This window comes from Arthrobacter sp. E1SS-5 (assembly GCF_057073715.1).
Genome location: NZ_CP172703.1, coordinates 3,515,097 through 3,629,418, shown reverse-complemented (window position 1 = coordinate 3,629,418; position 114,322 = coordinate 3,515,097). Strand labels below are relative to the sequence as shown.

Sequence of the window (114,322 nt, the reverse complement as noted above, 5' to 3'; positions counted from 1 at the left end):
ACGAGATTAGTAAGCGAGGCGGCCGGGGTCAACGTGACAACCGCCACCACCGCCCATCGACGCCCATGGACGCGAAGCGACGGATTGTGACCGATCAGGGGCACCCGGCGCACTTGACCGGCAGTGACCTGGGTCATACGATTATTTCACTATTCAATATCTCATTTCCGCTAGGTGGAATAACAGTAACGACCCCGCGGTCGGCCTCACCACCCGGAATCCTCCAAAGAATTGAGACCCTATGCAAACCCCACCCACGGCGGGCGTTGCTGCTGAGCAGGGCCTGACAGCGTCGTCGGTCCCAGCAGTGCATACCACCAGCAGTGTTGAAGCCCTGTGTGAATCCGCCAGCGCAGCTTCAGGCACGAGCATCAGCCCTTCCCTGTACAACTCCGATCTTGCCCCTACCAAGCGGGCCGGCCGCAGCTGGACCAGCTACAGCATCTTTACCCTTTGGGCCAACGACGTGCACAGCCTGGGCAACTACGCCTTCGCCATCGGCCTGTTCGCGTTGGGGTTGGGCGGGTGGCAGATCCTTCTGGCCCTCGGCATCGGTGCCGCGCTGCTGTTCGGCCTCCTGACGCTTTCCGGCTTCATGGGCGTCAAGACCGGTGTTCCCTTCCCCGTCATGAGCCGCATCAGCTTCGGCATCAGGGGAGCCCAGATCGCCAGCCTCCTCCGCGGAGCCGTGGCAGTAGCTTGGTTCGGCATCCAGACCTACCTCGCGTCCGTGGTGTTTCGCGTGATGCTTACAGCCATGTTCCCTGCCTTGGCGGACATGGACAAAGACTCCATCCTGGGCCTGTCCACACTCGGCTGGATGGCATTCGTGACCCTCTGGGTGGTCCAGCTGGTCATCGTCAGCTTCGGCATGGAAATGATCCGCAAGTATGAGGCCTTCGCCGGCCCCGTCATTCTTGCCACCATGGCCGCGATGGCCATCTGGATTTTCGTCGAAGCCGGCGGAAGCATCGCCTGGGCCTCCAACAAGGCGCTGGAAGGGCCGGAAATGTGGCTCACCATCTTCGCGGGCGGCGCCCTCTGGGTGTCCATCTATGGCACCTTCGTCCTGAACTTCTGCGACTTCACCCGCTCGGCGGTCTCCAAAAAGGCTGTGGTGCGCGGCAACTTCTGGGGCATCCCCATCAACATGCTGGTCTTCGGCGCCATCGTAGTGGTCATGGCCGGCGGGCAGTTCAAGATCAACGGCACCATCATCAAGAGCCCCTCGGACATCGTCCAGACCATCCCCAACACGCTCTTCCTGGTCCTGGCCTGCCTTGCCCTGCTGATCCTGACCATCGCCGTGAACCTGATGGCCAACTTCGTGGCCCCCGTTTACGCCCTGACCAACCTGTTCCCCAGGCGGCTGAACTTCCGCAAGGCTGCCATGGTCTCAGCGACGATCGGCCTGGTCATCCTCCCCTGGAACCTCTACAACAACCCGCTGGTCATCGTGTACTTCCTTGGCGGACTCGGTGCGCTGCTCGGTCCGCTGTTCGGCGTTGTCATGGCCGACTACTGGCTGATCCGGCGCGGCAAGGTCCACGTGCCGCAGCTCTACACAGCATCCCCTGACGGCGCGTACTTCTACAAGAAGGGCGTCAACCCCCGCGCCATCATTGCCATGGTTCCGGCCGCCGTCCTGGCCCTGCTGATCGCCTTCGTGCCCGGACTCGCTGCGGCGGCTCCCTTCGCCTGGTTCTTTGCAGCAGGTATTGCCGCCACGCTCTACTTCTTCATCGCCGACCGCAACCAAAGGCTCGAAGACCACGATGGCGAGGCAATCGCCGTCGTCAGCACCCACTAAGCCCTACCAGCAAGCGGCCCACAGGGATCCGCAGCACCAAAGGACCTACCCCATGCGCATACTCGTCGCCAACGTGAACACCACCTCATCGATGACCGACTCCATTGCCGCCTCGGCGCGCAGTGCAGCCGCTCCCGGTACGGAGATCGTCGGCATCACCCCAAGGTTTGGGGCGGACTCCTGCGAGGGAAACTTTGAAAGCTACCTGGCCGCCATTGCCGTCATGGACGCCGTGACCTCTTATCCGGAGCCCTTCGATGCCGTGGTGCAGGCCGGTTACGGCGAGCATGGCCGTGAAGGTCTGCAGGAGCTGCTGGATGTGCCGGTGGTGGACATCACCGAGGCCGCGGCCAGCACGGCGATGTTCCTGGGGCATAGGTACTCCGTGGTCACCACCCTGGATCGCACGGTTCCCCTCATCGAGGACCGGCTGAAGCTGGCCGGGCTGGACGCCAGATGCGCGTCCGTCCGCGCCAGCGGCATGGCGGTGCTGGAACTCGAGGAAGAGCCGGAGCGGGCCGTGGAAGCCATCATCAACCAGGCCATGCTTGCGGTCACGCAGGACAAGGCCGAGGTCATCGTGCTCGGCTGCGGCGGCATGGCCGGACTGGATGAGCAGATCCGGCAGCGGGCGGGAGTCCCCGTCGTGGACGGTGTGGCTTCCGCGGTGACCATCGCCGAATCCCTGGTCCGGATGCGCCTCTCCACCTCCAAGGTGCGGACATTCGCTGCGCCCCGGCCCAAGACCGTCATAGGCTGGCCGCTGAACAAGCCGGCTGTGCCGGCGCAGCCCTAAGCCAGGAGACAGAATGGACACGTCCCCTCCCACTGCCCGCGTCGCCGTCGTTACCGGGGCCGGGTCCGGCATCGGCCGGGAGGTTGCCCGGCAGATGCTGGCCGACGGCTACCGCGTGGTGCTGGCCGGCCGCCGTGAAGCGCAGTTGAAGGAGACAGCGGACAATCATCCGGACGCGCTCGTGGTGCCCTGCGACGTGACCCGGCCCGACGACGTCGAACGCCTTTTCGACGCGGCCCGCCAAAAGTGGGGGCGCGTGGACGTGCTGTTCAACAACGCCGGCGTGTTTGGACCGGCGGCCGGGGTTGACGAGATCAGCCTGGAGGACTGGAACGCGACCGTGGCCGTGAACCTCACCGGGTCCATGCTGTGCGCAGCGGCCGCTGTCCGCGCCATGAAGGCGCAGCAACCGCAGGGCGGGCGGATCATCAACAACGGCTCCATCTCGGCCCATTCGCCCAGGCCCCGGACCGTGGCGTACACGGTCACCAAGCACGCCATGACCGGCCTGACCAAGAGCATCGAGCTGGACGGTCGCGGCTATGGCATCACGTGCGGGCAGATCGATATCGGCAACACGGCCACCGAGATCATGGACACCATCGGTGTCGGCTCGGGGGCGCTCCAGGCGGACGGCAGCCGCAAGGTGGAGCCGATGTTCCCCGTGAAGGATGCCGCGCGGGCGGTGCTGATGATGGCCAACATGCCTGCCACAGCCAGTGTTGGCTCAGTAGTGGTCACCGCCGCGGGCATGCCCTTCATCGGCCGCGGCTGACGCGGCTGGGGCAGGGACGGCAGGGCTAGAGGGGCAGCAGCGCCGACAAGTCCGCCCGCAGCCCTGAAGCTGCCACTTTGCCGGCAGCGACTGCGTCCGCCCAGCGCACCTGTCCTGTCACCATCGCAAGCCAGGTGCCGGCGTCGCACTCGATCACGTTCGGCGGGGTGCCGCGCGTGTGCCGCGGGCCCTCCACGCACTGCGTGACGCCAAACGGCGGAACGCGCACCTCAACAGAGTTGCCTGGGGCGCGCGCGGTCACTTCCTCCAGCGAGTACCTCACGGCGGCGGCCAGGACAGTGCGCGGCACGGGAGTGTCCGACGGCGTCCGGGCGGCTTCCAGCCATGCCTTCAGTGCTGCTTTGCCTTCCTGGACGTCAATACGACGGCGGGCTACGGCCATGCTTTCAGTCTTTCCTTTAGTGTCGGCTCGGAAGTGCGGCGTCAGTCCAGGAGCGCGGAAACCGCCGGGCCCAGGCGAATCCTGCCCACCGGACGGCCGCCGCCAAGCACCGGCTCCACCACCCGGTCCAGGGCACTGGCAACGCCCGGAATTTCTACCGCCCCCGCTGCCACAAGGAGTGTCAGGGCCACGAGTGAGGTGGCGCGCACATTCCCGTCGAGGATCTTGACGGCCACGGAAACCCCCTGGGGCGTGGCCATGGCCAGGACGCCCTCGGCCCCGATCTTGGCGATGATCTCGAGCTCGTCCATTACCAGCGTGTTGGCTTCGCCGCGGCCCTGCACGGCCCATGGGTAATCGAGCATCGAGGTGGCGATGGTGGCCGCCCTGGCGCTGAAGCTCTGGTCACCCGGGGCCTTGGCCAGCTGTGAGTAGGCCTTGGCCAGCCCCTTCAGGGAAACCGCTGCCACGGGCGCGCCGCAGCCGTCGATGCCCAGGTGCGCTATCTGTTCGCCGGTGTATTCCTCGATGACCGTGCGGACCCGCTGCTGCAGTGGGTGGTTGGGCTCAAGGTAGCTGTGCGTGTCCCACCCGTTTTCGGTGCAGGCCCAAAGGAAAGCGGCGTGCTTCCCGGAACAGTTGTAGGCCAGCCGCGACTTCCCCTTCTCCGAGCGCACCAGCCAATTACGGGCCGTTTCATCCTGGGGCCAGGCTTCCGGGCACTGCAGCTGGTCTTCACGGACGCCGGCTGCCTTGAGCATGCCCGCCACCACGTCCATGTGGTCCAGCGAACCGGTGTGGCTACCGCAGGCGATGGCCACCTGGGCGCCACGCAGGGGAACCCCGGACTGCATGGACGCCAGCGCCTGGAACGGCTTAAGCGTGGACCGGGCGTAGATGGGGGTGTCGATATCGCCAAGCTCGGTGACCACTGACCCGTCGGCGGAGAGAAGGACGGCGGAACCGATGTGCCGCGACTCCACGAAGCCGCTGCGTTCGATCACGGCCAGTTCGACGGCGGAGTCCACGGTGAAGGTGGCATGCGGATTGTGCGGCATATTGCCAGTCTATGGGCCAGCCTGCCACAGCTCGGGGACCCGTTGCTGCGCGGTGACCATCTACTGCACGGTCACCATCACCGACTGCCATCCGGAGGCGCCGTCAGGAACAGGATCGGCGCGCTTGTCCGTCTGGACCTCACCGGTGCCGTCGGTAGCCCGGACTTTAATGTAGTGCGGGCCGGGCGTGGCGTCCCATTCGTAGGACCACTGACGCCAGGTAATGGTGGAGGCTTCGGTGGAAAGGGTAGTTTCCACCCAATCCGCGTTATCAATCTGGATCTCCACCTTGGTGATGCCGCGTGTCTGCGCCCAAGCCGTGCCACCCACGGCAACCTTTCCTGCCGGTACTTTGGCGAAGGACTTGGGAACTTCCACGCGGGCCATGGTCTTGATGGGACCGCGCTCCGACCAGCCGCGGTTGGTCCAGTACGCCTTGTTGTCGGCAAAGCGGGTCACTTCCAGGTCAACCACCCACTTGGTGGCGGAGACGAATCCGTACAGCCCCGGAACCACCATCCGAACGGGATAGCCGTGCTCCAGCGGAAGGGGTTCGCCGTTCATGCCGATCGCCAGCATGGCGTCGCGGTCATCCTGCAGGACCTCCAGGGGCGTGGAGGCGCTGAAGCCGTCGATGGAGGTGGACAGCACCATGTCCGCGCCATCCTTGGGCTTGGCCCGGGCCAGGACCTCGCGGATGGGAAGGCCAAGCCACTTGGCGTTTCCGGCCAGGTTGCCGCCCACCGGGTTGGACACGCAGGTGAGGGTCACGTGCGATTCGATCAGTTGCGCATCCAGCAAGTCCTGGAATGTAAGCGTCACTTCCTGCTCCACCAAGCCGTGCACGCGCAGTTCCCAGTCGTTGACGTTGATTTCCGGGACACTCAGGGCGGTATCGATGCGGTAGAACTCATTGCTGGGCGTCAGCCAAGGGGTAACGCCCTGAACGGGGGACTGGACGCCCGCGGGTACGGGCGCTGCAGCCTTGGCCGGTGCCGGCAGCCGGAGGGCTTCCCTGGCCTGGGCCACATTATTGCGGGCGGCACCCAGGAGCCGCCCACCCGTCGCCGCGATCCCGGCAGCCACCGCAGTGATGCCCGCGGCGGTGAAGAAACCCCGGCGGCTGGTGCCTTTGCCGCTTTGGCCGGTTTCGCCGTCGTAGGCTGTATCCGCCGGCGCTTCGGGCCATTCCTTCATTCCCCACAACGGCACCAGCAGGCGGCGCAGGACCACCAGCCCCGCAAGCGTCCCCAGCACCGAGGGAATGGCGTCCGCGGCACCGACGCCTGCACGGCTCACCACACAGGCAACGATCACGGCGCCCATGAACAGGACCCCCAGGACGCCCAGCGTCCACTTCCGGTAGGCCACCACGCCAAGAATGCAGGCAAGCACCGCGATGGTCAGGCCCATGCCCACGAACAGGGCGGCCTTGTCGTTGGTGCCGAACGTGGCGATGGCAAAGTCCTTCAGCCAGGGCGGCGTGAAGTCGATGAAGGTGGAGCCCAGGGCAAACAGCGGTGTTGCCCTGGCGGTAAAGAATGCGCCAATCAGCTCCGCAACGGCAAGGACGACGGCGGCCGCCACCACGCCTGCCAAAGCGGCCATGGCGGCGGTGCCGGTTTTCCGGTTTCGAAGCGTTGTCATATGTATGGTTCGGAGCGGGCGGGGGTTCGGATTGACGGCCTGGCAGTCGAGGTCACAGCTTAGGAGCGGGAAGGGTGCACAAAGTACCCTTGGAGACTGTGAAGGTACTCGTCATTGGCCCCGGAGGCCGCGAACACGCCATTGTCCGCTCCCTGCTTGCCGATCCCAACGTGTCCGAGGTCCACGCGGCGCCGGGCAATGCCGGCATCAGCAAGCTGGTCCCTACCTACAACATTGACGGAAACGATCCCCAGGCAGTTGCGGAGCTGGCCACCCGGCTTGCCGTGGACCTCGTGGTGGTCGGCCCGGAGGCTCCGCTCGCCGCAGGCGTCTCCGACGCCGTGCGCGAAGCCGGCATCCCAGTATTCGGGCCCAGCAAGGCTGCCGCCCAGCTGGAGGCCTCCAAGGCTTTCGCCAAGGAGGTCATGGCAGAGGCCGGCGTCCCCACGGCCATGGCCATGGTGGCCGCCAATGCCGAGGAAGCAGCGTCCGCACTGGACACCTTCGGCGCTCCCTACGTAGTGAAGGACGACGGCCTGGCCGCGGGCAAGGGCGTGGTGGTCACCAGGAACCGCGATGAGGCCCTGGCCCACGCCCAGTCCTGCTTCGACGCCGGTGGATCCGTAGTGATCGAGGAGTTCCTGGACGGCCCCGAGGTTTCCCTGTTCGTGCTGTGCGACGGCCAGAACACCGTGGCGCTGTCGCCCGCCCAGGACTTCAAGCGCATCTTCGACAACGACGAGGGCCCTAACACCGGCGGCATGGGCGCGTACACCCCGCTGGAGTGGGCTCCCGAAGGCCTGGTGCAGGAAGTCCTGGACCGGGTGGCCCAGCCCACTGTCAACGAGATGGCCCGCCGAGGCACCCCGTTTGTCGGCGTGCTGTTCGTCGGCCTGGCCCTCACCTCGCGCGGCACCCGCGTCATCGAATTCAACGTCCGTTTCGGCGACCCCGAGACGCAGGCGGTCCTCGCCCGGCTCAAGACGCCCCTCGGTGCGCTGCTCTTGGCGGCTGCCAAGGGCGAACTGGACAAGGCAGAGGAGCTGCGCTGGTCCAGGGAGGCTGCTGTCGCCGTCGTTGTCGCATCGGAAAACTACCCGGACAAGCCCCGCACCGGTGACCGTATCCGCGGACTCAAGAAGGTGGAAGCGCTGGAAGGCGTGCACGTCATCCACGCCGGAACGGCCTTGGACGACGAAGGCAAAGTGGTTTCCGCCGGCGGACGCGTCCTGGCCGTCGTCGCCCTGGGCACCGACCTGGTGGAGGCGCGCGAAAAAGCGTACGACGGCGTGGAACTGGTCCAGCTGGAAGGCTCGCAGTTCCGCAGCGACATCGCCCGCAAGGCCGCCCGCGGAGAAATCACGGTTCCCTACGGCGCCACCGGCTCGATGCCCATCGTGAAAGCAAAGGCCTGACATGACTGACACTTCGGAGAACCGCGGCTACGCCACCGCAACCCTGGACCTGCCGGGCTGGAAGCACATCTATTCCGGCAAGGTCCGCGACCTCTACGAGCCGGCTGACGCGTCAATCGTGCAGCGGCTTGGCCAGGACTGCGTGCTGGTGGTGGCCAGCGACCGCATCAGCGCCTACGACCATGTGCTGTCCAGCGAGATTCCGGACAAGGGACGCATCCTCACCCAGTTGAGCCTGTGGTGGTTCGACCAGTTGGGCGTTGAGCACCACGTGCTCGGTTCCACCGTGGAGGACGGCGTGCCCGCCGAGGTTGAGGGCCGGGCCATGATCTGCAAGAAGCTGGACATGTTCCCGGTGGAATGCATCGCCCGCGGTTACCTCACGGGTTCCGGGCTGCAGGAGTACAAGGCATCCGGCACGGTCTGCAACATCCCGCTGCCCGAAGGGCTGGTGGACGGATCGCGGCTGGAGCGCGCCATCTTCACGCCGTCAGCCAAGGCCCTGATCGGCGAGCACGACGAGAACATCACCTACGACGCCGTGGTGGCGCTCGTGGGAGATGACATCGCTGCCCGCCTGAGCGAACTGACGCTGAAGATCTACACGACGGCGGAAAAGATCGCCCGGGAGCGCGGCATCATCCTGGCCGACACCAAGGTGGAATTCGGGTACGACGCCGTCTCCGGGTCCATCACGCTGGGCGATGAGGTGTTGACCCCCGATTCCTCGCGGTTCTGGGACGCCACCACCTACAAGCCGGGCCAGGCCCAGCCCTCGTACGACAAGCAGTACGTTCGGGACTGGTTGACCTCCGCAGAGTCCGGCTGGGACAAGTCCTCCGACACCCCGCCGCCGGCGCTTCCCGCTGACGTTGTGGAGCGCACCCGCAGCCGGTACGTCGAAGCGTACGAGAAGATCACGGGTAAGACGTTTTCCTAGCTGCAAGCCAGAAGCCAGGTAAGCCCCGCATTGGGCGGGGTTTACCTGGCTTTTTGGTTGGTTTTCGTTCGGTCAGCTGGCTTTCGCGGCCGCTGCGGCGCGTTTTTGCGCAAGCTTTATTTCCAGGATCGCATCCAGTGCCTGCTGGACCCGGTCCTGGGCACCGGCCGCGGCAAACGCCTTTTGGGCTTCCTCGAGGTGCACCAGCGCTTCGTCGGTATCGCCTGCGGCCTTGAGCGACTTGCCCAGGAGCAGGGAGACCTCACCGGCTGTGTGCTTGCCCAACGCATCCCGCTCCCCGTGTATCTCGCGGAGCTTTTCAACGGCTGCCACGATGTCGCCGGTCAGGTAGAGCCAGCGGGCACGGATGAAAGCAACCTCCAGCTCATCGCTCTTGGTGCCTCCGACTATCGAGAATGCGAGCTCAGCGCGCTCGATAGCGGAGAGCGTCTCGGGCTCCACGATGCCGGACGAGAGCCGTACAGCCGCGGAGGCCTTGTTGAACCGGGCCCACAACTCGATGTCGTTTGCCGGGGAGAGTAGGCGGGCTGCCCGTTCATGGTGTCTGACGCCTTCTATGTAGTCATGCCGCATGAAGGCCACGTTTCCAACCACCCATGCCACCTCGCCGGCGAGTTGGGACATCGAGTGTTCGTCAACCTGGTCGAGCAAGGCCTGGCAGTACTTCCAGGCTTCATCCAGTCGGCCACTTTCCGCAAGCGCACCGATCAGGATCCGGTGCGCACCGATAGCGACAGTTGAGCCGCGAGGCAGGTTCACCGAGAGCCTGACAGCTTCGAGAGCATGTTCCACAGCGATAGCCAACTGGCCTTGGCCGTGACAGACAGCAGCCAGCATTTGACGCGCGCGGACGCCCAAGCCAATCGACTCTGTTGCCATCGGGTGCTCAATGAGCCGCTCGATGATTTTCCGGCACTCCTGCAAATCGCCTTGCTTCATGAGGCATTCGGCCTGCATGTAGGTCATGTTCCACCAGGCGCTGGTGTTCTTGCCCTCCAGAGCGATCTGGGCGGCGGTGGCTGCGTGGCTCGCCGCCAAGGGGTAGTCGCGGAGGTCCCACGCCTGGCGAGCATAGAGCCCGGCCAGCACGTACTCGGCGTCGCTGACGGAGATGGGTTGACTCCAAGCCTCCAATGCCTTGGGCGCCAGCTCCAGCCTGCGGGCCAGTTCTTCAATAACTTCAGCCGTCGGTTCGCGCCGGCCGGTCTCGAGCAGTGAGATGTAGCTGGGGGAGTAGAGGTCCTTGCCCAGTTCCGCCTGTGTCAGTCCACGCTCAAGGCGCTCCGCCCGGAGCTTTTCTCCGAATCCGTTGCCCACGCGTTTCCTCCTTTTGGACAGCTGGGGCGCCGAATGCTTGACAGCCCCTGTGGAAAATATTTTACAATGTGTGTCAACAAGGACAGTGCTGGCTTTGTAACGAATCCGACTCGTATTGAGGAACTTATATGTTGAAGAAGATCGCAACCGCGGCCGCCTTGGCTGGGGCCCTGGCTTTTTCTGCGGCGGCTCCGGCCGTCCTGTCTGCAGGTTCCGTCGCCGATAATTCGGGTACGTCGGTAGCTATCGGTAACTGGCCTGACCCCGCCTCCACCAAGGTGAAAAAGGACAAGAAGACCACCACCACCGATACCTCCGTCGTCACCTACATCGGCAACTGGCCTGACCCCGCATAAATAGCTTCCTCACATCAGGAGGCGAGGACGTCCTCCGGAGCAACCGCTCCGGGGGATGTTCCTTTTAGGGCCAAAAATGCCTTGGAGCCCGGTGCCAAAGCCCAAGGCGCTTTGACTGGACAACGGGCGCCTTTGACCATATTGAGACGCAAAAAGAGGGCCTCCGCAAGGAGACCCTCTTTTCGTTATGGTCGGGATGACAGGATTTGAACCTGCGACCTCTTCGTCCCGAACGAAGCGCGCTACCAAGCTGCGCTACATCCCGATCCGCTGCAAAAGCAACTTTACAAGGATAGCCGATTCCTCGCCCCGATGCGAAATCCGGTGCCCGCCACCCCAACAGAACCAGCAGAAAGCCGGGTCTCGGGAGAGCAGGCCGCACAGCTAGACCAAGGAATCCTTCCACGCCCCGTGCAGGTCGGCGAAGCGTCCACCGCCGCCGATCAGTTCTTCAGGCGTCCCGTCTTCCACGATCCGGCCGTCATGCACCACCAGGACACGGTCCGCCGTCTCCACCGTTGAAAGGCGGTGGGCGATGATCAGCGCCGTCCTCCGTGCCGCCTCCGTGCCTGCCAGCAGTCGGGCCAGCCCGGCCTGCACCAGACGTTCGGACGGGATGTCCAGTGAGGAGGTGGCCTCGTCCAGGATTAGCACCGCCGGCCGGGCCAGGAAAGCCCGGGCAAAGCTGATCAGCTGCCGCTGACCGGAGGAAACCCGGCCGCCGCGCTTGTTGACGTCCGTGTCGTAGCCTTCGGGAAGTTCAAGGATGAACTCGTGTGCCCCAACCGCCTTGGCAGCCTCTTCGATTTCCGCCCGTGAGGCCTCTGGCCGGCCCAAAGCGATGTTGTCCGCCACCGAGCCACTGAACAGGAAGGCCTCCTGGGTGACCATGACGATGTTCCGCCGGAGGTCGGAAGTGGCCAGATCGCGGAGGTCCACACCGTCCAGGGTGAGCGTGCCCGACGTGACGTCGTAGAACCGGGCAATGAGTTTGGCCAGGGTCGATTTGCCGGCGCCCGTCTGGCCCACCAATGCCACGGTCTGCCCGGCGGGGATGTGCAGGTCCAGGCGGGGGACCACTACTGGGCCGTCTCCGTAGCGGAACTCGACGTCATTGAAGTCGATCCGCCCGGTGGCGCTGGCCAGGGCGACCGGGTTTTTGGGCGGGCGGACCGTCGGCACCTCCTCGAGCAGCCCGGAGACTTTTTCCAGGGCCGCCTGCGCGCTTTGGAACGAGTTGTAGAACATGGCCATCTGGTCCACCGGTTGGAAGAACCGCTTGGTGGAAAGGATCAGGGCCAGGAGCACGCCCACGGCCAGGTCGCCGCCCAGCACCCGGAAGCCGCCAAAGAGCAGGACAACTGCCACGCAGACGTTGCCGATCAGCACCAGCCCCGGCTGGAAGATGCCGTTGAGGTTGATGGAACGGACGGTGACCAGCCGGTAGTCTTCGGCAAGCTGCCCGTAGCGCTCGGAGTTTTCCTTTTCCTTGCGGAAGGCCTTGACGGCGCGGATGCCGGTCATGGTCTCCACGAAGTGCACGATCAGCCGGGCAGAGACCACGCGGGATTCGCGGAAAGCGATTTGCGAGTGCTTCTGGTACCAGCGGGACAGGAAAAACATGGGAACACCCGCAGCCAGCACCAACAAACCGCTCCGCCAGTCCAATGCGAAGATGGTGATCGCGGTGAAAGCCATGAACAGCATGCCCGAGGCCAGGGAACTGACACCGGAGTCCAGCAGTTCGCGCAGCGCCTCCAGGTCCGAGGTCTGGCGGGCGATGATTCGGCCGGACGTGTACTTTTCGTGGAACTCCAGGCTTAACCGCTGGGTATGCCGGAAGACACGCACCCGCAGGTCCAGCAGCATTGCCTGGCTGAGCCGCGCCGTGGAGGTGACGTACAGGGCGGTGAGTCCCGCCGTCGCAATGGCTGCCAGTAAGTAGGCGACGCCGGTAAACACCAGCGGGAGGTTGTCGCCGCCCCGGAGTGCGGGAAGCGCGTGGTCGATGCCGAAGGCGATCAGCGCCGGGCCGGCAACGCGTGCGGCCTGCGAAAGGACCACCATGGCGATGGTCAGCCAGAACCGTACCCGCACCGGACGGATCAGCGACCCCAGCAAGGCCAGCGACCGGCGTCGTACTGCCCTGCTGTCGCTCTTGCTCAGGTGGGCGTTGTCCTCATTTGCGGTGCCGAAGGTAGCGGTGCTCATCGGGTCACTTCCTCGGCCTGGTCCTCAAGGGCCGACAATTCAGAGTCCAGGTCCCGCGGTTCGCGGTCCAGGCTGGCGATGACGTAGCGGTAGTGCTGGTTGTGCGCCAGCAGTTCGGTGTGCGTCCCGACGGCAGTGATCCGGCCGTCCTCCAGCAGCGCCACCCGGTCTGCGAGGGCCACCGTGGAAGGACGGTGGGCCACGATCAGGGTGGTGGTGTCCTTCAACACCTCGCGGAGGCGGGCTTCAACGAGTTCCTCGGTGTGCACGTCCAGGGCGGACAGGGGATCGTCCAGGACCAGCACGCGCGGGCGGGCGGCGATGGCTCGTGCCAGGGCGATCCGCTGCCGCTGGCCACCGGACAGGCTCAGGCCTTCCTCGCCGATCAGTGTGTCCACGCCTTCTGGCAGCGAGTAGGCGAAGTGTGCCTGGGCCACGTCCAGTGCTTCGTCCAGGACCTCCTCCGTCCGGACAGGGGCGCCCAGCAGGACGTTGTCCCGGACGGAATTGGAGAAGAGCGTGGTGTCCTCGAACGCCACCCCAACAACCCCCCGAAGTTCTTCCACGTCGAAGTCCCGGATGTCCACCCCGTCGATGGTGATTGCGCCGGTGGTGACGTCGTAGAGCCGCGGCACCAACTGGATCAGCGCGCTCTTGCCGCTGCCGGTGATCCCAACCAGGGCCATGGTTTCGCCGGGGCGGATGTCCAGGTTGATGTCCTTGAGGATGGGCTTGTCCGGCGCGTCCTCGAAGGCAAAGGTTGCGTTGGTGAACTGCAGCGCACCCGCCAGTTCCCCTGGACGGCGGGGCTGGGCGGGGCTGGTGATGGTGTTCTGCGTGTCCATCACTTCGTAATGGCGGTCGACGGCGGTCTTGGCCGTAAGTGCCATGGCCAACAGCATGCCCGAGAATTCCACGGGTGAGGCAATGACTGCCGCGGTGGCGAAAAACGCCACCAGCGCGCCAATGCTCAGTTGGCCGCTGGCACACAGCATGACGCCCACCACCAGCCCGGCGCCCAGTGCCAGTTCGGGAAGCAGGGTGACCACCATGGTGAAAGTTGCCTGGTGGCGCGCCTTCTCGATCTCGGTCTGGCGCAGCTCCTCGGCCTGCTCATTGAAGTTTTCCAAGGCTTCCCGGCTGCGCCCAAAGGCCTTGAGCACACGGATGCCGTGGACGGATTCCTCCACGGTGGTGGCGAGGTCGCCGGCCTGGTCCTGGCTGCGGCGGGCAACCTTGCTGAACCTGGTGCGGAACCGGAAGCTGTTGATGGTGATGGGAACGGCTGCGGCAAGGAAGATCAGGGCCAGCTGCCAGCTCATGGCGAACATCGCAACGATGCCGATGATCACGGTGAGGCTGGTTACCACCAGCATGATGGCGCCGAAGGCCATCCAGCGGCGCAGGAAGTTCAGGTCAGTCATGGCGCGGGACAACAGCTGGCCGGAGCCCCAGCGGTCGTGGAAGGAAACGGTGAGTTCCTGCAGGTGGTCGTAGAGCGATACCCGCATCCGCGTTTCCACCGTGGTGGCAGGGTTGATGACGAACTGCCGCCGCAGCGCCACCAATCCTGCTTCCGCGATACCCAGGACCAGGATGATGCCGGCCGAAGTCCATACTGCCTCCGGGGCACCTCCGGGCTGCAGGGCGGTGTTGACCAGGACCCGCAGCACTTGGGGGATGGTCAACGCAACGATGCTGGCCATCAGTGCGCAGAGCAGCCCCAGCACGAGCCTTGGGATGATGGGCCGGACGTGGGGATAAAGACGACTGATGGATCGGAAAAAGGGAGTCTGCTTGGCCATGCCCGCTTCTCAAGCTCTAAAACGAATGTAGTTTCCTCTAGCAGCAACCCTATGCCATGGCGTGAGCCGCTTCACAGCGATTGTGATGTCCGCTGGCTGCTTCCCCAGTTATTGCAGTCCGTAATGCCGAATGCCCTGTCAGGTATGGTCCCAAAAACCCAGTTTGGGGACATACCTGATGGAGCATCAGGTCAGCTGGGGGAGGTGAGGGTCAGCAGGACGGCTTCAGGCTTGCAGGCGATCCTTACCGGGGCGAAGCGCGAGGTTCCGATGCCGCCGGAGACGTTGACCGGCGTCGTACTTCCGTTGCTTGACCAGTCGTTCAGGCCCTTGGCGCGCCAGGTGGGAAGATCGCAGTTGGAGATGATGGCGCCGTAGCCTGGGATGCACAGCTGGCCGCCGTGAGTGTGGCCCGCCAGCAGGAGGTCCGCGCCGCTTTCGGTGAAGTGGTCCAGCACCCGCTGGTAAGGCGCGTGGATGACAGCCACCTTGACGTGGTCTTTGGCATTCTGGCTGACCGTTCCGCGGGGCCAGCCAGCGTACCGCTCCCGCTTCAGGTGCGGATCGTCCACCCCGGAGAAGTCAAAGCGCATGCCGTTGAGCACCAGTGACTGGTTGCGGTTGGTCAGGTCCACCCAGCCGCTCATGCCGAAACCTGAACGCAGGCGCGGCCAGTCCAGGGCAACCGGCTTCGGCTTCACCTTGGACGGACCCAGTAAATAGGACGCCGGGTTCTTGGGGCTGGGCGCGAAGTAGTCGTTGGAGCCCGGTACAAAGACGCCGGGGAACTGCAGGAGCGGCTTGAGGGCCTCCAGAAGCGGGTCCACTGCCTTGACGTGGCTGAGGTTGTCCCCGGTGTTGACCACCAGGTCCGGCCGGAGGTCCGCCAGGGAGCCGAGCCACTCGGCCTTCTTCCGCTGCCCGGGCACGAAATGGATGTCGCTGAGGTGCAGAATGCGGAACGGTTCGCGGCCGGGCGGGAGGATGGCCAGGGTCTCCTCACGGAGGACTAACTGGTTCTTCTCCCAGAGGCCGTAACCGAAGGCGGCAACGCCGGCGGCCGCACCAGCGCCGGCAGTGACGGCAAAGCCGCGCCCGATTGAACGGGCGCGGCTTGCCAGGCTGTCGATGCTCATATGCGCTTAGCCGTTTCCTTTGCCGTTGCCGTTTCCATTGCCATTGCTGGTCGGGGCCGGGGCGGGTGCCTGCGTGGCAGGAGCCTGCGTTGCCTGCGGGGCCGGAACGGGAGCCTGGGTGGTCTGGGGAGTGGTCCTGCCAGGCGACGGCGAGGTAGTGGTGGTGCCGTTGATCATGTTGCTCGGCGGGGCAGGGAACGGGTTGGTCCCATAGGCCGGGGCAATCTTGGCCATGTAGCTGGAGAACATGGGGCCCGCGATCATGTAGCCGTCAATGCCCTGGTAGAACTTACCGTTCACCGTGATGTTCTGCCCGGCGCGGTCCTGGGCGCCCAAGGGATCGCCAAACCAGGCGGCGGTGGCAAGGCCGGTGGTGTGGCCAACAACCCAGGTGGACCCGTTGTTGTTGGAGGTACCGGTCTTGGCGCCGATGGGGAAGGCCGTGGTGGTGGAGATCCGGGGCCGGATCAGCGAACCTGAACCCTTGTTGAGAACCTGCTCCAGCGCGTAGTTGACTCCGCGGGCAACCTCCGGCTTGATGGCATCACGGCAGCTGCTGGATTGCGCCGGCAACTGCTTGCCCGTGGCGTCGACAACCGAGGTGATGGCGATCGGTTCACAGTACTTGCCGTCGTTCGCGAACGTGGCGAAAGCGCTGGCCATGGTCAGCGGCGAGGTCTGCGTGGAACCCAGCAGATTGCCAAGGGTCATCATGTTCACCTTGGGATTCGGTTCACTGCCATCGGCCGAAGGCAAACCACTGTGGAGCCCAACGGCATCAACGATCTTCTGGATTCCACAGAAGTCCAACTGCGCCGCTGAAGCAAACGTGACGGTGTTGATGGAGTTGTAGAGGCCCTCCAAAACCGTGAGCGGCTTGTACCACTGCGGTTCCGCGTTCTGCAGGTCGTCCGTGGCATCCAAGCCGGCGTTCTTCTGGGCGGTGCTGTAGGCGCCCTGTACCTTGCCGCAGGTGTTTTTCCACGGGTAGCCAATGGGGTAAACGCGCTGCGCGGCGTTGACCACAGTGTTCATGGTCTTGCCTTCATTCAGCCACTCCGCGAAGGTGAACGGCTTCATGGTGGAACCAGGCTGCGCGCCGCCCATGCCGTTAAGGTCGTTGCCGTCCTTATCCAGCTTGTCCACGTTGAAATTCAGCTGGGAATCGAAGCCCTGGCCGGGCAGGAACGTGGTGTTCTGGGCCATCGAGATGATCTTGCCGGTGCCGGGCTGTACAGACACCATGGAGGCGCCCCATTTGTCCGGGTTGGCGCCTGCGGCGGCGCTGACCTGCTCCTGTGCCGTGGCCTGGGCCTTGGGGTCCAGGGTGGTGGTGATGGTCAGGCCGCCCCCGTAGATCAGCCGCTGGCGGTCCTTGACATCCGCCCCGTAGGCCGGGTTGTTCTCCAGCAGATGCAGGATGTAGTCACAGAAGTAGGGGGCAGAGGCCGCATACGCACAGCCCTGCTTGGGCTGGGTTACCTTGGGCTCCACCGGGGTGGCCACGGCGGCCTGGTACTCCTCGGGGGTGATTTTGCCCTGGTCCTTCATCAGCCCCAGCACCAGGTCGCGGCGCTGCTTGGACTTCTCCGGATTGGTGATGGGGTCAAAAGCGGAGGGGCTGTTCACCAGGCCGGCCAGGAGGGCTGCCTGCGGCAGGGTCAGGTCCTTGGCGGTGGTGCTGAAGAAATAGCGGGAGGCGGCTTCGATGCCGTATGCGTCCCGGTTGAAGAAAACGATGTTCAGGTAGCCCTCAAGGATCTGGTCCTTGCTGAACTCCTTCTCCAGTGCAATGGCGAGCTTCATTTCGCGGAGCTTGTCGCCCACGCCCTTGTTGACGCCGTTGAGCTTGATCTGGTCTTCTTCGCCGGCGGCTGCGAGGTTTGCGTTCAGCACGTTGTTGACGTACTGCTGCGTGATGGTGGACGCACCCTGCTTGTTGCCGCGGACAGTGCTGACCAGCGCCCGCAGGATGCCGGTGGTATCCACGCCGCCGTGCTCGTAGAACCGGCTGTCCTCCACCGCAATGATGGCGTTCTTCATGTTCGGTGAGATCTGGTCCAGCGGAACCTTGGTGCGGTTCTCCGTGTAGACACTGGCAATCTCGCTGCCGTCCGCAGCCAGGATCCGCGTGGTCTGGCTGGGCGGATCGACCTTCAGCTCCGCGGGAAGGGAGTCGAAGAAGTCGATGGAACCGCTTGCAGCGCTGCCGGAGACGGCAGCGGCAGGGACCAGCAGGCCCGCCACGAGGACACCGCAAATTGCGCTCACGCCAAGGAAGAGAAGAATCTTACCCAGTGTGGTGGCAGTGTCGAATAAGGGGTTGTTGCGAGTCGCCATGTTTTCCACTTTACCGGCAAGGACTACGCTTTCTCTCATGACCAAATGGGAGTACGCGACGATTCCGCTCATTATCCACGCCACAAAACAGATCCTGGACCAGTGGGGAGAGGACGGCTGGGAGCTCGTCCAGGTAGTCCCCGGACCTGACGGCAACGGCCTTGTCGCCTACCTCAAGAGGGAGAAGCAGTAGCATGAGCAACCCCGCAGACACCCAGTCCAGCGCGCCCGCGGCGCCCGCATCCGCTGTCGAGCAGCGCCTCGCGGAACTTGGCATTACCCTCCCCGAAGTGGCTGCTCCGGTGGCCTCCTACGTTCCCGCCGTGGTGTCCGGCAGCCACGTCTACACCTCGGGCCAGCTGCCGTTCATCAACGGCAAACTCGAAGCTACGGGCAAGGTGTCCGCAGGGACCGAAGGGTTCGCCGACGAGCCCACTGTCTCTCCCGAGGATGCCCAGAAGTACGCAGCTGTGTGCGCCGTTAACGCGCTGGCCGCCGTCAAGAGCGTCATCGGGGACCTGGATCGGATCACCCGCATCGTCAAGGTTGTGGGGTTCGTCTCCTCGGACCCCTCGTTCACGGGGCAGCCTGCCGTCGTCAACGGCGCGTCGGAACTGCTGGGCCGCGTCCTTGGTGATGCCGGGCAGCACGCACGTTCCGCCGTCGGCGTTGCCGTTCTTCCGCTCGACTCTCCCGTCGAGGTCGAGCTGATCGCCGAATTCAGCTAGGACCGGACACTTCCCTTGCCTCACCTCGCACGACGCCTTTTCGCACTGCCCCAGGATCTTGAAGGGGCAGCGCAAAGCTGGCTCGAACACGGCGAGCGGACCCCCAGGGCCGCGCGCTTTGCCTCATCCGTCGTCCTCCTCCGGGATTCACCTACCGGCTTGGAGACGTGGCTGGGCTACCGGCCCGGCTCCTCCCCGCTGGGGGTCCTCGCCTTCCCGGGCGGCTCCCTGGACCCGGCCGACGACGAGCCAATGGGTTGGTTGGGTCCGTCGCCGCAGCATTGGGCTGAGCAGATGGGAACGGACGACGTCGGGCTGGCGCGCCGCCACGTGGTGGGCGCCATCCGTGAACTGTTCGAAGAAACAGGCGTGCTGTTGGCCGGTCCGGATATGTCGAACACCGTGGAGGCCACCTCAACGTCGGAGTGGATGCGGGCCCGGATGGCCGTGGCAGACCAGGAGAAGACGCTTGCCCAGGTGTTGGGAAAGCGCGGCCTCTCCCTGCGTACGGACCTGCTCAAATCCCTGGTCAACTGGCGCAGCCCGGATTTTGCGCACCGCAGGTTCGATACCCGCTACTTTGCTGCCACCTTGCCGCTTGGCCAGGAGCCGTCCTTGCTTGAAGGCAAGGGCGTGTGGGGCCGGTGGGTGAACGCCGCAGAGGTGGTCCAGGAGCGGGATACAACTGCGCTGGGCGATGAAGCGGGGCAGGAAAACACCGTGGGCCGCAGCCTGGGTAAACTGCTGGTCCCCGGTTCCGAGATCATGCTCGAAAAGATGGCGTCAGCGAATGGGTGCATCGCCTACTTGAGCTACAAGCGCAAACCCCACGTCTACCAGCCCAGCCTCGTAGAAGAGGGCGGCAAGCTCATGCTGGAAGTCGAGGCCGCAAAAACTGTGGCGGGAGACCACCAGCGCGAACGCTGATGCCCGCGGTGCCGGGTAAAGTCTTCACCAAAGCCACTCCGGGAGCAAGGGGGCGCCTTTGCGCGCAACGGTCAAGGACGTAGCGCGTCTCGCAGGGGTTTCGCCAAAGACCGTCTCGAATGTCATGAACGGCATAGTCCCCGTCAGCGGTCCCACCCGCTTCAAGGTGGAGCAGGCCATGGCGGAACTGGATTACGTTCCCAATCTTTCTGCCCGGGGACTGCGCAATGGCAGGTCCGGTGTCATCGCATTGGCGTTGCCGGACCTGGCCACCCCGTATTCTGCCGAGATAACGCACAGCGTCGTGGAGGTAGCCCACGGGCAGGGGTGGAGCGTGCAGCTCGAAGAGACCGGTTCTGATCCCGCCCGCGAATACGAGCTGATGTCGCGGGCCCGGTCAAACCTGATTGACGGGCTCATCCTCAACCCGGTTGTGCTGGACGAGAGCGCCGTCAAAGTGGGCGTTTCGCTCCCGCCAGTGGTCCTGCTCGGGGAAGTGTCGCAGAAACTGGCCGATCGGGTCTGGGTGGACAGCGTGGCCGCGGCGCGTGACATGACACTGGCGCTTGGCAGGACGGGAAGACGGCGTATAGCAGTCCTGGGAGCCCCGGGGCGTCGGGGCTCTGCAGCAGCCGTCCTGCGCACCCGTGGCTACCAGGCCGCGCTTGGGGAACTGGGCATGGCGTGGGATGACTCGTTGATTATCCCGTGCGAAAAATGGAGCCCGGATGCGGCCGCCAGGGCACTGTCCGCTTACCTGGATTCAAACCCCGTTCCCGAGGCACTTTTCTGTTTCACGGATTCCATGGCCCTTGGTGCCCTAAGTGTGCTGTCGAAGCGTGGCATCAGGGTTCCCGATGATGTTGCTGTCGCCGGTTTCGATGATATTGGCCATGCGGAGTTTGCCGTGCCGGCACTGACGACCGTTTCCTTCGATAAGCGCCAGGTGGCCAGTGAGGCCCTGCGCCTCCTTACCGAACGCATGGGCAACCGTGAGGGCCCCCAGAGGGTGGTGGCCGTTGACTACGAAATCGTGGAGCGGGAGAGTACTGGCCCCTAGGCCTGGAACCAGCGTGGGCCCCATGCGGGGTCGAATCGAGACCTTCGCGTCACTTTGGGAACGCTAACAAATTTTCATTGCGGTGCCTATTACAACGATGTAACGTGTTGCCTGCGTCACACCCGAGCTTGCAGGGCTGCAATGGGGAGATCCTGCCGGCAGGGGTTTGGGGCACGAAATGACTTTCAGCGGACCCATCCAAAGGAGTGACGGGTGAAGCAGTTTGATTTTTTCGCAGGCAGGCAGTTGTCCAGGCGGCAGCTACTGTCAGGAACCGCAGCACTGGGCAGTGTCCTCGCTGCAGGTGCCCTGGCAGGATGCGGTAGGAACGCCTCCGCCGCAGCTCCCAGGGACATCCAGTTCTGGCATCTCCTGTCCGGCGGCGACGGCATAAAGATGCAAGCCTTGATCAGCAAAGCCAATGAGGGCAACCCCGGGTTCAAGGTGCACCCGACCGTCCTCGCATGGGGGCCGCCCTACTACACCAAGCTCGCCATGGCATCGGCCGGCGGCCGGCCACCGCAACTGGCCATCATGCACGCCAGCAGGGTGCCAGGTTATGCGCCTGGTGGACTGATCGATCCATGGGACCTGGACCTGCTGTCGGAGAACGGTGTCACGGCCGACAACTTTGCGCCCAGGATCTGGGACAAGAGCCAGCAGAACGGCAAGGTGTTCTCCATCGCCCTGGATTCACATCCGTTCATCATGTTCTACAACACGGACGTGGCAGGCAAGGCCGGTGTTTTGGCCAGCAACGGACAACTGCAGGAGGTGAAATCCCCGCAGGAGTTCATCGCCATGGCCAAGGAGATGCAGAAGGTTACCCAAGCCCACGGGTTGTCCTTTGGCTACCTGGGCAGTGGGTCCCAGATGTGGCGGCTTTTCTACACGCTCTACAAACAGCACGGCGCGGACATGGAACTGACACCCGGCCAGCCGATGAAGGTTGACCGGGACGCGGCCATAGAGTCATTGGAGTTCATGGCATCGCTTTTCGATGACACCATCGCGGCCAAGAGCGGCGATATCAGCACCGGCATCGCGGAGTTCGCCCGCGGCGGCTCAGGCATGCTGTTCAGCGGCGTCTGGGAGCTGCCGACGATGAAGAAGGCAGGGCTGCCGGTGGACGCCGCAACCATCCCCAGCCTCTATGGCACAGCGGCTGCATACGCCGACTCACATTCCTTCGTCCTGCCGCGGCAGCTGAACCTGGACGAAGAGAAGCGCCGGGACGTCTATAAGTTCGTCAGCGACATCCTCAAGGGATCACTCTCGTGGGCAGAAGCAGGACACATTCCTGCTTATCAGCCCGTGGTCCAGTCGCAGGCCTACAAGGACCTCAAGCCGCAGGCGCACTACGCCAACGCCGCGGATGTCATTGCCTACGATCCCGAGTCCTGGTTCAGCGGCTCGGGCTCCGACTGGCAGACCTACTTCGCGGAAAACGTGCAGAACGTCCTCCTTGGACGCGATAAGGCAGCTGATGGATGGGCCGCCTTCGAGAAGCGCACCAACACCCTTCTTTCCCGGCCCAACCCGGTCTAACCGCACTGAGTGACAAAGGAGTCCTTCATGAGTTCTTCATTAACAGCCCGGCGGAGCCCGGGGAACCGGGTTTCTTCACCAGCAGCCCGGGAGACCCGCAGCAGCGTCACCAGGAACAACCTCAGCGGTTGGGGGTTCGCAACGCCCTTCCTGGTATTTTTCCTCGTTTTCCTGGTGTGGCCCGTTGTCTACGGCATCTACATGAGCCTCACCGGCAAGTCCCTTACCGGAGCCAATGACAGCGTGATTGGCCTGGCGAACTACGCCGAAGCCTTCGCAGACGCCGACATGTGGCGCTCACTGGGAAATACGCTCTACTTCACGGTCATCAGCACGGTCCCGCTCGTGCTTGTCGCCTTGGTGATGGCGGCACTGCTCAACGTTGGACTGCCGGCTCAGTGGCTGTGGCGCCTGTCGTACTTTGCCCCGTACCTGCTGGCCTCCACCGTGGTCTCACTGTTCTTCACGTGGATGTACAACCCGCAGCTTGGACTGATCAACGATTCGCTGTCCAAGATCGGCATCCCGAAGATCGCCTGGCTGAACGACCCCAACGTGGCCATGTGGGCGATCGTCATTGCCACGCTGTGGTGGACGGTGGGTTTCAACTTCCTGTTGTACCTCGCTGCGATGCAGAACATCCCCGCCCAGCATTACGAGGCGGCGTCACTGGACGGCGCCGGAGCCTGGCGCCAACTCTTCTCCATCACACTGCCGCAACTGGGCCCCACCACCGTGATGATCGTGCTCCTTCAGGTCCTTGCCTCGCTCAAGATCTTCGATCAGGTCTACCAGATGACCGCCGGCGGGCCCGGCGGCGCCACCAGGCCCGTGGTGCAGTACATCTTCGAAACCGGGTTCACCGGCTACCGGCTGGGCTATTCCGCAGCCATCTCCTACATCTTCTTCGGACTGATCGTGTTCGTCTCGGTCATGCAGTTCGTCATCACCCGCCGCAGGAGCGCATAACCATGGCAACCCAGACCCTCAACCGTGCCACGTCGGGCACAAGCACCAGCCCGGCAGTCCGCCAACCCCGCAAGAAGATGTCGGCCGGCAGGATAGCTGCCGTCGTTGTCGCCGCGGCTATCGCGGTCCTGTGGCTGGTCCCCTTCGCCTGGGCTACCGTTACGGCGTTCAAGAGCGAGACGGATGCTGCCTCGCCGAAGATCAGCTGGATTCCGCCGTCGGGCTTTACCGCCGACGCGTTCGTGAAGGTGTTCCAGGACGGCAACATCCCGCTCTGGACCTGGAACTCGCTGTACACCTCGGCGGCCATCACGGCCGTCACGCTGGTGATCTCGTCGCTTGTGGCGTACGCCTTGTCCCGGATCGACTTCAAGGGAAAGAAGGTGCTGATGACGGTGATCATCGCCTCCATCATCGTCCCTCCGCCGGTCCTGATCATTCCGCTCTTCTACCAGATGCTCGCCCTCCACATGATCGATACCTCGTGGGCCATCATCCTGCCGCAGGTCATCCATCCCGCAATGGTGTTCGTGCTCAAGAAGTTCTTTGACCAGATTCCCCGCGAACTCGAAGAAGCCGCCGTGATGGACGGCGCCAGCCGCATGCGGATCTTCCTCCAGGTGGTCCTGCCGCTGTCCCGGCCCATCCTGGCCGCCGTCGCCATCTTCGTGTTCATCGGTGCCTGGAACAACTTCCTGTGGCCGTTCATCGCCACAAACGACGCGTCCCTCCTCACCCTTCCGGTGGGACTGCAGACCATCAAGAGCGCCTACGGCATCCAGTACGCGCAGAACATGGCGTCCGCGTTGCTCGCGGCCCTGCCACTGATCGTGGTGTTCCTGTTTTTCCAGCGCCAGATCATCAAGGGCGTCGCGACGACGGGCCTCGCCGGCACCTGATGCCCACCTTCACCTACCACCCCGTACCTGCTGCACAACCAAGGAGATAGTTCTTATGTCCCGCGCCAGAATCACCCTCGACCGCGACTTCACCATCGGCGAAGTGCCCCGCCGGCTGTTTGGCTCCTTCGTGGAGCACATGGGCCGCTGCGTCTACACCGGCATCTTTGAACCGGGCCACCCGGAGGCCGACGAGAACGGCTTCCGGCAGGACGTCCTCAAGCTCGTCAAGGAGCTGGGCGCCACCGTGATCCGCTATCCGGGCGGCAACTTCGTGTCCGGCTATGACTGGGAAGACGGGATCGGCCCCCGCGAGGACCGTCCCCGCCGGCTTGATGGCGCGTGGCACACGGTGGAAACCAACGCGTTTGGCCTCCATGAGTTCGTGGACTGGTCCCGCCAGGCAGGAACCGAAATCATGGAAGCCATCAATCTCGGCACCAGGGGAGTGGACGCCGCCCGGGCGATCGTGGAATACGCCAACCACCCCGGCGGCACCCGCCTCTCGGACCTGCGGGCCAAGAACGGCCACAAGGACCCGTTCAACATCAAGCTCTGGTGCCTGGGCAACGAGATGGACGGGCCGTGGCAAATCGGCCACAAGACCGCAGAGGAATACGGCCGTTTGGCGCAGGAGGCGGCCAAGGCCATGCGTTACGTGGACCCTGACATCGAACTGGTGGCCTGCGGAAGTTCCAATTCACGGATGCCGACATTCGGCGACTGGGAGCAGACTGTCCTCACGCAGACCTACAACGAGGTGGACTACGTGTCACTGCACGCCTACTACCACGAGTATGAAGGCGACGCGGGCAGCTTCCTGGCAAGCGCAGTGGATACCGATTACTTCATCGAATCAGTCATCGCAACCGCAGACGCGGTCCGGGCGAAGGGAAAGCACAAGAAGCACATCAACCTGTCCTTCGACGAGTGGAACGTCTGGTACCAGCGCGGCCGGGACACCGAGGACCAGTTGCGAAACGTAGCCAAGGCGGGCTGGCGCGAGCACCCGCGACTCATCGAGGACAAATACAACGTGACGGACGCCGTGGTGGTGGGCACCCTGCTGAACTCGCTGCTCCGCCACGGCGACCGCGTCAAGATCGCCAACCAGGCGCAGCTGGTCAACGTCATCGGCCCCATCTTCAGCGAGGAGAACGGACCGGCCTGGCGCCAGACCATTTTCCACCCCTTCTCCCGGATGGCAGAACTCGCCAAGGGCCAGATCCTGCGGCTGTCCGTTGACTCGGACAAGTACGACAACGAGCGCTTCGGTGGCACCGACCTGGTGGATGTCAGTGCCACCTGGAACGAGGAGACGGGCCGCGTGGCGCTCTTCTTCGCCAACCGGGGCCTGGAGGAAGCTGCGGACGTGGAGGTCAACCTGCGCGGCTTCGACGCACGGCGGGTGCTCCGCGCCGAAGTCCTGGAAATCCCGGAGGGCGGCGACCGCTTCACCATCAACAGCCAGGAAAACCCCGACCGGGTGGGCCTCAAGCCGCTGGAGGGAGCTAAAGCAAACGGCTCCGAGCTGCGGCTGAGCCTGCCCGCCCTGTCGTGGGCCGTCGTCGAACTGGACGTGGCCAAGAGCTGATCCGCTCCGAAGCAACAAAACCCCAGGCAACAGGAAAGCCGCCCCTCGGGGCGGCTTTCTTGTTGGGTGGCGGCGTGGCGTTTAGCGGGACCGCTGGCGGAGGCGCTGCATGTCCAGGATGACCACGGCGCGGGCCTCGAGGCGAAGCCAGCCGCGCTGGACGAACTCCGCCAGGGCCTTGTTGACCGTCTCGCGGGAGGCGCCCACCAGCTGGGCCAGTTCCTCCTGGGTAAGCTCGTGCGCCACCAGGACACCGTCGGTTGCCGGCCGACCGAAGCGGTCTGCGAGATCCAGCAGTGCCTTGGCCACGCGGCCGGGAACGTCGGAGAAGACGAGGTCGGAAAGGGAATCGTTGGTGCGGCGCAGCCGGCGGGCCAGTGCCTGCAGCAACTGGGCCGAAACCTCGGGGCGCGTGCGCAGCAGGGTGTTGAGGCTTTCGTTCTTCAGCCCGGCCAGGCGGGTCTCGGAGACCGCGGTGGCGGTGGCGGTGCGCGGGCTGGGATCGAACAGGGCCATCTCGCCGAAGAGCTCGCCCGGGCCGAGGATGGCCAGGAGGGACTCGCGGCCGTCGGGGGAGGTCCGGCCCAGCTTCACCTTGCCGGACACGATGAAGTACAGCTGGTCACCCTGGTCGCCTTCGCGGAACACCGACGCGCCGCGGGAAAGGTCCACCTCGGTGAGCTCGTCCGTCAGCAGACGGAATGCGTCGTCGTCGAGCGTGGCGAAAAGGGGTGCTCGGCGCAGTACCTCGATGTCCATGAAATCTCCTACGTAAAAGTATCGGCTGTGGCGCTTTTGCCATTGTTTCAGAATTTTCAAGGTTCTGTGACGAACTTGGCAGCCGAAACACCTGCGGGCAGCGGACTGCCGGTCCGACGGAGGGGGCCGCGGGCCACAGAAGATTGTCAGCCGCCCCTCTAGAATGGAGGTTCAACTGTTAATAAGGAGCCTTTGTGGTCGGCCTGACTGTCCTGGACATTGTCCTGATCCTGGCGCTGCTGTCTTACCTGATCTACGGCCTCCGCAACGGGTTCCTAGTCACTGTCGGCGGCCTGGCCGGCTTCGCCGCCGGTGCCATCGCAGCCTTTTTTGCCGTCCCCCTCGTCAGCACGTTCGTTGAGGACTCAGGGTGGCGGCTCACCGCCATCATCGCCGCCGCCGTCGTACTTATGGCACTGGGGCACGGCCTGGGCACCATGGTGGGCCGGCAACTGCGCGGAGTGGTGCGGATCCGGCCACTGCGTGCCGTGGACCGGCTGGTGGGCGGGGCGCTGAACCTTGTGGTCGCCGCGCTGGTGATGTCCATGCTGGCGTTCAGCGTCAGCTCCCTCGGCGTGCCCGTTGTGTCCCAGCAGCTGGCCGAATCCAAGGTAATCCGCTTTATCGACGGGCTTACTCCCACGCCGGTCAAGGCCACCATGGCGCAGCTTCGTTCCACGGTGATCGGCAATGGCATTCCCACCTTGATTGAAGGGCTGGACCAGGGCCAGGCGGTCCAGGTGCCCAATACGAGCACCAATACGCCCGCGCTGAACAAGGCTGCCCAGTCCGTCCTGAGGATCGCGGGCACGGCCTACGAATGCGGCCAGAACCAGACCGGAAGCGGCTTCGTGGTCTCCGATGACCGGGTGGTAACCAACGCGCACGTGGTGGCCGGCGTCTCGCAGCCCGTGGTGGAAATGCCCGACGGCGGTGCCATGCCCGGGCGCGTGGTCTACTTCGACACCAAGCGAGACCTGGCAGTCCTGGCCGTGGACAACCTGCCCTCCCAGCCGCTGCCCCTAAGCCGCGACCTGCCCGGCGGCAGCCAGGCCGCCTTCGCGGGGTACCCGCACGGCGGTCCCTTCCAGTCCAAGCCTGCCACGGTCCAGGACATCGCCACGGTCCTGGTCCCGGACATCTACGGCAACAATCCCTCGCCGGAGGACATCTACCGCCTGGCCGGCGACGTGCAGCCCGGAAATTCCGGCGGCCCGCTGCTCACCACCGACGGCCAGGTGGCCGGGGTGGTCTTCGCCAAGGCAACCTCGGATGCTGAAGTAGGCTTCGCCATCACCATGAATGACCTGGAACCCGTCGCAGAGCAGGCCCCGGGACTGTCCGCGCCGGTTTCCTCCGGACAGTGCATCCAGAAGTAGAACCTGCCGGCTACAGGACCTCGGCCAGGTAGTCGATGGCCAGCTTGTAACCGAACACACCGGCGCCCACGATCACCGCTGCGCAGACCGGCGACAGGTAGGAGTGGTGCCGGAATTCCTCGCGCTGGTGCACGTTGGTGATGTGAACCTCGACGGCGGGAAGCTGGACCGCTGCCAGCGCGTCACGGAGTGCCACGGAGGTGTGCGTGAAGGCGCCGGCGTTCAGGACGATGCCCGCGGCGGTGCCCCTGGCTGCGTGGATGGCGTCCAGCAGGACGCCCTCGTGGTTGGACTGGAGGCATTCCACGGCAAAACCATGTTCCCTGGCAGCGGAGGCCGCCAGCTGTTCCACGTCGGCAAGGGTGGAGGTACCGTACTTTTCCGGCTCGCGGGTGCCGAGGAGGTTCAGGTTGGGGCCATTAATGACCAGGATGGTGCCGCGGCCGGCTTCGACAGTGGAGGAGGCTTCAGTCATGCCTGCAAATCTATCGGGTGGCTCCGCCCGCCGCGCATTCTTACGCCGGCCCACTTCGTCCATTGCTGAGTACTTGTCGTTCTCGAGCTCGAAAACGACAAGTACTCAGCAGTCGATGGTGGTTTAGAGGGCTGTCACCTTCAGCAGCAGGGCGTGCTCGGGGTTCAGGATTGGCATCGGCAGGCCCACTTCCGCAAGGAACCTGCCGGTGGCCACCGCCCCCTCAGCCAGCCACGCCGGCGGCTGGACCTGGGTGAACGTGTGGCGGTAGTCGGCGTCGTCCGCCGTGGGGAAGACCACCTCCACGCGGTAGCTGCGCCCATCCTCAAGCCCCGGGATGCCGATCCGTCCCGGCTGCTCGGCCGCTGAAGTGCGCGTGCTGACCAGGGCGAACAAGGCCGCCGTCGTGCTTGCCGCAGCGAGCCCGTCCGCCACGACGCCGTGCAGCAGGAAGGCGTCGTCCGCAACGTCCGCATGGACGGGGCGGCCGCTGTGGATCAGGTTCCGGTGCTCCTTGTACAGGCCCACGATGCGCCGCAGCTCCTCGCGCTCCCTGCCCTGCACGCTGCGTACGTCCCATTCCATCCCGAAGTGGCCAAACAGCGCGGTGATGCCACGGAAGGAAAGGTCGTGGGTGCGGGCGGTGGTATGCGAGGTGGTGGGGCCGATGTGGCTGCCCACGAGTTCCGGCGGAACCACGGCCTCCGTCCAGCGCTGGATGGTCTGCCGCTCCAGCGCGTCGTTGCAGTCGGACGCCCAGATCCGGTCCGTCCGTGCCAGGATGCCCAGGTCCACCCGGGCGCCGCCGGAGGAACAACTTTCAATTTCGACGCCGGGGTGCGCCTTGCGGAGCTCGTCGAACAGCCGGTAGGCGGCGAGGGTTTGTTCGTGGACCGAAGGGCGGCCGGCGTGGCCCTGTTCAACGAGGTCCCGGTTCTGGTCCCACTTCAGGTAGCTGATGTTGTTGCCGGCAAGGAGTGCTGAGATCCGGTCGAAGACGTACTGCCACGCCTCCGGGTTCACGAGGTCGATGACGTGCTGGTTGCGCCACTCGAGGGGCAGCCGGCCCCCGTCCTTGTGCGCCACGGCGGAGGGGCCCGAAATCCAGTCCGGATGTGCCCGTGCAATGTCGGAGTCCAGGTTGACCATCTCCGGTTCCACCCACAGGCCGAATTCCATCCCGCGGGAGGTGACGGCGTCGATCAGTGGGGTAAGGCCTTCCGGCCAGACGGTCTCATCCACATACCAGTCGCCCAGCCCGGCATGGTCGTCGCGGCGGCCGCGGAACCAGCCGTCGTCGAGCACGAAGCGCTCCACGCCAAGGTCCGCAGCGGAGTCAGCCAGCTCGATCAGGGTGTCCAGGTTGTGGTCGAAGTAGACCGCTTCCCAGGTGTTGAGCACCACCGGGCGGGGTTTTCCGACCGGCAGGCCGGTGGCGGCGGCGGGCAGCACATGGTGTGGCCGGGACCGGAACCAGCTGTAGAAGGCTTCCGTGATGCCGTCCAGGCCCCGGTCCGAGTAGGCGGCGAACAGGGCGGGCGTGGTGTAGCTGCCGCCCGGTTCCAGGATGACCTCGGCAGGACCCAGGAGTTCCGATCCGCCGATCATGGTCCTGCCGTCGCCGATGGTGTCCGCAAACTGTTCGTGGTTGCCGCTCCAGGCAAGGTGCGTCGCCCAAACCTTGCCGTGCCGGTTTCCGAAGCTTCGGGTGCCGGCAGTGAACAACAGGGAGGAATCGTGCCCGGTGCGGCCATGGCGGCCGGTCCGGACCCAGGTGCCCTGCTGGATGGGCCGCCGCTGCGGGTGGCGTTCCCGGCACCAGCGTCCCGTCAGGTCCAGGAGTTCGACGGCGTCAGGCGCCACGGGCAGGACGGTTGCCAGTTCGTCCACCTGGAAGGGGGTGGTGCCGTTGTTGGTGAGGGTGTGCCTCAGTTCCAGCAGGCCGCCGGGGTGCAGCGTGAGGAACGTCGAAACGCTGATGCCGGTCTCGTCATCGGCCTGCTCGATGGTGGCCGAGGTCCCTTCATGACTGACCGATGTGACGCGGAGGCGGGAGGAGAAGTCAAGGCCAGCGGCGCCGTCACTGATCCGGTGGCCACGCAGGGCCGGCCGGCCCCGCCAGGACGACGAAGCCTGGGGGAGCAGGCTTGCGGGGACCCGCGCATCGATGGAGGAATGCCCCACCGGTCCTGCCAGGACCGCCAGGTCCGGCAGTTCCGTGCCAAGGTCGGCGCCCCAATGGATCACCTCGGCCTCTCCGCTGTCGAAGCTGATCAGCAGGCTGGTGCCGGCGGAACGGAGATGCAGGGGGTCCATGGCGGTCTCTTTCAGAGTTCAGGGCGTGCGCCTTAAGTTACGCACAAGACGAAATTGAGGGGAAGGGGTGGCCGGGTGCCGCCGTCGCGAGGAGGGGACGGCGGCACCGGCCGGGTGGCTGCGACCACATACGCAGCCACGAGGGAGGGGTTACTTGAACAAGGCGTTGACCTGGTCGTTGGCCTGGGTCAGCGAGCTGGCCTTGGCCTTGCCTGACACAACCGCGTCCATGGCGGGCTTCATGATGCCGTCAACCTTGGCTGCATTGTCAGCAATCGGGTAGAGGAAGGTGGTGCCGTCCTTGACCTGCTGGCTGAACGGGGTCACGTCCACGCCCTTGGCCTTGAAGGCCTCCACGGCTTTGTCGGCGGAGGTCTTGATGGCCGGGAACACCACGGCCTTGGCTGCCACCACGTCCTGGCAGGCGGCAGAGCCCAGGTACTCGACCCACTTGATGGCGGCGTCCTTCTTCTTGGTGCCGGCGTAGATGGAGTCCGCCAGGCCGTTGTACATGCTGGCGCGCTTGCCGTTAGCACCGGTGGGGGTGGGGGCGATGCCCACCTTGACGTCCTTGTAGCCGGTGTACTGGCCGATCATCCACGAACCGTTGGCGTTGATGACGGACTTGCCGGCGGCAAAGGTGTCCGCCATGCTGGCGCCCACCGTGGTTTCGAGTTTGGGCATGTACCCCTTGTCCACCAGGCCAGCGAACCAGTCGATGCTTTCCTGGAACTTGGGGTCGTCATAGTTGTAGTGCTTGCCCCACGGATTCTTGTCGGTGTGCGTCCAGCCGGTGGTACCGGTGAGGTAGCTCCATTCGGTCTGGCCCTGCCCGGAGCCGGACCCGTTGAGGCCCAGCCCGTAGACGGCCACGTTGTTCTTGTCGAAGCCCGGCTCGTCGCCGCGCTTGCCGTTCTTGTCCACGGTCAGGTGGGCAATGGTCTTTTCGTACGTGCCGCCGTCCTGGGGGTTCCAGGTGAGGTTTGCCATCTGTTCGGGAGTCACGCCTGCGTCTGCTGCGAGCTTGGTGTTGTAGAACAGGGCGATGGTGTCCCAGTCCTTCGGCAACCCGTAGCGTTTGCCGTCCTGTCCCACCCAAAGGTCGGCGAGCCCGGAGTTGTAGACGCTGGTGTCGATGTTGTCCTTCTTGACGGCATCGTCCAGCGGGAGCAGCTGCTTGTTCTTGATGAATTCCGGGTACTTGCCCAGGTGGTCGGTGAACACGTCCGGCGCGGTGCCGGCCACGAAGCCGTTGGTGAGGGTGCCCCAGTAGTCGTCCCATCCGCGCTGGGTGACCTTGACGGTGATGTCCGGGTTGGCCTTGTGGAAGTCGTCCGCGCACTGCTTGTACGCGGGGAGCTGGTTGGCGTCCCAGAGCCAGTAGTTGATTTCACCCTTGCCGGCGTCGGCGGAGCTGCCGCCACCGCAGGCGGACAGGGCCAGGACTGCGGCAGCCGCTGCAGCCAGGGAGGTGAGTGCTTTCTTTTTCATGGGAGGGTCCTTTCAAGGTGCTTCCGGGCAGGCCGCCATGGCCGGGCGCCGCGGGAGCGGCCGGGGGAATTGTGGAGGGGGTGGTTGGAGTGAGGGTTATTTGATGCCGGAGAAACCGATGGAGTTGACGATTTTCTTGCCGAAGGCCGCGAACAGGATCAGGACGGGCAGGGCCGAAACCAGGGTGGCTGCCATCAGCCCGGACCAGTCGGGAGCGCCCTGCGGGGATTGGGACTTGAAGACGCCCAGGCCCACGGTGAGGACGCGGACGGATTCGTCCTGGCCCACCAGCAGCGGCCAGAAGTACTCGTTCCACTGGCCGATGAAGGTGAGCAGGGCCAGCGTGGCGATGGGGGCGGCGGCGTTGGGGAGGATGATCTGGAAGAAAATCCGGAGGTGCTTGGCGCCGTCGAGCATTGCCGCCTCCTCCACCTCACGGGACATGTTGAGGAAGAACTGCCGGAGGAAGAAGATGGCGAACGGGGTCATGAAGATGTAGGGGAGGACCAGGCCCACCATGGTGTTGAGCAGGCCCAGGTTCTTGATGAGGAGGAAGTTGGGCAGCGCGGTGAAGATCGGCGGCACCATCATGGTGGCCAGGAACAGGCTGAACACCACGTTCCGACCCCGCCAGCGCAGCCGGGCAAAGGCGTAGGCCGCCATGGCGCTGAAGAACACGGCCCCGATGGTGGTGATGGAGGCAAAGAGCACGGAGTTGCGCAGGTAGCTCCAGAAATCGATTTGCGCTCCGGAGCCGCCCTGGGCCACGGCATCTTCGGGGGACTGCAGGCCAAACACGCGCTGGAAGGCGCCCAGGTTGAAGTCCGCGGGAAGCAGGTTGGTGGCGTTGCCGGCCAGCGACCCGTTGGTGGACAGTGCCGTCCGGAGAATCCAGTAGAACGGGAGCACTGAGACGGCGACTGCGAGGGCGACGAGGATCCAGGCGGCCGTGCGGCGCCAGCTGAACGGACGACGGCGGGTGGCGGGCCGGGCAGGGGCGGAAACTTTTGCGGTGGTCATGGGGGCGTCCTTAGTCCAGGTCCGATTCGTTGCCCTTGAGGAACTTCATCTGGATGAAGGCCACCAGGGCGAGGATGACGAAGAGGATGACGGCCAGGGCGGAGCCATAACCGAAGTCCGATTCCGTGAAGGCCTTTTGGTAGATGTAGAACTGCAGCACCCGGCTGGCATTGACCGGCCCGCCCTGGGTGGTGACGGCCACGGTGTCGAACACCTGGAAGGAACCGATGACGGTGACGATCAGGACCAGGGCCAGTACCGGGCGCAGCAGCGGCATGGTGATCTTCCGGAAGGTCTGCCAGGGGGAGGCGCCGTCCAGGTTGGCAACCTCGTAGACATGGCTGGGGATCGCCTGCAGGCCCGCAAAGATCAGGAGCGCGGTGTAGCCCATGTGCCGCCAGGTGTTGATCAGGGCCTGGGTGGGAATGGCCCATTCCTCGCTGCCGAAGAATGCCACCTTGGGCAGGCCAATAGCGTCGATGAAGTAGTTGACGATGCCGATCTGGTAGTCCAGGAGCCAGAACCACAGGAGCGCAGCGATCACGTTGGCCATCAGGTACGGCAGGAGGAGGGCGCCGCGGATGAGGGTTGACTTGGCCACCCGATGCATCAGGAGAGCCAGGCCCAGGGCCAACGCGGTCTGCAGGACAATGTTGATCACCACGTACTGCGTGGTAACGGCCAGGGCGTTCCAGAACAGGGGGTCCTTGCCGATGGCCTCGTAGTTGGCCGTTCCGATCCACGTTGGATCCCCGAGGATGCTGTACTCGGTGAAGCTGAGGTAGATGCCCCGGAGCGTGGGCACCAGGTAGAAAACGATAAATCCGATCATGGCCGGTGCGATGAAGAACAGTGCGGTCTTCAGGTCGCTGCGTCCCCGGCGCTTCACCGCCCGGGGCACGGAGTGCCGAACCGGACTGGCGTTCCTGGTAAGGGTGGTCATCGTCGACCCTTTCCTGAGTGTGATGGAGGTAACAGGCTGGAAAGGAATCTACACGAGTAGATGGGAGGGTGGCAAGAGCTTATTTTTTGTTTCACGTGCAAGATTTATTTCCATTTATTGGATGTTGACTCGAGTAGATACGAATGCAAAACTCAGGTATCCCCTCACGGAAGGCACAAACAATGACGTTCTCCATCGGTATCGTGGGCGCAGGCCAGTTCGGCTCCCAGTTCGCACACCTTTTTAATCTGCACCCGGGCGTGAAGGCCGTCTACGTGGTGGACGAGCGCGCCGAACGGGCGGCCGAGGCCGTAGACCGGTACCACCTGGCGGGGCAGGAAGCGGACTTCGACGCCCTGCTCGCCTCCGACGTCGACGCCGTGGCGATCTTTACCCAGCGCTGGACCCACGGCCCGTTGGTGGAAAGGGCCCTCCGCGCCGGCAAGCACGTCTACTCGGCCGTTCCCATGGCGGTGTCCGAGGAGGAAATCGCCCGCATCATTGACGCCGTCCGGGACACCGGCCTGGTCTACATGATGGGGGAGACCAGCTACTACAACCCGGCCACGGTCTACGCCCGGGAACAGCACGCTGCCGGCAAGTTCGGGCGCATTTTCTACTCCGAAGGCGACTACGTCCATGACATGGACCTGGGTTTCTACGACGCATACCAGTACAGCGGCGGCGAGCGCTGGAAGGAGACTGCCAGCTACCCGCCCATGCTCTACCCCACGCATGCGATCGGGGGAGTGCTCGGCGCCATCCCGTCGCATGCCGTCAGCGTGAGCTGTATCGGAGTCAGGGACCAGCGGAACGACGGAGTGTTCGACAAGGACATCAGTATGTTCGGCAACGACTTTTCAAATGCCACGGCGCTTTTCGAGCTGAACGACGGCGGCGCCATGCGCACCAACGAAATGCGCCGCGTGGGCTACCCCTCGCACATCCGTGAATCCCGGTTCCGCTTCTTTGGCACCGAGGCAAGCTTCGAGCAGCTCGCCAGGGTCACAGTCTGGCAGGACAAGCAGAACGTCCATGACATCTCGGAGCAGATGGAGACCCGCCCCAGCATTCCCCTGGACGACCCGTCGCTGGCCAACGTCGCCCCGGAGCTCCGCGACGCCTTTGTCTCGGGCCTCTCCCCGGTCCATGACGCCGAACGGCTGCCCGCGGAGTTCCTCGGTGCCCCCAACGGACACGAAGGCAGCCACCACTTCCTGGTGGACGACTTCGTCACAGCCGTGAACAACCGCACGCTGCCGCCGGTCAATGCCTGGGTTGCTGCCCGCTTCACCCTCCCCGGGATCGTGGCCCACGAATCGGCCCGGCAGAACGGCGCGCGGCTGCCCATCCGTGACTTCGGCGACGCCCCGGCCAACTGGTAGCTAGCATGTACTCCATGACCACTTCGGCTGTGCCGGCCCCGCGCGGGCCGGTGACGCGCAAGGATGTTGCCCGCTTTGCGGGCGTCAGCACCGCCGTCGTGAGCTACGTGGTCAACGGCGGTCCCAAGAAGGTGGCCCCGGCCACCGAAGCCAAAGTCCAGGACGCCATCCGCGTCCTGGGCTACCGGCCCAACGCAGCCGCCCGGGCGCTCAAGCTGGGTTCAAGCGAGACGCTGGGCCTGATCGTCCCGGACATTTCCAATCCGTTTTTCTCGCTGTTCTCCCATGCCGTGGAGGATGCAGCCGCTGCCCTTGGCTACGCCCTGGTGCTGAGCAACTCGGACGGGAACCTTGCCAAGGAACGGCGGAACGTCCGTAACCTCGCTGCGCGGCAGGTAGACGGGGTGCTGCTGGCCAGCGTCCTGTTCGAACCGGACCTGGAAGCCCTGGAAACGGCAGATATTCCGTCGGTGCTGCTGAACCAGGAACGCGATGCGCCGGGCTTCAACAGCATCGGTGTGGACCTGGCGGCCGGTGCCCGGATTGCGGTGGAACACCTCATTGGCCATGGCCACACCAATATCGGCCTGGCGATGGGTACCAACGTCTCCGGCTCCACTGACGGCCGCGAAGTGGGCTGGCGCGAGGCCCTGCAGGAGGCGGGCCTGCCTGAGGGACCCATCTCCTACAGCGCCTTTACCCGGCCCGGAGGCTACGTCGCCGGACAGCGGCTGCTGGCGTCGGTGAACCGGCCAACGGCGATCTTTGCGACGTCGGACATGCAGGGCATTGGGCTCCTGCGCGCCATCCACGAAGCGGGGCTGTCAGTTCCCGGCGACATCGCGGTGGCGTCCTTTGACGGCTCCGCGGACTCCGAATACTCGTGGCCGCCGCTGACAACCGTCGAACAGCCCGTGGCCGCCATGGCGGAAGCCGCGGTAGCCGCGCTGGTGGGAGCCAGCCGCGGCGAAAAACCGCGGCACCGCATCTTCCCCACAAAGCTGCACATCAGGCAGTCCTGCGGCTGTCCCTAGGCTGGCTGTCCCTAGGCTGCGGCGAGCCGAAGCCGGCCCACCCGGTCCTGCAGGACCCGCTGGGCTTCCGAACCCAGGCCGGGATCGCTGATGACCTCGTCCACATCGTCCAGTGAGGCAATCGAGCTGATGCCCAGTACACCCCACTTGGTGTGGTCAGCCAGCACTACGGTCTTCCGGGCTGCGGCCACAAAGGCCCGGTCCGTTTCGGCCTCCAGGAGGTTGGGTGTGGTGAAGCCGGCCACCGAGTCCATGCCGTGGACGCCGAGGAACAGCAGGTCCAGGTGAAGCTGCTTCAGCGCGCTGGTGGCGATGGGTCCCACCAGGGCGTCCGAGGGCGTGCGCTGCCCTCCGATCAGGATCACCGTGGGGCTGTAGCGGGCCGGCCCTGTGGTGGCGGCGTGGTGGAACAGATCGGCGATGCGCACGGAGTTGGTCACCACGGTGATGGGCGGCCCGTCCACCAGTTCCTTGGCGAGTGCCCACGTGGTGGTCCCTGCGCTGAGCCCGACAGCCATGCCTTCGTGGACAAGCGCCGCAGCTTCAACCGCAATGGCACGCTTCTCCGCCGTCAACTGGGTGGACTTCTGTTCGAAGCCGGGCTCGTGGGTGCTGGCGTCGCCCGGAAGCTTGGCTCCGCCGTGGATCCGCTCCAGCTTGCCGCTTTCCTCCAGCAGTTCGATGTCCCGCCGGACGGTCATGAGCGAGACGCCCAGTTGCTGGGCGAGGTCAGATACGCGGACAACCCTTTCCCGCTGGACGGCGTCCACGATGGCCTGGTGGCGTGCTGCGGGGAGCATGGAGTTCCTTTCGGGCGGCTAAGGGAGCGGTTTCCGCTTCATGTTCCATCTTTGCCTACCCCTTACTGGAACCGAGAGTCAGCCCCGCAACAAATTGCCGCTGGAGGAGCAGGTAGATGACCAGCGTGGGAATCACGGTGATCACCGCGCCCGCCGCCAGGAGGTTGTAGTTGTTCAGGAACTGCCCCTGCAGGTTGTTGATGGCAGTGGTGATGGGGAGCCGGTTGCCGCTCTGGATGAACAGGAGGGGCCAGAAGTAGTCGTTGTAGATGAAGATGACTTCCAGGGTGCCCAGGGCGGCGAACGCCGGGCGGCACAGCGGCAGGATGATCTCCCGGTACTGCCGCCAGATGCCCGCGCCGTCCACCAGGGCGGCCTCGGTCAGGTCGGCGGAGAGGGCCTTCATGTAATTCGAGAGTACGAAGGTGCAGAACCCCATCTGGAACGCCGTGTCCACCGCGATGACGATGATGTAGGTGTTGAGCATGTTGCCTGAATCGCTGAAGGAGTAGGGCACCTGGAAGTGCTTGGCCATCTCGAAGAGGGGCGCCGCGAGGACCTGCGGGGGCAGCAGGTTTCCCGCGGTGAACATGATGAGCAGGGTGATGTTGAACTTCCAGTTGACCCGGCTCACGGCGAAGGCCATGAGGGAGGCGAGGAACAGGGTCAGCAGGACCGCAGGCACCGTGATGAGGACTGAATTCCAGAAGTAGGTGGCAAAACCTCCCTGGGTCCAGGCCTGGACGAAGTTGTCGAAGTTGAAGTCCCCGGCAACGCTGAAGTAGCCGTGCTCGTTGGTGGACGCCACCGGGCGGAGCGCGGTGAAGACCGACCAGCCCAAGGGAACCAGCCACACGGCGGCCATCACCAGCAGGAAGATATGGGTCCCGTAATGCCGCTTGGGGCGGCTTCCGGACCGGTCGGTGGTTCCTGGGGAGGCCCTGTGTTCGCGGGCTTCGGCGATGCTCATGCTTGGTTCTCCTTGCCAAACGTGCGGCTGAGGTAGAAGACAATGGGGACGAGCGAAATGACCAGCAGCACCACAGCGAGGGCGGAGCCAACGCCGATCACCTGGCCTTCACCCACGAGGTTCTGGATCACCAGGGCGCTGAGCATTTCCAGGCCGTTGGTGCCGCGGTTGATCACGTAGACAACGTCGAAGGCGCGGAGGGACTCAATGATGGTGATGACCACGATCACGATGTTGATGGGCCGCATGGCCGGGAATACCACCCGGAAAAAGGTCTGCACGGCGGAGGCGCCGTCGATGGCCGCGGCCTCCTTCAAGCTGGGGTCCACGCCCTTCAAGCCTGCCAAATAGAGCAGCATGACGTACCCGGCATGGCGCCAGGTGGCCGCAATCATGGCCGCCCAGATATTGACCGACGAGTCGCCGAACCAGTCAACAGCCTGCGGCGTGCCCGCCGTCCCCAGGAGGAAGTTGAGGAGGCCGTTGTCCCGCTGGTAGAAGAGCTGCCAGATAATGCCGATCAGGGCGAGCGACAGCATGACGGGTGCGAAGAAGATGCTCTGGTAGATCCTGCTTCCGCGGATGTTCTGGTCCAGCAGCACCGCCAGCAGCAATCCCAGCGGGGTGGCGATGAGGGCCAGGAACAGCAGCCAGAGCATGTTGTGCTGGACCGCCGGCCAGAACGGCGGGTAGTCCTGGGCGATGAACTGGTAGTTTGCCGTGCCCGCCGGGCGGATATCCGCCAGGTCCAGGCCGTTCCACCGGGTGAAGCTCAGCCCTACCGACATCAGCATGGGCAGCCAGACCATCGCCAGTTCAATCAGCGTGGGGATGCCCACCATCAGGGACAGGACCACTTTGTCCCGCCTGGACAGGCGTCGGACACGCCCGCCTTTGGCCCGGCGCACAGGTGCGGCCGGCTCCCGCGCCTCCGGCGGAATCAGTTCTCGTGCGGTGCTGCTCATGGCTGTCTTTCCTTGCTGTTGAATGCAGGAGGATGGACGACGGCGGGAGCCCCGTGCCGCCGTCGTCCGTCCATTTGTGGGGCTACTGCGCTGCGTAGAGGTTCTTGGCCTGGGCCTCAAGGTTCTTGACGTCCACGCTGCCGTCCTTGATGAAGCTCTGCAGCGCCGGGATCATCACGTTGTTGGCCATGGCCGGCAACGCATCCCGGTCGAAGAACTGGCTGATGTGTTTCGCATTGGCGATGGTGTCCGCACAGGTCTTGTTCAGCGGCGTGAACTTCGAGGTGTCCGTACCCTTGGCGGTGGCGATGTTCGAGTTATCAACCTTGGCGTAGGCGTCCTGGGCCTCCGGCGTGCCCATGAACGACATGAAGTCGCGGGCTGCCTTGTTGTCCCCGCCTTTTTTGGACAGCAGCAGGCCGTCGATGGGGGCTTCGACGGCGTCCCTGCCTTCCATGGCGATCTCCGGGAAGGGGAAGAATTCGATGTCTGCCAGCACCGCCGGGTCCGTGAACTGCTGCGTGACGAAGGAGCCCAGCAGGTACATGCCCGTTTTCTTGGCTTCCAGGGCCTTTGCCGCGTCCTGCCAGGTTTGGCCCAGGGCGGCGGGATCCTGGAAGGGCAGGAGTGCCTTCCAGGTGTCGAAGACGGAAGTGACCTTCTGCTGGTCCCAGGATTCCTTGTGGGCGCAAAGGTCCACGTGGAACTGGTAGCCGTTGAGCCGCATGTTGATGTAGTCGAAGGTGCCCATGGCGGGCCAGCCGTCCTTGTCGGCAAAGCCGATGGGAATGATGCCGTCTGCCTGCATCTTGGTTGCCAGGGCCTTGAGGGCATCAAAGGTTGCCGGCACCTGGTACCCCTTCTCCGCCCACAGGCTCTTCCGGTAGAAGAAGCCCCATGGGTAGTTGTAGTTGGGTACGAAGTACATCTTGCCGTCCGGCCCCGTGGATGCCTTCTTCAGCGCATCGGAGTAGTTGCCGCCAATGGTCTGCCAGACATCGTCAATGGGAGCCAGGAGGCCCTTGCCCGCGTAGTACTGCATCCGGTAGCCGGCGAACCAGGTAAACGCATCGTCGGGAGAGCCCTGCAGGTAGGAATTGATCCTGTTCTGGAAGTCATTGTGGGGCACCACGTTGGTGGTGACCTTTTTGCCGGTCTTGGCCGTGAAGGCATCGGTGACCGCCTGGTACGCCCGCTTGGGGACGTCGTCGGAGGAACCTGAACCGAAGGTGAGGCCGGAAGAGTCGGAACCTGTGCCGGACGGCGCGCTTCCGCCGGTGCAGGCTGCGAGGAACGGGATGCCGGCCAGGCCCACTGCGCCAACGCCGACGGTCTTGAGGATGGTCCGCCTGCTGGGGAAGGCAGTTGCCGACGCATCAAACTGTGAAGCCATGGTCTCTCCCTTGAGTACTAGCCGCATGTGAGGCACCTCACATTAGGTCTGACTATAACCTCGCAAAACAGAACATGGAAGAACGGTAAATAACATTTTGGGTGTCGGTGCCGATTGAATCGTCACAACAGGGGAATGGCCCCGTTTTCCCTGTAATGACAGGGAAAACGGGGCCATTCCGGGGCGCCGTAACAGGTGCTAAGCCTGTGTTACTTTCTGAGCGACTGGGCGATCTCCTGCATGATGGACGGGTCGGAGAGGGTGGTGGCATCCCCCGGGTCACGGCCTTCGGCGACGTCCTTGAGGAGGCGGCGCATGATCTTGCCGGACCGCGTCTTGGGCAATTCGGGCACCACCAGGATGTTCTTTGGCTTGGCGATGGGTCCGATTTCCTTGCCCACATGGTTGCGCAGTTCCTGGACGGTGGCGTCGCCGTTGTTCGCGGCATCGGCGCGGAGGATGACGAACGCGACGACGGCCTGGCCGGTGGTTTCGTCCGTGGCGCCCACGACGGCGGCCTCCGCCACGGCGGGGTGGCTTACCAGGGCTGATTCGATCTCCGTGGTGGAGAGCCGGTGCCCGGAGACGTTCATGACGTCATCGACGCGCCCGAGCAGCCAGATGTCGCCGTCCTCGTCCTTTTTGGCGCCGTCCCCGGCGAAGTACATGTTCTCGAAGCGGGACCAGTAGGTGTCCTTGAACCGCTCCGGGTCACCCCAGATGCCGCGGAGCATGGAGGGCCACGGTTCGCGGATCACCAGGAAGCCGCCGTGCCCGTTGGGGACCGACTCGCCCATTTCGTCCACGACGTCCACAGCGATGCCGGGCAGCGGCACCTGCGCCGAGCCGGGCTTGGTGGCCGTGACGCCGGGCAGCGGGGCGATCATCTGGGCGCCCGTTTCGGTCTGCCACCAGGTGTCCACGATGGGGGCCTTGTCGCCGCCGATGACCTTGCGGTACCACATCCACGCTTCGGGGTTGATGGGTTCACCCACCGAACCCAGCACGCGGAGGGAGGAGAGATCGTACTTGGCCGGGATCTCCGAGCCCCACTTCATGAAGGTTCGGATGGCGGTAGGTGCGGTGTAGAGGATGGAGACCTTGTACTTTTCCACGATTTCCCACCAGCGGCCCTGGTGCGGGGAGTCCGGGGTGCCTTCGTACATCACCTGGGTGGCGCCGTTGATGAGCGGCGCGTAGGCGACGTAGGAGTGGCCGGTGACCCAGCCGACGTCGGCCGTGCACCAGTACACGTCCGTCTCGGGGTGCAGGTCGAAGACCGCCTTGTGGGTGTAGGCGGTTTGGGTGAGGTAGCCGCCGGTGGTGTGCAGGATGCCCTTGGGCTTTCCGGTGGTGCCGGAGGTGTAAAGGATGTACAGCGGGTGCTCGGAGTCATGGCCCACGGCGGTGTGCTCGGTGGATGCCGTCTCCACGGTGTCGGCCCACCAGTGGTCCCGGCCTTCCTTCCAGTCAACGTCCTGGCCGTTGCGCTTGACCACCACCACGTTCTGCACTGTGTGGCCGTCGTGGGACAGGGCGTCGTCGACGGCGGCCTTGAGGGGGCTCGGCTTCCCGCGGCGGTAGGTGCCGTCCGCGGTGACCACGAGCTTGGCCTCCGCGTCGTCGATGCGGGAGCGCAGGGCTTCGGCGGAGAAGCCGCCGAACACCACCGAGTGCACGGCGCCGATACGGGCGCAGGCCAACAGCGTAATGACGGCCTCCGGGATCATGGGCAGGTACACTGCCACCCGGTCGCCCTTGGCCACGCCCAGGGATTCGAAGGCGTTGGCTGCCTTTTTCACTTCCTCGGTCAGCTGTGCGTACGTGTAGGTCCGGGTGTCACCGGGTTCGCCCTCGAAGTAGATGGCAACCCGGTCCCCGTTGCCGGCCTCAACATGCCGGTCCAGGGCGTTGTAGGCGGCGTTGAGCTCACCGCCAACGAACCACTTGGCGAACGGCGGATCGGACCAGTCCAGGGCCTGGGTGAAGTCCTTGCTCCAGCTCAGCAGCTCCCGTGCCTTCTTGGCCCAGAAGGCAGGCCGGTCGGCATTGGCGTCGTCGTACTCTGCTGCGGAGACCACGGCGTTGGCCGCGAACTCCGGGCTGGGCGGGAAGGCGCGTGTTTCATGCAGCAGGTTCGCGAAGGCATCGCCCTGGTGGCCCTGCTGGCCTGCCGGCTGGGCGGAAGCGGACGGAACGGTGGCCGTGGAGCTGGGAGTGTCCTGGGACATGTGAACCTCATCATTCATCGATCTTTGCCGCGCGGGATGCCGTCACCGAAGAGCCCGCCGCCTGCACGGCGCTGGGCTCCAGCCGGGACGGGCATACCGCAAAGAGCTGTTCCGAAACCAAGCCTAATGCTTGCCGCGCATCCCCTGTGCGCCGCGTCACAGATGCCACCATGAGCGGCATTTTTTAAGCGGTGAGTGGTGCCTGCGTTATCTGGAAGGCAGCGCCAAAGGCCTGGGTCAGCTAGTGATCAGCTTGGCTGTTGACTAGGCTGAGATGGAATTGTGACTTCACTTCGGACCACTCCGGCAAGGTGCTGATGGCGCTGCGCCGGGGCGGGAACGCATGTCAAGACGGCACTGTTTTCGGGTCCCCAGAGGACCCGGTGCCGCCACGCTAAGGAGAGCAGAATGAACCAGCAGAGCTTCGGCCAGCGAACGGGCCCGGACACCGGGGCGGGGCCAGGAGGCTCCGGAACCTCGGCCGGGAGACCGGGGCAGCCAGCTGCCGTCGCCGGCGCCAAGGGACAGTCTGCAGGACAAAAGGCCGGCGCCGGAAAGCTTGATCCGAACGCCAACCAGGCGGTGCTCGGCCCGTTCACCGTGCGCGATCTCGCCGTCTTTGCAGGCACGCTCATCCTGTTTGTTGCGTCCCTGCTGCCCCTCTTCGGCACGCGGTACAACCTGTGGAACCTGAACAATCTGTTCTTCCTGGGATTGGGCATCATCCTGCCGCTGATCACCAGTGCCCTCTTCGCTGCCCGCCGCCTGGCCCCTGCCACCAAAATCCGGGTGGGTTCGCTCTCGATTGACCAGTTCGCGTCCGTGGTGGCCTCCTTCGGGGTTGCCTTCTTCTTCCTGTCGGTCGCGGGTGGCTACGTGACCAGCCTGCTGGTGGGCCTGATCGGTTCGCTGGTCCTCTTCGCCGCCACGGTGCTGGGCCGCTTCCTGCCCTACCTCGCCGGCGACTTCAAGGACCGGCCAGAGGCACCGGCACACCTGGTGGCACGCGAAGCCGCGGTCCCGGTGCGTAAACCGCGCGCCCCCAAAGCACCCAAGCCGGAAGGCGGTCCCAACCAGTCCAAGGGCGGCCCCAAGGGTGCCGGCATCTTCGGCGGTGCGGGTGCAGGCTCCTCCGCTGTCCAGCCCGGGTCCTCTGTGCAGCCCGGGTCTTCCGTCCAGCCGGGGTCCTCCAGCCCAGAGCCTGTCCGGTCAAATCACATGCCGGCCACCGCTGCGGTCCCTGTGGCCACCGCAGGAGGAGCCGCCGCTGCCGGAGCCGGCGCGAGCAGTGCCGCCCCAGCTTCCACTCCTGCTTCCGGTGCCACAGCTTCCGGCCCGGCAGCTGCCGGCGCCGTGCCAACCGGAGCCGCACCCGCCGGCGCTGCAGGCCCTGGTCCTGCAGGTATGGGCGGGTCCACGCCCGTATCCACCGCCCCCGAAGTTTCCGACCGGACCCCTGAAGTGGATGCCGGCCCGCCCACCCAGGCAGCCGACGTCGTCCGTCCTGCCTCTACGCCGGCTGCAGAGGAGACCCAGCACGGGGAGGTCCCCGCCGCGCATGCACCACAGGCAGCCTGGGAACCGCCGGCCGCCACGGCCGTCCACCAGCAGGTCCGCTCCGAGCAGCCCATCGGGGCCACGGTGGACCCGGCCAGCCGCCATGACGAAACAGACGGGCAGCCCATCCACGAGGCCTTCTGGTTCGCCGTCGCCCAGCACCGCACGGCCTTCGATCCCCGGACCGGCGCCCCCGCCTTCGTGATCGAACCCGGAGGCTGGGTCCTTGCGCTTGAGGACCGCGGCCACGAGTTCCTGGTCCAGCACACGGACGGGCGGCTGGGCGTCCTGCGCGACCTCAGCAACATCGAGCGCGGCTGACGCCGGTGGCCGGGGTGCGCACCAAAGCGGGCCAGGCCGCCGGAATGCCGGTGGTCTCGTCCGAATCCGTCCTGGTGCTGAAACGGCGGGCGCGCCGCATCCACCGGGCGTTGGCCGAGAAATACCCCTACGCGCATGCGGAGCTGGATTTCCGTAACCCTTTCGAACTGCTCGTGGCCACCGTCCTGTCCGCCCAGACCACCGATGTGACGGTCAACCAGGTCACCAAGGTCCTGTTCACGCGCTACCCCAACGCGCGTTCGCTGGCCGAGGCGGACCCAACGGACCTTGAAGCCATCCTCAAACCCACCGGGTTCTTCCGCGCAAAGGCAAGGAACGTCCTTGCCCTGTGTACCCGCCTGGTGGACGACTTTGACGGCGAGGTCCCGGGCCGGATGGAGGACCTGGTCACGCTGCCGGGGGTGGGGCGGAAGACGGCCAACGTGGTGCTCGCCAACGCATTTGGCGTTCCGGGGATCTCCGTTGACACGCACTTCGCCCGCCTGGCCAAGCGGTTTGGGTGGACCCAGTCCGAGGACCCAGTGCAGATTGAACAGGACGTGGCCCAACTGTTCGAGCGCAAGGATTGGACCATGCTGTCCCATCGGGTCATCTTCCATGGCCGCCGCGTGTGCCACGCCCGTAAGCCCGCCTGCGGTGCCTGCCCCGTTGCCAACTGGTGCCCCAGTTACGGGCTGGGCGAGACTGATCCCGACAAAGCGGCCAAGCTCCTGAAATATGAACTTGCACCCGGCAGCGAGGCACTGCTGGAGCAGTACCTCGCAGAGCAGCACCGGGCCGCCGAGATCCGGATGGCGTCGCAGACGAGGACCCCGTGAGCGCACGCGAAGACCTGGCCGAGCTGATCAGAAGGGCGGAAACCGGAACGGCCGGGCCGCCCGATCCCCGCTGGGCCGCACTCACGGTGGACGCCGCACGTGCCCGCAGGGCCGCTGTCCTGATGCTTTTCGGCGTCCTTGACGACGTCCCGGCCGAGTCCGGCAAGCCGCTGGCGCCGGCCGACCTCGACGTTTTGCTCCTGGAGCGCGCCCACACACTGGGATCACATCCGGGGCAGGTTGCGTTCCCCGGCGGCGGCATCGACAGGGGAGAAACCCCGGTAGCAGCGGCGCTCCGCGAAGCCGAGGAGGAGACCGGACTGGACTCGGGCGGGGTTGAGGTCATGGGCACGCTCCAGGACCTGGGCCTGGCCCACAGCAACTTCCTGGTGACGCCTGTGCTCGGATGGTGGCATGCCCCCTCGCCGGTCCGGGTGGTGGACTACGCCGAATCCGCGCAGGTTTTCCGCATCCCGGTCCGCGACCTCCTGGATCCGGACAACCGGGTGATGGCCACCGTGCACCGGGCAGGCCGCACCTTTGACAGTCCTGCCTTCACCGTAAACGGCGTGGTGGTGTGGGGCTTCACCGGGATTGTCTTGAGCGGACTCTTCGACCAGCTCGGCTGGTCGGTTCCCTGGGACCGGAACCGGCTGCATCCCATGGGGGTCTGATTTTCAGGCCTGCTGGCGCAAGTCCACCACGATTCCGGTGGCGGCGTTCTCGCGCATGGCATTGATACCGTCACGGAGCAGGCTGAGGGACCTGAAGGTTGGCGACACCGCAACCACATTCCCTTCGGCGTCGGTGAGCCGCAACCGGTACGACTCGTCGCCTGCACGGTGGATTTCAAATCTTCCCGCCATGGACGGGGACCTCCCTGGTATGCGTCATTGCATCAGCGTGCGGACCGATCTGCTTCAGTCGCCGCTACGACTGTAACGTCCATCACCGGACCCGCATAGCTACCGCCGGGTAGATTACCTTGCGTCTCGAACTTAGGCGCTGACGGCCTTTGCGCGGCGGTTATTTCGCCAGGTCATAGGAGTCAACAACGGCGAGGCTGACCGGAAACTCGACGGGGACAGGACCGAACAACAGCTCCTTCGCAGCCCTGGCCGATTCCTCGATCGCCCTGATGCAGGCGTCCACGCCGTCCGCAGGCGCATGCACCATCACCTCATCGTGCAGGAAGAAGACCAGCTCAGCCCGGACCATCCCGCCACCGCCGCCCGTGCCCGCCGTCCGCAAGGTGCGCAGCCGCCGTCGTAATTCCGCCAGCCAGCACGCCGCCCAATCCGCTGCCGACCCCTGGACCACGAAGTTCCTGGTGAAGCGGCCCCGGCTCCGGGCGATGGACTCCGCCCGGCGCTGCTCCTCCGCCGTTGCTGAGCGCTGGCTCAGGAACCACCGTTCCGACGGCGGCGGGCTGCTGCGGCCCAGGCGCGTGGTCACCGTCCCGCCGGCCTCGCCCGCCCTTGCTGCCTTCTCCACGAAATCCACGGCGCGCGGATAGGTGCGCGCCAGCTGCGGCATCAGCCGGCCTGCTTCACCGGAGGTGGCCCCGTACATGGCGCCCAGCAACGCTACTTTTGCTTTGGCCCGGTCGCCGCCGAAACCCTTGGCGGCGATGCCGGCATAGAGGTCCTGGTCGCGTGCGGCCTCCGCCATGATGGCATCCTGGGCAAGGGCCACCAGGACGCGCGGTTCCAGCTGCGATGCGTCCGCAACGATCAGCTTGTGGCCTGGATCGGCGTGCACGGCGCCGCGGACCTGGCGCGGGATCTGCAGCGCGCCGCCGCCCCGGGAGGCCCAACGCCCCGACACCACGCCGCCCACTACATACTCGGGACGGAAGCGGCCGCCGTCCACCCAGGCGTCCAGCCAGGACCACCCGTTGGCCGTGTGCAGGCGGGAAAGCTTCTTGTACTCCAGCAGCGGCTCGATGGCCGGATGGCCGTACTCCCTGAGCTCCCACTTTCGCGTGCTTTTCACTTCGATCCCGTTGCGGTGGAGGGCCCGCATCAGGTCCTGCGGAGAATCCGGGTTGAGCCCGGGCGCCCGGAGCAGGGAACGCAGTTCCGCCGCCAGCGCTTCAAGTTTTTGCGGCCGCTGCCCGGCCGGCGGGCGAGGGCCGAGATGGCTGACCAGGATCTGCTCGTGCAGGTCCTCCCGCCAGGGAACGCCCGCATGCTGCATCTCGGCAGCCACCATGGCGGCAGCAGACTCGGCCGCAAGCAGCAGCTGAAGGCGCTTCCGGCGGCTGTCCTCCGTGCCCACCTCCGCCAGCGCGGCCTGCTGGGCAGCGTATTCGGCCCGGAGATCTTCAATGGCAACGCCCGGCGGCGGTCCGGGCGCGGGATCATCGAACAGCGCACCTTGGTCTGCGGGGGGACGGAGCGGCAGCAGCGTCTTCGGCGGAAGCACGGGATCCTCCACCGGGGTTCGGTCGGTGGTCCTGGCGTACTCCGTGTGGGCGCTGAACTGGGAAAAGGCCAGGATATTGCCGCAGAGAGTGATGTCATAGCAGCGCTCCACCTCCACGCCGGACGCGAGCAATTGCGGGTACCAGTCCTGGGTCCGGTGCCAGATCCAACGGGGCGGCAGGCCGCCGGGGCGGCTGGCTTCGAGTTCGCGGACGACGGCGGCAAGGTCGCCGAGTGCCACCACTTGCGGTTCGGGGTTGGCCGGCTGGGCCTGGCCGGCCTGGGTCAGTTCCTGGAGGGCCGCGCCGCGGGGGTGGGCGGCGAGCAGCAGGTACATGCTCCCATTGTGCCCTGTCCGTGGAGCGCCCGGAGCCGGATTGTCCACATAGGGGATGGGCTCCCTTACCTCTGCTTTGCGGCGGGGGCAGAGTGGCCCCATGAGCAGGCATCAGCTGAACGCAACGCCATCCGGGCACGAACAGGCGAGAGGCTCCTCCTGGCGGCAGACGGACGCGGCCCCGGCGTCGCCGCGGAGTTCCTTGCCTCCCGGGGACCCAATGTCCTTCGGGACCGGGGAGTCAGGTGCCGCGTGGCTGCCGGACGACGGGGGTCTACCTGGCGCCGGTGCACACGCTTCAGGTCCATACAGTTCATCGCCCGCTGCTTCGGTGCCGGATCCATCAGTGTCCGCGGGGCGGGGCGAGGTACTGCTGGTTACCTCCTCCGGTGTCCTCCGCGCCGAAGTGGAACGCATTGTGGCAGCCGCCGGCGGCCACTTGCGCGTCGTCGCGGACGCGGTGGAGGGCGGGCGCTACTGGGACTCGGCAGCAGCCGTCCTGGTGGGAAGTGACATCAGGGAACTGCCGCACCGCCGGAGCACGCCTGCGGTCATGGTGGGCCTTGACGGCGAGGGGGACAGCCTTTGGCATCTCGCGGCTGCCCTGGGTGCCGAACGTGTTGCCGTGCTGCCCGATGCCGCCGCCTGGCTGGCGGACCACCTCAGCCGGTCGCGCTCGCCGGGTCCGGGTGGGCTGGTCCTTGGCGTCATCGGTGGCTGCGGCGGCGCCGGGGCCACTACCGCTGCCATCTGGATAGCGCAGGCCGCAGCAGGGCTGGGCGCCAGGGTCCTGCTGGTGGACGGAGACCCGTGGGGAGGAGGCCTGGAACTGGCCCTCGCCGCGGAGGAAAATCCCGGACTGCGGTGGCCGGACCTCGCCGAGGCCAGGGGAAGCATTGATCCCCTGCAGTTCACTGACTCCCTGCCGGTTGCCGGAGGCTTTTCCTTCCTGTCCTGGCCCGCCACGCGCGAACAACTCCTCCCGGTCGCTGGGGCTGCCGCAGCCGGCGTGCTCGATGCTGCGCGGCGGGGTTACGAACTGGTTGTTGTTGATGTGGGACGCGGCGCAGGGCCGCTCCACACGGTGGCCTGGGACTGCGACCGGATCTTGTTGGTGGTGCCGGCGCAGCTAAAGGCAGCGGTGGCGGCAGTGCGCCTGCTGCACGAACTTCCGCCGGTGGAGGCAGGCCTGCTGGTGCGGGGGCGGCCCGGCGCGGCGCTCGACACTTCCCTGATCGCTGACGCTGTGGGGCTGCCAGTGCAGGGCCGTATCCCTGAATTGCGTGCTGTGGCCGGGGCGATGGAATCCGGCCGCCTCCTGGACCTGGGGAAGCGGCGGAAGATAAGGCATTTCGGTGGAAACGTGCTCGATTGGCTCGGAGAGGATCTGCAGGCGGGGGACATGGCGTGAGGCGGGCAGCAGGTACTCCACTGAATCCGGCGATGGAAATGCTCAGGACGCCGGGGTCTGGAGGCCTGGGGGAACGGCGCAGCGCCCGCATACTGGCGGCGAACCAGGCCGGGCGCCCTGGGCGCAGCAGGGATACCGTCGGCCCCGGCAGGCCCGTGGACTCCGGGCTGCTGGAATCGGTCCGCGAGTCGATGATGGCCGAGGCCGGAGCCGTGACGCCCTCCCGTGTGGCGGCAGCCGTCCAGGCCACGGGCAAATTGTTGGGTACCGCCGGATCGCTCGCCGCCGTGGAGCGGATCAGTGCCGAGCTCAATGGGCTGGGGCCGCTGCAGGAGCTGACGCGGGACCCTGACGTCACCGACATTTTCGTCAACGCGCCCGACTCCGTCTGGGTGGACCGGGGACGGGGCATCGAAAGAGTTGCCGTCCTGTTCGACGGTGAGGCACAGCTTCGGGCACTGGCCTGCAGGCTCGTGGCGGCAGGCGGGCGCCGCCTGGACGACGGTTCACCCTGTGTCGATGTCAGGCTTGCCGGCGGCTACCGTGTCCATGCCGTGTTGCCGCCGGTATCCACGTCCGGGACGCTGCTGAGCGTCCGGATCCGGCGGGAACGTGTCTTCAGCATGGCGGAGCTTGGCGCTGGCGGCATGTTCGGTCCTGGGGTCCAGACGCTGCTGGAGAGGGTTGTTGCCCAAAGGTTGAGCTTCCTGATCAGTGGTGCCACGGGCTCCGGCAAGACCACGCTGCTGTCCACCCTGCTGGGCCTCTGTTCCCCGGAAGAGCGCTTGGTCCTGATCGAGGACGCATCGGAGCTGAATCCCGTCCACCCCCACGTCGTCGCCCTCGAGTCACGCCACGGAAACCTCGAGGGAGGCGGCGCGGTGGACTTGGGGGAACTCGTTCGGCAGGCGCTGCGGATGCGCCCGGACAGGCTGGTGGTGGGTGAATGCAGGGGCGCTGAAGTACGTGAACTCCTCACCGCGATGAACACCGGACACAGCGGGGGCGGAGGCACCATCCACGCGAACACGGCAGCAGCCGTACCGGCCAGGCTCAACGCCCTCGGAGCGCTCGCAGGGCTCGGTCCCGAGGCTGTGCGGCTCCAGGCGGCCAGCGCGCTGGATGTGGTCATCCACGTGGGCAGGACGCAACGGGGCAGGGAAGTCCTCTGCATTGGGCTTGTCAGCGACGGCGCCGAAGGACTGACGGTGCTGCCGGCCGTTGGACAATCTGGGACGCCGGGCCCCGCATGGCCCGCGCTGGCAGCCCGGTTGGGAATGGACCCCGAGGGCGCGTTGTGACTCTTCTCTTCAGCGTGGTGCTGTGCGCTGCTGTGCTGTTGCTCCTCAAGCCGCCCCTGGATGCTGCTTCCAGGTTGCGGGCAGCGACCAGGAGGAGTCCGAAATCGCGAACGTTCCGAAAGCGGCGGAGGCTGCCGTGGGGCAGGGCGGCCAGCGGAAACGCCGCAACGACCAGGGGATCCGGCCTGACCCTGGTGGTGCAGCAGCTTGCGGCGCTGCTCAGGGGCGGACGAACACCCGGGCGGCTGTGGGACGAACTCTGGACCGTCTATGGCGTCCCCAATGGGAATGGGCAGCCGATCAGGGAGGCACCCGACTCCGGTCCGACGCTTTCAGAGGGATCAGCTGCCGTACTGGGGTCCGCGCGGGCGGCTGCCGCAACGGGAGCTCCCGTCGCCGAAGCCATCCGGCGCGCACTGCCTACAGCTTTCAAGGCCAGAGACAGGGAGGCCCGGACCTGGTCACAGCTCGCCGCCTGCTTCGACATCGCAGAGGCCAGCGGGTGTCCGCTCGCCGACGTGCTGACGCGCTTTGCGGCCCAGCTCGAAGCGGAGGATGACGCGGACGCGGCGCGGCAGACTGCGCTCGCCGGGCCCAAGGCAACCGTCCGGCTCCTGACCTGGCTCCCATTGATGGGTCTTGGACTGGGTGCCGCCCTGGGTGTGGATCCGCTGGCCACCCTGCTGGGAACACCCCTCGGACTGGCCGCACTGTTGGGCGGAGCAGTGCTCACGGTCGTGGGGCGTGCCTGGTCCGCCCGGCTTGTCTCGGCCGCTGCGGGGCCGGGAACGCCATGACCGCGGTTTTGGGCCCGGGCCTCACGCTTTTCCTGCTGCTCGCGGCGGGCGCCTGGCTCGCCTGTTCCAGCCATGACCGGTCCCGCCAACGGCTTCGCCGCCTGTCGATTCCAGGTCCGGGAGCAAAGCCCACCACTGGTCCGGGAGGCAATCACAGCAGGGGTTTGGACGATACAGCCATGATGCTTGAGCTCGTTGCTGCCATGCTCGATGCCGGGGCCGGGATTGGGCGAGCGCTTGAGCTGGTGGCGGCCTCGGCGGCACTGCAGTACAGGAACTCGCTGCGACCCGTGGTCTCCGCGCTGGCCATCGGTGCCGACTGGGAAACTGCCTGGCGCAGCTCCGCCGTCCGCAGCAGCGGGATCCTGGAGCTCCGGGATGCCCTGGGCTTCGCAGCCCTCACCGGCGCCCCGTCTTCCGCGATCCTTTACGCCCAGGCCGCAAGGCTTCGGCGGGAACAGTTCCGGGCCGCTGAAAAGCGGGCGGCCTCGCTCGGGGTGAAGCTGGTGGTTCCGCTGGGCCTGTGTTCGCTTCCTGCTTTCATCTGCCTGGGGGTTGTTCCGGTGCTGCTGGCCCTGGTGCCGTCAGGCTCCTAGCGGGCCTGTGCAGTCCGTTTCTAGCTGATCGTGCTGTCCGGCTCCGGCGTCCCAGTGCTGTCCCGCGCCCGGCGTCCCTGGTTGCCGGCCTTCTTCTGTCCAGTCGTTCGGAGCCGTCCCTTCCTCCACACGGGGGAGGTTGCCCCGCTTTTCCACTTAGCCAATCCCTTCCCTTACCGGCAACAGCCAGGGCGGGAAGAGTCAAAAGCAGCCGGCAAAGCCACCGGCGAACAACCGAAAGGGAACCACATGTCCACCAACCACCGCCACCGTCAGTACTCCGCCAGCTACTCTTCCGGAACCACCGCGCTCGTCGCATCCGGACTGCGGACGGGCCCGCTGCAGCCTTCCAGGGGAAACGGACGCCCTCGTAACACCAGCGGCGCCCAGTACGTTTCCGCTCCTGTATCGCTCGTGGATGCACCTTCCACGAAGGCATCAGCCATGACGGCTTCAGTCCGGACCACGTCGGTCCCGCTGCCAGGCCACGTCGGGGAACTCTGCCCTGATTCAATGGGGCCTGGATTTGTTGCTCCTTGTTCGGTGGGTGACCGCCCACTTGCGTCCGGTTCAACTCCTCGCCCGCCCATGTCCGGTTCAGGGAGTGCCCCGTCCGGGACGCGGCGTAACGCAAGACTGATGTGTTCCGAGGCCGGCATGGCAACGGCGGAATATGCCATTGCCACCCTGGCCGCGGTTGGGTTTGCCGGGCTGCTCGTGTTTATCCTCCGGAGCGATGAAGTTCGGGGCTTCCTGCTCAACCTCATCCGCACCGCCTTGGCGCTGCCGTGACGCCAGTACCCGCCGTCAGTGTGGTGCAGAGTTTGCTTTACTGCCGGCGACCCCTTCCGACTTCCAGCCGCAGAGTCACCTGCCGCAGCATCGCCTGCAGCCGGGTCGCCGGCGGCTTGGTGTCCGGGTTCCATGTAGCCCGCGCTGGCATCGCCGGCTATAGGGCAGCCAGCGGGCAAGGAAGCAAGCAACGAGGCAGGGGAGCAACGGACAGCGCGGCCAAAGCACTGGGTGCGGTGACGGCGGAGTTTGCCGTGGCACTTCCCGCAGTACTGGCGCTGCTGGCCATGCTGCTTGCCGGTGCCGCCGCCGGCATGACGCAGCTGCGTATCGAAGAGGGAGCCCGGGCCGGTGCCAGGGCCTTGGCACGGGGCGATGACCCGGCAGCGGTGGAACGGACAGTCCGGACGCTTGCCGGTGGGTCGGCGGCGGCTTCCGTGTCTGCCGACGGAGAGTGGCTCAGCATCACCGTGACAGACAGGGTGCCTGGGCCCTTGGGATCTTCCATCCCGTGGACCCTCACCGCCCGTGCCTCAACCCGCAGTGAAACAGCGGGGACCGGAGCTGCGGGTGGTGTCGGCGGTGGCCTGACCGACGGAACCGGGCTCAAATGATGGGGAAAGCCAAGCTGCGCCGCCCTGTGCTTAAAGGGGACGATGGCCGTGAGCGGGGCTCGGGGACGGTCCTGGCTGCAGGGCTGGCGCTTGTGGTCATCACAGCGATGGCGGTCATGCTGCTGCTGGCCCAGTCAGCTGTCCTTGCAAGCCGGGCGGCATCGGCCGCGGACCTGGCTGCACTTGCGGCGGCTGACGCACTTCGAGGCATCAGCAGCGGTGAGCCGTGCACGGTTGCCGCCGACGTGGCAGCCCGCCACGCGGCTACGGTCCTCAGTTGCACTGAGGGGGCCGGGCAAACCATTGAGGTGCGGACTGAGCTTGGCGAGCGCCCGCTGCTGGGCGCGGCCACCGGTCGTGCCCGGGCAGGACCTCCACCATAGACATGGCGGTCTTGCAGGACTCAGCTCCTGGCTTCCTGTTCCACCGGCACGGCTTCCGTGGCGTCCTTGAGCAGGACATCCAGCAGGGTCACCGCGGCAGCCTTGTCCAAGGGGTTGTTCTTGTTGCCGCATTTGGGGGACTGGACGCAGGACGGGCAGCCAGAGTCGCACTCGCAGGCCATAATGGCGTCCCGGGTGGCCGCGAGCCAGACCATGGCCTTGTCGAAGCCACGCTCGGCGAACCCTGCGCCGCCGGGGTGCCCGTCATATACGAAGATGGTGGGCACACCGGTGTCGGCGTGCAGTGCGGTGGAAACCCCGCCGATGTCCCAGCGGTCGCTGGAGGCAACGAGGGGGAGGAGCCCGATCGCCGCGTGTTCGGCGGCGTGCAGGGCGCCGGGAAACTGCGCTTCAATCAGTCCCGCCCCCGTCAGGGAACGGTTGTCCACCACGAACCAGACCGCCTTGGTGAAGAGCTCGCGTGCGCCCAGCTCAAGCGGCTCCTCACCCAGCACCTCGTTGGAAATCAGGGCTTTGCGCTGGAAGGAGACAACTTGCGTGGTGACCTTCACGTCGCCGAAGTGGACGGTCACATCGCCCCATTGCATGGTCCGCACGGTGTCCAGGACCTCGATCTGGGTCACGTCCCGTGCTGTGGTGTAGTAGTCGGGATTTGCCCGGCGCACCATGACGCAGTGGTCATCTTCGTTCAGGTCCTCCACCACGTAGGTATCGCCCTGGTGGACGTACACCGCGCCGGTGTGCGCCTGGTAGTGGGTTTGGGGCGAGTCCATGGTTCCCAGGAGGGAGCCGGTCTCGGCGTCGACGATGCTGACCGGGCCCCCGCCGTCCGCCCGGAGATTGACCATGGCCGCGGCGCTCTGCGAGTGGGTCCAGAACCAGCCCGCGGGCCGGCGGCGGAGGTAGCCCTGTGCCACCAACCGGTCAAGGAGCTTTTCGGCGGTTCCGCCGAAAAGGTCGAGCTCGGCAGGTCCCAGCGGAAGTTCCGCAGCCGCCGCGCACAGGTGCGGGCCGAGCACGTAGGGATTGGACGGGTCAAAGACGGTTGCTTCGACCGACACGTCGAAGATCGCCTCGGGGTGGTTCACCAGGAACGTGTCCAGCGGATCGTCGCTGGCCACAAACGCGGCGATGGCGTCCTGGCCGGCGCGGCCCGCCCTGCCTATCTGTTGGAACAGCGATGCGCGCGTGCCGGGCCAGCCGGCCACCAGGACCGCGTCAAGGCCGGAGATATCGATACCCAGCTCGAGTGCGGATGTGCTGGAAACGCCCAACAACTGCCCCGAACGCAGGGCTTTCTCCACAGCACGCCGTTCCTCCGGCAAGTACCCGGAACGGTAGGCCGCCACCCGCTGGGGAAGGCTGGGGTCCACCTCATCAAGGAGACGTTTGGTGATGGCGGAGATGGTCTCGGCCCCTCGCCGGGACTTGATGAAGGCAATGGTGCGGATCCGGGCTGATACCAGATTGGCCAGCAGGTCCGACGTCTCGGCAACTGCGGTCCGCCGCTCCTTGGCCCCGTTCTCGCCCCGGACCTCGGTCAGCGCCGGTTCCCACAGCGCCACGGTGGTGGCCCCATGGGGCGAACAGTCGCGGGACACCGCCTTCACGGGAGCGCCGATGAGGCGCGAGAAAGAGACATCAGGTTCGGAAGCGGTGGCGGAGGCCGCAATGAAGACGGGCTCCGGGAACGATGTTCCTGCCCCGTAATAGGCGCAGATCCTGCGGAGCCGCCGCATCAGGTTGGCCACATGGGATCCGAAAACGCCGCGGTAGCTGTGGGCCTCGTCCACGATCACATAGCGCAGCCGGCGGAAGAACCCTGCCCACCAGGCGTGGTTGGGAAGAATGCCAAAGTGCAGCATGTCCGGGTTGGCCAGAATAAAGTTGGCGTGGTCCCGGATCCAACGGCGGGCGGCTGGATCAGTATCGCCGTCGTAGGTTTCGGCCCGGACGGTGGGCAGTTTCAGGGCACGGATGGCGTTCAACTGGTCGGCTGCCAGGGCTTTGGTGGGGGAGAGGTAGAGGGTGACGGCGCCGTCGTCGTGGATCTTCCCCGGGTCCGCGAGCACCCGCAACTCGGAGCGGTGGATCGCATCCAGAGCCGGCAGTTGGTACGCCAGCGACTTTCCGGATGCAGTTCCGGTGGCCACCACAACGTGTCCGCCCGAGTGGGCTGCGTTGGCCGCATCAACCTGATGCCGGTATGGCTCCCGGATGCCCAGGGAGCCGTATGCCTCAGCGATGTCCGGATGCAGCCATGCCGGCCACGGTGCGTGGACCGCCTCCCGCGCCGGGATGGTGCGGACATGACGGAGCTGTTCCGGGTCCGGGCCGCGGCCCAGCAAAGGAATCAGGGAGTCATGGGGGTTCACCCCACCATTCTTTCATCCGGCGCCTAGCGCACGGTCAGCGGTTCGCCCACGGAAAAACCGGGCAGGCAGCTTCAGCTCAGGGAGAGGTCCGCGCCCTCGTGGGACGCCGAGAGCATCAGGACCCGTGCAACCGTGGTCCAGCCGAGGTGTGAATAGAGCTTCTGTCCGTCTGCCGAAGCCAGCAGGAGACCGGTCCGCACGTCGTGGCCGAAGGCCTGGGCCGCAAGGGCGCGCATGATGAAGCTGCCCAGGCCCCGGCGCTGGAACGGGGATTCGGTGATGATCTTGTCGAACACTGCGGTATCGCCCACCACGAAGACCCGGCCGCTGGCCGCGACTGCGTCTCCGGAGCGGACTTCGGCATAGTGGACGCCGTCCTGCTCGTAGGTGGACAGGCTCAAGTCATCGTCTGAAAGCCAGGGATCCTCGGCGTCCTGGGTCTCCATGTCCACGATCATCATCGTCTGCGTGTCCGAAGTGACGTTCAGCCCGTGCCGGGCGGCCAGATCCGCATACCGATAGGGATCGTTCGTGAGGACGGTGAGCACGCGGGCCGGGGACTCGGCCGTCCTGGCGGCCAAGGCGGCGAACTCGTCCGCGGTAGGTTCGGACGCGAAGACTTCCCACTCCCCGCTGGTGTCGGCGCGGAGCGCGGAAGGGAAACGGCCCTCCGTGGAGGTCCGGTAGCCGCGACATCCCGCCCAGCCGGCAACCCACACTTCGAGCAGGCCAGTGATGTCTTCAACCAGGGTTTCCGGACTCATGGGATGAACACTATTCCAGCCCGATCGCCAGCAACAGGGGGTGCGGAAGTGCTTATGCAATTGTGATGAGCACAGGCCCCGGGCTATCCGGAGGCAGGCAGGTGCAGGCAGCCCAGCCGGTACCCTTAAATACGTGGCTTTGAACAAGATTGTGCTCTTTTACGGCTTTACCCCCATCGCCGATCCCGATGCGGTGCGGCTTTGGCAGCGCGCCCTGTGCGAGAAGCTGGGACTGACAGGCCGAATCCTCATCTCCAAGGACGGGATCAATGCCACCGTGGGCGGGGAAATCCGCGCCGTTAAGCAGTACGTGAAAACCACCCGCGAATACCCCGGCTTCCGCGGCATCGACGTCAAATGGTCCGACGGGGGTGCGGAGGACTTCCCCCGGCTCAGCGTGAAGGTGCGGGACGAAATCGTCTCCTTCGGCGCTCCCGGAGAGCTCAAGGTGGACGCCAACGGTGTAGTGGGCGGCGGGAAGCACCTCAAGCCCGAGCAGCTGCACGAGCTCGTCGACGCCAGGAAAGAGGCTGGCGAGGACGTGGTCTTCTTCGACGGCCGGAATGCGTTCGAAGCGCAGATTGGCCGGTTCAAGAACGCCGTGGTCCCGGACGTGGCCACCACCCATGACTTCATCAAGGAGCTGGAGTCCGGCAAGTACGACGCCCTTAAGGACAAGCCCGTGGTTACCTACTGCACCGGAGGCATCCGCTGCGAGGTGCTCTCCAGCCTGATGGTGAACCGCGGCTTCAAAGAGGTGTACCAGCTGGACGGCGGCATTGTCCGGTACGGCGAAGCGTTCAAGGACCAGGGGCTCTGGGAAGGCTCGCTCTACGTCTTCGACAAGCGCATGCACCTGGAGTTCAGCGAGGACGCCAAAACCATCGGGGAATGCGCCCGCTGCTCCGCGCCCACCAACAAATTCGAGAACTGCTCCAATCCCAGCTGCCGCACCCTGACGCTGTACTGCGCCGAGTGCGCTGCAAGCCCGGAAACCCTCCGCTGCCCGGACGGCTGCGCTGCGGCGTAGAGTCCAGCAGGCGTAGAGTCCAGGATCAGAGCCGGCGCACGCGGAAGGCGTAGTTGGCAGGAGTCCTGGCCTCCACCCTGACGGTTAGAACGCTGTCCGTGGACAGGTAGATGACGTTTTCGCGGTTGATGCCGCACCGCAGGCCCAGGTCCACCAAGGTGAGGGTTTCCGTGCGCACCGTGAACGTCACCCGGCGCTGGCTCCGGCAGGCAATGGCCAGGATGTAGGTTCCGGTCTCCAGCGCCGGCGACGAAACGTTCCGCACCTCCCCGGCGCCCAGGAGTCCGGCGCCGGACTGAACCACGGGACCGGTGCTGTCCGGCAACGCCCGGGACACCCAGTCGCCCAGCTCGGCGTCGCTGACGGGATCCTGCTGCAGCGGATCGCGGGTGAAGGCCGGGGCAGGAGTGACGGCTGCGGTACCCTGCGCGCTGCCGGCCCGGTCGTCGTACGTATATTCACAGGCCACCAGCGCACCTGCCGCAAGCACGAGCCCAAGGGCGACGGCGGCCGCCGGCTTCGGTGCCAGGGGCGCCCGTGCTGTCCCTCCGGTAAGGGGCGCGGAGTTTCCCCGCACGCTGGGCATAGTCCGACTTTATGCCCGCACCGGGCAGCGGGCCAGAGCCGGAGGAGGTGCTATTGCCCGGGCACCAGCCGGTAGGCGTAGAGCAGCGGTGCGTCCACGCTGGAGGTGCTGATTTCAACCCGTCCGGAGGCGGGCAGGGTGATCCTGGTGGATTCCTGCCTGCCGTTACACGCTGCCCCGGCTTCCGCCACAGCCTTGCCGTCCAGCGACACGGCGAAGAATGCCTTGCCCGTGCCGTCGCACACCGCTGTGAGGGAGTAAGTGCCGGCGGGCACCTTGGCGGCTTCCTGCACAATGCGGTCCCGGTTGAGGATCTTCCCCGAGTCCTGGAGCACAACCCCGGCCGGGGAGGACGGCAGGGCAGTGGCCCGCCACTTGGGAACATCCGCGTTCTCCACGGAAGTCCCCTGTGAACACCCCGTCATGCCAAGGCCCAGCACAGCGGCAACCACTGTCACCCGGAGGGAACGCCGGGCCGCGGCCGCCATGCGGGCGCGCGGAACGGGGGAGAGGTGCAAAGGCATGGCTCCACCGTACCGCGCACCCGCGCCGGACTAAACTTGAGCGGTGCCTAGATCCCCTTATGAGTTCACCGCCGGCAACGTCCCCGACGCTCCCCGCAGCGACCTCCCCGGACTGCTCGCCGCGCTTGCTGCGGACCTCCGCCGCCTGGACTACACGCTCGACGGCGTTGCCCGGCTCCTTGGCCCTACAGCCTCTGCCGCGTTGAACCGGGACCAGCTCATCCCGGCGCTGCTCGCTGCCGAGCAGGCTGTAAAGGAGGACAGCCGCGTGGCGACGCTTGCCGCCGTCGTCCGCCTGTGGCTCCTCGCCGAGCCGCAGGAGCCGGAAACGCTCGACGCCGCGCTGCCGGAGACCGGTGTGGACGGCCTCCTGGAGCTGGGACTCGTCCAGCCGGTGCCCGGCTCGGAGCTGCTCACTGCCAAGGCGGACCTGCGGCCGTACGGGTGGGACAAGAACGACGACGGCAGCGGCGGGGCGGAGCTCTGGGTGGCCAGCGACCTTGCCGCGCACCAGCAGGCGGGCGTGCTGCGTCACGACCACGTCCTGGGGATCGGGCAGGCGTCCACCACCCTGGTGCAGACCACCATCCGCCGGCACACTGAGCGCGCCCTGGACCTGGGCACCGGCTGCGGCATCCAGGCCTTCCATCTTCTGCACCACTGCCAGCACGTCACCGCCACCGACATCTCCGAACGGGCCCTGGCCTACGCACGGTTCAACATCCTGCTCAACGCCGAGGCCCTGTCCGTGGACCCGGAGCGCCTCGAGGGCCGGGTGAGCCTGCGCCTGGGCTCACTTTTGGAGCCCGTAGCGGGCGAGGAGTTCGGGCTGGTGGTCTCCAACCCGCCGTTCGTCATCACCCCGCGCCGTGCAGGCGAGGATGCGGCGGACCAGTTCACCTACCGCGACGGCGGCCTGCCGGGCGACGAGATTGTCGCGTCCCTGGCGGCGGACCTGCCGGGGATCCTGGCGCCCGGTGGCTGGGCCCAGATGCTGGGGAACTGGGAAGTTCCCGCGGGGGCGGGCTGGGATGCCCGGCCAAGGTCCTGGGTCCGGCCGGGAACCGACGCCTGGTTCATCCAGCGCGAGCAGGTCAGCCCGGAACAGTACGCCGAGACTTGGCTGCAGGACGCCTCGGAGTCCCGGGACCGGCAGCATTACCGGGAGGCGTACGCGGCCTACCTCGCGGATTTCGCGTCCAGGAATGTAACCGGGATCGGCTTCGGCATGGTGTGGCTGCGGCGCCCCGCCGACGGTGCGCCGGCCGCCATCAGCCGCTTCGAGGAAATCACCTACCCCATTGAGCAGCCCATCGGTCCCCACCTGGGTGCCGCCGTCGAACGCTGCGACTGGCTGGCGGCGCATGATCTTGGCAACACGCACCTGCTCGTGGCGGACGATGTCACCGAGGAGCGCCACCAGCGTCCCGGCGCGGAACATCCCGGCGTGATCCTGCTGCGGCAGGGTGCGGGGCTGCGCCGGACCAATTTGATGAGCACCGAGCTGGCCGGGTTCGTGTCGGCGTGCGACGGCGACCTTACCGCCGGGCAGATTGCCGGCGCCTTGGAGGCCCTGCTGGGCGGGGATATGGCCGGGGAGGAAGCTTTCGACGGCGGGTCCTTCCAGGGTGCGCTGCTCGCCGACGTTGCCAATCTGGTCCGTGACGGCTTCCTGATCCCGGCCGGGATGACTGCCTGACGGGAGGCCCCCGTAAGCCCGCAATGGAGCCCCGTCTTTTCCACATGAATGCGCACGATTCCCCAAAATATGGTGAACTAGGCGAACATGGGCTCATCTGCCCCAGCAATCTTTTTCTGTAGGAGCACCGTGCCAAGCAAGGCCAAAACCGGCAAGAAACTCGTGATCGTGGAGTCTCCGGCCAAGAGCAAGACCATCGCCAAGTACCTCGGCGAGGGCTTCATCGTGGAGGCCTCCATCGGTCACATCCGGGACCTGCCGCAACCGTCCGAGCTGCCTGCAGAGCTGAAGAAGACCTCGGTGGGCAAGTTCGCCGTCGACATTGACCACGACTTCAAGCCCTACTATGTGGTGTCCCCGGACAAGAAGAAAAAGGTCACTGAGCTTAAGGCCGCACTCAAGGACGCCGACGAACTCTATCTCGCAACAGATGGGGACCGCGAGGGCGAAGCCATCGCGTGGCACCTGCTGGAAGTGCTCAAGCCCAAGGTCCCTGTGTACCGGATGACGTTCGGCGAAATCACCAAGGAAGCCATCCAGCGCGCCATGGGCAACTTGCGCGACGTGGACCAGGACCTGGTGGACGCACAGGAAACCCGCCGCGTCCTGGACCGCCTCTACGGCTACGAAATCTCACCCGTGCTGTGGCGCAAAGTGGCACGCGGCTTGTCCGCCGGCCGCGTGCAGTCCGTGGTCACCCGAATGGTGGTGGACCGCGAACGCGAGCGGATGGCGTTCAAGGCTGCCTCCTACTGGGATTTGACCGGCCAGTTCGGCGCGGAGTCCGGCTCGTTCAAGGCCAAGCTTGCTGCCGTGGACGGTGCCAAGGTGGCCACGGGCCGCGACTTCAACGACAACGGCGAGCTCACCTCCCGGAACGTTGCCCACCTCAACGAGGAACTGGCAACGTCCCTGGCGGCCGGCCTGCAGAACGCGGACTTCCGCGTCCGCTCAGTGGACACCAAGCCGTACACCCGCCGTCCTGCTGCCCCGTTCACCACCTCCACGCTGCAGCAGGAGGCCGGCCGCAAGCTGCGTTTCTCCTCGAAGAGCACCATGCAGATCGCCCAGCGGCTGTATGAAAACGGCTACATCACCTACATGCGTACCGACTCCTCCGCGCTGAGCGACGAGGCGGTCACCGCCGCCCGCCGGCAGGCGTCCGAACTGTACGGTCCGGAATACGTGCCGCAGTCCCCGCGCGTGTACTCCAACAAAGCCGCCAATGCGCAGGAAGCGCACGAGGCCATCCGTCCGGCAGGTGACTCCTTCCGCACGCCGGCCCAGGTGGCGAAGCAGCTGTCCGGGGACGAGTTCCGCCTCTACGAACTCATCTGGAAGCGCACCGTCGCGTCCCAGATGGGCGATGCCAAGGGGTCGACGGCGACCATCCGCCTGGGTGCCGTGTCCGCCGACGGCAGGGACGCAGAGTTCTCCGCCTCGGGCACCGTGATCACGTTCCCCGGCTTCCTGGCCGCCTACGAGGAAGGCAAGGACGAAACCCGCGGCGACGACGACTCCGACGAAGCCCGCCGGCTGCCCAACGTGGCCAAGGACGACTCCCTCACCGCGGCGGACATCCAGGCCGTGGGCCACGAGACCTCCCCGCCGCCGCGCTACACGGAAGCGTCCCTCACCGCGGAACTGGAGAAGAAGGGGATCGGCCGCCCGTCCACGTACGCCTCCACCATCTCCACCATCCAGGACCGGGGCTACGTCCGGAAGCAGGGCTCAGCCTTGGTTCCCAGCTGGATCGCTTTCTCGGTCATCCGGCTGCTGGAGCAGCACTTCTCCGATTACGTGGATTACGAGTTCACCGCCGACATGGAAGGCGACCTGGACAAGATCGCCAACGGCCAGGAAGCCGGCGCCTCCTGGCTGCGGCACTTCTATTTCGGCGAGGACTCCGATCCCGGCCTGTTGAGCATCGTCAACAACCTGGGCGAGATCGACGCCAGGGAAATCAACTCGATCCCCATCACGGACGAAATCACGCTCCGGGTGGGCAAGTTCGGCCCGTACCTGGAAAGCTCGGCCGCCGTAGTGGACCCGAAGACCGGCGAAATCGTTGAATCGGCCCGCGCCAACGTACCGGAGGACCTGGCGCCCGACGAGTTGACCGCTGCCAAGGCCATCGAACTGATGGAGACGGCGGCGCCGGAGGAGCGCGTGCTCGGCGCCGATCCGCACACGGGGCACACAGTGGTGGCAAAGAACGGCCGCTACGGTGCCTACGTCACCGAGATCATCCCCGAGATGACGGACGAGGAACTGGCCAAGCAACCGGTGGAGTACTACAAGAACGGCAAGCCCAAGCCGCCCAAGAAGCCGGTCAAGGCCAAGCCGCGCACGGGCTCGCTGTTCAAGTCCATGACCGTCGAGTCCGTGACCCTGGACGAGGCACTGCAGCTCATGAGCCTGCCCCGTGCGCTGGGAGAGGACGCCGAGGGCAACCTGATCACGGTCCAGAACGGCCGGTTCGGCCCGTACCTGAAGAAGGGAACGGACTCCCGCTCCATTGGCTCCGAAGAGGAAATCTTCACCATCACCTTGGAGCAGGCACTGGAGATCTACTCCCAGCCCAAGCAGCGTGGGGCCCGTGCCGCGGTACCGCCGCTGGCCGAGTTCGGCCCGGATCCCGTGTCGGAAAAGAACATCGTGGTGAAGGAGGGCCGGTTTGGGCCCTACATCACCGACGGCATCACCAACATCACGGTTCCCCGCGCCACCTCCCTCGAGGAACTCACGCGGGAGCAGGCAGTGGAGCTGCTGGCCGAGAAGCGTGCCAAGGGCCCGGTCAAGCGGACCGCCACCCGCAAGGCGCCGGCCAAGAAGAAGGCAACGGCAAAGAAGTAGCATCCTGGCCGGCGCGTTTGCGCCGGCCACCGGATCGTGATCGGCTAGTCGTATGACTGAACAGCAGGGAATCGACGACACCAACCCGCTCAACGACCTCGAAGAGAAGCTCGCCACCGGCGGACAGGCTGACGCCAACCCCGTGGACGTCATCTTGTCGTTCCTCAACAGCGAGGTCTACATCATCAGCTCGGACACGGTGGAAGGCGTGGACTCCCAGGTGGAGCCGCTGGTCCTGGCGAACGCCGACGGCGACCCCGTCCTTGCCGTTTTCTCGCACCCCAGCAGGGTTGACCAGCAGTATCTCGAAGCCGCACCCAATGTGCTGGGCACCCAGGGGGCAGCCATTATCGCCAACCTCGGCGATGAGCTGGGCATGGTGATCAACCCCGGAGCCGCCTACGGCTTTGAAATCAACCCGGAGGGCGTCGCCAACATCCGGCGCGACTTCAAGCGCGCTGACGAGCAATAATGTCCCCATGCGTCTAGGCGTCCTCGACATTGGTTCCAATACTGTCCACCTGCTCCTGGTGGATGCCCACCCCGGCGCGCAGCCGGTCCCGTTCGCGTCGCACAAGCGGCCACTGTCCCTGGTCCAGTACCTCGAACCGGACGGCAGCATCAGCGACGAAGGACAGCATGAGCTGACCGAGTTCGTGCTGGAAGCGTGGGAATTCGCTGCCCGGCACAAGGCCGAGGACCTGCTGGCCTTCTGTACGTCGGCCATCCGAGAGGCCACCAACGGCCCCGCAGTCCTGGCCCGGGTCAAGCACGAAACCACCGTGACCCTGCAGGAGCTCACGGGCAGCGAGGAAGCGTCCATGACGTTCTTCGCCGTCCGGCGCTGGCACGGGTGGGGTGCGGGGCCCATCCTGAACCTGGACATCGGCGGCGGCTCCTTTGAGATGGCCTTCGGCCAGGATGAACTGCCGGAAGTGGCCACTTCCGTGCCGCTGGGCGCAAGCAGGCTCACCAGGGACTGGCTGGCCGGGGACCCGCCGTCGGCCAAAAGCGTCAAGGAACTGCGGCGCTACATCAGGGCCACGCTGAAGCCTGCCGTCCGGGAATTCGACGGCCTGGGCCGGGCAAACGTGGTGGCCGGTACGTCCAAGACCTTCCGTTCCCTGGCCCGGATCGCCGGCGCCGCCCCAAGCGCTGAGGGCCCCTACGTCAAACGCGAACTGCATGCCTCAGACTTGGGCATCTGGACCCAGCGGATCTCGGCCATGAGCTCGGAAGACCGGCTCCACCTTCCCGGCGTCTCAGAGGCACGGGCCCACCAGCTGCTTGCCGGGGCCTTGGTGGCCGAGGCCGCCCTGGAGATGTTCAAGTTCAAGAAGCTGCGCATCTGCCCATGGGCCCTGCGTGAAGGGCTCATCCTGCGGCGCCTGGACCAGCTGGTGTTTTCCGGCCCGCTCCAGCCTGCCCCCCACGTCGCTGCAGCGCAGTCGGTGGACGCTGCCGTCTAGCTTTACTGCTTGCCCATCGCTTCGCAGCGAGAGGGCCAGGCCTGGCGCTTAAAAGCGGAAGCACCGGGGCGGGCAACAGGAAAATGGGGGAAAACCTGTTGCCACGCCGCCGGTGCCCTGGCAGGCATCCCCATGCCTGCCGCATCACTCGCACCCTCAATGAGGTAATAACTACGTTAGGGCCGTAAGTTGTGTGCTGCCTGCGGCGAAGATGGGAGTTGCCTGTGAATGCGTGCGTCCTGCAATGATGGAGGCATGAGCAACCGAATCGCATTCCTTGGCTGTGGATCCATGAACGAAGCCATTCTTGGCGGCCTGCTGAAGGCAGGAACCGATCCGGGGGATGTGGTGGCCACCGTCCGACGCGCTGAGCGTGCCTCGGAACTGGCCGGACGCTACCAGGGGATCACCGCCATCGCGGGCGAGGAAGAGCCGGACAACAACAAGCAGGCCGCCAAGGGATCCGCCGTCGTTATTCTTGGCGTCAAGCCCGTGGGCATCACGGACCTGGCCCGGGAAATCAGCCCTGCCCTGTCGCCGGACACCGTAGTGGTCAGCGTGGCCGCGGCCGTGTCCATCGCCCAGTTGGAGGCCGCACTGCCTGCTGGACAGCCGGTGATCCGGACCATGCCCAACACCCCGGCAAAGCTGGGCCGAGGCGTCGTCTCCGTTTCGCCTGGCACGCACTGCACGCCGGAACAGCTTCAGCAGGTCAAGGACATCCTGAAGGGTGCCGGAACGGTCGTTGAGGTCCCGGAGGAGCAGGTGGATGCGCTCTCGGCCATCAGCGGATCAGGTCCGGCCTACGCCTTCTACCTTGCAGAGGCCATGGCAAACGCAGGCGAGAAGCTGGGCCTGGACCGCGAACTGTCCCTGCTGCTGGCGCGCGAAACGGTGGCCGGGGCAGGCCTCATGCTCGCCGAACCCGGCGCAAACCCCGCAGCGCTGCGCAAGGCGGTCACCAGCCCCAACGGCACCACCGAGCGCGCCATCGCCACGTTCGACGAACAGGGGATCCCCGCCATCATCGCGGCCGGCGCCAAGGCGGCAGCCGACCGGGCGGCGGAGATCACCAAGCAGCTCGGCTAGGGCCGCGCGGCAAACCTCTCCAGCAGGTCCACGTGGCCGGAGACGATAAGCATGTCCCGCGAGGACACCTTGGTCTCCGGCCGCGCATAGGTGAAGTCCTCACCTGGGGACTTCACGCCCACAATGGTCACGCCGTACTTGGAGCGGACCTTTGACTCGTCCAGGGTGAAGCCCACCGTTTCGCGCGGCGGGTACATCTTGACGATGGCGAAGTCGTCGTCGAACTCGATGAAGTCAAGCATGCGCCCGGACACCAGGTGCGCCGCACGCACCCCCGCGTCGGCCTCGGGGTAGATTACATGGTTGGCGCCGATCCGGGTGAGGATCTTGCCGTGCGAGGGCGTGATGGCCTTGACCCAGAGGTGCTCGATACCCAGGTCCACCAGGTTGACGGTGATCAGCACGGAGGACTCGATGGAGGTGCCCACGCCCACGACGGCGGAACTGAACTCCTGGGCGCCGAGCTGGCGGAGCGCATCGATGTTGGTGGCGTCGGCCTCCACCACGTGGGTCAGGAGGGGTGCCCATTTCTGCACCAGGTTCCGGTCCCGCTCGATGGCCAGTACTTCCCGGCCCTGCTTCACCAGCTGCTCTGCGGTGGACGATCCAAAGCGGCCCAACCCGATCACCAGGACTGGCGCGTTGTGGGCGGGGCGCCGGGCGGCGTCTGTGGAACTAGCCAATGATCGGCCTCTCTTCGGGGTAGTGGTACAACTGGCTGCGCTGGCGCAGGGCCAGCGCGGCGGCGAGGGTTACGGTACCCACACGGCCTGCAAACATCAGCACCGTGAGGACGTAGACCCCGGCAGGCGGAACCTCGGCGCTCAGGTTGGTGCTGAGCCCAACCGTGGCGAACGCCGAGATGGTTTCGAACAATACGCGGTCCAGGGACTGGCCGCTGATGTGCAGCAGCAGGAACGCCGACACTGACACCAGGGTGGCGCCGGCAACGATCACGGAGATGGCCACCCGCATGCTGCCCTGTGGGATGGTCCGGCCGTACACCTTGACGTCGGCGTCGCCCCGGGCCTCGGCAATGATGGCCAGGAACATGACGGCGATGGTGGTCACCTTGATGCCGCCCGCCGTCGAAGCGGAACCGCCGCCGGCAAACATCAGGGCGTCGGTCAGCAGCATGGTGGTGGAATCCATGTGGTTTTGGTCTACCAGGTTGAAGCCGCCGGACCGGGTCATCACGGAGGCAAAGAGCGCGTGCGTGACCTTGTCGCCCACGCTCATGGAACCAATGGTCCGGACGTTGTCCCACTCCATCAGCCCCCACAGGAATGCCCCAGCCACCAGGAGGATCAGGGAGACCTGGATGGTGAGCTTGGTGTGGAGGTTCCACTTCTTCCAGTTCAGGCCGTTCTGCTGCAGGACCATCACCACGGGGAATCCCAGGCTGCCCAGGAAGACCCCCACCATGAGGGGGATGAGGATCCACAGGTCCGTCTCATAGGGGACGATGCCGTCCGAGTGGGGCGTGAAACCGGCGTTGTTGAATGACGAGATGGCATAGAAGATGCCGTGCCAAACGGACTGCCAGAACGGCTCGCCCAGCGTGAGGAACCGGGGGACGAGTGCCAAAGCCAGGACCGCTTCGATGACCACGGACGTGGTGATGACGATCCGCAGCAGGGTACCCACCTCGCCCAGCCGGCCGGCGCTGTTCATGGATTCAGCGGCGATGATCTTGCCCCGGACGCCGAGCCGCTTGCTGACCATCAGGGCCAGCAGCGAGGCCAGGGTCAACGTACCCAGGCCGCCGATGAAGATGCCCACCAGAATCACCAGTTGGCCGAAGAAGGACCAGTGGACCGCCGTCGACACCACCGTCAGTCCCGTGACGCACACGGCCGAGACGGCAGTGAACAGCGCCTGGTGGACGGGGGTGGGGGTTCCGTCAGCCGACGAGACCGGCAGGGACAGCAGGAACGTGAACACCGTGCAGACCGCGGCGAACGCGGTCAGGGCCAGCCGTGCGGGAGAGGTGTTGGCAATATCGTCGATGAAGTCGCGCAGCCGCGTGAAGATCCACAGGCCCTCCCGCTCCTGCGCCGGGGGGTGCCAGGTGGCCGGGGTCCGGGGCCTCGACTGGCTCTGCGTCATATATGGCTTTTCCTCGGTTGAAACGGCTTCCTTCAGTAGTAAACCACGCAAGCCCCCTCCATGGCCGGGCGGACGGCAGGCCGGGCTCGGGTAGCCTGTGATTGATGACATACCTGCCCGGCCTCAGCCAACCCGCGCCGCCAACGGTGGTGGCGTGGAGTCCTGACATGACAGCCTACAACTTCGGCCCGGGCCACCCCATGGCGCCGGAGCGGATGGAGCTGACGGCCCGCCTGGCCGGAAGCCTGGGGATCTTCGACCTTGACCACGTCGAGGTGGCTCCACCCGAGGTGGCAACGGACACTGAACTGGAGTGCGTCCATTCGCCCGACTACGTCGCGGCGGTGCGCCGCGTCAGCGACGACCCTTCGCAGCCGGATGAGTCGCGCGGGCTGGGAACCGAGGACGATCCAGCCTTTGCCGGCATGCATGAAGCCGCTGCGCGCCTGGCCGGCGGCTCCCTGCTCGCAGCCCAGCGGGTGCTGGAGGGTTCTGCCGTGCATGCCGTGAACTTCGGCGGCGGCATGCACCACGCGGCCCGGGAGCGGGCCAGCGGGTTCTGCATCTACAACGATGCTGCGATCGCTGTGCAGAGACTGCTCGACGGCGGCGTGCGCAAGGTGGCGTACATCGATGTTGACGCCCACCATGGGGACGGCACGCAGAACATCTTCTGGGACGATCCCAGGGTGCTCACCATCTCGCTGCACGAAACGGGCCTGACCCTCTTCCCCGGCACCGGGTTCGCCAATGAAATCGGCGGGCCCGCCGCCGAGGGCACGGCCGTGAACGTCGCGCTGCCCGCAGGCACATCCGACGCCGGCTGGCTGCGCGCCTTCTATGCCGTGGTGCCGCAACTGGTGGGTGCCTTCGAACCGGAGGTGGTCGTGAGCCAGCACGGCTGCGACTCGCACCGCAGCGACCCCCTCACGCACCTCAACCTGAGCGTGGACGGACAACGGGAGGCAGCAAACGCCGTCGCGCATCTGGCCGAGCGGTACTGCGGCGGACGCTGGATCGCCACTGGCGGCGGAGGGTACAACGTGCTGGACGTGGTGCCGCGCGCCTGGAGCCATCTGGTGGCCATCGCCGCGGGGCGGCCCGTGCCGTTGCGGACACCTGTGCCCGAGGTTTGGCGGCAGTACGTGGCGGAGAAGTTCGGCAGGGAAGCGCCCGCCCTCATGGGCGACGACGTGGAGCTGTGGTGGCGTTCCTGGGAAGTGGGCTTCGACCCGAATGACGCGGTGGACCGTACGGTGATGGCCACACGCAAGGCGGTGTTCCCGTTGCACGGCCTGGATCCCTGGTTCGACTAGCCGGCCCGACCTGCGGCAGCCGAAATAGTTGATGCCTTTCGGCGTATATGTCGCTAGGGTGGGAGGCATGGTGACAGACGACGTATTTGCCGTCATAGCGGAATCCACGCGGCGGGACATCCTGGTGGCCCTCCGTGCAGGAGACAAAGCCGTGGGGGAACTGGTGGAGGAACTGGCGGCGAGCCAGCCCACCATTTCCAAGCACCTGAAAGTCCTCCGCGAAGCGCAACTGGTCAGCATGCGTGCGCAGGGCCAGAAGCGGTACTACGCCTTGAACCGGGGCCCGCTGGAGGGCATCGCCACCTGGCTGGAAACGTTCGACGTCGGCCCCGGCGCCAAAGCCGGCGCGTCACCAGCCGGGGCGGACCGGGCAGCCGCCGGCCAGGCAGTCCCCTCCCACCTGCGGGAGGGCGTCGCCGCTGCGGCGGCATCGCTGCCGCCCGCCCCACGGCCCCTGGAACCCGCGCAGCCGGCCAGGGAGGAAACCCCGGCGCCTGTCCTGGTGCGGGACGGCGCCGAGCTGAGCCCCGCCGTCGTGATTCCCGGCGGAACCGCCGCGCCGCTGAGCGATGACAGCGTTCCGCAGCAGATCGGACGCACCGTTGGCCGCGCCGCCACCAAGGCTGCCGACCTGCTGGCGAACCTTCCCAACCTGCCCAAGTTCGGGCGCAAGAAGTAGGGGTTACTTTCCCAACAACCGCACGTGGTTCGGGGTCAGCTCGGAAACCCGGCTGACGCCCAGCAGGGCCATGGTGCGGGCCATATCCTTCTCCAGGATCTGGAGGGTGCGGTCCACACCGGCCCGGCCGCCCGCCATCAGGCCGTAAAGGTATGCGCGGCCGATCAGGGTGAAGTCCGCTCCCAGGGCCAGCGCGGCAACGATGTCCGCGCCGCTCATGATGCCGGTGTCCAGGATGATGGCGGCATCGGTGTTGTCGGTGGTGAAAGCCTGCTTGACCTCGGGGAGCAGGTGGAACGGGATGGGGGCCCGGTCCAGTTGGCGGCCGCCGTGGTTGGAGAGGACCACCCCGTCGGCGCCGTGGTCCACCACGCGGCGGGCGTCCTCCACGGTCTGGATGCCCTTGACCACCAGCTTGCCCTTCCAGGTTTCGCGCAGCCAGTCCAGGTCCCCGAACGTGAGCGTGGGATCGAACATGGAGTTGATCAGGTCCGCCACAGTGCCCGTGTAGCGGGACAGCGAGGCGAACGTCAGCGGCTCGTGGGTGAGGAAGTTGAACCACCAGGCCGGGCGGTAGGAAGCGTCGAGGACGGTCTTCAGGGTCAGGGCGGGCGGGATGGTCATGCCGTTGCGGACGTCGCGGAGGCGGGCGCCTGCCACGGCGGTGTCCACGGTGACCATGAGGGTGTCGTTGCCCGCCTTGGCGGCACGATCGATGAGTTCCAGCGAGCGGTCGCGGTCCGTCCACAGGTACAGCTGGAACCAGTTGCGGCCGTTGGGAGCAGCCTCGGCGACGTCCTCAAGGGAGGCTGTGCCCATGGTGGACAGGGTGTAGGGGATGCCTGCAGCCTCGGCGGCCTGCGATCCGGCATATTCACCCTCGGACTGCATCATGCGGGTGAATCCGGTGGGGGCGATGCCCACGGGCAGGCGGGAGGGCTTACCCAGGATCTCGGTGCTTAGGTCGATCGCGGAGACGTTCCGCAGGATGCCCGGCCGGAACTCGATGTCCAGGAACGCCTGGCGGGCGCGGCGGAGCGTGATCTCATCCTCGGCCGCGCCGTCGGTGTAGTCGAAAGGCGCTTTGGGCGTGCGGCGCTTGGCGATGTCGCGGAGCTCCCAGATGGTGCTGGCCCGCTTCAACCGGGCTTCCCTGCTGAATTCCGGCTTCTTGAACTGCATCAGGGGCGCCAGGTCCGAGTACTTGGGGACGCGGCGCTTGAGTGCTGCGGGCAGGGCGGACGACGACGGAGCCTTGGCGGGTGCCGGGGCTGCGGGGATGTCCGTGGCGTCCGGAGCCGGGGTAGCCTCCGGGTTGTTGGGCTGGACGGTGTGGGTCATGGCTCCTCCTCTGGGAGTGGGTAGCTTGGCGAGGTGGCAGTTCGCGGCAGTGCCGGCCGGCGTGACTGCCGCCGATGTCATAGGGGGTCAGCCGTGGACCGTGCTGCGCGGCGCCTTGGCGGGGCCAGTGCTGGCCCTCACTTCCAGGCGCGGCTGATAGCGGCTGCCGGATGTTTCGTTCCCTTCCTTGCGGATCAGCGCCCGGAGCTGGTGCCAGGCCTGCTCGCCCAGTTCGCTGATGGGAACCGCGCCTGTGGTGAGTGCCGGCGTGGTGTACCTGGCAAAGGGGATGTCGTCGAAGCCGGTGACGGAGATGTCTCCGGGGACGTCCAGGCCGCGTTCGTGCAGGCCGCTCATCAGGCCCATGGCCACCAGGTCGTTGAAGGCCAGGATGCCGGTGGCCCCGCTCGCCAGGACGGCATCCACCGCTTCGTGGCCGGTATCGAAGTCCGAGCCGCCCTCAAGCATGGTCACCTCAACCTCCGGGTGGGCGGCCTTGAAGGCCTCCAGGCCCCTGAGCCGCATGTCGTTGGAGGCACTGCGGGGCGGGCCGGCGAGGAAGGCCAGGCGGGTGTGCCCCAGTTCCACCAGGTGCCCGGCGATGTCCTGCACGCCCTGGCCGTAGTCCACCACCAGGCTGGGCACGCCCGGGGTGGCGGTAGTGCGGTTGATCAGTACCAGCGGGTGCAGGGAGGGAGCGATCTCCTCCAGTTCCGCATCGGACATGCGCGGGGCGCACAGGACCAGACCGTCACACCGCCGGCGGGCTTCGCCGGCCAGGATGGACTCTTCGCTGGAAACTTCGAACGAGTCCGCAATGAGGACCCGGTAGCCGTCCTGGGCTGCGGCACGGCTGAGGCCGCGGAGGATCTCCTGGAAGGTGGGATTGGCCAGGTCCGGCACCACGATGCCGATAGTGTCCGTCTTGCCGAGGGCCAGGCTGCGCCCCACCGGGTTGGGCTGGTACTTCAGTTCCGCGGCGGCGGCACGGACCCTGGCTGCAATGTCCGGATCCACGGTGAAGTTCCCGTTCATGACGCGGGAGACGGTGGCATGGGAAACTCCCGCCTTTACGGCGACGTCCGCAATACCGATCCGGCCGCTTGCCGATTTCCTGGCCATAGGGAACCCTTCTTTTACGCCGCCCGGCCGCGCCCTCCGGAACAGTGGGTGACCGGAAGTTCGCAGGCCGGAAGGCAGGTGCTTTGAAGGACAGCATATACGGCTTCGGGAAAGCGATTTCTTTCTTTTCCCGCTGTTTTCCCGGTCTCGTCGGCAGTCAGGCGGACGGGACGGCTAGAAAACGCTTTCTACCAGCGCTTGGAGTGGTTGACGTAGCGGTCAAGGGATTGATACAACTGCTATAGCGATATGAGAAAACGCTTTCTCGCCTGGTGTCCATGGGCGCCATCGCCGAACGTCAGCGGCCGCTCCCACGGCCGGGTAATGAGCTTTTCGAAAGGGACCCATCATGGTCAACACCGCCGAGACCACTTCGGCCGCAGCTGCCTCCCGGCCCGGCACCGCCGCCGGCACGGACACCGCAGCAGCCACCACCGCCGGGGACGGCCGGAAGGCCCGCATTGCCCTGATCGGCACCGGCGGACGATCCGAGATGTATATCCGTGCCATCTTCGGCAAGCACTCGGACACCGCCGAACTGGTGGCGTTCTCCGACGTGAATCCGGGGCGCGTGGAGTTCTACCAGAAGCTCATCCAGGAACTGGGCGCCCCGGGACCCGTGGCCTCGTTTGAACCGGCGGACCTCACCTCCTTCATCCAGGCCAACAACATCGACCGCATCATCGTCACCACACCGGATTACACCCATGCCGACTACATCGTGGAGGGCCTGCGCGCCGGCGCTGACGTGGTGGTCGAAAAGCCCCTGACCATCGACGCCGAAAGCTGCCGCCGGATCGTCCAGGCCGTCCACGAGACCGGCCGGAACGTGGTGGTCACCTTCAACTACCGCTACTCGCCGCGCAACAGCGCGCTTAAGGAAATCATCCAAAGCGGCGTGATCGGCAAGGTCACCTCCGTCGACTTCAGCTGGGTCCTGGACACGGTCCACGGCGCCGACTACTTCCGCCGCTGGCACCGGGAGAAGAAGAACTCCGGCGGCCTGCTCATCCACAAGGCATCCCACCACTTCGACCTGGTCAACTGGTGGATCGACGACGTCCCGGAGCGGATCTTCGCCTCCGGCGGCCTGAAGTTCTACGGCGACAAAAACGCCGCCGAGCGCGGGTTGGGCCCACGGCCCGAACGCGGAACGCCCGACGCCGACGCCCCCGCCGGGGAAAAGGATCCCTTTGCGCTTGACCTGAGGGAGGATGAGCGGCTCAAGGCCCTCTTCCTGGACAACGAGCACTACGACGGCTATCGCCGCGACCAGGACGTCTTCACGTCCGGCATCACCATCGAGGACAACTTGGCCCTGGTGGTCGAGTACCAGGGCGGCCCGCGCCTGAGCTACTCGCTGAACGCGCACAGCCCCTGGGAGGGGTACCGCGTGGCGGTCAACGGCACCGAGGGGCGGGCCGAGCTCGAGGTGGTGGAACGCGCCGCCGTCCTGCACAGCACGGACCAGAAGACCGTGGTTGACCCCAGCGCCACGCCGGTCGAGGAAGAGGACGCGGTCCGGCGCAACGGCGAGCGCCTGGTGGTGCAGCGCCACTGGGAGGCCGCCTACGAGGTACCCATCATCAACGGTGAGGGCGGCCACGGCGGCGGCGACGAGCTGCTGCTGTCGGACCTCTTCAACGGACCGGGCGAGGATCCGCTGGGCCGCCCCTCCGGCTACCTGGACGGGCTGCGTTCGGTGTCCGTGGGCATTGCCGGCAACCGCTCCCTGGAAACGTCCCTGCCCGTGCGCGTCGAGGACCTGGACCTCGGCGTCGACCTTCGCCGCGGCAAGTAGGAAAAGACCATGAGCAGGATATTTGTCACCGGCGGCGCAGGCCGCCTGGGGCGCAGCGTGGTGGCAGGGCTTGCCCAGGCCGGCCATGAGGTGGTTTCGGTAGACCGCCACGCCGTGCCCGCTGAGCTGCTGCCCGCCGGCGTCGTCCAGGAAACCACAGACCTCCTGGCGCCCGGTGAGGCGTTGCGGCTGATCGGGGCAGCAAAGCCCGACGCCGTCATCCACCTTGCGGCGATCGCGGTCCCGTTCAGCGCTCCGGAGGATGTCATCTTCGGCACCAACACCAGGCTCGCCTTCGTGGTGATCAGCGCCGCGACGGAGCTGAGGGTCCCAAAGATCATCACGGCCAGCAGCCCCACCGTGCTTGGCTACGGGTGCCCCGCAGGGTGGCTGCCGCCGTCGTTCCCCCTTGACGAGCGCACGCCGGCCAAGCCCTGGAACGCCTACGCCCTGTCCAAGCACATCGCCGAACAGACGGTGCAGATGTTTGCCGCCGCGCAGGGGGAGAAGATCCGGTATGCGGCATTCCGGCCGTGCTTCGTGATTTCGCCGGAGGAATGGGAAGGCGCCCCCACCCAGCAGGGTCACACCCTCGCCGAACGGCTGGCGGACCCTGCACTTTCCGCCCCGGCCCTGTTCAACTACGTGGATGCGCGGGACGTGGCGGACTTCCTGGACCTGCTGCTGCAGAAGATGAACGACATTCCCAACGGGGAAACCTTTTTCGTGGGCGCGGCCGACGCACTTGCCACCGCACCCCTTGCGGAACTGATGCCGAAATTCCTGCCGGGCAGCGAAGCACTCAGTGCCGGCCTCACCGGCACCAGTCCCGCGTTCTCCATCGCCAAAGCCCGGGAACTCCTGGGCTGGCAGCCAAAGCGCACGTGGCGAACCGAACTTAAATCCACCCTCAACGACGAGGGCTCCGCGCTGGTTACTGCCGGCGGAGCCAAGGAGACATCATGAAATTCGACGGCGTTCTCTTTTTCCCCGTCACCCCGTTCACGGCCGAAGGTGCCGTTGACGTGGAGCTGCTCAAGGAGCACATCGGTTCACGGCTGCCCTTTGGGCCCGGCGGCGTCTTCCCCGCCTGCGGGACCGGCGAATTCCACGCCTTGAGCATTGATGAGGTCCGCACCGTGGTGGCGGCCGCCGTCGAAGTCGTCGCGGGCAAAGTCCCCGTGGTGGCCGGCGCGGGCGGACCGCTGGGCCACGCGCTCGCCGCGGCCCGTGCTGCTGAGGAGGCCGGCGCGGACGCCCTCCTGGTGCTCCCGCCGTACCTGGTTACGGGCCCGACGGACGGCCTGGTGGCCTACATCGAGGCCGTGGCCAACGCCAGCAGCCTGCCGGTCATCGTCTACCACCGCGGCAACGCAAAATTCACCGCCGCGTCCATGGCCAAACTTGCCGCCAACCCAAAGGTCATCGGCTTCAAGGATGGCCTGGGTGACGTTGGCCTGGCGCAGGAGATCGTGACCGCCGTCCGCGCCGCCGGCCGTGAAGACTTCGCGTTCTTTAACGGCCTGCTGACGGCTGAATTGACCCAGGGCGCCTACCGCGGCCTGGGCATCCCGCTCTACTCCTCGGCGGCGTTCGCCATGGCGCCGGAGATCGCCAAGGCCTACTACGACGCCTACGTCTCCGGTGACGAGGACCGGCGCAACGCCCTGCTCGAAGGTTTCTACGCACCCCTGGTCCGCCTGCGCGACCAAACCCCCGGGTTCGGCGTTTCGCTGATCAAGGCCGGCTTGCGGTTGGCTGGCCTGCCGGTCGGTTCAGTGCGCCCGCCGCTGGTGGACCCCACTGAGGAACAGCTGGTGGAGCTCAAGGCCATCCTGGCCAAGGGCCACGAGCTGGCCGGCAGCTGATGAGCGCTCCTGCGGCCGAATTCGTCCGCACCGTTCCCCGCATCACCGGCCTGGCCACGCGGCTCCTCACCGTTCCGCTGCGCCGGCACTGGGGAGCGGAGGCGCCGGAGAACCACGTCATCGCCACCGAGCTTTCCACGGACGACGGCGGCACGGGCTTTGGCTTCTCCTGGACGCCCACCATTGGTCCCCAGGCAGTCAAGGCGCTGCTTGACTACGACATCGCCCCTTTCGTCACCGGCCTTCCGGCCGCGCCGGAGACGGTGTGGGATGCGGTGTGGAAACGCCTGCACGAAGCCGGGGGCGGCGGCCTCACCACCATTGCCATGGCCGGAGTGGACCTCGCACTGTGGGACCTGCAGGCACGCCGTGCCGGAACCTCGGTCACCGGGTTGCTGGGACAGCGCCAGGACTCGGCGGAGGTGTACGGCTCCGGCGTCAACCTGCACTACACCCTGGACGAGCTGGTGGCCCAGGTTGAACGCTGGGTGGCAGCCGGTCACCAGGCGGTCAAGATCAAGGTGGGCAAGCCGGACATCCGCGAGGACGCCGAGCGGGTTGCAGCGGTGCGCTCCGTCCTGGGCCCGGACCGCAGGCTCATGATTGACGCGAACCAGCGCTGGGACCTGCCCACCACCTTCCGCGCCCTGGATGTGCTGGCCGAATTCGGCCTCGAATGGCTCGAGGAGCCCATCCGCGCGGACGACCTCTGGGCTTACCGGCGGCTGCGGAAGCATTCGCCGGTGCCCATCGCCCTGGGCGAAAACCTGCACACCATCTACCGGTTCCGCGATTTCATTGAGGCGGAAGCGGTGGACATCATCCAGCCCAACGTCATCCGGGTTGGCGGGATCACCCCGTTCCGGCGGATCGTGGAGCTGGCCCGGACCCACAGCATCAAGGTGATGCCGCACCTGCTGCCGGAACTGTCCGGACAGCTGGCACTGACCCTGGCGGAGCCCACCATGGTGGAAGACGTTGAAGAGGCGTCCTTCGAGCAGTTGGGCATCCTGGACGGGCCATCGCCGGTGCGGTTCAGCAACAGCCGGGTGACCCTCGCGGACCACGCCGGGCTGGGTTTCCGCTTCAAGGACAGGCTGCAATGATGAATTTCCAGACGACCTCTATTGGATGGACAGGTTCCTGACGTGACAACTGCAACGCTTTCCCTGACCGACCTCACTGCCGCTGCTGCGGCGGCGGCAAAAATTTCCGCGGCTGCCTCCGACGCCGAACGCGCAGGCTGGCTGAACGCCGTGGCGGACGCCCTGGACGCCAACGCCGCCGAACTGGTGGAGATCGCGGACGCCGAAACCAGCCTGGGGGCCCCGCGCCTGACGGGCGAGGTGGCCCGCACCACCGGGCAGCTGCGGTTGTTCGCCCGCGTGATCACCGAAGGCTCCTACCTGGAAGCCATCATCGACCACGCAGACCCGGGCGCCACCCCGCCCAGGCCTGACCTCCGCCGCATTCTCAAGCCCATCGGCCCGGTAGCTGTCTTCTCGGCCTCCAACTTCCCGTTCGCCTTCTCCGTGGCCGGGGGTGACACGGCTTCGGCACTGGCCGTCGGCTGCTCTGTAATCGTCAAGGCCCACTCGGGCCACCTGCGGCTCTCCGAACGGACCGCGGAGATCGTATCGGAGGCCCTCCGTGGCGCGGGTGCACCGGACGGCCTGTTTGCGCTGGTCCACGGCCGCGAAGTGGGGACAGCCCTGGTACAGGACCCTGCCATCAAGGCAGTGGGTTTCACCGGGTCCATCCCCGGCGGCCGTGCCCTGTTCGACCTCGCCACCTCCCGCCCCGACCCCATCCCGTTCTACGGCGAACTGGGCAGCCTGAACCCCGTGGTCATCACCGCCGCGGCACTGCAGGCCCGCGCCGGGGAACTCGCCGCGGGGCTGGCCGGTTCCTTCACCCTGGGCGCCGGGCAGTTCTGCACCAAGCCGGGGCTGGTCTTCATCCCCGCGGGAACCGACTTTGCCTCCGAGGTGGCCCAGGCCAGCAAGGACAAGCCGGCATTGGGCATGCTCACCACCCGCATCGCCGAGGCCTACCCAGACGGGCTGCGCAGTTTCGCTTCCGTTGACGGCGTGGACGTGGTGGGCGGCAGCGTGGACCAGGACGCCGTGGCCAACGGCGCCGCTCCGGTGGTCTTTTCCACCAGCGCCGCCAAGGTCCTGGAAAGCCCGGAGCAGCTGCTGGAGGAATGCTTCGGACCTACCACCATCCTCATCGGGTACAAGGACCAGGATGAACTGTCGGCTGTCCTGGCCAAGGTCCCGGGCAGCCTCACGGCAACGCTCCACAGCGAGCAGGACGAGGACATCGACGCGCTGGTGGAGCAGCTCTCCGGGCTCGCCGGACGCGTCCTGTTCGCAGGCTGGCCCACCGGCGTGGCCGTGAACTGGGCCCAGCAGCACGGCGGCCCGTACCCGGCCACCACGTCGCTGTTCACCTCTGTGGGTGCGACGGCGGTCCGCAGGTTCCAGCGTCCCGTGGCCTACCAGGACGCTCCGGAAACAGTGCTGCACCCCGCACTGCGCGAGGACAACCCGCTGGGCATCCCGCGCCGGGTGGACGGGGAACTGCAGCTTCCTTGAGCGGCTATACGGAAACCCCGGGACCAAGCGGTCCCGGGGTTTTCTGTATGCCTGACGGAGTGCCCTACAGTTGCAGCGTCACCGGCCGTTCCAGACCGTTGACGGTGGTGGTGGGCCAGCGCGGGTCCACCGTGAGGACGCGGAGCCCGGATTGGGTGAGCTGGACAGTGTCTTCGATCTTGACGCCGGGGCCCGACGGGTTCCAGGTGAAGGCCTGGTCCAGCACCACAGTGTCGGTCACCGAGGCCGTCACCCTGGGATCGCGGCCCGCGTAACCGGCCGGTCCGCCCTGGTGGTGCTGCTCCCACTGGTCCGCCCCAAAGCCGTGCCGGGCGTAAGCCGCCTGGATTTCGGTGAAGATCCTGTCCAGTCGTGTCCCGGGAACGGTGGCATCGAAGATGTCTGCCTCCACGGCCGCGATGCGGGCCTCGGCGTCGCGCTCTTCCGGAGTGCCGGCGTCGAACCTGACCCAGCGGGTGATGTTGGCAACCAAGCCGTCCCGGCGGGCACACACCACGGCCATGGCGCGGCGGCCCAGCGGGGCGTGGGTGGCCAACGGGTGCCGGAAGGTGCTGCGGGAGCTGCCGTTGCACAGGAGCACCAGCGGCTCCGCTCCTGCCGCCACCACCCGGGCGGCCAGCGCCGAAACGAGTTCGAACTCGGTGGTGTCCGGGCTCGCGGCGGAAAGGACGTCCGTCATCATGGCCGCCAGTTCGGCGCTGAGCAGGGAGTACCTTGCACTTTCGGCGGGGAGGAGCTGCTGGCGGGCCGCGCGCAGCTCGGCGGTGACGTCCGATTCGGCCAGCGGGGGCCGGGAGCCAGTGCCGACAGCGGCGGCGGCCTGGTGCACGTTTCCGTACCAGGGGACGGTGTGCAGGTTGACCTGGGCCGGAAGCTCCTCGGCCGCGATCCGCCCCGCCTCATTATTGAATGTCACCAGGTGGTCGCCGTCGCGGTCCACCAGCAGGGCGGCGATGGGGTCGCCGGCCAGGCTGATGTGCACCCGGCTGCCGTCCAGGTACCAGGTCAGGGCAGTGTTGGTGGTGAGGAGCAGCGAATCCCGCCCGGCGGCGTCCAGGATGTCCAGCACACGCCGGCGCTTCGTGGCGCGGTCAGCCCTCGAGGCCGGTGCCCGCCGTACCTCCTGGGGGGGAACGGCTGCGGTTGTTGTTTGCGTCATGACGGGTCCCCCTGGTTGATCAATGCTTCGATGTCGGCGGTGGCCAGGATTCCGTCGGCCACGAAAACGGTGATGTGCCGCCGCACCGGGTTTCCCGGCTCGGCCATGACGGGGCTGTCCCAGGCGAGCGACTGTCCCACGCCGGGGTAGCCGTCCACCCGGACAAACCACGGGTCGGAGCAGCCTTCCTGGGCGACGAACACCAAGGTGGCCGGACCGCCGTCGAACTTTCCTGACCAGGCGAGCCAGGGCGTGACGCTGCCGTGGGTCTCCTGCTCGCCAAGGCTGCTGGGCGTCCACACCGCCGCGTTCCCGCATGCCGGCAGTCGCCAGAAGAAACCGCCGTAGCCACCCTCGAAGCGGCCGTTGGAGCCCGGGCTGCCCAGGCTGACGGGCTTGTCCCCGGCGGGGGACAACGCAAAGTCCAGGGAGAGCCGCCAGGTGGAAGGCGCGACGCCGGACCATGCCCAAGTGCGTTCCTCCACCACGGCGGGGGAGCCGTCGGGGCCGTTCCAGGTAAGCGTCTCCTGCAGCCGGCCCTCGTGTCCGCTGCCGGCGTCGCTCAGGTGTGACGTGGAGACGCTGATGCTGCCGTGGTCGGGGCGCCAGATGTACTGGCCCGCCTCCCGCGTATACGTGCGGCCGCCCCAGAAGTTGGCGCCGTCCACGTCCTGGAGGGCCACCCCCACTCCCAGGTGCCATACGTGGTCCAGCGGCATGTGGTCCGTGACCACGGTGCCGCCGAAGGTCCGGACAGGATGCAGGTAGGGCCTCGGGGAGGAAACCGCGCGGATGTGGCTGCCGTCCTGGTAGTCGGCCACCGGCCGGCCCTCCACGGCCAGCGTCCGTACCGGGGGCAGGGCCCGGGCCCAGGCGACGCCAAGCTCGGCGAACGTTGCCTGCGCCTTGATGGCGCGTCCGATCAGGTCGCTGATGCCCTGGACCACGGGGTGGGCGTCGTCGCCGTCGCCCTCCCAGGAAATGGATGCAGGATCGATCGGGGCCGGCTCGGGGGAGGTGCGGATGGCTTCCAATACAGCGGTGAACGCGCCGGTGTCGTGGAGGGCGCTGAGCAGCGGAGTCCCGGTGGCACGGGCGTCCAGCAGGTTCTCCAGCAGGTCGGTGCGGCCATATGTTTCCCGGCGCTCGCCGTCGGCGGTGGTGATGACCACCTCGTCCCGCGTATAGAACAGGGTGATGTCGCCCAGGGTGCCGTGCACTGTCACGGTGGGATCCTGCTGTTCGGGGGCGCACAGCGTCAGCGCGCACAGCAGGGTGTCTCCGCCGGCCGTGCGGACCCGGAGCACCGAGGTGTCGTCGCTCTCGGTGTCGTTGGCCCGGTACAGGTCGGTTTCCACTGAGGCTACGTCGGCGAGCGCGTGGGCGCCGGCCAGGGACAGGCCGGTGGCAACGGCGTGGGCCAGCGCGTTCGTGGCCACGCCATCCACTACGTCGGTGCCGTCCAGGCTGCGCTTCCCTGCCCAGCGCGAACGCTTGAAGTAGGACTTGGTCCGCAGCCACTGGCCCGTGGCGCTGATGCCCAGGACGGTGCCGATCTCGCCCGCAGCCACTTGGCTTCGGATGGCGGGCAGGGCGTGGGCGCCCAGGCTTTGGAAGCCCACCTGGACCAGGCGTCCGTTCTCACGCGCCGCGGTAAGGACCTGCTCGAACTGCGCCAGCGATGCCACCGGCGGCTTCTCAACATAGACGTCCATCCCGGCTGACAGCGCGGCGACGGCCAGCGGGGCATGGGTCTGGATGGGGGTGGCAAGAATGACGACGTCGGCACCCGGCCGGGCGGCCAGCAGCGCGTTCAGGTCCGGGAACACTGCGACCGACTCGGCCAGGGTGCCCGCCTGCGGCGGGAGGGGATCGGCCACGGCCACCAATTGCAGGGCGCCGGCAGCCTCGAGCCGAACCAGGTTGGCGAGGTGGCGCTCGCCGAAGCCGTGCACGCCCACCAGGGCAACGCGGGGGATGGCTGCGGACGCGGGCTGCTGTTGGGTGGGTTCCGCTGAGTGCTGTGTGGTCACGTAAGTCCTTGTGCTGTTGGAACTTGTGCTGTTGGAAAGGGGGTCAAGAGGCCAGCGTCTTGGCCAGGAAATCGAGGGCCTCGTCCTGCATGGCCGCCGTGAACACGTGCCCGCCCGGCCAGAAGCTGCCGGTGTAGGTGTCCGTGCCGGTGTGCATTGATTCCAGCAGTCGGTCCGCCTGGCGCATCCCGTCCTCCGGGAACAGCTCATCCGCCAGGGCGTACTGCACCAGGAACCGGGCCGTTTCAGCCCGGCAGGTGAGCTCCGGCCAATCGCCCAGTTTCCACAGGCCGGGGGTCTGCAGCAACCAGGAGTGGGCATCCAGGTAGGCGGGAAAGAGCGATTCGAAGGTGGTCATCATGCAGGTGACCACAGCGGCCCGGATGCGGGGGCTGAGGGCGGCGAGGGCAAGGGAACGGCCGCCACCGCCGGAGAAGCCGATGCAGCCCAGGTTGTCCTGGTCCACGCCCGGGCGTGACGCCAGGATGTCCAGGGCGGCAAGGTCGTCGTGTGCCACCATGCCGGCCAGGCTGGTGCCCAGCAGGCCGGCCGCTTTGGCAACGGTGTCCTCATGGAAGCCGGCAGCGGCGTTGTATTCCTCCGCCTCGGAAGGCACGACGCCGTCCTCCCGCCACTGTGCCTGCCTCGCCGCTGCCGCCGAGGCCGTCCGCCACGGGGGAGTTTCGAGGTCGAACCTGCGGCTGCCCCAAGCGAACGTGTCATGGGCCAGGACCGCAAATCCCCGGCGGGCAATGTCGGTTGCCAGGGCGCGGCCGTCATAGTGTCCTGCGCGGGCAGCGGCCGCCGAGGGGTGGCTGTCCGGCAGCTCCACCAGCCGGTCGGCCCCGCCAAACTTGTTTCCACCGTGGCAGTGCAGCGCCAGGACGCCCGGCAGCGGACCGGAACTACCGGCCGGCCTCACCAGCCAGCCCGTAGTCCGTGGGCCGAAGCCCAACTGCCAGCTGAGCTGGGAGGTGGTGGCGCCGTCGTACGTTTCCTCCCAGTCCACCGTCACCTCAGGAAGCGCGCCGCGGTCCGGGATGCCAAGCACGTCCGACAGCTCCTGCGCCGCAGCGCCGGAGGCTGGGTGGCGCGGATGTTTGCGGACGTAGGCGGGCCAGTCCTCATAGCCGGCGATGGCGCTGGGGCGTGCTGCTGGCGTCACGTGGCTGGTCTCCTTACTGTGGCGGGCTGGTCGCTGCGGTGGGCTCAGGCGAGGTTCTGGTTGACCTCGGAGATCATGCCTTTGGCAGCATCGCGAGGGGAGATCTTTCCGAAGAGTACATCCGTGTTGTAGCGGTTCAGAACTTCCATGGTGGCCGATGAGCCTGCCGGGAACGGCTTGGGTGCTTGAATCTTCATCTCGGCAATGCGGTCAAGGTAGGCCGCCTCCTTCTGCTGGGTTTCCTTCAGCAAGGGAGTGATGCCCGCCTTTAGCTCCGTGTTGGCCGGCATGCCCCGGTCGCTCTTGATCTTGGATGCCGCGTCCATGTTGTTGACCAGGTAGTTGATGAAGAGGGCCGCTTCCTTGGACTGCGGCGACTTGGAGGAAATGGCGTATTCCATGGAGGAACGCAGCCACGAACCGGGCCGGGTGCTTTCACCGGGCAGCTTCACCATGACCAGGGGCGCTCCGGAGTAGGACGTCATCTGGTTGCTCCAGGAGATTTTCATTCCCTGCTTTCCCTGGCCCATCAGGGTCATTTCGGGCTGCGCCGAGCCGTCCTCGACGGTCTGGGAAGCGGAGGGTGCGCCGCCGGTCTCCGTCAGCTTCTTGTTGAGTTCGAACCAGCGGGTCAGGGTGTCCTCGCTGATGCCCATCTTCTTTCCATCGTCAGTGTAGAGGGCCTCACCATTCTGGCGGGCCCAGACTGCGAGGAAGGAATCGTTGGCCATGGGCGTGGTGCCGAAGGTTCCGGCCGGTGACTTTTTAGTGATCTCGGCCGCGATCCTGGCGTAGTCGTCCCAGGTCCAGGTCTCATCGTCCGGCAGTGCCACGCCGGCGGCCTCGAAGACCTTGGGGTCAAGGACCATGGACATCGAGTTGACGCCGGCGGTGATGGTGTACTGCTTGCCGTCGATTTTGCCCAGGTCCACGGTTCCCTCGGCAAACTTCGAGGTGTCGATCTGGTCCTTGACCTTGTCCAGGTTCAACAGCACGCCCCGGCTGGCGTACTCGCTGGGGTAGGCGCCGCTCATGGCGATGACATCCGGCATGGTTCCACCCGCAATCTGGGTGGCCATCTTGTCCCAGTAGGAACTGTATTCGGTATTCTCGCCCTGGACCTTGATGGTGGGGTTCGCGGCTTCAAAAGCCTTGATCACCTCCATGGTGGTTTTGGCCCTGGAATCGTTGCCCCACCAGGCGAACCGAATGGTGACGGGGTCCTCCGCAGTCCCCACTTTCCCTGCTTGCGGGCTGCTGCCGCAGCCGGTGAGGACCAATGCGGCTGCAGCAAAGGCGCCGGTAATGCCCATGACGGATTTCTTGAGACCAAACTTCATTGTTGTGCCCCTTGGCGGGTAGGTTGTGCGCGGGTGACGCCGTAACAGAAAGCGTTTTCTCAAAAACTAACAAAGGGCTATACAGGAGTCAAGAAAGCGTTTACTTTGGTACGGAGCCGCAATTCGAACGGCCCCCGCGGTGCCGGAACCGCTTCAGCTTTCACGGGCAGGAGCATGGACGGCCCCCCGGTGCCGGTTACCCCCATCGCCCTGCGATGAAACAACGTGGAGGCCACGATGACCAAAGGAGACCACATGGCCGCAAAACACATTCCCAGGACGGAGCAGCTTCCGTGAGCGCCATCAGTGAGCTGAGCTCCCTTTCCCGACGGAAAGGCAAAGTCACGGCGGCCGAGAAGAAGGCCAACAGGCGGGACAACAAGGCCGCCTACATCTTCCTCCTGCCCTGGCTGGTGGGACTGGTGGCCATCACTATCGGCCCCATGCTGATGTCCCTCTATCTGTCCTTTACGGATTACAACCTGCTCCAGCCGCCGGAATGGACGGGCCTGGACAACTTCACCCGCATGCTCAGCGACGCCCGGCTCCACAACTCCCTCCGCGTAACGTTTACCTACGTTTTCGTGGGAGTTCCGCTGCAGCTGGCCGTGGCACTGCTGATCGCACTCGTCCTGGACAAGGGGCTGCGCGGCCTTCCGTTCTACCGCTCGGTGTTCTACTTGCCGTCGCTTCTGGGCGGCTCCGTGGCCGTTGCCATCCTGTGGAAGCAGATTTTCGGCACCACCGGCCTGGTCAACCAGGTCCTGGCCATGTTCGGCATCCAGGGGCCTGGCTGGATCTCGGATCCCAGCACGGCCCTGGGATCGATCATCCTGCTGCATGTCTGGACCTTCGGCGCCCCCATGATCATCTTCCTGGCGGGCCTGCGGCAGATCCCCAACATGTACTACGAGGCCGCCAAGGTTGATGGCGCCACCACGCTCCAGCAGTTCTGGCGGATCACCCTGCCGATGCTGAGCCCCATCATCTTCTTCAACCTGGTGCTGCAGATCATCGGTTCCTTCCAGTCGTTCACCCAGGCGTTCATCGTCTCCGGCGGCAACGGCGGTCCTTCGGACTCCACCATGTTCTTCACGCTGTACCTCTACCAAAAGGGCTTCGGCCAGTTCGACATGGGCTACGCCTCAGCCATGGCGTGGGTCCTGTTGCTCATCATCGGTGTCTTCACCGCCATCAACTTCATCGCTTCTAAGTATTGGGTTTTCTATGACGACTAAGCTTGAGACGCTGCCCACCCCGGAGAGGAAATCCGCCGGCGCCGGCAAGCCCAACAACCGCAAGCCCAGGGTCCGCGAGTCCCGGGGAACCTTGGCCTTCAGCCGGGCACAGCGAGGCAAGTCGCTGATGAAACACGGCATCCTCATCCTTGCCGGCGCCCTGATGATCTACCCGCTCCTGTGGATGGTGGTGTCCTCGCTGCGCCCCAACGAGATGATCTTCCGGGAGCCCGGCCTGTGGCTGAACAGCCTGGAAATGAGCAACTACACCTCCGGCTGGTCGGCCCTGACGCACCCGTTCGGCCACTACATGCTGAACTCGGCCATCGTGGTGATCGGCTCCATCCTGGGAAACCTGGTGTCGTGCTCCATGGCCGCCTACGCCTTCGCCCGGCTCCAGTTCACCGGCAAGCGGCTGTTCTTCGGCATCATGCTGCTGACCATCATGCTGCCGTTCCACGTGGTGATCGTTCCGCAGTACATCCTGTTCTCGCAGATCGGCTGGGTCAACACCTTCTGGCCGCTGCTGGTGCCGAAGCTGCTGGCCACAGACGCGTTCTTCGTCTTCCTGATGGTGCAGTTCATCCGCGGCATCCCGCGCGAACTCGATGAAGCGGCACGCATCGACGGCGCAGGCCATCCGCGCATCTTCCTGCGGGTCATCCTGCCGCTGATGGTGCCGGCCCTGGCCACCACCACCATCTTCACCTTCATCTGGACCTGGAACGACTTCTTCGGCGCCCTGATCTACCTCACGGACCCGGACATGTTCACCGTCCCGGTTGCGCTGCGGGCATTCGTGGATTCCCAGTCCGCCACGAGCTGGGGATCCCTGTTCGCCATGTCCATCGTGTCCCTGTTGCCGGTCTTCCTGGTATTCCTGTTCGGCCAGCGGTTCCTCATCAAGGGCATTGCCACCACCGGCATCAAGTAACACCTCGCTGCAACTTCATATCCCGAACGGCCCGTCCTTGTGGCGGGCCGTTCCGCTTGCCCACGCCGGGCCGAAATCTTTCAGAACTGTTGGCCGTGCGTCTTGTACTACAAGTTGACTACTTGTACTATCAGTGTCAGAAAGCGCTTTCAAAACATTACTCGGCAGGCCTGTTGCTGCCGGACCAAATCCCCAATTGGAACATCACCCGCAGCTGGATCAAAGAAGATCGGAGTACACCGTGCCGCTTTTCCCCCGTCCTGCAGCTGCTGCAAAGCAGCGGGCAGGGGCACCCACTTCAGGCGCACCGCGCCGCGGCCGCCACGGCCGAACCCGTAAAGCCGGCGCCGTTGCTGCCGCAGTCGCCGCCGTCATGGCCCTCAGCGCCTGCGGTGGAGGAGCAGCCCCGCAGAACGCGGACGGCACCGTCGAGCTCCGCTTCTCCTGGTGGGGCGGCGACAAGCGGGCCCAGCTCACGCAGGAAGCCATCAAGCAGTTCGAAGCCGAGAACCCGAAGATCAAGATCAAGCCGGAGTTCGGAGACTGGAGCGGTTACTGGGACAAGCTGGCCACCCAGGTTGCGGCCAATGATGCCCCTGACATCATCCAGATGGACGAAAAGTACATCACCGAGTACTCAAGCCGCGGCGCGCTCCTGGACCTCTCCAAGTACGACATCGACACATCGAAGCTGGATGAGGCTGCCCTCAACGCGGGCAAGGGCGAGAAAGGCCTGACGGGCATCGCGGCAGGGATCAACGCCGCCACCATCCTGGCCAACCCGAAGGTCTTCGAAGCCGCCGGTGTCGCGCTTCGGGACGACTCGAAGTGGACTTGGGAGGACTTCGGCAGGATCGCCGCCGACATCACCGCCAAGTCGCCCAAGGGAACCTATGGTGCGGCCGCCTACGGAACCGACGAAGCCTCCCTGGGCGTATGGCTGCGGCAGAACGGCAAGTCCCTGTACACATCGGACGGCAAGCTGGGTTTTGAGCCCGGAGACATTGCCGAGTGGTGGGCCTTCCTGAAGAAGCTCAGCCAGGACAAGGCGGTACCTTCCGCGTCCGAGGTGGTGGAGGCCGAGGCTGCCCCGCTTGACCAGAGCGGACTGGCGACGGGCAAGAACGGCATGGCCTTCTGGTGGTCCAACCAGGCCCCTGCTTTGGAAAAGGCCAGTGGCGGGGACCTAAAGATCCTGCGCTTCCCCACCAAGACGGGCTCCGCCACCGATGCAGAGCTCTGGTACAAGGCGTCGCAGTTCTGGTCTGCTTCCTCACGCACCAAGCATCCTCAGGAAACCGCAAAGTTCATCAACTTCCTGACCAACAACGTCAAGGCGGGCGAGGCCCTCCTGGCCGACCGCGGCGTATACCCGAACTCCGATGTCCGGGCAGCCATCCAGCCGAAACTCACCCCGGCCGACGTCAAGGTGGTCAACTTCATCGACCAGATCAAGGACGAGCTCGGTGAGGCCCCCGCGCCGCCGCCGAAGGGCGCCGGTGCCATCCAGGAAATCATCAAGCGCTACACCTCCGAAGTTCTCTTTGAGCGCTTGTCCCCGGAAGATGCAGGGAAGAAGGCAACCGATGAGATGAAATCGGCCATCAGTAAGTAAGTCTTCACACCGCCGACACGGCTCCGGGCGGCTCGGGTGGAAGCCTCCCCATACCAAGCGTCCGACGGCGGGTGGCAGCCCTGCCCCGGAAGGTACCCACGTGGTTCCTCCTGGGGCAGGGCTGTTTAAGCGGAGGGCCCGGCGGTGACCCTGCGCGACATCACTGTCCTCGGCCACAAAGCCAGCCCGTGCCGCTTCTCCCGCTCCACAACACCGCGGAGCCAGGCGGGGCGCTCCGTGCCGGGGAGATGCCGGAAGCCGAGCCGCTGATAATAGGGGGCGTTCCACGGCACATCCCTGAACGTTGTCAGCGACAGTCGCTCAAGTCCCCGCTCCACCGCCCATTGGTCCACCTGCACGATCAATGCGGCTCCGATTCCGCGGCGGCCGTGCTCCGGGTGCACCGTGACCTGCTCGATGTGGGCCCAGCAGCCGTGCGTCTCGAGCAGGATGTATCCGGCAACCCTGCCCGCCGGCTCGGTTGCCACCCATGCGGTCCCGGCGGCTACATACGCGTTCAGTTGTTCCACTGTTGGCGGCGGGTCATCTGCGATCGCATCCATGTTTACAGTGCGGAAAAGTTCACCGGCGGCAGTCTCGATCTCCTGGATGCGCCTGAGGTCCGCCGTCAGGGCTGGTCGAATCACCAGTCCAGTATCAGCCACTCTGCCCTGCCTGCCACAGGCCTGCTGGTCAGTGCACCCACACGGAGTTGGCCGTCAGGTCAGGTCATGCCGGGCCGGATGACGCGCCCCAATACTTGGACAGTTGGTCGCGGCGGCCCACCTGGTGGCCGTGGGGAAGAGCCCGCTGGCCTTCCCCGCGAGAGAGCGCGACGGAGTTGCCGGCCCTCATTCCTCGACGTGTTGTTTCCATCCCCGGCGTCCGGTCTCGCCGGCCCACTTCCGGGGAGTGGTGGGGCGGTGGAGTGGTAGGTGTGGCCGGTTGGGGTGGTGGTTGCGACGGTGTGGCGTGGGCCGGGGACTGGTTGTGTGGTCCAGCCGGGTGTTTCTTTGGTGTGGTTGCAGGCTTCGCGCAAACCTTGGCCGTTGGCGGCGGTGGTGGGCCCGGCGTTGTGCCAGGCGGTGATGTGGTCGTGGTGCCTGATGGGGGCGTCGCAGTACGGGGTTCGGCAGGTGTTGTCCCGGACCTGGAGGAAGCGCTTCAAACCTGCGGGGAACAGCCTGGCTTTGGAGTCCATCGCCACCAGCTCATTTGTGCCGGGGGCGGTGTAGAGCCGCCGGATCCAGAGACTGAGTTCTTCCGGGTCCCCCGCGCTGCCCCTTGCCTCACTGGCAGTTTCGTCTACACCTGCATGACTGGCCCTCGCGTCTGCGGCCGTGGCGGGTGTTCGTGTGGTTGGTGGGTTGGTGAGGGTGAGTTCCCTGGCCCGGGCTGCGGGGATGGTGCCGTAGCCGGGGAGCCGTGCGGGTTCGGCGTCGGCTTGGAGGAGGGTGCGGTCGGTCATGACGAGCTGGATCTCCACACCGCTGATCACGCCGGGGGTGCCGGTGACGCGTTCGACGAGGGTGTCGGCCATGACCTGACCCCGCGACCTGGCATCCCCGGCCAACCGGGCACTGTCCGCGTCCTTGGCCAGGGCGGCGTACGCGGCGACCCCCTGGGCGACTGGGAGCAGCGCGGTGAGGTAGGCCATGGTGTCCGGGGCCGGGCGCAGGCTCACACACCGCTCACCCACGGCCCGCGCGGCCCGGCGCGCTACCGAGGCAGGGTCCCGCCGGTACGCCGCAGCCCGGACGGCGGCGGTGATGGCTTTGTCGCCCATGCCGTCCAGGGCGCCGGTGTCGGCGGCGAGTTCCTCATCCGCCCCGGCCCGGTCCTCCGGGGAGAGGCAGATGGTTTCCTTTACCACCAGCGTGGCCCGCCACTCATTCAACAAACCGGACCGGAACGCGGCGAACGTTCGGGGCATCCCGGTCAGGGCCTTGGCCAGGCCCAGCAACCGGGAACCCCTCGCCGGGGACTCCCGCCTGGCCAGCGCGATCTGCGCCGCCACCCCGGCACCCTGCTCAGCGGCCGGGACCCCGGCGGCTGCCTGCTCCCGCCGCTGCTGAAGATCAAAAGCAACAGCGGTGTCGGCCTGGCGGGCACCCGCCAGGCACTTCAGGTCCTCCAACCCGCGGATCTGATCGATCATCCCCGCCCCATCGGCAGCCAAAGGAACACGGGCCAACAGGCTCAGGACATCACCAATTGAAGGGGCGGCAGCAGCAACTCCCGGAACAGCGGGTGGAAACAGAAACACACCGGCAGCAGGCAGCCCCAGAGGCTCCGCCTCCAGTAATCCCGCCGTCCCCACAACTGCTTCCATAACCAAAGTCTTCCAGCACCCACTGACAATTCCGACGGCCGGTACCTCCTATGTGGAAAACGTCAAAAGAGGCACAAAAGCTGTCCCTGCTGCCCAGGACCGTGCGTCTGTCGCTGACCCCTGCATTAGCGAAACGGCGGCACCCGGGAGGGCGCCGCCGTCGTACTTCCCTGGAAGTGTCGTGATGCGTGCTGCGCCGGCCTAGCCTTCCGCGACCACCGCCACGCTGCCGGCCGGGACAGTGCCTCCGAAGGACTGGCCTGTCAGGAGATCGGTTCCCTTGGCAGCCACAGAGGCCTCCTCCCGCGTGTGGTTGATGGCGAACAGGAATGCCTGTCCGTCGGCCGAGCGCCGCCGCACCAGCTCCACGCCCGCGTCGGCCACGGCAACGGGGGAGACCCCGGACTCAGCCAGCAGCCGGTCCACGAGGGCGTCGATTCCGTCGCGGTCCGGGAAGGTGGCCAGGTACCAGGCGGCGCCGGAACCCACGCTCCGGCGGGTCAGGGCGGGCACGCCCTCCAGGGGGTACTCGGTAAAGGTCTGCACGGCCTCGGCTCCGGCCAGATGGACATGCTCGCTCCAGACCGAGGAGACCGTCCCGTCGCTCAGCTTCAGCTGCCTCCCGGCCAGCAGGGGGTGGAACTCTTCCACCCGTAGCCCCAGCAGTTCACGGAAGGCCCCCGGGTAGCCGCCCAGGCGGACGTGGTCCTGCATGTCAACGATTCCGCTGAAGTAGCTGACCAGGACAGTGGCGCCGGCCGCGGCCGCGGCAGCGATGTTGGCGGCATGTTCATCGGAGACCGCGTACAGCGTACAGACGAGCACCAGGTGGTACCCGTCCAGGGAAGCGGAGGGATGCACCATGTCCACGGTGACGCCGCGGAGCACCAGCGAACGGTGGAACGCCCGCAGCAGGTCCAGGTACTTCACATCCACGCTGGGCTTCGAATCGATCTCACTGGCCCACCACGCTTCATAGTCAAAGACAATGGCCACACGCGACTGGACGCGGGAGCCACGCACCGGCTCCAGCCGTTTCAGGGCCGCGCCGAGCTCTACCACCTCACGCCACACCCGCGTGTCCCGGCCGCCGTGCGGCACCATGGCCGAGTGGAACTTTTCGGAGCCCGCAAAGCTCTGCCGCCACTGGAAGAACATCACGGCGTCGGCCCCGCGGGCGACGTGTGCCAGGGAGTTGCGGAGCATCTCGCCCGGCATCTTGGGCTGGTTGCGCGGCTGCCAGTTCACGGCCGACGTCGAATGCTCCATCAGGATCCACGGGTCGCCGCCGGCAATGCCCCGGGTGAGGTCCGCGCTGAACGCGAGCTCGACGTGCCGTTCCGGGTCCGCCGCCACCAGGTAGTGGTCGTTGGCGATGACGTCCAAATCCTTGCTCCAGTCGAAGTAGTCCATGGACTTGGTGGCGCTGGAGGCCATCAGGTTGGTGGTGCACGGGATGTCCGGGGTTACCTCGCGCAGGACTGCCACCAGCTCCCGGTAATAGTCCACGAGCGCGCAGGAGTTGAAGCGCTGGAAGTCCAGCTGCTGGCCCGGGTTCAGCGTGGACGGCGCGACGGCGGGCGGCAGGATTTCTTCAAAGGAGCCGTAGTTTTGGGACCAAAAGGCCGTGCCCCAGGAGGCGTTGAGCGCTTCGATGCTCCCGTAGCGGCGTTCCAGCCAGGCGCGGAAGGCGGCGGCGTCCTCCTCGCCGTAGAACTCCGAGACGTGGCAGCCCAGTTCATTGTCCACGTGCCACAGCGCCAGCGCAGGGTGGTCCTTGTACCTTTCGGCAAGGACGCGGGTGATGCCGGTGGCGTAGCGGCGGTAAGCGGCCGACGACGGTGTGTAGTGCCGCCGTGAGCCCGGTCCCAGCACGGTCCCGTCAGCCGTGACCGGCAGGATTTCCGGGTGCTTGCGGACCAGCCAGGCCGGGGGAGCGGCGGTGGCGGTGGCCAAGGCCACCTTCACTCCAATGCCGGCGAGGTTGTCCATCACCTCGTCCAGCCACCCGAAGTCATACTGGCCTTCTGCCGGTTCGAGCAGCGCCCAGGAAAAGATCCCCACGCTGAGGAAGTTCACCCCTGCCTCCCGCATTAGATCCAGGTCCTCGAGCCGGACTGCGGCAGGCCACTGCTCAGGGTTGTAGTCGCCGCCGAAAGCGATACCTTCGACTTTGGTCCAAACGCTCGACGGTCCGGGGTTTTCCTGCCGTGTCATGGGACTCCTTTGTCAGCTGGGAAGATGGGACAGGTCCATTGGTCAGACGTTTGGAAAACGCTTGCCCAAATGTGGGAATGCCGCTATTGTATCGTTTCAGAAGCCGTGTAAGCCAGCTCACTACCCGCGTTGTAGACCGAAAAGGCGACACTCATCGAGCAAGGAGGCTCCCGTGATCAACAGAAGGCATTTCCTCACCACCGTGGCTATCGGCACCGCATCTGCCGCCGCCCTTTCCGCCTGCGGGTCGGGGGCCGGCTCGTCCGGCCAGACCGGCTCCGCGGACAAGCCCGTCACCATCAACTACACCTGGTGGGGCAACGACGACCGCGCCGAGCGTACCCGCAAGGCCATCGCGCTGTTCGAGTCCAAGAACCCGGACATCAAGGTCAACGGCAACTTCACCGATTTCGCCGGCTACTGGCAGAAGCGCGCCACCGAGGCTGCCGGCGGCGGCCTGCCCGACGTGATGCAGTGGGACCTGTCCTACCTGCGCGACTACGGCCAGCGCAACCAGCTCCTGGACCTCAGCACGGTCAAGATCGACACCTCAGCCTTTGACAAGTCCCTGTTGCCATCCGGCCAGATCAAGGGCAAGACCTACGGCATCCCCACCAGCACCAATGCCTTCGCCGTCTACTACGACCCCGCAAAGCTGGCCCCGCTGGGAATCGCCGAACCGGACGGGACCTGGACCTACAAGGAATTCAACGATTTCCTGACCCAGGTGGGCACCAAGAGCAACGGCGCCCTCTACGGCGGCACCGACTACACCGGCGTCTGGTGGATGTTCAACATCTGGCTGCGCCAGAACAAGATCGAGGCCTTCACCTCTGACGGCAAGCTCGGCTTCAGCAAGGATGACCTGAAGAAGTGGTGGAATCTCACCGCAAACCTGCGCGGCACGGGTGCCATCATCCCTGAGGACCGGGTGACGCAGCTGGCACCGAAGTCGCCGTTCGGGTCCAACGCCACGGCCACCGAGGTGACCTGGGACAACTTCATGGCCGGGTACCTGGGGGACAGCGGCGCCAAGGAACTCAAGCTGGTTCCCGTACCGTCCGACGACCCCGACAACCTGGGCCTGTTCCTCAAGCCCTCCATGCTGATGGTGGCCAGCGCCAAGACAAAGTTCAAGGACGCAGCCGCCCGCTTCATCGACTTCATGGTCAATGACCCCGAGGTGGGCCAGATCTTCAAGACCTCCCGCGGCGTTCCTGCCTCCAAGACCCAGCGTGACGGCACTACCTTCGAGGGGACCGACAAGCTGGTGGTCGATTACGAAAAGTCCATCGAGAAGTACCTCAAGGACGCCCCGGAGCCGCCCATCGTCGGCTTTGGCACGCTTGAATCCTCCTTCAAGCGCATCGCCTCGGACCTGAACTACGGCAAACTCACCGTCGACGGTGCAACCGATGCCTGGTTCAAGGAAGCCGAAGACCTCATCAAGCAAAACGGCTGATCCTGCCGCCATGCCCACCCTGGTCCCCACGACTGACGGAATGAACTCGTGACTTCAAGCCCAACCCTGAGCAGGCGTTCGGCGTCGTCCGCCCCCGTGCAGCTTCGCAAGTCGAAGCGCAACGGGGCGGACGCCCGTGCCGGCTACACCTTCCTGCTGCCCTGGCTGCTGGGATTCATTGCCCTGACAGTAGGGCCGATGATTTCCTCGCTGTACCTGTCGTTCACCAACTACAACCTGTTTGAGCCGCCCAAATGGATTGGCCTGGATAACTACACCACTCTGTTCCAGGACGAACGGTTCCTCCAGTCCGTGGGCGTGACCGTGGGCTATGTGGTGTTCGGTACGCCCCTGAAGCTCGCGGCGGCACTGGCGGTGGCCATGCTGCTGAACAGCAAGCGCCGCGGACAGGGCTTCTACCGGTCGGCGTTCTACGCGCCGTCCCTGATCGGTGCGTCCGTGTCCATCGCCATCGTGTGGAAGGCGATGTTCGGCGATTCCGGCCCCGTGGACCAGGGGCTGTCCTTCTTCGGGATCAACCTGGGTGGCTGGGTGGGCAACCCGGCCATGACCATGCCAATGTTCATCCTGCTCACGGTGTGGCAGTTCGGTGCCCCGATGGTGATCTTCCTGGCAGGGCTCAAGCAGATTCCCGGTGAGCTGTATGAGGCGGCGTCGATGGACGGAGCCGGCCCGGTACGGAAGTTCTTCAACATCACCTGGCCCATGCTGTCCCCGGTGATCTTCTTCAACCTGCTGATGGAAACCATCCACGCGTTCCAGATCTTCGCATCGGCGTACATCATTTCCAACGGTGAAGGCGGCCCCGCCGGATCCACCCTCTTCTACACCCTCTACCTGTACCTGCGCGGTTTCAGCGACTTCCGGATGGGCTACGCCTCGGCCATGGCTTGGCTGCTGGTGGTCGTGGTGGGCATCATCACACTGATCTTCTTCCGCACGTCCAAGTCCTGGGTCCACTACAGCGGTGATTCACGATGACAACCATGGCAACCCCCACCCAGTCCACTCCGGACACCACCCCGGCCTACAACCCGAAATCAGAGTCGGTTGGCGCCAAGCGGGCCAAGAGCGTGGTCTTCCACGCCGCGGCCCTGATCCTCACCGCCATCGTGCTCTACCCGGGCTTGTGGATGATCGCGTCGTCGTTCAAGCCCAACTCGGAAATCGGCGGCCAGAACACATCGTTGTGGTCCAACAACTTTAGCTTCGACAACTTCGTCACGGCCATGGACGGAATCGGCGGGGTGTCCACCCTGCAGTTCTTCACCAACTCCCTGATCCTGGCCCTGGGCGCGGTGGTGGGCACCATCCTGTCCGCGTCCGTGTCCGCCTACGCGTTCGCCAGGATCAACTTCCCCGGCCGCAGCATCTTCTTCGGCATGATGATCGCCACGCTGCTGCTGCCCTTCCACGTGGTGATCATTCCGCAGTACATCGTGTTCCAGCAGCTGGGCCTGGTGGACACGTACGTGCCGCTGCTGATCGGCAAATTCCTGGCCGCGGACGCGTTCTTCGTCTTCCTCATGGTCCAGTTCATGCGCGGCCTGCCCACGGAGCTGGACGAGGCGGCACGGATCGACGGCGCCGGGCACGCCCGGATCTTCATTTCCATCATGCTGCCGCTGATGAAGCCGGCCCTGATCTCCACCTCGATCTTCTCCTTCATTTGGAGCTGGAACGATTTCCTGGGCCCGCTGCTGTACCTGAACACCCCCGACAAGTACCCGCTGCCGCTGGCCCTGCGCCTTTTCGTGGACCAGACCCAGTCCTCGGATTACGGCGCGATGATCGCCATGTCCGTCCTGGCCCTGCTCCCCGTGCTGATCTTCTTCCTGATCTTCCAGCGGTACATCGTCGAAGGCGTCTCCACCCAGGGCCTTAAAGGCTAGAAGCAACAAAGGACGAAAAATGAGCGTCATGGACAGCACCACACCCGCCTCCGGCCACGAACCTATCCCGGTGAACCGGTTCGCCCTGTTCTCCGAAACCCTCCTGGCAGGGGTGCTGGTGCTGGTGCTGTCCCTCCCGCTCGTCACTATCCCGGCCGCCTACGCCGCCGGGACCGCCCACCTGGAACGGCACCTGAACGGTCGGGACGATTCCATTCGCGGCTTGTGGGGGCTGTTCAAGGCCGCCCTGCCCGGCAGCTGGAAACTTGGAATCACGACGGCGGCAGCCGCCGTCGTGATTGTCCTCAACCTTTTGCTCGCATGGGTGGGGCAGCTCCCGGGCCGCGGCCTGGTACTTCCTGCCACGCTCATCCTTGCCTCCGGCGCCGCGATCGTGCTGCTGCGCACCGCCTCCGCCTGGTCCGACTCTGCAGGACCCACCGGCAAGGACACCTGGCGCCGGGCCCTCGAAGCCGGGCAGGCGATCTCCCTCCGCGACTGGACGGGATCGCTGCTGCTCGCTGCCGCCCTGTTCTGCGCCGTCGTCTTCGTCTGGATGCTCGCCGCACTCTTCGTCGTGGTCCCCGGAACCCTCATCCTGGCCGCCGCAGCAGTGAAGCTGCGTTCCGGCCGCACCAAGCGCTGACTGTGCCTGGCCGCCGCACCCGTCCCGCGCAGGCAGCACCCGAACGAATCAACCAGCCCCGCTGGTACCACCCCCTGAAACACCACAACTACCGGCTCTTCCTGGCGATGCAGCTGGCCGGCAGCCTTGGCGTGTGGATGCAGCGCCTGGCCCAGGACTGGCTGGTGCTGCAGCTGACTGGCAGCCCTGCAGCGGTGGGTGCCGCCGTGGCCCTCCAGTTCCTGCCCATGCTGGTGGTGGGTCCGCTTGCCGGACTGGTGGTGGACCTCTTCCCCAAGCGCCGGATCATGATGGTGTGCCAGTCCGTCATCGTGCTGCTGGGCATCGGTCTGGCGGCCTGGGCGGCGAGCGGCACCATCACCGTCTGGGTTGTGTACGTGAGCTGTGTGGCCCTGGGTGTCACGGCAGCGGTGGACCAGCCCACCCGCCAGGTCTTCGTCAACGAGGTGGTGGGCGATGCCGCGCTGCGCCCCGCCATCGGACTAAACAACGCGCTGTCGCAGCTGGGTGCCATGGCCGGGCCGGCGCTCGGCGGCGTACTGATTGCCCAGGCCGGACCGGCCGCCGCCTTCGCTTCGAACGCGGTGATTGGCCTGGTGGTGCTGGGCCTGATCTCCGCCGTCCGACTCCACGAACTGCACCCCGGTACGCCCGCCGAACGGGGCCGCGGGCAGATGCTCGCCGGGTTCCGGTACGTCCGCGAACGGCCACGGCTGCTGCTCCTCATCCTGCTGGCGGGGCTGCTGGGCGCGTTCGGGATGAACGGGCCGGTGGTCCTTGCCGCGTTCGCCCAGCAGGTGTGGCACAACGGGGTTGAAGGCTTCGGCCTGTTCAACACCGTCAGCGCCGTTGGAGCCCTGGCCGGCGCGCTCCTGGCAGCCCGACTGGGAAACATGGGCCGCAAAGGCATCGTGGCAGCGGCCGGCCTCTTCGGTCTTTCACAACTGGTGGCCGCGCTGATGCCCACCCTGGTGCTGTTCGTGGCCATGCTGGTGGTGGTGGGCATGATGACGCTGCTGTTCCTCACCAGCGCGGCCACAGCAGTCCAGCTCGAAGCCGGTCCAGCAATCCGCGGCCGGGTTATGGCCCTGTACCTGCCGCTCCTGCTGGGCGGCCACGCGTGCGGCGGCCTCTTGGCAGGCTGGCTGACCGAACAGTTCGGCGTCCGGGCCGGCCTGGTGGCCACCGGCGGCCTGGGCATGCTTTCCGCCGCCGTGGTGGGACTGCTGCTGTGGCGGCACGGGCGGCGGCAGGCCAGGGTTTAAGCCGGGGTGAACGTCCAGGTTCCGGTGTGCACGCGGAAGTCCCGGGTGGCGCCCGCCTGGTGGCCGTCCTCCCCAGCGGAAACCACGACGGCGGCATCCGCGCCCTGGTCGCTTAAGGTCCCGGGCCCCTTCAACCCGTAGGTGCCGGCGGGCAGCCGGACCGTGGCAGTGGTTCCGGGCGGTACCGTGCACTCCAGTTCCACCAGGCCGCCGCGGCGCCGCCAGTTCGCACGCACGTATCCGTTGCCCACCGGGACGCTGCCGCGGGCATGCTCCAGCCGGCACAGAGGTGGTTCAATCAGCACCTCTGTGCCGCCCGGCGCACTGTAGCGGATGCCCAGCAGGTGTTCGAGGATCTCCTTGACGACCGAGGCGGACCAGGCATGGGACTGGCTGTAGTCGGTGCCGTCCTCAAGGTCCCAGGCTTCCCAGGTGAAGGTGGCGCCCCGGTCCAGGAGCCGAGCCCAGCCGGGCTGGTCCTTGCCGGTGAGGAGATCCAGTACGGCGTCCGTCAGGCCTACCGCCAACAGCGCCCGGACCAGCCGGTGCACCGTCATGGGCCCCTGCCGCATGCCCATTCCGGCGATCCGGCCGGCATCCGCGGCAGTATATTCGGGGCCGGTGATGCCGAGGGACAGCGGGAAGGAGGTTGCATGCTGGGAGGCGTGGGGGCTGGGCGTGCCATCGGGATGGAGCCCGTCCACCATGACCCCCTCCACCCGCAAGCGGGCCCTGATGGCGTTGGCGAGGGTGCGTGCAGCCGCAGCATAGGCGACCGCGGCGGACTCGTCCCCGGCTGCGCTGCAGAGCCGCGCCGTGGACACCAGAGCCGAGTACGCCTGGGCGTTGACCGTGGTCCTGGCGGCGCACTCCATGTCGTAGCCGAACCGCCCGGGTGCCGGCCAGTCCACGATGCCATGAAGGTAGGGGCCGGAGCCGCCGCCCAGGGTGGTGACCAGTCCCGCCGTCGGACCCTCCACCGGGACGTACCCCAGCACATAGTCAGCCGTATGGCGCAGGTGGGGGAGCAGTTCCCGCACCAGGGCCAGGTCCCCGGTGCGCAGGTGGTACTCCTCGGCCCATTCCGGCAGCATCAGGGAGAAGTCGGGGATGTCGCGCTTGCCGTCGCCGTTGGGATAGACGGCGTTGTAGCGCCCCTTTTCGCTGCTGGAAGTCCAGTAGCGGCGGGCGGACCACGCGAACTCCCGCAACGCCTGCGCCGTGTAGGCGTGCTCGCCGAAGAGCGCCATGGTGGCATAGGAGATGTTGGCGGCGTCGGCCAGGAACTGGCCCTTTTCCCGGGTGGGAGTGTCCACGAACTGCTCCTGGACGCCATGCAGGGCGGAGTCGCGGAGCAGCCCGAAGACCGCGTCCAGGACCGGATCCGAGCTGCTGAAGCTGCCCTCGCCCGGATGGGAGCCGTGGACGGTGAGGGCACCCACCCGGGACACCTCAGCGGCTTCGACGCCCGGCAATTCCAGGTAGCGGAAACCCAGGTGCACCGAGGCGCGGAACTGCTGCGGCCCTGACGTCTGCGTATAGGGGAAGGACATGTCCGTGTTCTGGCTTGAGGTCTTTCCCGCGTCCACCCTGCCGTCGGGGCGGAGGGTGTAGCCGGCCCGGAGCATCACGGTGCGCCCGGGGACGCCGTCCAGGAAATCCACCTCCGGGCGGGCGGGAAGAACCTGGCCGAAGTCCGCCACCATCGTGCCGTCATCGGCAGTCAGGAACTGCCGCGGAGCCACGAACTCTCCGGCAAGAGTAGTCCGGCGGGGGTGCAGTCGGGGAAAGTCCGACGACGGGTGGCGGCCGGTGACCACGGCGGCGGGCAGGTCCTCGGCGAGGTCGAGCGACGAAGCTGCCTGGCCGTCCAGATGCTCGACCGGGTCACCCTCATCGTTGCGGTAGCCCGACTGGCGGTACGGGGCCTCCCCTCCGGACCAGCCTGGACCGGAGGGGAGAACGTCACGGCGGCCGTCGTCGTAGTCCACCGTGAGCCGGACCAGCAGGCCCGGCACGCCCGCTGCCCGGCCCTGGCCCGGGCCGTACCAGTGGAGCAGGGCCGTCACCGGGACCGCCGAACCAGCAGGCTGCCCGGCGAGGATTTCCGTGATGTCGGAGGCGTCGTAATACCCCTCGCCCGGGTAGCCGAATGACGTGGCGTTCAGGCAGGGGGTTCCAGCCACGGAGACCTGGGCGTGGTGGTGTGCGGCGACGTAGAGCCGCGCCCGCCGCACTGTTCCGGACAGCTGGAGGGCAGCGCGGAACAAAGTCCATTCGTCAGGCTGCCGGTGTGCCGTGGTCCGGGACCACTGCGCCAGGCAGGAAAGGCCCTGGTCATTCTCCGTGTCGAAGCGGTGGTCAAACACCAGGGCTTCGGGCCGCCCGGGAGTGGTGTCGGTGAGCTGCAGCGCCGCGTACCCAGCCTGGCTCCGCGGGCCCTGGTGCAAAGCAAGGACGCTTGCCTCATCCGCGGCGGCGGGCTCCTCAACGGCCAGCAGTTCAAATCCGTCCAGGACTGCCCGGATGGTCCGGCCGTCGTCCGTGACCATGAGGTTCCGCCATAACCCGGTCCCCGGTTCCTGGGCTTGGACGCTTGCCGATGCGCTCGCCAGGATTTCCGTGTCCGGCGTAGCGGGGAAGGGGATCTCCCATTTCGGTGCGCGGCGGAGCACCACCTCGCCAGTGGCGGCTATTTCCAACAGCAGGCCCGTTCCGGCGCCGCTGCTGCGCAGGAGCAAACCGGCGCGGCCCATCTCGGGGCGGAGCCTCGCTTCAAGCCGGAAGGTGCGAAGGGGAGGGGAGGGAAGGGGCAGGAACGGCGACCCAGCCACGCGGAGCGACTGGTTCAGGATTTCCAGCGGCGCCCGGCCACCCGGAACACGGCTCATCCAGTCGGCCTGCCAGGACTCGTCGCCGAGCCCGGTACTGAACGGCTGCAGCGCTGACCAGGGGCCCGGAACACCGGCTGCGTCCAGGATCCGCACGCGCCACGCGTAGTCCGCGTCGTTGTCGAGCACTGGGCCGCCGTACGGAACACCGCGCTGTGCGGCGGAGGCCACCTGTCCGGACCCCCACAACACCCTGCCCTGGACGTCCCGGACCTCGAGCTCATGGCCCGTCTGCCGTGCAAGGGCAGGATCGGCGTCCTCGTCCTGCTCCAACTGCCAGCTGAACGCAGGGGACGGGGCCGCTGTCAGGCAGTGGGCAAGACCGTCCGTCAGGAGGTGGGCGGCGTACAACTGGCCCGGGCTCCGCGGCTGGGCTGTTTTCACGGTTGCTGCCTCCTTCAGTCCCGCCTGATCCACCATCAGCAGGCCTGAACATCAAAAACAGCGGGAGCGGATGCAGCCCAGGGCAGCCCCAGTTCGCTGAAGGTGGCATGGTGACGTCCTGCCTGTTCCAGGGCTTCCTCGATGCCTGCCACCACTGCGTGCGCCGCGTCCTCTTCACCCTCCCAACCGACGTAGGCGGGATCGATGGGGGTGGGGAGCGGTGCTGTGCGGACTGCTTCAAGCACCAGCATGAAGGCGCCACTGTCCTCCAGGCTGCTGATGAGCGGAACACCCTGGGCGCGGTGGGCCAGGAGGTTCTCCGTGAGGTCGTCCCGGCCATACGTCTCCTCGATGCGCCCCACATTAGATATAACGGTGAGCCGGTCCTCGGTGTAGTGGAACACTGCCGTCCCCGCAGAGCCCTGGAGGGTCACGTAAGGCTCAACGGACTCCGATGCGCAGATGGTCAGGGCGCAGGTAATGGGCAGGCCGGCCACCGTGCGGATCCGGATTACAGAGGTGTCGTCAGATTCGATGTCGTTGGCGCGGTACAGTTCCGTTTCCACGGACGCCACGTCGGCTGTGGTGCGCGCCCCGGCAATCCGGAGGGCAGTTGCCACTGCGTGCGCCAGCGGGTTGGTGGCCACGCCATCCACCACGTCCACGCCGTTGATGCTCCGCTTGCCGGCCCAGCGGGAGCGCTTGTAGTAGGCCCGGTCCCGGACCCAGCGGCCGGTGGCGGAGATGCCTTCCAAGGTTCCGATGGTTCCGGCGGCAAGCAGCTCTTCGATGGCCTTCAAGGCATGCGAGCCGAGGCTCTGGAAGCCGATCTGGACTCCGTGGTCCGACCCGGCAGCGGCTTCCCGCAGCCGGTTGAAGTCCGCAAGGGAGGCCACGGGCGGCTTCTCCAGGTACAGTTCCGCGTCTGTGGCCAGGGCGGCCAGGGCCAGCGGGGCATGGGTCTGGATGGGCGTGGCAACGATGACCAGGTCCAGGTCCGGGGTCGCCTTGAGGAGGTCATCAAGGCCCGGGTAAACAGCGGCCGACGGCGGCACGGCACCGGGTGCCGGCGGCTGCGGGTCCGCCACGGCAACGAGCTCAATGCTGCCTCCAGCCTGGAGCCGTTCGAGGTTCCGGAGATGGTGGGTGCCAAACCCGTGTACCCCCGCCAGTGCAACCCTTGCCGCCTTCGTGGTGGTTGTTCCGGCCTCGCTGCCGGCGGCTTTCGTTGCCGTTCCCATGGTTCTCCGTTCTGGCCGGCGGCACCATCAAAGGGCGCCGGTCGCTGAGGCGCAAGCATCAGAGCAGCAAGCGCTTTCCGCCTTTCAGTGTGCGGCATGCGGGCTCTCGTAGTCCAGCTATGTAACGATTCAATTTATCGCTTGACCATGGAGTGGCGGCGGGTTTACATTTTCGAGAAACCGATTAACAGCGTGATGCGGGACACGTTCCGCTTTCGCCTCTGCAACGATGGAGAAACAGAAGGGAGCCGTGCCATGCTGTCCGGAACCTTCAGCGCGCGTGCCTACTCGTTTTTTGACACGCTCGTATGGATTGCCTGCCTGAACCTGCTTTGGATCGCGTTCACCCTGCTGGGTCTCGGCGTTTTCGGCGTCGGCCCCGCAACGGCGGCGGCCCAGATCGTGGTGCGCAGGAGGGCCGGTGGCGACGGTGGGCCGCTGCTGCGGAGCTTCGCCGCCGGATACTTCCGGAACTTTGGCCAGGCCAACGTGCTCTCGCTTCCGATCATGGCCGTGGTGGCTGCGCTGGTCCTGAACTGGAACTACTTCTCAGGCGGCCGCGGGCTCTTCGCGCAGTTCGTGGCGGTGGCTCTGGTTGTCGCAGCGGTCTTCCTGGCCGGGGCCATCTGCTACGTGTTCCCCATGTACGCCAGGTATCAACTGCCGCTGCCGCAATACCTGCTGGTGTCGTCCCGGTTCGCCGTGCGGCACCTTGCGGGAACCGTCATCCTGCTGTTCGTCACCGCGGCCGTCGTGTACGCCAGCAGCGTGATTCCGGGGCTGATCCCGTTTTTCAGCATCGGAGCCTGGCTGTACCTGACCGGCTGGCTGTGCGACCGCTTCTTCACTGCAAATGACCAGGCCGTAGCTGCGGTGGAACCTGCCGGGCATGCCGTCCTGCAGGGCGCCTCCACCGCTTGACGGTGGTCTTTCCCTGATAGCCCATTCATCGCCCCCCGGCCCCGCCGGGCCTTTGAATGAAACGTATCAAAAGCTGGGCCAAACCGCCCGGCTCAACCCCAACGAAGTGGAATAGGAAAATAATGATCCGTAGGAAACTTTCCCTCGCCGCCGCCGTCGTCACCGTGACGGCCCTGGGCCTGACCGCGTGCAGCGGCGGCGGTGACGCCCCGGCCGCCGACCTCACCTCGGTCTCCATCATGGCCCCGTTCCTTGAAGCGCAGCCGCCCGCCGCGGACGGCGCAGTCCAGAAGAAGCTCGAGGAGCTCACCGGCAAGCAGGTCAAGATCAACTGGGCACCCAACGCCTCCTACGAGGACAAGACCAACATCACGCTGGCGGGATCGGACATCCCGCAGGTCATGGTGATCCAGGGAAAGACTCCGGGCTTCGTCAAGAACGCCCAGGCCGGTGCGTTCTGGGACCTCACTGACAAGCTGGATAAGTACCCGAACCTCAAGACCACCTTCCCTGACATCCAGAAGAACGCCAGCGTCAACGGCAAGGTCTACGGCGTGTTCCGCGGCCGCGCCCCCATGCGCACAGCCGTCATGTTCCGGCAGGACTGGCTGGACAAGCTGGGCCTGCAGCCGCCCAAGACCGTGGAGGACCTGTACAAGGTAGCCAAGGCCTTCACTGAGCAGGATCCGGACGGCAACGGCCAAAATGACACCTACGGCATCACCATCCCCAAGTGGGGTGCGCTGGGCACCAACAGCCCGTACGACGTGATCGAGGAGTGGTACGGCGCGGGGAACCGCTGGACGGAGCGGGACGGGAAACTCGTTCCCAGCTTCGAGACGGACGAATTCCTGGAAGCTGACCGGTTCATCAAGAAAATGGTGGACGAAAAGCTCATCAACCCCGACTTCGCAACCTTTGACAGCACCAAATGGAACGAGCCGTTCTTCAACGGCAAGGGCGGCATCATCGTTGACGTCGATTCCCGGGTGAGCGTGCTGATCAATCTCTTCAAGCAGGCAGACCCCAACAACTTCCAGAACAAGGTGGGCTTCGTGGGCAACCTTGAAGGGCCCGACGGCAAGCTGCACGCCCACCCCACCGACGGCTACTCCGGATTCCTTGCCGTGCCCAAGGCCAGCGTCAAGACCGAGGCCGAACTGGACAAGGTCCTCCAGTTCCTGAACACCATGAACGGCAAGGACGTGGCCGTCCTGCTGAACAACGGCATCGAGGGCGTGAACTTCAAGGTGGAGGACGGGAAGGCGGCCACGATCAAGCCGGAAACCCCGGAGGGCAAGGCCGTCACCACTGACATCAAGAGCTATGCACAGCTGGGCATGAACGTTGCGGGAAACACCTTCTACCCGGTCAAGCAGCCCACCGACTACGAACAGCAGGTCTTCGACAAGCGCACCGATGTCATGGCTGAGGACCTTAAGAGCGCCGTCTACAACCCGGCCGCGCCTTACGTTTCCGCCACCTACGTGGCCAAGGGTGCGCAGCTGGACAACATCGTGGCCGATGCGCGCATCAAGTACCTGGCCGGGCAGATCGATGAGCAGGGCCTGAAAGACGCCATCAAGCTGTGGGACACCAGCGGCGGCAACAAGGTCAAGGAAGAGATCAACAAGCTCTGGCAGGACAACAAGTAAATGGCAGCCCCTGTCATTGACACCCTCACCGGGGAGCGGGCGGGCAAGACCACGCCCGCTCCCCGGAAAGGGGGCAGGTTCTCCGTCCATTTCGCGCACTACAAGTGGCTGTACCTGCTGCTGCTGCCCGGCGTGGTGTACTTTGCGGTGTTCCGCTACGCGCCCATGTACGGGGTATCCATCGCCTTCAAGGACTATGTACCGTTCCTGGGCGTGAACGGCAGCCCTTGGGTGGGTTTCCGGAACTTCGAGGACTTCTTCGCCAACCCGGACTTTCCCCGGCTGCTGGGCAACACCCTGATCCTGGCCTTCCTGAACCTGGGCGTAGCCTTCCCGCTGACCATCATCCTGGCGCTGCTGCTGAATGAGGTCCGGCTGTCTATCCTCAAACGCACCGTCCAGACCCTGGTGTACATCCCGCACTTCCTGTCGTGGACCATTGTGGCCTCGCTGAGCTTCCTGCTGTTCGCCCTGGACATCGGACCGCTGTTCAAGACGCTCAACGGGATCATGGGCACCAACATCGACTTCCTGAGCGACCCGGCCTGGTTCCGTCCCCTGATTGTGCTCCAGGAAATCTGGAAGAACACCGGCTGGGGCACCATCATCTTCCTGGCCGCCCTCGCCACCGTCGACCAGGACCAGTACGAGGCCGCCATCATCGACGGCGCCGGCCGCTTCCGGAGGGTCTGGCACATCACCCTGCCGGCAATCCGCTCCACCATCATCGTGATGCTGATCCTGGCCATCGGGCAGATGCTCAACACCGGCTTCGAGCAGATCTACCTGATGACCAACGCCCTCAACCGCGAAGTGGCGGACGTCTTTGACACCTACGTCTACTTCGTGGGCATCACCCAGGGTGCGTACAGCTACTCCACCGCGGTGGGCCTGTTCAAATCCCTGGTGGGCATCGTGCTGATCTTTGGCACCAACTGGCTGGCCAAGCGATTCAACCAGAGCGGACTGTTCTAATGAAGATCCACAACACCCGCGGCGGCCGGATCTTTGACGCCGCCAACTACGTTTTCCTGTCCCTGATCGGCATCATCACCCTGCTGCCGTTTGTCTACGTCTTCGCCGGCTCCTTCGCCACCGAGGCCGAGATCACCCGCCGGGCGTTCTTCGTCTGGCCTGAGCAGTTCACCTTGGGCTCCTACGAGTACATCTTCGCCACCCCGGCGTTTGTTCGCGCCCTGGTGACCACCATCCTGGTCACGGCGGTGGGCACCCTGGTCCAGCTGGCCTTCACCGTGACCATGGCCTACCCCTTGGCCAAGAAGACACTGCGCGGCAGGAACGTGATCCTGTCCCTGGTGGTCTTTGCCATGGTGTTCTCCGGCGGCATGATCCCCACGTTCCTGCTGGTCAAGGACCTGGGCCTGCTCAACTCCTACTGGGCCCTGATCCTGCCGGCCGCGATCAACCCGTTCAGCCTGATCATCATCAAGAACTTCTTCCAGGAGCTGCCTGCCGAACTTGAGGAATCGGCCAAGATGGACGGGGCCACCGAGATCGGGATTCTCTGGCGGATCCTGCTGCCGCTGTCCAAACCGGTCCTGGCAACCTTCGCCCTGTTCTACGCCGTGGGCATCTGGAACGACTTCATGTCGCCCCTGCTGTACCTGAGCGACAACTCCAAGTGGACCCTGCAGATGTACCTGCGCCAGGTCACGGCCGCGTCGGACCTCCTGGGCACCGGCAACGTGGATCCCAACTACATTCCGCCGGAACAGGGCATCAAGTTCGCCGTGATCGTGGTGGCCACCCTGCCCATCCTCATTTTCTATCCGTTCCTGCAGAAGCATTTCGCCAAGGGCATGCTCATCGGCTCCGTCAAGGGCTGAGCCCACGCAGAAGAAAGGACACCATGAAGATCCTGCTGGCCGGCGACTCCACCGTGGCCAACTGTCCCACTCACGAGTTCCCCATGAGCGGCTGGGGTGCCCGGCTGGCCCCGCTTACCTATGCATGGGGCGCGGTGTATAACTTCGCCAAGGGTGGGGCGAGCACCGAATCCTTCCGCGCCGAGGGGCTGTGGACGGACCTGCTCGCCGAGGCAGGCGCCGGCGACCTGGTGCTCATCCAGTTCGGCCACAACGACCAGAAGAAGCAGCATCTGGCGGCCCGCACCGGGTACGCGGCAAACCTGCGCACCTTGGTGGCCGAGGTGCGTGCCCTGGGCGCCGCTCCGGTGCTCTGCACACCGGTGGAGCGCCGGCACTTCCTGGACGCGGCGTCGTCGGACGCTGTCCTGGAGGAAAGCCTGGAGGACTATCCGGAGGTGGTCCGCGAGCTCGGCCTGGAGCTGGGAGTCCCCGTGCTGGACCTGAATGCCTGGACCCGGGACCTGTATCTGCGGCTGGGTCCGGACCGCTCCCGTGAGCTTTTTTGCCACTTCGGGCCCGGTGAGCACGCGCACTGGCCCGACGGCCTGGCCGACGATACCCATTTCTCGCAGCAGGGGGCCGCGCTGGTGGCGGGGGAGGTGGCCGGGCAGCTTGGCGGGCTGGGGTACGGTGCGCCCGGCGCAGGCCAGCCGCCCACCGCCAGGGAGTTAAGCCCGACGGCGGGACGCAGCTAAGTGGGCACGGCAGGACTTGAAGCCGGCGTCCTTTACCGCAATCCGCTGGCCGGGCCGGACGACGTTGCCGGGTGGGTGGCGGAGGGGCCGCTAAGCCTTGGCAGCCACGACGGTGCGCTGGAACTGTCCGGGAGCCTGGACGACCAGGAGTTCGGCGACCATGCGCACTGGGCGTTCTGGTGCCCGGAGGAATTTCCGGACGGCATCCGCATCAGCTGGGAGTTCCTTCCCCTTGAGGAGCCCGGCCTGGCCATGCTGTTCTTTGCCGCTGCCGGCCGCCGCGGGCTGGACCTGTTCAGTCCGGACCTCGCGCCCAGGACCGGCTACTACCCGCAGTACCACTCGGGCGACATCGACGCCCTGCACGTTTCCTATTTCCGGCACAAGTACCAGTCCGAGCGGGCTTTCCGGACCTGCAACCTGCGCAAGAGCGCGGGGTTCGAACTGGTGGCCCAGGGTGCGGACCCGCTGCCTCCCACGGAAGACGCCATGGACTTCTATCGGTTGGAAGTACTCAAGGACGGCCCGCTGGTGGCGTTTTCCATCAACGGGCTCCCGCTGTTTGAGTGGCGTGATTCCTCCGACACAGTGCTTGGCGGGGGCCGGATCGGCTTCCGGCAGATGGCGCCGCTCCGGGCTGCCTACCGGAATCTGGTGGTGGAGAAGCTCTAAGCGGCGCCCATATGCACAGCAAAGCGGACGGCCCTTTTCGGGACCGTCCGCTTTGCTGGCGTTGCAGGTTGATTGCAGGTTGTTGACCTGCCGGGAACTAGAGACCCAGGACGCGGTTGAGCAGGTTGGCCAGGCCGTTCAGGCCGGTCCCGCCGTCCAGGAGCCCGGTGACGGCGCAAAGGAGGTTGCCCACCAGGTTGCCCGCTCTGGTCTGGGAGGTGATGTCCAGGACCACCTGGTTCAGGTCCACGTTGAGCCCCAGGAGATCCAGGTGCAGCGGACCGAGGACCAGGTTCAGGACGTCGCAGCTGCCGCCGGAGGCCAAGGCAGCGGCGGTGGAGGGTGCGGCCGCAGCGGTGGTGGTTACGGTCTGGGTGACCGGGGTGGCCACGCCGTTGAGGTCCGTGAAGGTACCCTGCACCAGGCCGGTGACGGTCAGCTGGCCGTTTTGGGCGCTGAAGCCGGACGGCGTGAACGAGCCTACGAAGGTGCCAACGCCGTCAATGGTCTGGTTGATGGTTCCGGTCACGTTGGCAACCTGTGATGACTGGGAAGCGGCAGAAGGAGCCGCTGGAGCCGCTGCCGTCGCCGGGCCTGCCATGCCGAAGAGCATGGCGCCGGAGAGGGCAATGGCGGTGACTGAAGCTGAGACCTTTGTTCGCATTTTCGGTTAATCCTTTCAGCGCCGGGTTGCGGCGCAACGAACCCCCCGAGGCTCCGCCCCCATGGAGAACCCCGGCGGAACTGGTTATTTCAAATGCACTTGTTTCAGATGCAGCCCTCGCGGGCCGCGACACGCAGCGCCGGCTGGTGATCCAGGCCACGGGCACGTCGACCAACCTATTAGTAAGTATGCTGATTAGTCAAGCCTGCTGCGGGCCGCCGGGCGGGACCGTCTTCCCGGCTCCCCGAGCTAAGGCAAGATAGTGGGGTCAGGAACTGCCCACTGGAGGGAGGCGGGACATGGAACCCGTATTGGTCGACGGCGGCAAGGGCACGGTGCAATTGCGCGCCGATGGCATCATCCACCTCATTTGGGAGCCCAGCGTCCGCATAGAAGTTGAGGATGCGCAGGCAGCCATGGCTGCGGTGAACCGCATAGCCGGCGACGCCACCTATCCCATGCTGGTGGACATGGCCACCACCGAGAATGTCAGCATCCAGGCGCGCTCGGTCTTTTCCATCCCCTGCGCGGCCAACCGCATCGCCCTTCTGGGGGCAAGCCCCGTGGACCGGATCATCGCCAACTTCTTCCTGGGAGTCCACATCCCGCCGTGCCCCACGCGCTTCTTCACTTCCCGGAGCGACTCCATGAAGTGGCTGCAGCAGTCCGGCAAATAGCCCTTCCGGGTCTCTGCCGCCGCTGCATCAGCCGGCGCTGGGTTTGCCGGCCCCGGCTGTGGCAGTGCTCTGCCGGACCACCAGCTCGGGCGTGAATACCACGGACCGGTGGACCGGATTCTGCGACTCCACTTCCTCGGACAGCAACTCGATGGCCGTCCGGCCCAGCAGCTCTGTCGGCTGGCGGATGGAGGAAAGCGGCACCACTGCCGACGCTGAAAAATCAATGTCGTCGTAACCAATCAAGGCCACGTCCTCCGGGATGCGGAAGGTGTGGGTCATGGTGAGCGATTGCATGACGCCCAGGGCCAGGAGGTCGTTGGCGCAGAAAATTCCCTCCGGCAACTTGGCCCTGCCCCGTTCCACCAGCGTGTCGCCCACGCTGCGGCCGGCCAGGACGGTCTGACCTTCGGCTTCCAGCACCTCGAGGGTGGCGTCCGGCTCCTCCTTCACGGCCCGCTGGGCCCCCTGGAGGCGGTCCGCCACCTGCCGGATGGAGGTGGGGCCGCCCACAAAGGCCAGCCGGCGGCGGCCGGTGTCCAGCAGGTGCCGGGCGGCAAGGTACCCGCCGGCGTCGTCGTCCACTGCAACCGAGCTGAACTTGGATTCGTCAGCCAGCCGGTCCACCAGAACGGTGGGCACTCCGCGCTCGCGGAGGAGGTCCAGCCTGTCCGCTATATCGCCTACTGGGGAAATCAGCAGGCCCTGGACGCGCTGTTCCTGGAAGAGGTCGATGTAGTTGGCCTCGCGCCCGGCATTGTGGCCGCTGTCGCCGAGCAGGACGGCGCTTCCCTGCAGCGCGGCGGCGTCCTCGGCCGCCCGGACCACGGAGGTGAAGAAGGGGTTCCCCACGTCCAGGACGATGAGGCCGATGGTGCGGCTGTGGCCCACGCGGAGCTGCCGGGCGGCATCGTTGCGGACGAAGCCGAGGTCATCGATGGCGCGCAGCACCCGCTCCTTGGTCCGCTCCGACACGCGGTCCGGATAGTTCAGGACGTTGGAGACGGTGCCCACGGCCACGCCCGCGTGGGTGGCGACGTCCTTGATGCTGGCTGTGCGGTTCATCGATTCTCCGTGCCGATATGCCCGCGGCAGTTGGTTCCGCGCGGGAAATCAAAAGTTCTTGCCATTGCTTGACACCTGCTCAAATCCAAGAGTACTTTGAATCGTACCAATGAAACGATTCAAAGTCGTGAAGTTTGAAGAGGAGTTCCAATGAGGGTGTGCTTCCGTTCCTCCGTCCAGCCGGCGCTGATTGATGAGTACCGCCGGCACCATGCAGAGGTCTGGCCGGAGATGCTGCATGCCCTCAAGGAAGCGGGCTGGCACAACTATTCCCTCTTCCTCGGCGAAGACGGACTCCTGGTGGGCTACGTGGAGTGCGACGACTTCGACGCCGTCCGCGCCCGCATGGCCCTGACGGACGTCAACGCCCGCTGGCAGGCGGAGATGGCAACGCTTTTCGAAGATTCCGGCCAGGCACCCGACGAAGGGTTCCAGGTCCTCGAGGAAGTCTTCAACCTCGACAGCCAGTTGGCGGCCCACCCCTCCGCGGGCTGAACGGGGCACAAAACCAGCACGGCTCCAGTAGCGGGGCACCAACCACAATGCAGCAGAATGACGCTCAAACACCGGAAAGAACCATCATGAACGACGTAGCAACGGCGCTGGGCAGGCTCGGGGAGCTTGCCATTGAGGTCCCTTCGTGGGCCTATGGAAATTCGGGTACGCGGTTCAGGGTGTTCGGTACGCCGGGCACGCCGCGGACCGTGCAGGAGAAGCTGGCGGACGCCGCCAAGGTGCACGAGCTGACCGGCCTTGCCCCCACTGTGGCGCTGCACATCCCATGGGACAAGGTGGACGACTACGCCGCGTTGAAGGACTACGCCGCGGGACTGGGTGTTGGCCTGGGCACGATCAACTCGAACACCTTCCAGGATGACGAGTACAAGTTCGGCTCACTGACTTCCTCAAATGAGGCGGTCCGCCGCCGGGCGGTCGACCACCACCTGGACTGCATCCAGATCATGCATGCCACGGGCTCGAAGGACCTGAAGATCTGGCTGGCGGACGGCACTAACTACCCGGGCCAGGACGATCTGCGCGGCCGCCAGGACCGCCTGGCGGAATCGCTGCAGGAAATCTACGCGGCCCTGGGTGACGAACAGCGCCTGGTGCTGGAGTACAAGTTCTTCGAACCGGCTTTTTACCACACGGATGTTCCGGACTGGGGTACCTCGTACGCGCAGACCCTGGCGTTGGGCGAGAAGGCCTTCGTGTGCCTGGACACCGGCCACCACGCCCCGGGCACGAACATCGAGTTCATCGTGATGCAGCTGCTGCGCCTGGGCAAGCTGGGCTCCTTCGACTTCAACTCGCGCTTCTACGCGGACGATGACCTGATCGTGGGTGCCGCGGACCCGTTCCAGCTCTTCCGCATCATGCATGAGGTAATCCGCGGCGGCGGGTACGGCAAGGATTCCGGCGTGGCCCTGATGCTGGACCAGTGCCACAACCTGGAAGAGAAGATCCCGGGCCAGATCCGGTCAGTGCTGAACGTCCAGGAGATGACGTTGCGCGCCCTGCTGGTGGACACGGCCGCCCTGGACGAGGCGCAGCGTGCAGGGGATGTCCTGGCCGCCAACGGCATCTTCAACGATGCGTTCTACACCGACGTCCGGCCGATCCTGGCCGATTGGCGTGAATCCCGCGGTCTGCCGGCGGATCCGATGGCCGCCTTCAAGGCCAGCGGTTACCAGAAGAAGATCAACGAGGACCGCGTGGGCGGCCAGCAAGCCGGATGGGGCGCATAAAGAGTTATGAGCAACAAGACTGTTGAAGACCTGATTTCCCGTTCCAACCGCCTGGGCGCGGATAAGCGGAACACCAACTTTGCCGGCGGCAACACCTCCGCCAAGGGCACCGAAACGGACCCGGTCACCGGTGAGGACGTCGAACTCCTGTGGGTGAAGGGTTCCGGCGGGGACCTGGGCACGCTGAAGGAGCAGAACCTTGCGGTGCTGCGGCTGGACCGGCTGAATGCGCTGAAGAACGTCTACCCGGGCGTGGAGCGTGAGGACGAGATGGTGGCCGCGTTCGATTACTGCCTGCACGGCAAGGGCGGAGCGGCGCCGTCGATCGATACCGCCATGCACGGGCTGGTGGACGCCGCGCACGTTGACCACCTGCATCCGGACTCCGGCATTGCGATCGCCACGGCCGCGGAGGGTGAAGCGCTGACCACCAAGATCTTCGGCAACAAGGTGGTCTGGGTACCGTGGCGCCGTCCGGGGTTCCAGCTGGGCCTGGACATCGCTGCAATCAAGGACGCCAACCCACAGGCCATCGGCACCATCCTGGGCGGGCACGGCATCACCGCGTGGGGCGCCACCAGCGAAGAAGCAGAACAGAATTCGCTGTGGATCATCGAGCAGGCGGAGAAGTACATCCGGGACAACGGCAAGGCCGAGCCCTTCGGTTCCAAGCTGCCCGGCTACGCGGCCCTGCCCCACGAGGAGCGCCGCGCCAAGGCTGCCGCCCTGGCACCGGTGATCCGCGGCCTGGTCTCCACGGACAAACCGCAACTGGGGCACTTCAGCGATGACGCCGTCGTGCTGGAATTCCTCGAAGCCGCCGAACACCCGCGCCTGGGCGCCCTGGGCACTTCCTGCCCGGACCACTTCCTGCGCACCAAGGTCAAGCCGCTGATCCTGGACCTGCCCGCCGACGCCTCCATCGAGGACTCGATAGCGCG

98 protein-coding genes and 1 tRNA gene (1 of these 99 running past the window's edge) are annotated in these 114,322 nt (G+C 65.9%); 58 read left to right on the top strand and 41 right to left on the bottom strand.

Going from position 1 to position 114,322, the window contains the following annotated elements; translation table 11 throughout:
* Positions 1–241 precede the first annotated feature (241 nt).
* The 3 genes from ACIGJD_RS16955 to ACIGJD_RS16945 are packed head-to-tail and all read left to right on the top strand — an operon-like array spanning position 242 to position 3,381.
* Positions 242–1,810, top strand: a complete 1,569-nt coding sequence (locus tag ACIGJD_RS16955; protein WP_483687183.1) for an NCS1 family nucleobase:cation symporter-1 — start codon at positions 242–244, stop codon at positions 1,808–1,810.
* Positions 1,811–1,862: 52 nt separating this feature from the next.
* Positions 1,863–2,606, top strand: coding sequence for an aspartate/glutamate racemase family protein (locus tag ACIGJD_RS16950; RefSeq protein ID WP_483687182.1), 744 nt, complete (start codon positions 1,863–1,865; stop codon positions 2,604–2,606).
* A gap of 13 nt (positions 2,607–2,619) precedes the next feature.
* Positions 2,620–3,381 (top strand): SDR family oxidoreductase, encoded by a 762-nt coding sequence (locus tag ACIGJD_RS16945; protein WP_483687181.1) that lies wholly within the window; start codon positions 2,620–2,622, stop codon positions 3,379–3,381.
* A gap of 25 nt (positions 3,382–3,406) precedes the next feature.
* On the opposite strand, the gene ACIGJD_RS16940 is transcribed toward ACIGJD_RS16945, so the two are convergent.
* Genes ACIGJD_RS16940 through ACIGJD_RS16930 form a run of 3 tightly spaced genes read right to left on the bottom strand, consistent with a single transcriptional unit; the run spans position 3,407 to position 6,489 of the window.
* Complete coding sequence (locus ACIGJD_RS16940) at positions 3,407–3,784, bottom strand: sterol carrier family protein (protein ID WP_483687180.1); 378 nt, start codon at positions 3,782–3,784, stop codon at positions 3,407–3,409.
* A 41-nt stretch (positions 3,785–3,825) separates the two neighbouring features.
* Positions 3,826–4,842 carry an asparaginase gene (locus ACIGJD_RS16935; RefSeq protein WP_483687179.1) on the bottom strand — a complete coding sequence of 339 codons (1,017 nt, stop codon included), beginning with the start codon at positions 4,840–4,842 and terminating at the stop codon, positions 3,826–3,828.
* 60 nt (positions 4,843–4,902) lie between these two features.
* Entirely contained in the window at positions 4,903–6,489 is a 1,587-nt protein-coding gene (locus tag ACIGJD_RS16930; RefSeq protein ID WP_483687178.1) for a molybdopterin-dependent oxidoreductase, read from the bottom strand.
* Positions 6,490–6,587: 98 nt separating this feature from the next.
* Here ACIGJD_RS16930 and purD point away from each other — a divergent pair, with 98 nt between their 5' ends.
* The gene (gene purD / locus ACIGJD_RS16925; protein WP_483689528.1) at positions 6,588–7,904 is read left to right on the top strand and encodes a phosphoribosylamine--glycine ligase; all 1,317 of its coding nucleotides are present in this window, start codon (positions 6,588–6,590) and stop codon (positions 7,902–7,904) included.
* 1 nt (position 7,905) lies between these two features.
* A complete protein-coding gene (locus ACIGJD_RS16920; protein ID WP_483687177.1) occupies positions 7,906–8,844 on the top strand; it encodes a phosphoribosylaminoimidazolesuccinocarboxamide synthase in 939 nt (312 codons plus the stop codon).
* Between the two features lie 72 nt (positions 8,845–8,916).
* Here the strand turns inward: ACIGJD_RS16920 and ACIGJD_RS16915 are convergent, their stop codons facing one another.
* Positions 8,917–10,182 carry a helix-turn-helix domain-containing protein gene (locus ACIGJD_RS16915; protein WP_483687176.1) on the bottom strand — a complete coding sequence of 422 codons (1,266 nt, stop codon included), beginning with the start codon at positions 10,180–10,182 and terminating at the stop codon, positions 8,917–8,919.
* 128 nt (positions 10,183–10,310) lie between these two features.
* Here ACIGJD_RS16915 and ACIGJD_RS16910 point away from each other — a divergent pair, with 128 nt between their 5' ends.
* The gene (locus tag ACIGJD_RS16910) at positions 10,311–10,538 is read left to right on the top strand and encodes a hypothetical protein (protein ID WP_483687175.1); all 228 of its coding nucleotides are present in this window, start codon (positions 10,311–10,313) and stop codon (positions 10,536–10,538) included.
* Between the two features lie 188 nt (positions 10,539–10,726).
* Here ACIGJD_RS16910 and ACIGJD_RS16905 read toward each other — a convergent pair.
* The 5 genes from ACIGJD_RS16905 to ACIGJD_RS16885 all read right to left on the bottom strand — a co-directional run bounded on the left by ACIGJD_RS16905 (position 10,727) and on the right by ACIGJD_RS16885 (position 18,030).
* Positions 10,727–10,803, bottom strand: a tRNA-Pro gene (locus tag ACIGJD_RS16905).
* A gap of 119 nt (positions 10,804–10,922) precedes the next feature.
* Positions 10,923–12,749, bottom strand: a complete 1,827-nt coding sequence (locus ACIGJD_RS16900) for an ABC transporter ATP-binding protein (protein ID WP_483687174.1) — start codon at positions 12,747–12,749, stop codon at positions 10,923–10,925.
* A complete protein-coding gene (locus ACIGJD_RS16895; protein WP_483687173.1) occupies positions 12,746–14,554 on the bottom strand; it encodes an ABC transporter ATP-binding protein in 1,809 nt (602 codons plus the stop codon). The genes ACIGJD_RS16900 and ACIGJD_RS16895 overlap by 4 nt, the downstream gene beginning before the upstream one ends.
* A 191-nt stretch (positions 14,555–14,745) precedes the next feature.
* Entirely contained in the window at positions 14,746–15,690 is a 945-nt protein-coding gene (locus ACIGJD_RS16890) for a metallophosphoesterase (RefSeq protein WP_483687172.1), read from the bottom strand.
* A 6-nt stretch (positions 15,691–15,696) separates the two neighbouring features.
* Complete coding sequence (locus ACIGJD_RS16885; RefSeq protein WP_483687171.1) at positions 15,697–18,030, bottom strand: transglycosylase domain-containing protein; 2,334 nt, start codon at positions 18,028–18,030, stop codon at positions 15,697–15,699.
* Between the two features lie 37 nt (positions 18,031–18,067).
* On the opposite strand from ACIGJD_RS16885, the gene sp36 reads away from it, so the two are divergent.
* From sp36 to arfA, 8 genes are all read left to right on the top strand, one after another.
* A complete protein-coding gene (sp36, locus tag ACIGJD_RS16880) occupies positions 18,068–18,223 on the top strand; it encodes a Sp36 family protein (protein WP_009359196.1) in 156 nt (51 codons plus the stop codon).
* Between the two features lies 1 nt (position 18,224).
* Positions 18,225–18,758, top strand: a complete 534-nt coding sequence (locus ACIGJD_RS16875; protein WP_483687170.1) for a RidA family protein — start codon at positions 18,225–18,227, stop codon at positions 18,756–18,758.
* Between the two features lie 15 nt (positions 18,759–18,773).
* Positions 18,774–19,685, top strand: coding sequence for an NUDIX hydrolase (locus ACIGJD_RS16870; protein ID WP_483687169.1), 912 nt, complete (start codon positions 18,774–18,776; stop codon positions 19,683–19,685).
* Positions 19,686–19,743: 58 nt separating this feature from the next.
* Complete coding sequence (locus ACIGJD_RS16865; RefSeq protein WP_483687168.1) at positions 19,744–20,745, top strand: LacI family DNA-binding transcriptional regulator; 1,002 nt, start codon at positions 19,744–19,746, stop codon at positions 20,743–20,745.
* A gap of 213 nt (positions 20,746–20,958) precedes the next feature.
* The gene (locus tag ACIGJD_RS16860; RefSeq protein WP_483687167.1) at positions 20,959–22,293 is read left to right on the top strand and encodes an extracellular solute-binding protein; all 1,335 of its coding nucleotides are present in this window, start codon (positions 20,959–20,961) and stop codon (positions 22,291–22,293) included.
* Positions 22,294–22,320: 27 nt separating this feature from the next.
* A complete protein-coding gene (locus ACIGJD_RS16855; RefSeq protein WP_483687166.1) occupies positions 22,321–23,262 on the top strand; it encodes a carbohydrate ABC transporter permease in 942 nt (313 codons plus the stop codon).
* A gap of 2 nt (positions 23,263–23,264) precedes the next feature.
* Positions 23,265–24,161, top strand: coding sequence for a carbohydrate ABC transporter permease (locus ACIGJD_RS16850; RefSeq protein ID WP_483687165.1), 897 nt, complete (start codon positions 23,265–23,267; stop codon positions 24,159–24,161).
* Between the two features lie 55 nt (positions 24,162–24,216).
* Entirely contained in the window at positions 24,217–25,755 is a 1,539-nt protein-coding gene (gene arfA / locus ACIGJD_RS16845; protein WP_483687164.1) for an arabinosylfuranosidase ArfA, read from the top strand.
* 81 nt (positions 25,756–25,836) lie between these two features.
* Here the strand turns inward: arfA and ACIGJD_RS16840 are convergent, their stop codons facing one another.
* Positions 25,837–26,514, bottom strand: a complete 678-nt coding sequence (locus tag ACIGJD_RS16840; RefSeq protein ID WP_013602309.1) for a Crp/Fnr family transcriptional regulator — start codon at positions 26,512–26,514, stop codon at positions 25,837–25,839.
* 194 nt (positions 26,515–26,708) lie between these two features.
* Between ACIGJD_RS16840 and ACIGJD_RS16835 the strand changes: the two genes are divergently transcribed.
* Positions 26,709–27,893: a MarP family serine protease gene (locus tag ACIGJD_RS16835; protein WP_483687163.1), complete on the top strand. Its 1,185-nt coding sequence runs from the start codon at positions 26,709–26,711 to the stop codon at positions 27,891–27,893.
* Between the two features lie 10 nt (positions 27,894–27,903).
* Here ACIGJD_RS16835 and aroQ read toward each other — a convergent pair whose 3' ends face one another.
* From aroQ to ACIGJD_RS16810, 5 genes are all read right to left on the bottom strand, one after another.
* Complete coding sequence (aroQ, locus tag ACIGJD_RS16830; RefSeq protein ID WP_483687162.1) at positions 27,904–28,368, bottom strand: type II 3-dehydroquinate dehydratase; 465 nt, start codon at positions 28,366–28,368, stop codon at positions 27,904–27,906.
* Between the two features lie 123 nt (positions 28,369–28,491).
* Positions 28,492–30,684 (bottom strand): alpha-galactosidase, encoded by a 2,193-nt coding sequence (locus ACIGJD_RS16825; protein ID WP_483687161.1) that lies wholly within the window; start codon positions 30,682–30,684, stop codon positions 28,492–28,494.
* A gap of 150 nt (positions 30,685–30,834) precedes the next feature.
* Entirely contained in the window at positions 30,835–32,175 is a 1,341-nt protein-coding gene (locus ACIGJD_RS16820; protein WP_483687160.1) for an ABC transporter substrate-binding protein, read from the bottom strand.
* A 96-nt stretch (positions 32,176–32,271) separates the two neighbouring features.
* On the bottom strand, positions 32,272–33,195 hold the full coding sequence (locus ACIGJD_RS16815; protein ID WP_483687159.1) for a carbohydrate ABC transporter permease: 924 nt from the start codon (positions 33,193–33,195) through the stop codon (positions 32,272–32,274).
* Between the two features lie 10 nt (positions 33,196–33,205).
* Positions 33,206–34,138, bottom strand: coding sequence for a carbohydrate ABC transporter permease (locus tag ACIGJD_RS16810; protein WP_483687158.1), 933 nt, complete (start codon positions 34,136–34,138; stop codon positions 33,206–33,208).
* A 182-nt stretch (positions 34,139–34,320) separates the two neighbouring features.
* On the opposite strand from ACIGJD_RS16810, the gene ACIGJD_RS16805 reads away from it, so the two are divergent.
* A complete protein-coding gene (locus ACIGJD_RS16805; protein ID WP_483687157.1) occupies positions 34,321–35,523 on the top strand; it encodes a Gfo/Idh/MocA family protein in 1,203 nt (400 codons plus the stop codon).
* A gap of 5 nt (positions 35,524–35,528) precedes the next feature.
* Entirely contained in the window at positions 35,529–36,557 is a 1,029-nt protein-coding gene (locus ACIGJD_RS16800; protein ID WP_442858275.1) for a LacI family DNA-binding transcriptional regulator, read from the top strand.
* 11 nt (positions 36,558–36,568) lie between these two features.
* Here the strand turns inward: ACIGJD_RS16800 and ACIGJD_RS16795 are convergent, their stop codons facing one another.
* The 5 genes from ACIGJD_RS16795 to acs all read right to left on the bottom strand — a co-directional run bounded on the left by ACIGJD_RS16795 (position 36,569) and on the right by acs (position 42,916).
* On the bottom strand, positions 36,569–37,357 hold the full coding sequence (locus tag ACIGJD_RS16795) for a DeoR/GlpR family DNA-binding transcription regulator (RefSeq protein WP_483687156.1): 789 nt from the start codon (positions 37,355–37,357) through the stop codon (positions 36,569–36,571).
* A 55-nt stretch (positions 37,358–37,412) separates the two neighbouring features.
* Complete coding sequence (locus ACIGJD_RS16790; protein ID WP_483687155.1) at positions 37,413–38,327, bottom strand: carbohydrate ABC transporter permease; 915 nt, start codon at positions 38,325–38,327, stop codon at positions 37,413–37,415.
* Positions 38,324–39,292, bottom strand: a complete 969-nt coding sequence (locus tag ACIGJD_RS16785; RefSeq protein ID WP_483687154.1) for a carbohydrate ABC transporter permease — start codon at positions 39,290–39,292, stop codon at positions 38,324–38,326. The genes ACIGJD_RS16790 and ACIGJD_RS16785 overlap by 4 nt, the downstream gene beginning before the upstream one ends.
* Before the next feature lie 82 nt (positions 39,293–39,374).
* The gene (locus ACIGJD_RS16780; protein ID WP_483687153.1) at positions 39,375–40,685 is read right to left on the bottom strand and encodes an ABC transporter substrate-binding protein; all 1,311 of its coding nucleotides are present in this window, start codon (positions 40,683–40,685) and stop codon (positions 39,375–39,377) included.
* A 209-nt stretch (positions 40,686–40,894) separates the two neighbouring features.
* Complete coding sequence (gene acs / locus ACIGJD_RS16775; RefSeq protein ID WP_483689527.1) at positions 40,895–42,916, bottom strand: acetate--CoA ligase; 2,022 nt, start codon at positions 42,914–42,916, stop codon at positions 40,895–40,897.
* A gap of 408 nt (positions 42,917–43,324) precedes the next feature.
* Here acs and ACIGJD_RS16770 point away from each other — a divergent pair, with 408 nt between their 5' ends.
* The 3 genes from ACIGJD_RS16770 to ACIGJD_RS16760 are packed head-to-tail and all read left to right on the top strand — an operon-like array spanning position 43,325 to position 46,307.
* Positions 43,325–44,794, top strand: a complete 1,470-nt coding sequence (locus tag ACIGJD_RS16770; RefSeq protein WP_483687152.1) for a hypothetical protein — start codon at positions 43,325–43,327, stop codon at positions 44,792–44,794.
* A gap of 44 nt (positions 44,795–44,838) precedes the next feature.
* Positions 44,839–45,633 carry an endonuclease III gene (gene nth / locus ACIGJD_RS16765; RefSeq protein WP_483689526.1) on the top strand — a complete coding sequence of 265 codons (795 nt, stop codon included), beginning with the start codon at positions 44,839–44,841 and terminating at the stop codon, positions 45,631–45,633.
* Positions 45,630–46,307, top strand: a complete 678-nt coding sequence (locus ACIGJD_RS16760) for an NUDIX hydrolase (RefSeq protein WP_483687151.1) — start codon at positions 45,630–45,632, stop codon at positions 46,305–46,307. Before nth ends, ACIGJD_RS16760 begins: the two co-directional genes overlap by 4 nt.
* 3 nt (positions 46,308–46,310) lie before the next feature.
* On the opposite strand, the gene ACIGJD_RS16755 is transcribed toward ACIGJD_RS16760, so the two are convergent.
* Together ACIGJD_RS16755 and ACIGJD_RS16750 are read right to left on the bottom strand one after the other, a co-directional pair.
* Complete coding sequence (locus ACIGJD_RS16755) at positions 46,311–46,499, bottom strand: YegP family protein (RefSeq protein WP_142132665.1); 189 nt, start codon at positions 46,497–46,499, stop codon at positions 46,311–46,313.
* A gap of 160 nt (positions 46,500–46,659) precedes the next feature.
* The gene (locus ACIGJD_RS16750) at positions 46,660–48,396 is read right to left on the bottom strand and encodes a bifunctional 3'-5' exonuclease/DNA polymerase (RefSeq protein ID WP_483687150.1); all 1,737 of its coding nucleotides are present in this window, start codon (positions 48,394–48,396) and stop codon (positions 46,660–46,662) included.
* A gap of 331 nt (positions 48,397–48,727) precedes the next feature.
* Here ACIGJD_RS16750 and ssd point away from each other — a divergent pair, with 331 nt between their 5' ends.
* From ssd to ACIGJD_RS16715, 7 genes are all read left to right on the top strand, one after another.
* Positions 48,728–49,807 carry a septum site-determining protein Ssd gene (gene ssd, locus ACIGJD_RS16745; protein ID WP_483687149.1) on the top strand — a complete coding sequence of 360 codons (1,080 nt, stop codon included), beginning with the start codon at positions 48,728–48,730 and terminating at the stop codon, positions 49,805–49,807.
* 32 nt (positions 49,808–49,839) lie between these two features.
* Positions 49,840–51,108 (top strand): TadA family conjugal transfer-associated ATPase, encoded by a 1,269-nt coding sequence (locus ACIGJD_RS16740; protein WP_483687148.1) that lies wholly within the window; start codon positions 49,840–49,842, stop codon positions 51,106–51,108.
* Positions 51,105–51,905 (top strand): type II secretion system F family protein, encoded by an 801-nt coding sequence (locus ACIGJD_RS16735; RefSeq protein ID WP_483687147.1) that lies wholly within the window; start codon positions 51,105–51,107, stop codon positions 51,903–51,905. Before ACIGJD_RS16740 ends, ACIGJD_RS16735 begins: the two co-directional genes overlap by 4 nt.
* Positions 51,902–52,501 carry a type II secretion system F family protein gene (locus ACIGJD_RS16730; protein WP_483687146.1) on the top strand — a complete coding sequence of 200 codons (600 nt, stop codon included), beginning with the start codon at positions 51,902–51,904 and terminating at the stop codon, positions 52,499–52,501. The genes ACIGJD_RS16735 and ACIGJD_RS16730 overlap by 4 nt, the downstream gene beginning before the upstream one ends.
* Positions 52,502–53,014: 513 nt before the next feature.
* A complete protein-coding gene (locus tag ACIGJD_RS16725) occupies positions 53,015–53,293 on the top strand; it encodes a DUF4244 domain-containing protein (RefSeq protein WP_483689525.1) in 279 nt (92 codons plus the stop codon).
* A gap of 254 nt (positions 53,294–53,547) precedes the next feature.
* The gene (locus tag ACIGJD_RS16720; RefSeq protein ID WP_483687145.1) at positions 53,548–53,907 is read left to right on the top strand and encodes a TadE family type IV pilus minor pilin; all 360 of its coding nucleotides are present in this window, start codon (positions 53,548–53,550) and stop codon (positions 53,905–53,907) included.
* Complete coding sequence (locus ACIGJD_RS16715) at positions 53,904–54,290, top strand: Rv3654c family TadE-like protein (protein ID WP_483687144.1); 387 nt, start codon at positions 53,904–53,906, stop codon at positions 54,288–54,290. The genes ACIGJD_RS16720 and ACIGJD_RS16715 overlap by 4 nt, the downstream gene beginning before the upstream one ends.
* A gap of 20 nt (positions 54,291–54,310) precedes the next feature.
* On the opposite strand, the gene ACIGJD_RS16710 is transcribed toward ACIGJD_RS16715, so the two are convergent.
* Both ACIGJD_RS16710 and ACIGJD_RS16705 read right to left on the bottom strand, forming a co-directional pair.
* Positions 54,311–56,686, bottom strand: a complete 2,376-nt coding sequence (locus tag ACIGJD_RS16710; protein ID WP_483687143.1) for a DEAD/DEAH box helicase — start codon at positions 56,684–56,686, stop codon at positions 54,311–54,313.
* Positions 56,687–56,757: 71 nt separating this feature from the next.
* Positions 56,758–57,450: a GNAT family N-acetyltransferase gene (locus ACIGJD_RS16705; protein WP_483687142.1), complete on the bottom strand. Its 693-nt coding sequence runs from the start codon at positions 57,448–57,450 to the stop codon at positions 56,758–56,760.
* A gap of 133 nt (positions 57,451–57,583) precedes the next feature.
* Here ACIGJD_RS16705 and trhO point away from each other — a divergent pair, with 133 nt between their 5' ends.
* Positions 57,584–58,480 carry an oxygen-dependent tRNA uridine(34) hydroxylase TrhO gene (gene trhO, locus ACIGJD_RS16700; RefSeq protein ID WP_483687141.1) on the top strand — a complete coding sequence of 299 codons (897 nt, stop codon included), beginning with the start codon at positions 57,584–57,586 and terminating at the stop codon, positions 58,478–58,480.
* Between the two features lie 25 nt (positions 58,481–58,505).
* Here trhO and ACIGJD_RS16695 read toward each other — a convergent pair whose 3' ends face one another.
* Complete coding sequence (locus ACIGJD_RS16695; RefSeq protein WP_483687140.1) at positions 58,506–59,066, bottom strand: hypothetical protein; 561 nt, start codon at positions 59,064–59,066, stop codon at positions 58,506–58,508.
* 50 nt (positions 59,067–59,116) lie between these two features.
* Positions 59,117–59,590: a hypothetical protein gene (locus ACIGJD_RS16690; RefSeq protein ID WP_483687139.1), complete on the bottom strand. Its 474-nt coding sequence runs from the start codon at positions 59,588–59,590 to the stop codon at positions 59,117–59,119.
* A 43-nt stretch (positions 59,591–59,633) separates the two neighbouring features.
* Between ACIGJD_RS16690 and ACIGJD_RS16685 the strand changes: the two genes are divergently transcribed.
* From ACIGJD_RS16685 to proC, 5 genes are all read left to right on the top strand, one after another.
* Positions 59,634–61,289, top strand: coding sequence for a DUF7059 domain-containing protein (locus ACIGJD_RS16685; RefSeq protein WP_483687138.1), 1,656 nt, complete (start codon positions 59,634–59,636; stop codon positions 61,287–61,289).
* A gap of 129 nt (positions 61,290–61,418) precedes the next feature.
* Positions 61,419–64,145 carry a type I DNA topoisomerase gene (gene topA / locus ACIGJD_RS16680; protein WP_483687137.1) on the top strand — a complete coding sequence of 909 codons (2,727 nt, stop codon included), beginning with the start codon at positions 61,419–61,421 and terminating at the stop codon, positions 64,143–64,145.
* 52 nt (positions 64,146–64,197) lie between these two features.
* Positions 64,198–64,617: an SseB family protein gene (locus tag ACIGJD_RS16675; RefSeq protein ID WP_483687136.1), complete on the top strand. Its 420-nt coding sequence runs from the start codon at positions 64,198–64,200 to the stop codon at positions 64,615–64,617.
* Between the two features lie 7 nt (positions 64,618–64,624).
* Entirely contained in the window at positions 64,625–65,614 is a 990-nt protein-coding gene (locus tag ACIGJD_RS16670) for a Ppx/GppA phosphatase family protein (protein WP_483687135.1), read from the top strand.
* 255 nt (positions 65,615–65,869) lie between these two features.
* Positions 65,870–66,703: a pyrroline-5-carboxylate reductase gene (gene proC / locus ACIGJD_RS16665; protein ID WP_483687134.1), complete on the top strand. Its 834-nt coding sequence runs from the start codon at positions 65,870–65,872 to the stop codon at positions 66,701–66,703.
* Here proC and ACIGJD_RS16660 read toward each other — a convergent pair.
* Together ACIGJD_RS16660 and ACIGJD_RS16655 are read right to left on the bottom strand one after the other, a co-directional pair.
* The gene (locus ACIGJD_RS16660; RefSeq protein WP_056328631.1) at positions 66,700–67,386 is read right to left on the bottom strand and encodes a potassium channel family protein; all 687 of its coding nucleotides are present in this window, start codon (positions 67,384–67,386) and stop codon (positions 66,700–66,702) included. The genes proC and ACIGJD_RS16660 overlap by 4 nt on opposite strands.
* Positions 67,379–68,812, bottom strand: coding sequence for a TrkH family potassium uptake protein (locus tag ACIGJD_RS16655; protein WP_483687133.1), 1,434 nt, complete (start codon positions 68,810–68,812; stop codon positions 67,379–67,381). The genes ACIGJD_RS16660 and ACIGJD_RS16655 overlap by 8 nt, the downstream gene beginning before the upstream one ends.
* A 104-nt stretch (positions 68,813–68,916) precedes the next feature.
* Between ACIGJD_RS16655 and ACIGJD_RS16650 the strand changes: the two genes are divergently transcribed.
* Both ACIGJD_RS16650 and ACIGJD_RS16645 read left to right on the top strand, forming a co-directional pair.
* Entirely contained in the window at positions 68,917–70,128 is a 1,212-nt protein-coding gene (locus tag ACIGJD_RS16650) for an acetoin utilization protein AcuC (protein WP_483687132.1), read from the top strand.
* A gap of 67 nt (positions 70,129–70,195) precedes the next feature.
* Positions 70,196–70,807 (top strand): ArsR/SmtB family transcription factor, encoded by a 612-nt coding sequence (locus ACIGJD_RS16645; protein ID WP_483687131.1) that lies wholly within the window; start codon positions 70,196–70,198, stop codon positions 70,805–70,807.
* Between the two features lie 3 nt (positions 70,808–70,810).
* Here ACIGJD_RS16645 and ACIGJD_RS16640 read toward each other — a convergent pair whose 3' ends face one another.
* Together ACIGJD_RS16640 and ACIGJD_RS16635 are read right to left on the bottom strand one after the other, a co-directional pair.
* Entirely contained in the window at positions 70,811–72,148 is a 1,338-nt protein-coding gene (locus tag ACIGJD_RS16640) for an alpha-hydroxy acid oxidase (RefSeq protein WP_483687130.1), read from the bottom strand.
* Positions 72,149–72,235: 87 nt separating this feature from the next.
* Complete coding sequence (locus tag ACIGJD_RS16635) at positions 72,236–73,270, bottom strand: LacI family DNA-binding transcriptional regulator (protein WP_483687129.1); 1,035 nt, start codon at positions 73,268–73,270, stop codon at positions 72,236–72,238.
* Positions 73,271–73,619: 349 nt separating this feature from the next.
* Between ACIGJD_RS16635 and ACIGJD_RS16630 the strand changes: the two genes are divergently transcribed.
* From ACIGJD_RS16630 to ACIGJD_RS16610, 5 genes are read left to right on the top strand one after another with little or no spacing between them, the layout of a single operon-like run.
* A complete protein-coding gene (locus tag ACIGJD_RS16630) occupies positions 73,620–75,071 on the top strand; it encodes a Gfo/Idh/MocA family protein (RefSeq protein ID WP_483687128.1) in 1,452 nt (483 codons plus the stop codon).
* A 9-nt stretch (positions 75,072–75,080) separates the two neighbouring features.
* Positions 75,081–76,037: an NAD-dependent epimerase/dehydratase family protein gene (locus tag ACIGJD_RS16625; RefSeq protein ID WP_483687127.1), complete on the top strand. Its 957-nt coding sequence runs from the start codon at positions 75,081–75,083 to the stop codon at positions 76,035–76,037.
* Positions 76,034–76,939, top strand: coding sequence for a 5-dehydro-4-deoxyglucarate dehydratase (locus tag ACIGJD_RS16620; RefSeq protein ID WP_483687126.1), 906 nt, complete (start codon positions 76,034–76,036; stop codon positions 76,937–76,939). The genes ACIGJD_RS16625 and ACIGJD_RS16620 overlap by 4 nt, the downstream gene beginning before the upstream one ends.
* Positions 76,939–78,045: a mandelate racemase/muconate lactonizing enzyme family protein gene (locus ACIGJD_RS16615; RefSeq protein ID WP_483687125.1), complete on the top strand. Its 1,107-nt coding sequence runs from the start codon at positions 76,939–76,941 to the stop codon at positions 78,043–78,045. The genes ACIGJD_RS16620 and ACIGJD_RS16615 overlap by 1 nt, the downstream gene beginning before the upstream one ends.
* Positions 78,046–78,087: 42 nt before the next feature.
* Positions 78,088–79,539 (top strand): aldehyde dehydrogenase (NADP(+)), encoded by a 1,452-nt coding sequence (locus tag ACIGJD_RS16610; RefSeq protein ID WP_483687124.1) that lies wholly within the window; start codon positions 78,088–78,090, stop codon positions 79,537–79,539.
* Between the two features lie 64 nt (positions 79,540–79,603).
* Here the strand turns inward: ACIGJD_RS16610 and ACIGJD_RS16605 are convergent, their stop codons facing one another.
* Genes ACIGJD_RS16605 through ACIGJD_RS16590 form a run of 4 tightly spaced genes read right to left on the bottom strand, consistent with a single transcriptional unit; the run spans position 79,604 to position 85,257 of the window.
* The gene (locus ACIGJD_RS16605) at positions 79,604–80,719 is read right to left on the bottom strand and encodes a M24 family metallopeptidase (RefSeq protein ID WP_483687123.1); all 1,116 of its coding nucleotides are present in this window, start codon (positions 80,717–80,719) and stop codon (positions 79,604–79,606) included.
* On the bottom strand, positions 80,716–82,752 hold the full coding sequence (locus ACIGJD_RS16600; RefSeq protein ID WP_483687122.1) for a DUF6807 family protein: 2,037 nt from the start codon (positions 82,750–82,752) through the stop codon (positions 80,716–80,718). The genes ACIGJD_RS16605 and ACIGJD_RS16600 overlap by 4 nt, the downstream gene beginning before the upstream one ends.
* 43 nt (positions 82,753–82,795) lie before the next feature.
* Positions 82,796–83,917 (bottom strand): acetylxylan esterase, encoded by a 1,122-nt coding sequence (locus ACIGJD_RS16595; RefSeq protein ID WP_483687121.1) that lies wholly within the window; start codon positions 83,915–83,917, stop codon positions 82,796–82,798.
* Between the two features lie 44 nt (positions 83,918–83,961).
* Positions 83,962–85,257 carry an ABC transporter substrate-binding protein gene (locus tag ACIGJD_RS16590; protein WP_483687120.1) on the bottom strand — a complete coding sequence of 432 codons (1,296 nt, stop codon included), beginning with the start codon at positions 85,255–85,257 and terminating at the stop codon, positions 83,962–83,964.
* A 293-nt stretch (positions 85,258–85,550) separates the two neighbouring features.
* On the opposite strand from ACIGJD_RS16590, the gene ACIGJD_RS16585 reads away from it, so the two are divergent.
* The 3 genes from ACIGJD_RS16585 to ACIGJD_RS16575 all read left to right on the top strand — a co-directional run bounded on the left by ACIGJD_RS16585 (position 85,551) and on the right by ACIGJD_RS16575 (position 89,044).
* The gene (locus tag ACIGJD_RS16585; RefSeq protein ID WP_142132693.1) at positions 85,551–86,495 is read left to right on the top strand and encodes a carbohydrate ABC transporter permease; all 945 of its coding nucleotides are present in this window, start codon (positions 85,551–85,553) and stop codon (positions 86,493–86,495) included.
* Positions 86,485–87,429: a carbohydrate ABC transporter permease gene (locus ACIGJD_RS16580; RefSeq protein WP_236820436.1), complete on the top strand. Its 945-nt coding sequence runs from the start codon at positions 86,485–86,487 to the stop codon at positions 87,427–87,429. Before ACIGJD_RS16585 ends, ACIGJD_RS16580 begins: the two co-directional genes overlap by 11 nt.
* Positions 87,430–87,670: 241 nt before the next feature.
* Positions 87,671–89,044 carry an ABC transporter substrate-binding protein gene (locus ACIGJD_RS16575; protein ID WP_483687119.1) on the top strand — a complete coding sequence of 458 codons (1,374 nt, stop codon included), beginning with the start codon at positions 87,671–87,673 and terminating at the stop codon, positions 89,042–89,044.
* A 125-nt stretch (positions 89,045–89,169) separates the two neighbouring features.
* On the opposite strand, the gene ACIGJD_RS16570 is transcribed toward ACIGJD_RS16575, so the two are convergent.
* The 3 genes from ACIGJD_RS16570 to ACIGJD_RS16560 form a co-directional block, all read right to left on the bottom strand.
* Entirely contained in the window at positions 89,170–89,691 is a 522-nt protein-coding gene (locus ACIGJD_RS16570) for a GNAT family N-acetyltransferase (RefSeq protein WP_483687118.1), read from the bottom strand.
* Positions 89,692–89,768: 77 nt separating this feature from the next.
* Positions 89,769–91,202 (bottom strand): HNH endonuclease, encoded by a 1,434-nt coding sequence (locus ACIGJD_RS16565; protein WP_483687117.1) that lies wholly within the window; start codon positions 91,200–91,202, stop codon positions 89,769–89,771.
* A 375-nt stretch (positions 91,203–91,577) separates the two neighbouring features.
* On the bottom strand, positions 91,578–93,593 hold the full coding sequence (locus tag ACIGJD_RS16560; protein ID WP_483687116.1) for a beta-galactosidase: 2,016 nt from the start codon (positions 93,591–93,593) through the stop codon (positions 91,578–91,580).
* A 172-nt stretch (positions 93,594–93,765) separates the two neighbouring features.
* Here ACIGJD_RS16560 and ACIGJD_RS16555 point away from each other — a divergent pair, with 172 nt between their 5' ends.
* From ACIGJD_RS16555 to ACIGJD_RS16535, 5 genes are all read left to right on the top strand, one after another.
* Complete coding sequence (locus ACIGJD_RS16555) at positions 93,766–95,055, top strand: ABC transporter substrate-binding protein (RefSeq protein ID WP_483687115.1); 1,290 nt, start codon at positions 93,766–93,768, stop codon at positions 95,053–95,055.
* Positions 95,056–95,103: 48 nt separating this feature from the next.
* The gene (locus ACIGJD_RS16550) at positions 95,104–96,057 is read left to right on the top strand and encodes a carbohydrate ABC transporter permease (RefSeq protein WP_483687114.1); all 954 of its coding nucleotides are present in this window, start codon (positions 95,104–95,106) and stop codon (positions 96,055–96,057) included.
* Positions 96,054–96,968 (top strand): carbohydrate ABC transporter permease, encoded by a 915-nt coding sequence (locus ACIGJD_RS16545; protein WP_483687113.1) that lies wholly within the window; start codon positions 96,054–96,056, stop codon positions 96,966–96,968. Before ACIGJD_RS16550 ends, ACIGJD_RS16545 begins: the two co-directional genes overlap by 4 nt.
* A gap of 19 nt (positions 96,969–96,987) precedes the next feature.
* A complete protein-coding gene (locus ACIGJD_RS16540) occupies positions 96,988–97,614 on the top strand; it encodes a Poxvirus protein I5 (RefSeq protein ID WP_483687112.1) in 627 nt (208 codons plus the stop codon).
* A 107-nt stretch (positions 97,615–97,721) separates the two neighbouring features.
* Complete coding sequence (locus tag ACIGJD_RS16535) at positions 97,722–98,879, top strand: MFS transporter (RefSeq protein ID WP_483689524.1); 1,158 nt, start codon at positions 97,722–97,724, stop codon at positions 98,877–98,879.
* Here the strand turns inward: ACIGJD_RS16535 and ACIGJD_RS16530 are convergent.
* Together ACIGJD_RS16530 and ACIGJD_RS16525 are read right to left on the bottom strand one after the other, a co-directional pair.
* Positions 98,876–102,154, bottom strand: a complete 3,279-nt coding sequence (locus tag ACIGJD_RS16530; protein ID WP_483687111.1) for a family 78 glycoside hydrolase catalytic domain — start codon at positions 102,152–102,154, stop codon at positions 98,876–98,878. The genes ACIGJD_RS16535 and ACIGJD_RS16530 overlap by 4 nt on opposite strands.
* A gap of 35 nt (positions 102,155–102,189) precedes the next feature.
* Positions 102,190–103,395: a Gfo/Idh/MocA family protein gene (locus tag ACIGJD_RS16525; protein WP_483687110.1), complete on the bottom strand. Its 1,206-nt coding sequence runs from the start codon at positions 103,393–103,395 to the stop codon at positions 102,190–102,192.
* Between the two features lie 255 nt (positions 103,396–103,650).
* On the opposite strand from ACIGJD_RS16525, the gene ACIGJD_RS16520 reads away from it, so the two are divergent.
* The 6 genes from ACIGJD_RS16520 to ACIGJD_RS16495 all read left to right on the top strand — a co-directional run bounded on the left by ACIGJD_RS16520 (position 103,651) and on the right by ACIGJD_RS16495 (position 109,227).
* Positions 103,651–104,316 (top strand): YesL family protein, encoded by a 666-nt coding sequence (locus tag ACIGJD_RS16520; RefSeq protein ID WP_483687109.1) that lies wholly within the window; start codon positions 103,651–103,653, stop codon positions 104,314–104,316.
* Positions 104,317–104,438: 122 nt separating this feature from the next.
* Positions 104,439–105,971 (top strand): extracellular solute-binding protein, encoded by a 1,533-nt coding sequence (locus ACIGJD_RS16515; RefSeq protein WP_483687108.1) that lies wholly within the window; start codon positions 104,439–104,441, stop codon positions 105,969–105,971.
* Entirely contained in the window at positions 105,972–106,946 is a 975-nt protein-coding gene (locus tag ACIGJD_RS16510) for an ABC transporter permease (protein WP_483687107.1), read from the top strand. It begins immediately after the preceding gene.
* Positions 106,946–107,818 carry a carbohydrate ABC transporter permease gene (locus tag ACIGJD_RS16505; RefSeq protein WP_142132709.1) on the top strand — a complete coding sequence of 291 codons (873 nt, stop codon included), beginning with the start codon at positions 106,946–106,948 and terminating at the stop codon, positions 107,816–107,818. Before ACIGJD_RS16510 ends, ACIGJD_RS16505 begins: the two co-directional genes overlap by 1 nt.
* 23 nt (positions 107,819–107,841) lie before the next feature.
* Entirely contained in the window at positions 107,842–108,555 is a 714-nt protein-coding gene (locus tag ACIGJD_RS16500; RefSeq protein ID WP_483687106.1) for a rhamnogalacturonan acetylesterase, read from the top strand.
* Entirely contained in the window at positions 108,556–109,227 is a 672-nt protein-coding gene (locus ACIGJD_RS16495) for a DUF1961 family protein (protein ID WP_483687105.1), read from the top strand.
* A gap of 97 nt (positions 109,228–109,324) precedes the next feature.
* Here the strand turns inward: ACIGJD_RS16495 and ACIGJD_RS16490 are convergent, their stop codons facing one another.
* Positions 109,325–109,891 carry an ABC transporter substrate-binding protein gene (locus tag ACIGJD_RS16490; RefSeq protein ID WP_483687104.1) on the bottom strand — a complete coding sequence of 189 codons (567 nt, stop codon included), beginning with the start codon at positions 109,889–109,891 and terminating at the stop codon, positions 109,325–109,327.
* 299 nt (positions 109,892–110,190) lie between these two features.
* Here ACIGJD_RS16490 and ACIGJD_RS16485 point away from each other — a divergent pair, with 299 nt between their 5' ends.
* Positions 110,191–110,568 carry a DUF7793 family protein gene (locus ACIGJD_RS16485; protein ID WP_483687103.1) on the top strand — a complete coding sequence of 126 codons (378 nt, stop codon included), beginning with the start codon at positions 110,191–110,193 and terminating at the stop codon, positions 110,566–110,568.
* A 27-nt stretch (positions 110,569–110,595) separates the two neighbouring features.
* Here ACIGJD_RS16485 and ACIGJD_RS16480 read toward each other — a convergent pair whose 3' ends face one another.
* Positions 110,596–111,633 carry a LacI family DNA-binding transcriptional regulator gene (locus tag ACIGJD_RS16480; protein ID WP_483687102.1) on the bottom strand — a complete coding sequence of 346 codons (1,038 nt, stop codon included), beginning with the start codon at positions 111,631–111,633 and terminating at the stop codon, positions 110,596–110,598.
* A gap of 150 nt (positions 111,634–111,783) precedes the next feature.
* Between ACIGJD_RS16480 and ACIGJD_RS16475 the strand changes: the two genes are divergently transcribed.
* From ACIGJD_RS16475 to ACIGJD_RS16465, 3 genes are all read left to right on the top strand, one after another.
* A complete protein-coding gene (locus ACIGJD_RS16475; protein ID WP_483687101.1) occupies positions 111,784–112,128 on the top strand; it encodes an L-rhamnose mutarotase in 345 nt (114 codons plus the stop codon).
* A gap of 86 nt (positions 112,129–112,214) precedes the next feature.
* Positions 112,215–113,381 (top strand): L-rhamnose isomerase, encoded by a 1,167-nt coding sequence (gene rhaI / locus ACIGJD_RS16470; RefSeq protein WP_483687100.1) that lies wholly within the window; start codon positions 112,215–112,217, stop codon positions 113,379–113,381.
* A gap of 6 nt (positions 113,382–113,387) precedes the next feature.
* A protein-coding gene (locus ACIGJD_RS16465) for a bifunctional aldolase/short-chain dehydrogenase (RefSeq protein WP_483687099.1) crosses the window boundary here: on the top strand, positions 113,388–114,322 show its 5' portion. Its footprint extends 1,102 nt past the window's final position; only the first 935 of its 2,037 coding nucleotides appear in the window; the start codon lies at positions 113,388–113,390; its stop codon lies off the right edge, out of view.

What these genes read in the sequence shown, in the direction of transcription:
- ACIGJD_RS16705 (WP_483687142.1), bottom strand. Translation starts at nt 57,450, where the DNA reads ATGAGTCCGGAAACCCTGGTTGAAGACATCACTGGCCTGCTCGAAGTG.
- sp36 (WP_009359196.1), top strand. Translation starts at nt 18,068, where the DNA reads ATGACCAAATGGGAGTACGCGACGATTCCGCTCATTATCCACGCCACA.
- nth (WP_483689526.1), top strand. Translation starts at nt 44,839, where the DNA reads ATGCCGGTGGTCTCGTCCGAATCCGTCCTGGTGCTGAAACGGCGGGCG.
- ACIGJD_RS16820 (WP_483687160.1), bottom strand. Translation starts at nt 32,175, where the DNA reads ATGAAAAAGAAAGCACTCACCTCCCTGGCTGCAGCGGCTGCCGCAGTC.
- ACIGJD_RS16605 (WP_483687123.1), bottom strand. Translation starts at nt 80,719, where the DNA reads ATGACGCAAACAACAACCGCAGCCGTTCCCCCCCAGGAGGTACGGCGG.
- ACIGJD_RS16635 (WP_483687129.1), bottom strand. Translation starts at nt 73,270, where the DNA reads ATGGCCAGGAAATCGGCAAGCGGCCGGATCGGTATTGCGGACGTCGCC.
- ACIGJD_RS16790 (WP_483687155.1), bottom strand. Translation starts at nt 38,327, where the DNA reads ATGAGCATCGCCGAAGCCCGCGAACACAGGGCCTCCCCAGGAACCACC.
- ACIGJD_RS16755 (WP_142132665.1), bottom strand. Translation starts at nt 46,499, where the DNA reads ATGGCGGGAAGATTTGAAATCCACCGTGCAGGCGACGAGTCGTACCGG.
- ACIGJD_RS16730 (WP_483687146.1), top strand. Translation starts at nt 51,902, where the DNA reads ATGACCGCGGTTTTGGGCCCGGGCCTCACGCTTTTCCTGCTGCTCGCG.
- ACIGJD_RS16805 (WP_483687157.1), top strand. Translation starts at nt 34,321, where the DNA reads ATGACGTTCTCCATCGGTATCGTGGGCGCAGGCCAGTTCGGCTCCCAG.
- ACIGJD_RS16940 (WP_483687180.1), bottom strand. Translation starts at nt 3,784, where the DNA reads ATGGCCGTAGCCCGCCGTCGTATTGACGTCCAGGAAGGCAAAGCAGCA.
- ACIGJD_RS16855 (WP_483687166.1), top strand. Translation starts at nt 22,321, where the DNA reads ATGAGTTCTTCATTAACAGCCCGGCGGAGCCCGGGGAACCGGGTTTCT.
- arfA (WP_483687164.1), top strand. Translation starts at nt 24,217, where the DNA reads ATGTCCCGCGCCAGAATCACCCTCGACCGCGACTTCACCATCGGCGAA.
- ACIGJD_RS16955 (WP_483687183.1), top strand. Translation starts at nt 242, where the DNA reads ATGCAAACCCCACCCACGGCGGGCGTTGCTGCTGAGCAGGGCCTGACA.
- ACIGJD_RS16695 (WP_483687140.1), bottom strand. Translation starts at nt 59,066, where the DNA reads ATGCCCAGCGTGCGGGGAAACTCCGCGCCCCTTACCGGAGGGACAGCA.
- ACIGJD_RS16670 (WP_483687135.1), top strand. Translation starts at nt 64,625, where the DNA reads ATGCGTCTAGGCGTCCTCGACATTGGTTCCAATACTGTCCACCTGCTC.
- ACIGJD_RS16825 (WP_483687161.1), bottom strand. Translation starts at nt 30,684, where the DNA reads ATGGACCCCCTGCATCTCCGTTCCGCCGGCACCAGCCTGCTGATCAGC.
- ACIGJD_RS16505 (WP_142132709.1), top strand. Translation starts at nt 106,946, where the DNA reads ATGAAGATCCACAACACCCGCGGCGGCCGGATCTTTGACGCCGCCAAC.
- ACIGJD_RS16850 (WP_483687165.1), top strand. Translation starts at nt 23,265, where the DNA reads ATGGCAACCCAGACCCTCAACCGTGCCACGTCGGGCACAAGCACCAGC.
- ACIGJD_RS16615 (WP_483687125.1), top strand. Translation starts at nt 76,939, where the DNA reads ATGAGCGCTCCTGCGGCCGAATTCGTCCGCACCGTTCCCCGCATCACC.
- ACIGJD_RS16580 (WP_236820436.1), top strand. Translation starts at nt 86,485, where the DNA reads ATGACGACTAAGCTTGAGACGCTGCCCACCCCGGAGAGGAAATCCGCC.
- ACIGJD_RS16540 (WP_483687112.1), top strand. Translation starts at nt 96,988, where the DNA reads ATGAGCGTCATGGACAGCACCACACCCGCCTCCGGCCACGAACCTATC.
- proC (WP_483687134.1), top strand. Translation starts at nt 65,870, where the DNA reads ATGAGCAACCGAATCGCATTCCTTGGCTGTGGATCCATGAACGAAGCC.
- ACIGJD_RS16690 (WP_483687139.1), bottom strand. Translation starts at nt 59,590, where the DNA reads ATGCCTTTGCACCTCTCCCCCGTTCCGCGCGCCCGCATGGCGGCCGCG.
- ACIGJD_RS16510 (WP_483687107.1), top strand. Translation starts at nt 105,972, where the DNA reads ATGGCAGCCCCTGTCATTGACACCCTCACCGGGGAGCGGGCGGGCAAG.
- ACIGJD_RS16520 (WP_483687109.1), top strand. Translation starts at nt 103,651, where the DNA reads ATGCTGTCCGGAACCTTCAGCGCGCGTGCCTACTCGTTTTTTGACACG.
- ACIGJD_RS16750 (WP_483687150.1), bottom strand. Translation starts at nt 48,396, where the DNA reads ATGTACCTGCTGCTCGCCGCCCACCCCCGCGGCGCGGCCCTCCAGGAA.
- ACIGJD_RS16650 (WP_483687132.1), top strand. Translation starts at nt 68,917, where the DNA reads ATGACATACCTGCCCGGCCTCAGCCAACCCGCGCCGCCAACGGTGGTG.
- ACIGJD_RS16715 (WP_483687144.1), top strand. Translation starts at nt 53,904, where the DNA reads ATGATGGGGAAAGCCAAGCTGCGCCGCCCTGTGCTTAAAGGGGACGAT.
- ACIGJD_RS16485 (WP_483687103.1), top strand. Translation starts at nt 110,191, where the DNA reads ATGGAACCCGTATTGGTCGACGGCGGCAAGGGCACGGTGCAATTGCGC.
- ACIGJD_RS16500 (WP_483687106.1), top strand. Translation starts at nt 107,842, where the DNA reads ATGAAGATCCTGCTGGCCGGCGACTCCACCGTGGCCAACTGTCCCACT.
- ACIGJD_RS16795 (WP_483687156.1), bottom strand. Translation starts at nt 37,357, where the DNA reads ATGCTCCCCGCAGCACGCCACCAGGCCATCGTGGACGCCGTCCAGCGG.
- ACIGJD_RS16910 (WP_483687175.1), top strand. Translation starts at nt 10,311, where the DNA reads ATGTTGAAGAAGATCGCAACCGCGGCCGCCTTGGCTGGGGCCCTGGCT.
- ACIGJD_RS16645 (WP_483687131.1), top strand. Translation starts at nt 70,196, where the DNA reads ATGGTGACAGACGACGTATTTGCCGTCATAGCGGAATCCACGCGGCGG.
- ACIGJD_RS16515 (WP_483687108.1), top strand. Translation starts at nt 104,439, where the DNA reads ATGATCCGTAGGAAACTTTCCCTCGCCGCCGCCGTCGTCACCGTGACG.
- rhaI (WP_483687100.1), top strand. Translation starts at nt 112,215, where the DNA reads ATGAACGACGTAGCAACGGCGCTGGGCAGGCTCGGGGAGCTTGCCATT.
- ACIGJD_RS16475 (WP_483687101.1), top strand. Translation starts at nt 111,784, where the DNA reads ATGAGGGTGTGCTTCCGTTCCTCCGTCCAGCCGGCGCTGATTGATGAG.
- ACIGJD_RS16740 (WP_483687148.1), top strand. Translation starts at nt 49,840, where the DNA reads ATGGAAATGCTCAGGACGCCGGGGTCTGGAGGCCTGGGGGAACGGCGC.
- ACIGJD_RS16900 (WP_483687174.1), bottom strand. Translation starts at nt 12,749, where the DNA reads ATGAGCACCGCTACCTTCGGCACCGCAAATGAGGACAACGCCCACCTG.
- ACIGJD_RS16935 (WP_483687179.1), bottom strand. Translation starts at nt 4,842, where the DNA reads ATGCCGCACAATCCGCATGCCACCTTCACCGTGGACTCCGCCGTCGAA.
- ACIGJD_RS16840 (WP_013602309.1), bottom strand. Translation starts at nt 26,514, where the DNA reads ATGGACATCGAGGTACTGCGCCGAGCACCCCTTTTCGCCACGCTCGAC.
- ACIGJD_RS16545 (WP_483687113.1), top strand. Translation starts at nt 96,054, where the DNA reads ATGACAACCATGGCAACCCCCACCCAGTCCACTCCGGACACCACCCCG.
- ACIGJD_RS16565 (WP_483687117.1), bottom strand. Translation starts at nt 91,202, where the DNA reads ATGATCGATCAGATCCGCGGGTTGGAGGACCTGAAGTGCCTGGCGGGT.
- ACIGJD_RS16885 (WP_483687171.1), bottom strand. Translation starts at nt 18,030, where the DNA reads ATGGCGACTCGCAACAACCCCTTATTCGACACTGCCACCACACTGGGT.
- ACIGJD_RS16875 (WP_483687170.1), top strand. Translation starts at nt 18,225, where the DNA reads ATGAGCAACCCCGCAGACACCCAGTCCAGCGCGCCCGCGGCGCCCGCA.
- ACIGJD_RS16480 (WP_483687102.1), bottom strand. Translation starts at nt 111,633, where the DNA reads ATGAACCGCACAGCCAGCATCAAGGACGTCGCCACCCACGCGGGCGTG.
- ACIGJD_RS16640 (WP_483687130.1), bottom strand. Translation starts at nt 72,148, where the DNA reads ATGACCCACACCGTCCAGCCCAACAACCCGGAGGCTACCCCGGCTCCG.
- ACIGJD_RS16810 (WP_483687158.1), bottom strand. Translation starts at nt 34,138, where the DNA reads ATGACCACCCTTACCAGGAACGCCAGTCCGGTTCGGCACTCCGTGCCC.
- ACIGJD_RS16620 (WP_483687126.1), top strand. Translation starts at nt 76,034, where the DNA reads ATGAAATTCGACGGCGTTCTCTTTTTCCCCGTCACCCCGTTCACGGCC.
- ACIGJD_RS16785 (WP_483687154.1), bottom strand. Translation starts at nt 39,292, where the DNA reads ATGAGCAGCACCGCACGAGAACTGATTCCGCCGGAGGCGCGGGAGCCG.
- ACIGJD_RS16895 (WP_483687173.1), bottom strand. Translation starts at nt 14,554, where the DNA reads ATGGCCAAGCAGACTCCCTTTTTCCGATCCATCAGTCGTCTTTATCCC.
- ACIGJD_RS16815 (WP_483687159.1), bottom strand. Translation starts at nt 33,195, where the DNA reads ATGACCACCGCAAAAGTTTCCGCCCCTGCCCGGCCCGCCACCCGCCGT.
- ACIGJD_RS16525 (WP_483687110.1), bottom strand. Translation starts at nt 103,395, where the DNA reads ATGGGAACGGCAACGAAAGCCGCCGGCAGCGAGGCCGGAACAACCACC.
- ACIGJD_RS16535 (WP_483689524.1), top strand. Translation starts at nt 97,722, where the DNA reads ATGCAGCTGGCCGGCAGCCTTGGCGTGTGGATGCAGCGCCTGGCCCAG.
- ACIGJD_RS16655 (WP_483687133.1), bottom strand. Translation starts at nt 68,812, where the DNA reads ATGACGCAGAGCCAGTCGAGGCCCCGGACCCCGGCCACCTGGCACCCC.
- ACIGJD_RS16890 (WP_483687172.1), bottom strand. Translation starts at nt 15,690, where the DNA reads ATGAGCATCGACAGCCTGGCAAGCCGCGCCCGTTCAATCGGGCGCGGC.
- ACIGJD_RS16630 (WP_483687128.1), top strand. Translation starts at nt 73,620, where the DNA reads ATGGTCAACACCGCCGAGACCACTTCGGCCGCAGCTGCCTCCCGGCCC.
- ACIGJD_RS16625 (WP_483687127.1), top strand. Translation starts at nt 75,081, where the DNA reads ATGAGCAGGATATTTGTCACCGGCGGCGCAGGCCGCCTGGGGCGCAGC.
- ACIGJD_RS16920 (WP_483687177.1), top strand. Translation starts at nt 7,906, where the DNA reads ATGACTGACACTTCGGAGAACCGCGGCTACGCCACCGCAACCCTGGAC.
- aroQ (WP_483687162.1), bottom strand. Translation starts at nt 28,368, where the DNA reads ATGACTGAAGCCTCCTCCACTGTCGAAGCCGGCCGCGGCACCATCCTG.
- ACIGJD_RS16490 (WP_483687104.1), bottom strand. Translation starts at nt 109,891, where the DNA reads ATGCGAACAAAGGTCTCAGCTTCAGTCACCGCCATTGCCCTCTCCGGC.
- ACIGJD_RS16560 (WP_483687116.1), bottom strand. Translation starts at nt 93,593, where the DNA reads ATGACACGGCAGGAAAACCCCGGACCGTCGAGCGTTTGGACCAAAGTC.
- ACIGJD_RS16590 (WP_483687120.1), bottom strand. Translation starts at nt 85,257, where the DNA reads ATGAAGTTTGGTCTCAAGAAATCCGTCATGGGCATTACCGGCGCCTTT.
- ACIGJD_RS16675 (WP_483687136.1), top strand. Translation starts at nt 64,198, where the DNA reads ATGACTGAACAGCAGGGAATCGACGACACCAACCCGCTCAACGACCTC.
- ACIGJD_RS16945 (WP_483687181.1), top strand. Translation starts at nt 2,620, where the DNA reads ATGGACACGTCCCCTCCCACTGCCCGCGTCGCCGTCGTTACCGGGGCC.
- ACIGJD_RS16950 (WP_483687182.1), top strand. Translation starts at nt 1,863, where the DNA reads ATGCGCATACTCGTCGCCAACGTGAACACCACCTCATCGATGACCGAC.
- ACIGJD_RS16930 (WP_483687178.1), bottom strand. Translation starts at nt 6,489, where the DNA reads ATGACAACGCTTCGAAACCGGAAAACCGGCACCGCCGCCATGGCCGCT.
- acs (WP_483689527.1), bottom strand. Translation starts at nt 42,916, where the DNA reads ATGTCCCAGGACACTCCCAGCTCCACGGCCACCGTTCCGTCCGCTTCC.
- ACIGJD_RS16725 (WP_483689525.1), top strand. Translation starts at nt 53,015, where the DNA reads ATGGGGCCTGGATTTGTTGCTCCTTGTTCGGTGGGTGACCGCCCACTT.
- ACIGJD_RS16780 (WP_483687153.1), bottom strand. Translation starts at nt 40,685, where the DNA reads ATGGCTTCACAGTTTGATGCGTCGGCAACTGCCTTCCCCAGCAGGCGG.
- ACIGJD_RS16800 (WP_442858275.1), top strand. Translation starts at nt 35,529, where the DNA reads ATGTACTCCATGACCACTTCGGCTGTGCCGGCCCCGCGCGGGCCGGTG.
- ACIGJD_RS16770 (WP_483687152.1), top strand. Translation starts at nt 43,325, where the DNA reads ATGAACCAGCAGAGCTTCGGCCAGCGAACGGGCCCGGACACCGGGGCG.